The 113,245-nt window shown below is 64.7% G+C and carries 100 protein-coding genes, 1 pseudogene and 1 riboswitch (2 of these 102 running past the window's edge); of the genes and pseudogenes, 44 read left to right on the forward strand and 57 right to left on the reverse strand.

All coding sequences use genetic code 11. The annotated features are described in order from the left end of the window. The 4 genes from ABC383_RS20635 to ABC383_RS20650 all read left to right on the forward strand — a co-directional run. Positions 1–4,727, forward strand: partial view of a VCBS domain-containing protein gene (locus ABC383_RS20635; protein ID WP_413016753.1) — the 3' end only. Its footprint begins 5,572 nt before the window's first position; only the last 4,727 of its 10,299 coding nucleotides appear in the window; its start codon lies beyond the left edge, outside the window; it ends in the stop codon at positions 4,725–4,727. After that, complete coding sequence (locus tag ABC383_RS20640) at positions 4,727–6,133, forward strand: efflux RND transporter periplasmic adaptor subunit (protein WP_413016755.1); 1,407 nt, start codon at positions 4,727–4,729, stop codon at positions 6,131–6,133. Before ABC383_RS20635 ends, ABC383_RS20640 begins: the two co-directional genes overlap by 1 nt. 3 nt (positions 6,134–6,136) lie before the next feature. Further along, positions 6,137–8,263, forward strand: a complete 2,127-nt coding sequence (locus tag ABC383_RS20645; RefSeq protein ID WP_413016757.1) for a site-2 protease family protein — start codon at positions 6,137–6,139, stop codon at positions 8,261–8,263. 96 nt (positions 8,264–8,359) lie between these two features. Then, positions 8,360–9,160 (forward strand): crotonase/enoyl-CoA hydratase family protein, encoded by an 801-nt coding sequence (locus tag ABC383_RS20650; protein ID WP_413016759.1) that lies wholly within the window; start codon positions 8,360–8,362, stop codon positions 9,158–9,160. A gap of 409 nt (positions 9,161–9,569) precedes the next feature. Here the strand turns inward: ABC383_RS20650 and ABC383_RS20655 are convergent, their stop codons facing one another. From ABC383_RS20655 to ABC383_RS20710, 12 genes are all read right to left on the reverse strand, one after another. Further along, the gene (locus tag ABC383_RS20655) at positions 9,570–10,718 is read right to left on the reverse strand and encodes an IS481 family transposase (RefSeq protein WP_413012297.1); all 1,149 of its coding nucleotides are present in this window, start codon (positions 10,716–10,718) and stop codon (positions 9,570–9,572) included. Between the two features lie 783 nt (positions 10,719–11,501). Further along, positions 11,502–11,828 carry a hypothetical protein gene (locus ABC383_RS20660; protein WP_413016761.1) on the reverse strand — a complete coding sequence of 109 codons (327 nt, stop codon included), beginning with the start codon at positions 11,826–11,828 and terminating at the stop codon, positions 11,502–11,504. A 136-nt stretch (positions 11,829–11,964) separates the two neighbouring features. After that, positions 11,965–13,998, reverse strand: coding sequence for a C1 family peptidase (locus tag ABC383_RS20665; protein ID WP_413016763.1), 2,034 nt, complete (start codon positions 13,996–13,998; stop codon positions 11,965–11,967). A gap of 336 nt (positions 13,999–14,334) precedes the next feature. Then, the gene (locus ABC383_RS20670) at positions 14,335–14,628 is read right to left on the reverse strand and encodes a hypothetical protein (protein WP_413016765.1); all 294 of its coding nucleotides are present in this window, start codon (positions 14,626–14,628) and stop codon (positions 14,335–14,337) included. Positions 14,629–15,027: 399 nt separating this feature from the next. Then, a complete protein-coding gene (locus ABC383_RS20675) occupies positions 15,028–15,240 on the reverse strand; it encodes a hypothetical protein (RefSeq protein WP_413016766.1) in 213 nt (70 codons plus the stop codon). After that, positions 15,209–15,460, reverse strand: coding sequence for a hypothetical protein (locus ABC383_RS20680; protein ID WP_413016768.1), 252 nt, complete (start codon positions 15,458–15,460; stop codon positions 15,209–15,211). Before ABC383_RS20680 ends, ABC383_RS20675 begins: the two co-directional genes overlap by 32 nt. Then, positions 15,457–17,277, reverse strand: coding sequence for an allophanate hydrolase (gene atzF / locus ABC383_RS20685; RefSeq protein WP_413016770.1), 1,821 nt, complete (start codon positions 17,275–17,277; stop codon positions 15,457–15,459). Before atzF ends, ABC383_RS20680 begins: the two co-directional genes overlap by 4 nt. A gap of 48 nt (positions 17,278–17,325) precedes the next feature. Beyond that, on the reverse strand, positions 17,326–20,925 hold the full coding sequence (gene uca / locus ABC383_RS20690) for an urea carboxylase (protein WP_413016772.1): 3,600 nt from the start codon (positions 20,923–20,925) through the stop codon (positions 17,326–17,328). Positions 20,926–21,009: 84 nt separating this feature from the next. Continuing rightward, the gene (locus ABC383_RS20695) at positions 21,010–21,666 is read right to left on the reverse strand and encodes an urea amidolyase associated protein UAAP2 (RefSeq protein WP_413016774.1); all 657 of its coding nucleotides are present in this window, start codon (positions 21,664–21,666) and stop codon (positions 21,010–21,012) included. A 49-nt stretch (positions 21,667–21,715) separates the two neighbouring features. Further along, positions 21,716–22,498 (reverse strand): urea amidolyase associated protein UAAP1, encoded by a 783-nt coding sequence (locus ABC383_RS20700; protein ID WP_413016776.1) that lies wholly within the window; start codon positions 22,496–22,498, stop codon positions 21,716–21,718. Between the two features lie 20 nt (positions 22,499–22,518). After that, positions 22,519–23,391 (reverse strand): ABC transporter ATP-binding protein, encoded by an 873-nt coding sequence (locus ABC383_RS20705; protein WP_413016778.1) that lies wholly within the window; start codon positions 23,389–23,391, stop codon positions 22,519–22,521. Beyond that, positions 23,370–24,191 carry an ABC transporter permease gene (locus tag ABC383_RS20710; RefSeq protein WP_413016780.1) on the reverse strand — a complete coding sequence of 274 codons (822 nt, stop codon included), beginning with the start codon at positions 24,189–24,191 and terminating at the stop codon, positions 23,370–23,372. Before ABC383_RS20710 ends, ABC383_RS20705 begins: the two co-directional genes overlap by 22 nt. 51 nt (positions 24,192–24,242) lie before the next feature. Continuing rightward, positions 24,243–24,356, reverse strand: a riboswitch (guanidine-I (ykkC/yxkD leader). Between the two features lie 351 nt (positions 24,357–24,707). On the opposite strand from ABC383_RS20710, the gene ABC383_RS20715 reads away from it, so the two are divergent. Continuing rightward, positions 24,708–26,858, forward strand: coding sequence for a hypothetical protein (locus ABC383_RS20715; RefSeq protein ID WP_413016782.1), 2,151 nt, complete (start codon positions 24,708–24,710; stop codon positions 26,856–26,858). 36 nt (positions 26,859–26,894) lie between these two features. Here the strand turns inward: ABC383_RS20715 and ABC383_RS20720 are convergent, their stop codons facing one another. From ABC383_RS20720 to ABC383_RS20730, 3 genes are all read right to left on the reverse strand, one after another. After that, positions 26,895–27,416 (reverse strand): hypothetical protein, encoded by a 522-nt coding sequence (locus ABC383_RS20720; RefSeq protein ID WP_413016784.1) that lies wholly within the window; start codon positions 27,414–27,416, stop codon positions 26,895–26,897. A 76-nt stretch (positions 27,417–27,492) separates the two neighbouring features. Next, positions 27,493–28,392: a TorF family putative porin gene (locus ABC383_RS20725; protein WP_413016786.1), complete on the reverse strand. Its 900-nt coding sequence runs from the start codon at positions 28,390–28,392 to the stop codon at positions 27,493–27,495. Between the two features lie 140 nt (positions 28,393–28,532). Continuing rightward, on the reverse strand, positions 28,533–28,730 hold the full coding sequence (locus ABC383_RS20730) for a hypothetical protein (protein ID WP_413016788.1): 198 nt from the start codon (positions 28,728–28,730) through the stop codon (positions 28,533–28,535). 214 nt (positions 28,731–28,944) lie between these two features. On the opposite strand from ABC383_RS20730, the gene ABC383_RS20735 reads away from it, so the two are divergent. Together ABC383_RS20735 and ABC383_RS20740 are read left to right on the forward strand one after the other, a co-directional pair. Next, positions 28,945–29,574 (forward strand): class I SAM-dependent methyltransferase, encoded by a 630-nt coding sequence (locus ABC383_RS20735; RefSeq protein ID WP_413016790.1) that lies wholly within the window; start codon positions 28,945–28,947, stop codon positions 29,572–29,574. 500 nt (positions 29,575–30,074) lie between these two features. After that, positions 30,075–30,368, forward strand: coding sequence for a hypothetical protein (locus ABC383_RS20740; RefSeq protein WP_194715686.1), 294 nt, complete (start codon positions 30,075–30,077; stop codon positions 30,366–30,368). A gap of 47 nt (positions 30,369–30,415) precedes the next feature. On the opposite strand, the gene ABC383_RS20745 is transcribed toward ABC383_RS20740, so the two are convergent. Next, positions 30,416–30,859, reverse strand: a complete 444-nt coding sequence (locus tag ABC383_RS20745; RefSeq protein ID WP_413016792.1) for a hypothetical protein — start codon at positions 30,857–30,859, stop codon at positions 30,416–30,418. Positions 30,860–31,613: 754 nt separating this feature from the next. Here ABC383_RS20745 and ABC383_RS20750 point away from each other — a divergent pair. After that, positions 31,614–33,131: a hypothetical protein gene (locus tag ABC383_RS20750; RefSeq protein WP_413016793.1), complete on the forward strand. Its 1,518-nt coding sequence runs from the start codon at positions 31,614–31,616 to the stop codon at positions 33,129–33,131. A gap of 93 nt (positions 33,132–33,224) precedes the next feature. Here the strand turns inward: ABC383_RS20750 and ABC383_RS20755 are convergent, their stop codons facing one another. Continuing rightward, complete coding sequence (locus tag ABC383_RS20755; protein WP_413016795.1) at positions 33,225–33,665, reverse strand: Hsp20/alpha crystallin family protein; 441 nt, start codon at positions 33,663–33,665, stop codon at positions 33,225–33,227. Between the two features lie 21 nt (positions 33,666–33,686). After that, positions 33,687–34,163, reverse strand: a complete 477-nt coding sequence (locus tag ABC383_RS20760; protein ID WP_413016797.1) for an Hsp20/alpha crystallin family protein — start codon at positions 34,161–34,163, stop codon at positions 33,687–33,689. A gap of 723 nt (positions 34,164–34,886) precedes the next feature. Here ABC383_RS20760 and ABC383_RS20765 point away from each other — a divergent pair. The 3 genes from ABC383_RS20765 (at position 34,887) to ABC383_RS20775 (ending at position 37,578) form a co-directional block, all read left to right on the forward strand. Continuing rightward, positions 34,887–36,569, forward strand: a complete 1,683-nt coding sequence (locus tag ABC383_RS20765) for an L-lactate permease (protein WP_413017382.1) — start codon at positions 34,887–34,889, stop codon at positions 36,567–36,569. Positions 36,570–36,950: 381 nt separating this feature from the next. Next, positions 36,951–37,415, forward strand: coding sequence for a sigma-70 family RNA polymerase sigma factor (locus tag ABC383_RS20770; RefSeq protein ID WP_413016799.1), 465 nt, complete (start codon positions 36,951–36,953; stop codon positions 37,413–37,415). Beyond that, positions 37,375–37,578, forward strand: coding sequence for a sigma-70 family RNA polymerase sigma factor (locus ABC383_RS20775; protein WP_413016801.1), 204 nt, complete (start codon positions 37,375–37,377; stop codon positions 37,576–37,578). Before ABC383_RS20770 ends, ABC383_RS20775 begins: the two co-directional genes overlap by 41 nt. 69 nt (positions 37,579–37,647) lie before the next feature. Here the strand turns inward: ABC383_RS20775 and ABC383_RS20780 are convergent, their stop codons facing one another. The 3 genes from ABC383_RS20780 to ABC383_RS20790 all read right to left on the reverse strand — a co-directional run bounded on the left by ABC383_RS20780 (position 37,648) and on the right by ABC383_RS20790 (position 39,233). Further along, entirely contained in the window at positions 37,648–38,454 is an 807-nt protein-coding gene (locus tag ABC383_RS20780) for a hypothetical protein (protein WP_413016803.1), read from the reverse strand. Next, positions 38,435–38,617, reverse strand: coding sequence for a hypothetical protein (locus ABC383_RS20785; RefSeq protein ID WP_413016805.1), 183 nt, complete (start codon positions 38,615–38,617; stop codon positions 38,435–38,437). Before ABC383_RS20785 ends, ABC383_RS20780 begins: the two co-directional genes overlap by 20 nt. Positions 38,618–38,945: 328 nt before the next feature. After that, positions 38,946–39,233 carry a hypothetical protein gene (locus ABC383_RS20790; protein WP_413016807.1) on the reverse strand — a complete coding sequence of 96 codons (288 nt, stop codon included), beginning with the start codon at positions 39,231–39,233 and terminating at the stop codon, positions 38,946–38,948. Between the two features lie 377 nt (positions 39,234–39,610). On the opposite strand from ABC383_RS20790, the gene ABC383_RS20795 reads away from it, so the two are divergent. Beyond that, a complete protein-coding gene (locus tag ABC383_RS20795) occupies positions 39,611–41,602 on the forward strand; it encodes a bifunctional diguanylate cyclase/phosphodiesterase (protein ID WP_413016809.1) in 1,992 nt (663 codons plus the stop codon). Positions 41,603–41,654: 52 nt separating this feature from the next. Here the strand turns inward: ABC383_RS20795 and ABC383_RS20800 are convergent, their stop codons facing one another. Then, the gene (locus ABC383_RS20800; protein WP_413016811.1) at positions 41,655–42,077 is read right to left on the reverse strand and encodes a carboxymuconolactone decarboxylase family protein; all 423 of its coding nucleotides are present in this window, start codon (positions 42,075–42,077) and stop codon (positions 41,655–41,657) included. Positions 42,078–42,133: 56 nt separating this feature from the next. On the opposite strand from ABC383_RS20800, the gene ABC383_RS20805 reads away from it, so the two are divergent. Together ABC383_RS20805 and ABC383_RS20810 are read left to right on the forward strand one after the other, a co-directional pair. Beyond that, entirely contained in the window at positions 42,134–42,895 is a 762-nt protein-coding gene (locus ABC383_RS20805; protein ID WP_413016813.1) for a hypothetical protein, read from the forward strand. Positions 42,896–43,008: 113 nt separating this feature from the next. Continuing rightward, on the forward strand, positions 43,009–44,226 hold the full coding sequence (locus tag ABC383_RS20810) for a YsnF/AvaK domain-containing protein (RefSeq protein WP_413016815.1): 1,218 nt from the start codon (positions 43,009–43,011) through the stop codon (positions 44,224–44,226). Positions 44,227–44,615: 389 nt separating this feature from the next. Here the strand turns inward: ABC383_RS20810 and ABC383_RS20815 are convergent, their stop codons facing one another. Continuing rightward, complete coding sequence (locus ABC383_RS20815; protein ID WP_413016817.1) at positions 44,616–45,161, reverse strand: septal ring lytic transglycosylase RlpA family protein; 546 nt, start codon at positions 45,159–45,161, stop codon at positions 44,616–44,618. 199 nt (positions 45,162–45,360) lie between these two features. On the opposite strand from ABC383_RS20815, the gene ABC383_RS20820 reads away from it, so the two are divergent. From ABC383_RS20820 to ABC383_RS20830, 3 genes are all read left to right on the forward strand, one after another. Next, the gene (locus tag ABC383_RS20820) at positions 45,361–45,927 is read left to right on the forward strand and encodes a restriction endonuclease (RefSeq protein WP_413016819.1); all 567 of its coding nucleotides are present in this window, start codon (positions 45,361–45,363) and stop codon (positions 45,925–45,927) included. A gap of 150 nt (positions 45,928–46,077) precedes the next feature. After that, positions 46,078–47,598, forward strand: coding sequence for a PhoX family protein (locus tag ABC383_RS20825; protein WP_413016821.1), 1,521 nt, complete (start codon positions 46,078–46,080; stop codon positions 47,596–47,598). A 406-nt stretch (positions 47,599–48,004) separates the two neighbouring features. Continuing rightward, on the forward strand, positions 48,005–49,504 hold the full coding sequence (locus ABC383_RS20830) for a GGDEF domain-containing protein (RefSeq protein ID WP_413016823.1): 1,500 nt from the start codon (positions 48,005–48,007) through the stop codon (positions 49,502–49,504). Between the two features lie 129 nt (positions 49,505–49,633). Here the strand turns inward: ABC383_RS20830 and ABC383_RS20835 are convergent, their stop codons facing one another. The 6 genes from ABC383_RS20835 to ABC383_RS20860 all read right to left on the reverse strand — a co-directional run bounded on the left by ABC383_RS20835 (position 49,634) and on the right by ABC383_RS20860 (position 56,507). Continuing rightward, positions 49,634–51,616, reverse strand: a complete 1,983-nt coding sequence (locus ABC383_RS20835; RefSeq protein ID WP_413016825.1) for a PhoX family protein — start codon at positions 51,614–51,616, stop codon at positions 49,634–49,636. 154 nt (positions 51,617–51,770) lie between these two features. Continuing rightward, the gene (locus tag ABC383_RS20840) at positions 51,771–52,550 is read right to left on the reverse strand and encodes an N-formylglutamate amidohydrolase (protein ID WP_413016827.1); all 780 of its coding nucleotides are present in this window, start codon (positions 52,548–52,550) and stop codon (positions 51,771–51,773) included. Positions 52,551–52,556: 6 nt separating this feature from the next. Then, positions 52,557–53,771: a carboxylate-amine ligase gene (locus ABC383_RS20845; RefSeq protein WP_413016829.1), complete on the reverse strand. Its 1,215-nt coding sequence runs from the start codon at positions 53,769–53,771 to the stop codon at positions 52,557–52,559. Next, positions 53,768–55,237, reverse strand: a complete 1,470-nt coding sequence (locus ABC383_RS20850) for a RimK family ATP-grasp domain-containing protein (RefSeq protein WP_413016831.1) — start codon at positions 55,235–55,237, stop codon at positions 53,768–53,770. Before ABC383_RS20850 ends, ABC383_RS20845 begins: the two co-directional genes overlap by 4 nt. Further along, the gene (locus ABC383_RS20855) at positions 55,234–55,968 is read right to left on the reverse strand and encodes a C39 family peptidase (RefSeq protein ID WP_413016833.1); all 735 of its coding nucleotides are present in this window, start codon (positions 55,966–55,968) and stop codon (positions 55,234–55,236) included. The genes ABC383_RS20850 and ABC383_RS20855 overlap by 4 nt, the downstream gene beginning before the upstream one ends. Positions 55,969–56,153: 185 nt before the next feature. After that, complete coding sequence (locus ABC383_RS20860) at positions 56,154–56,507, reverse strand: hypothetical protein (protein WP_413016835.1); 354 nt, start codon at positions 56,505–56,507, stop codon at positions 56,154–56,156. 152 nt (positions 56,508–56,659) lie between these two features. On the opposite strand from ABC383_RS20860, the gene ABC383_RS20865 reads away from it, so the two are divergent. After that, on the forward strand, positions 56,660–57,151 hold the full coding sequence (locus ABC383_RS20865; RefSeq protein WP_413016837.1) for a GNAT family N-acetyltransferase: 492 nt from the start codon (positions 56,660–56,662) through the stop codon (positions 57,149–57,151). Positions 57,152–57,300: 149 nt separating this feature from the next. On the opposite strand, the gene ABC383_RS20870 is transcribed toward ABC383_RS20865, so the two are convergent. After that, the gene (locus tag ABC383_RS20870; protein ID WP_413016839.1) at positions 57,301–60,180 is read right to left on the reverse strand and encodes an insulinase family protein; all 2,880 of its coding nucleotides are present in this window, start codon (positions 60,178–60,180) and stop codon (positions 57,301–57,303) included. 304 nt (positions 60,181–60,484) lie between these two features. Between ABC383_RS20870 and ABC383_RS20875 the strand changes: the two genes are divergently transcribed. Further along, a complete protein-coding gene (locus ABC383_RS20875; protein WP_413016841.1) occupies positions 60,485–61,315 on the forward strand; it encodes a class I SAM-dependent methyltransferase in 831 nt (276 codons plus the stop codon). A gap of 319 nt (positions 61,316–61,634) precedes the next feature. Continuing rightward, complete coding sequence (locus ABC383_RS20880) at positions 61,635–61,946, forward strand: hypothetical protein (protein WP_413016843.1); 312 nt, start codon at positions 61,635–61,637, stop codon at positions 61,944–61,946. Positions 61,947–61,978: 32 nt separating this feature from the next. Here the strand turns inward: ABC383_RS20880 and ABC383_RS20885 are convergent, their stop codons facing one another. Further along, on the reverse strand, positions 61,979–62,611 hold the full coding sequence (locus ABC383_RS20885; RefSeq protein ID WP_413016845.1) for a PEP-CTERM sorting domain-containing protein: 633 nt from the start codon (positions 62,609–62,611) through the stop codon (positions 61,979–61,981). A 557-nt stretch (positions 62,612–63,168) separates the two neighbouring features. On the opposite strand from ABC383_RS20885, the gene ABC383_RS20890 reads away from it, so the two are divergent. Then, positions 63,169–63,696 carry a DUF421 domain-containing protein gene (locus ABC383_RS20890; RefSeq protein ID WP_413016847.1) on the forward strand — a complete coding sequence of 176 codons (528 nt, stop codon included), beginning with the start codon at positions 63,169–63,171 and terminating at the stop codon, positions 63,694–63,696. Positions 63,697–63,782: 86 nt separating this feature from the next. Here ABC383_RS20890 and ABC383_RS20895 read toward each other — a convergent pair whose 3' ends face one another. Both ABC383_RS20895 and ABC383_RS20900 read right to left on the reverse strand, forming a co-directional pair. Continuing rightward, complete coding sequence (locus tag ABC383_RS20895) at positions 63,783–64,841, reverse strand: SDR family oxidoreductase (RefSeq protein ID WP_413016849.1); 1,059 nt, start codon at positions 64,839–64,841, stop codon at positions 63,783–63,785. Beyond that, positions 64,838–64,966: a hypothetical protein gene (locus ABC383_RS20900; protein WP_413016851.1), complete on the reverse strand. Its 129-nt coding sequence runs from the start codon at positions 64,964–64,966 to the stop codon at positions 64,838–64,840. Before ABC383_RS20900 ends, ABC383_RS20895 begins: the two co-directional genes overlap by 4 nt. Before the next feature lie 177 nt (positions 64,967–65,143). Between ABC383_RS20900 and ABC383_RS20905 the strand changes: the two genes are divergently transcribed. Continuing rightward, on the forward strand, positions 65,144–65,593 hold the full coding sequence (locus ABC383_RS20905) for a DUF305 domain-containing protein (protein ID WP_413016853.1): 450 nt from the start codon (positions 65,144–65,146) through the stop codon (positions 65,591–65,593). A 223-nt stretch (positions 65,594–65,816) separates the two neighbouring features. Then, the gene (locus ABC383_RS20910; protein ID WP_413016855.1) at positions 65,817–67,169 is read left to right on the forward strand and encodes a DUF2254 domain-containing protein; all 1,353 of its coding nucleotides are present in this window, start codon (positions 65,817–65,819) and stop codon (positions 67,167–67,169) included. 73 nt (positions 67,170–67,242) lie between these two features. On the opposite strand, the gene ABC383_RS20915 is transcribed toward ABC383_RS20910, so the two are convergent. Beyond that, on the reverse strand, positions 67,243–68,175 hold the full coding sequence (locus ABC383_RS20915) for a LysR family transcriptional regulator (protein ID WP_413016857.1): 933 nt from the start codon (positions 68,173–68,175) through the stop codon (positions 67,243–67,245). Between the two features lie 145 nt (positions 68,176–68,320). Here ABC383_RS20915 and ABC383_RS20920 point away from each other — a divergent pair, with 145 nt between their 5' ends. The 3 genes from ABC383_RS20920 to ttdB are packed head-to-tail and all read left to right on the forward strand — an operon-like array spanning position 68,321 to position 70,814. Beyond that, the gene (locus ABC383_RS20920) at positions 68,321–69,265 is read left to right on the forward strand and encodes a tripartite tricarboxylate transporter substrate binding protein (protein ID WP_413017384.1); all 945 of its coding nucleotides are present in this window, start codon (positions 68,321–68,323) and stop codon (positions 69,263–69,265) included. Positions 69,266–69,276: 11 nt separating this feature from the next. Next, complete coding sequence (gene ttdA, locus ABC383_RS20925) at positions 69,277–70,200, forward strand: L(+)-tartrate dehydratase subunit alpha (RefSeq protein ID WP_413016859.1); 924 nt, start codon at positions 69,277–69,279, stop codon at positions 70,198–70,200. 5 nt (positions 70,201–70,205) lie between these two features. After that, complete coding sequence (gene ttdB, locus ABC383_RS20930; protein WP_413016860.1) at positions 70,206–70,814, forward strand: L(+)-tartrate dehydratase subunit beta; 609 nt, start codon at positions 70,206–70,208, stop codon at positions 70,812–70,814. Between the two features lie 135 nt (positions 70,815–70,949). Here ttdB and ABC383_RS20935 read toward each other — a convergent pair whose 3' ends face one another. Both ABC383_RS20935 and ABC383_RS20940 read right to left on the reverse strand, forming a co-directional pair. Further along, positions 70,950–71,261 carry a DUF3140 domain-containing protein gene (locus ABC383_RS20935; protein ID WP_413017386.1) on the reverse strand — a complete coding sequence of 104 codons (312 nt, stop codon included), beginning with the start codon at positions 71,259–71,261 and terminating at the stop codon, positions 70,950–70,952. A 339-nt stretch (positions 71,262–71,600) separates the two neighbouring features. Further along, on the reverse strand, positions 71,601–72,674 hold the full coding sequence (locus ABC383_RS20940) for a tartrate dehydrogenase (RefSeq protein WP_413016862.1): 1,074 nt from the start codon (positions 72,672–72,674) through the stop codon (positions 71,601–71,603). A 453-nt stretch (positions 72,675–73,127) separates the two neighbouring features. On the opposite strand from ABC383_RS20940, the gene ABC383_RS20945 reads away from it, so the two are divergent. Further along, on the forward strand, positions 73,128–75,833 hold the full coding sequence (locus ABC383_RS20945; protein ID WP_413016864.1) for a bifunctional diguanylate cyclase/phosphodiesterase: 2,706 nt from the start codon (positions 73,128–73,130) through the stop codon (positions 75,831–75,833). Positions 75,834–75,898: 65 nt separating this feature from the next. On the opposite strand, the pseudogene ABC383_RS20950 reads toward ABC383_RS20945, so the two are convergent. Both ABC383_RS20950 and ABC383_RS20955 read right to left on the reverse strand, forming a co-directional pair. After that, a pseudogene (locus tag ABC383_RS20950) lies at positions 75,899–76,674 on the reverse strand (IS481 family transposase); the annotation flags it as partial. A 260-nt stretch (positions 76,675–76,934) separates the two neighbouring features. Next, positions 76,935–77,078: a hypothetical protein gene (locus ABC383_RS20955; RefSeq protein ID WP_413016866.1), complete on the reverse strand. Its 144-nt coding sequence runs from the start codon at positions 77,076–77,078 to the stop codon at positions 76,935–76,937. Positions 77,079–77,155: 77 nt separating this feature from the next. On the opposite strand from ABC383_RS20955, the gene ABC383_RS20960 reads away from it, so the two are divergent. Both ABC383_RS20960 and ABC383_RS20965 read left to right on the forward strand, forming a co-directional pair. Further along, entirely contained in the window at positions 77,156–78,211 is a 1,056-nt protein-coding gene (locus tag ABC383_RS20960) for an isocitrate/isopropylmalate dehydrogenase family protein (protein WP_413016868.1), read from the forward strand. A 187-nt stretch (positions 78,212–78,398) separates the two neighbouring features. Next, positions 78,399–78,698, forward strand: a complete 300-nt coding sequence (locus ABC383_RS20965) for an antibiotic biosynthesis monooxygenase family protein (protein WP_413016870.1) — start codon at positions 78,399–78,401, stop codon at positions 78,696–78,698. 126 nt (positions 78,699–78,824) lie between these two features. On the opposite strand, the gene ABC383_RS20970 is transcribed toward ABC383_RS20965, so the two are convergent. Both ABC383_RS20970 and ABC383_RS20975 read right to left on the reverse strand, forming a co-directional pair. After that, positions 78,825–79,814 (reverse strand): Bug family tripartite tricarboxylate transporter substrate binding protein, encoded by a 990-nt coding sequence (locus tag ABC383_RS20970; RefSeq protein ID WP_413016872.1) that lies wholly within the window; start codon positions 79,812–79,814, stop codon positions 78,825–78,827. A 225-nt stretch (positions 79,815–80,039) separates the two neighbouring features. Next, positions 80,040–80,948 carry a LysR family transcriptional regulator gene (locus ABC383_RS20975; protein ID WP_413016874.1) on the reverse strand — a complete coding sequence of 303 codons (909 nt, stop codon included), beginning with the start codon at positions 80,946–80,948 and terminating at the stop codon, positions 80,040–80,042. Positions 80,949–81,032: 84 nt separating this feature from the next. Here ABC383_RS20975 and ABC383_RS20980 point away from each other — a divergent pair, with 84 nt between their 5' ends. The 3 genes from ABC383_RS20980 to ABC383_RS20990 all read left to right on the forward strand — a co-directional run bounded on the left by ABC383_RS20980 (position 81,033) and on the right by ABC383_RS20990 (position 83,764). Beyond that, positions 81,033–82,025 carry a 3-hydroxyacyl-CoA dehydrogenase family protein gene (locus ABC383_RS20980; RefSeq protein ID WP_413016876.1) on the forward strand — a complete coding sequence of 331 codons (993 nt, stop codon included), beginning with the start codon at positions 81,033–81,035 and terminating at the stop codon, positions 82,023–82,025. Between the two features lie 99 nt (positions 82,026–82,124). Further along, positions 82,125–82,766 carry an aspartate/glutamate racemase family protein gene (locus tag ABC383_RS20985; RefSeq protein WP_413017388.1) on the forward strand — a complete coding sequence of 214 codons (642 nt, stop codon included), beginning with the start codon at positions 82,125–82,127 and terminating at the stop codon, positions 82,764–82,766. Positions 82,767–82,801: 35 nt separating this feature from the next. Beyond that, positions 82,802–83,764 (forward strand): Bug family tripartite tricarboxylate transporter substrate binding protein, encoded by a 963-nt coding sequence (locus ABC383_RS20990; protein ID WP_413016878.1) that lies wholly within the window; start codon positions 82,802–82,804, stop codon positions 83,762–83,764. A 34-nt stretch (positions 83,765–83,798) separates the two neighbouring features. Here ABC383_RS20990 and ABC383_RS20995 read toward each other — a convergent pair whose 3' ends face one another. The 3 genes from ABC383_RS20995 to ABC383_RS21005 form a co-directional block, all read right to left on the reverse strand. Further along, positions 83,799–83,999, reverse strand: coding sequence for a hypothetical protein (locus ABC383_RS20995; RefSeq protein WP_413016880.1), 201 nt, complete (start codon positions 83,997–83,999; stop codon positions 83,799–83,801). A 72-nt stretch (positions 84,000–84,071) separates the two neighbouring features. Beyond that, complete coding sequence (locus ABC383_RS21000) at positions 84,072–85,241, reverse strand: GGDEF domain-containing protein (RefSeq protein WP_413016882.1); 1,170 nt, start codon at positions 85,239–85,241, stop codon at positions 84,072–84,074. A 108-nt stretch (positions 85,242–85,349) separates the two neighbouring features. Then, a complete protein-coding gene (locus ABC383_RS21005; RefSeq protein WP_413016884.1) occupies positions 85,350–86,306 on the reverse strand; it encodes a LysR family transcriptional regulator in 957 nt (318 codons plus the stop codon). Between the two features lie 138 nt (positions 86,307–86,444). On the opposite strand from ABC383_RS21005, the gene hmgA reads away from it, so the two are divergent. Both hmgA and fahA read left to right on the forward strand, forming a co-directional pair. Next, on the forward strand, positions 86,445–87,767 hold the full coding sequence (hmgA, locus tag ABC383_RS21010; protein WP_413016886.1) for a homogentisate 1,2-dioxygenase: 1,323 nt from the start codon (positions 86,445–86,447) through the stop codon (positions 87,765–87,767). A gap of 63 nt (positions 87,768–87,830) precedes the next feature. Continuing rightward, positions 87,831–89,147, forward strand: coding sequence for a fumarylacetoacetase (gene fahA, locus ABC383_RS21015; protein WP_413016888.1), 1,317 nt, complete (start codon positions 87,831–87,833; stop codon positions 89,145–89,147). A gap of 93 nt (positions 89,148–89,240) precedes the next feature. Here fahA and ABC383_RS21020 read toward each other — a convergent pair whose 3' ends face one another. Next, on the reverse strand, positions 89,241–90,083 hold the full coding sequence (locus ABC383_RS21020) for a phytanoyl-CoA dioxygenase family protein (protein ID WP_413016890.1): 843 nt from the start codon (positions 90,081–90,083) through the stop codon (positions 89,241–89,243). A gap of 278 nt (positions 90,084–90,361) precedes the next feature. Here ABC383_RS21020 and ABC383_RS21025 point away from each other — a divergent pair, with 278 nt between their 5' ends. The 3 genes from ABC383_RS21025 to cueR all read left to right on the forward strand — a co-directional run bounded on the left by ABC383_RS21025 (position 90,362) and on the right by cueR (position 94,336). Beyond that, a complete protein-coding gene (locus ABC383_RS21025) occupies positions 90,362–91,336 on the forward strand; it encodes an NAD(P)H-dependent flavin oxidoreductase (RefSeq protein WP_413016892.1) in 975 nt (324 codons plus the stop codon). Positions 91,337–91,490: 154 nt separating this feature from the next. Further along, positions 91,491–93,935: a heavy metal translocating P-type ATPase gene (locus tag ABC383_RS21030; protein ID WP_413016894.1), complete on the forward strand. Its 2,445-nt coding sequence runs from the start codon at positions 91,491–91,493 to the stop codon at positions 93,933–93,935. After that, positions 93,932–94,336 carry a Cu(I)-responsive transcriptional regulator gene (gene cueR / locus ABC383_RS21035; RefSeq protein WP_413016896.1) on the forward strand — a complete coding sequence of 135 codons (405 nt, stop codon included), beginning with the start codon at positions 93,932–93,934 and terminating at the stop codon, positions 94,334–94,336. The genes ABC383_RS21030 and cueR overlap by 4 nt, the downstream gene beginning before the upstream one ends. 89 nt (positions 94,337–94,425) lie before the next feature. Here cueR and ABC383_RS21040 read toward each other — a convergent pair whose 3' ends face one another. From ABC383_RS21040 to ABC383_RS21075, 8 genes are all read right to left on the reverse strand, one after another. Next, positions 94,426–94,632 (reverse strand): heavy-metal-associated domain-containing protein, encoded by a 207-nt coding sequence (locus ABC383_RS21040; protein ID WP_413016898.1) that lies wholly within the window; start codon positions 94,630–94,632, stop codon positions 94,426–94,428. Between the two features lie 165 nt (positions 94,633–94,797). Beyond that, entirely contained in the window at positions 94,798–95,121 is a 324-nt protein-coding gene (locus tag ABC383_RS21045) for a copper-binding protein (RefSeq protein WP_413016899.1), read from the reverse strand. Positions 95,122–95,168: 47 nt separating this feature from the next. Then, on the reverse strand, positions 95,169–96,077 hold the full coding sequence (locus tag ABC383_RS21050) for a CopD family protein (RefSeq protein ID WP_413016901.1): 909 nt from the start codon (positions 96,075–96,077) through the stop codon (positions 95,169–95,171). A 3-nt stretch (positions 96,078–96,080) separates the two neighbouring features. Further along, the gene (gene copC / locus ABC383_RS21055) at positions 96,081–96,452 is read right to left on the reverse strand and encodes a copper homeostasis periplasmic binding protein CopC (protein ID WP_413016903.1); all 372 of its coding nucleotides are present in this window, start codon (positions 96,450–96,452) and stop codon (positions 96,081–96,083) included. A 27-nt stretch (positions 96,453–96,479) separates the two neighbouring features. Next, the gene (locus ABC383_RS21060) at positions 96,480–97,847 is read right to left on the reverse strand and encodes a multicopper oxidase family protein (protein WP_413016905.1); all 1,368 of its coding nucleotides are present in this window, start codon (positions 97,845–97,847) and stop codon (positions 96,480–96,482) included. A gap of 14 nt (positions 97,848–97,861) precedes the next feature. Further along, positions 97,862–99,280 carry a TolC family protein gene (locus tag ABC383_RS21065; protein ID WP_413016907.1) on the reverse strand — a complete coding sequence of 473 codons (1,419 nt, stop codon included), beginning with the start codon at positions 99,278–99,280 and terminating at the stop codon, positions 97,862–97,864. Positions 99,281–99,291: 11 nt separating this feature from the next. Beyond that, positions 99,292–99,618, reverse strand: a complete 327-nt coding sequence (locus ABC383_RS21070) for a hypothetical protein (protein ID WP_413016908.1) — start codon at positions 99,616–99,618, stop codon at positions 99,292–99,294. Positions 99,619–99,722: 104 nt separating this feature from the next. Beyond that, positions 99,723–100,148: a hypothetical protein gene (locus ABC383_RS21075; protein WP_413016910.1), complete on the reverse strand. Its 426-nt coding sequence runs from the start codon at positions 100,146–100,148 to the stop codon at positions 99,723–99,725. Between the two features lie 306 nt (positions 100,149–100,454). On the opposite strand from ABC383_RS21075, the gene ABC383_RS21080 reads away from it, so the two are divergent. The 4 genes from ABC383_RS21080 (at position 100,455) to ABC383_RS21095 (ending at position 104,390) form a co-directional block, all read left to right on the forward strand. Further along, positions 100,455–100,871: a DUF411 domain-containing protein gene (locus ABC383_RS21080; RefSeq protein ID WP_413016911.1), complete on the forward strand. Its 417-nt coding sequence runs from the start codon at positions 100,455–100,457 to the stop codon at positions 100,869–100,871. Between the two features lie 182 nt (positions 100,872–101,053). Then, positions 101,054–102,316 carry a flavin-dependent oxidoreductase gene (locus ABC383_RS21085; protein WP_413016913.1) on the forward strand — a complete coding sequence of 421 codons (1,263 nt, stop codon included), beginning with the start codon at positions 101,054–101,056 and terminating at the stop codon, positions 102,314–102,316. Between the two features lie 22 nt (positions 102,317–102,338). Beyond that, complete coding sequence (locus ABC383_RS21090; RefSeq protein WP_413016915.1) at positions 102,339–103,274, forward strand: LysR family transcriptional regulator; 936 nt, start codon at positions 102,339–102,341, stop codon at positions 103,272–103,274. A gap of 108 nt (positions 103,275–103,382) precedes the next feature. Beyond that, a complete protein-coding gene (locus ABC383_RS21095; protein WP_413016917.1) occupies positions 103,383–104,390 on the forward strand; it encodes a Bug family tripartite tricarboxylate transporter substrate binding protein in 1,008 nt (335 codons plus the stop codon). Positions 104,391–104,495: 105 nt separating this feature from the next. Here ABC383_RS21095 and ABC383_RS21100 read toward each other — a convergent pair whose 3' ends face one another. The 5 genes from ABC383_RS21100 to ABC383_RS21120 all read right to left on the reverse strand — a co-directional run bounded on the left by ABC383_RS21100 (position 104,496) and on the right by ABC383_RS21120 (position 109,628). Continuing rightward, positions 104,496–104,762, reverse strand: a complete 267-nt coding sequence (locus tag ABC383_RS21100; protein WP_413016919.1) for a hypothetical protein — start codon at positions 104,760–104,762, stop codon at positions 104,496–104,498. Between the two features lie 238 nt (positions 104,763–105,000). Next, entirely contained in the window at positions 105,001–105,333 is a 333-nt protein-coding gene (locus ABC383_RS21105) for a four-helix bundle copper-binding protein (protein WP_413016921.1), read from the reverse strand. Positions 105,334–105,542: 209 nt separating this feature from the next. After that, the gene (locus ABC383_RS21110) at positions 105,543–107,060 is read right to left on the reverse strand and encodes a BCCT family transporter (protein WP_413016922.1); all 1,518 of its coding nucleotides are present in this window, start codon (positions 107,058–107,060) and stop codon (positions 105,543–105,545) included. 60 nt (positions 107,061–107,120) lie between these two features. Beyond that, on the reverse strand, positions 107,121–108,035 hold the full coding sequence (locus tag ABC383_RS21115; RefSeq protein WP_413016923.1) for a porin: 915 nt from the start codon (positions 108,033–108,035) through the stop codon (positions 107,121–107,123). 270 nt (positions 108,036–108,305) lie between these two features. Beyond that, positions 108,306–109,628, reverse strand: coding sequence for a chloride channel protein (locus ABC383_RS21120; RefSeq protein WP_413016925.1), 1,323 nt, complete (start codon positions 109,626–109,628; stop codon positions 108,306–108,308). A 147-nt stretch (positions 109,629–109,775) separates the two neighbouring features. Between ABC383_RS21120 and ABC383_RS21125 the strand changes: the two genes are divergently transcribed. The 3 genes from ABC383_RS21125 to ABC383_RS21135 form a co-directional block, all read left to right on the forward strand. Beyond that, positions 109,776–110,270 (forward strand): MarR family winged helix-turn-helix transcriptional regulator, encoded by a 495-nt coding sequence (locus ABC383_RS21125; protein ID WP_413016927.1) that lies wholly within the window; start codon positions 109,776–109,778, stop codon positions 110,268–110,270. Between the two features lie 124 nt (positions 110,271–110,394). Then, positions 110,395–111,486 (forward strand): mechanosensitive ion channel family protein, encoded by a 1,092-nt coding sequence (locus ABC383_RS21130; protein WP_413016928.1) that lies wholly within the window; start codon positions 110,395–110,397, stop codon positions 111,484–111,486. An 8-nt stretch (positions 111,487–111,494) separates the two neighbouring features. Beyond that, a protein-coding gene (locus tag ABC383_RS21135) for an alpha,alpha-trehalose-phosphate synthase (UDP-forming) (protein WP_413016930.1) crosses the window boundary here: on the forward strand, positions 111,495–113,245 show its 5' portion. It continues 508 nt past the right edge of the window; the window shows 1,751 of its 2,259 coding nt (coding positions 1–1,751); its start codon is at positions 111,495–111,497; its stop codon lies beyond the right edge, outside the window.

A 113,245-nucleotide genomic window follows, 5' to 3' on the forward strand; every position in this document is an offset into this window, starting at 1 on the left:
TGTTCACCGTCGGCGGCACGCCGGGCCAGGTGCTGAGCCTGGCGCTGCAGGCAACCGGCAGCGGCGCGGGCTTCGCCACGCCGGGCGCGGATACCGGCACCGCGCTGCAATACTTCGATGGTTCCACCTGGGCTGCCTACAGCGGCAGCGTCACCATGACCGGCGGCAGCCTGCTGGTGCGGGTGGCCGTCACGCAGGACAGCGTGTATGAAGGTCCTGAAACCTTCCGCCTCGTCGCCACCAACAGCAGCGGCAAGACCTCCACGGGCGGCACCGGCACCATCCGCGATGATGGCGGCAGCTCGACCGTGTTCAATGAAACCGACACCACGCCGCAAAGCGGGACATCCGACGACGACCGCGCGCTGTCCATCTCCGATGTCACCGTCAGCGAGGCATCACTGTATGCGGTATTCACCGTCAGCGGCACGCCGGGCCAGGTGCTGAGCCTGGCAGTCCAGGCGACCGGCAGTGGCGCAGGCTTCGCCACGCCGGGCACGGATACCGGCACGGCGCTGCAATACTTCGATGGCAGCCAGTGGACTGCCTATGGCGGCAGCATCACCATGACCGGCAGCAGCCTGCTGGTGCGGGTCGCTGTCATCCAGGACAGCGTGTACGAAGGCCCGGAAACCTTCCGCCTTCTGGCAACGAACAGCAGCGGCAAGACCTCCACCGGCGGCAGCGGCACGATACGTGACGATGGCGGTAGCACTACGGTGTTCAACGAGACCGACACCACGCCGCAAGCCGGCGCGTCCGACGACGACCGCGCACTGGCCGTCTCGGATGTGACCGTCAGCGAAGCCTCGCCTTACGCGGTGTTCACCGTCAGCGGCACGCCAGGGCAGGTGTTGAGCCTGTCGCTGCAGCAAACAGGCAGCGGCGCGGGCTTCGCCACGTCGGGCACCGACACTGGCACGGCGCTGCAATACTGGACCGGCAGCAACTGGGCTGCCTACAGCGGCAGCGTCACCATGACAGGCAGCAGCCTGCTGGTGCGGGTGGCCGTGATGCAGGACAGCGTGTATGAAGGCCCTGAAACCTTCCGCCTTCTGGCAACGAACAGCAGCGGCAAGACCTCCACGGGCGGCACCGGCACCATCCGCGATGATGGCGGCAGCTCGACCGTGTTCAATGAAACCGACACCACGCCGCAAAGCGGGACATCCGACGACGACCGCGCGCTGTCCATCTCCGATGTCACCGTCAGCGAGGCATCACTGTATGCGGTATTCACCGTCAGCGGCACGCCGGGCCAGGTGCTGAGCCTGGCAGTCCAGGCGACCGGCAGTGGCGCAGGCTTCGCCACGCCGGGCACGGATACCGGCACGGCGCTGCAATACTTCGATGGCAGCCAGTGGACTGCCTATGGCGGCAGCGTCACCATGACCGGCAGCAGCCTGCTGGTGCGGGTCGCTGTCACCCAGGACAGCGTGTACGAAGGCCCGGAAACCTTCCGCCTGGTCGCCACCAACAGCAGCGGCAAGACTTCCACGGGCGGCACCGGCACCATCCGCGACGATGGCGGCAGCACCACGGTATTCAACGAAATGGATACCACGCCGCAAACTGGCGCGTCCGACGACGACCGCGCATTGGCCATCTCGGATGTGACCGTCAGCGAGGCGTCGCCTTATGCGGTGTTCACCGTCAGCGGCACGCCGGGCCAGGTGCTGAATCTGTCGCTGCAGCAAACAGGCATTGGCGCGGGCTTCGCCACGCCGGGCACGGATACGGGCGCGACGCTGCAGTACTTCGATGGCAGCCAGTGGACTGCTTATGGCGGCAGCGTCACCATGACCGCCAGCAGCCTGCTGGTGCGCACCGCCATCATCCAGGACAGCCTCTACGAAGGCCCCGAAACCTTCCGCCTTCTGGCCACCAACAGCAGCGGCAAGACCTCGACCGGCGGCAGCGGCACCATCCGCGACGATGGCGGCAGCACCACGGTATTCAACGAAATCGATACCACGCCGCAAACTGGCGCGTCCGACGACGACCGCGCATTGGCCATCTCGGATGTGACCGTCAGCGAGGCATCGCCTTATGCGGTGTTCACCGTCAGCGGCACGCCGGGCCAGGTGCTGAATCTGTCGCTGCAGCAAACAGGCATTGGCGCGGGCTTCGCCACGCCGGGCACGGATACGGGCGCGGCGCTGCAGTACTTCGATGGCAGCAACTGGGCTGCCTACAATGGCAGCGTGACGATGACCGGCAGTAGCCTGCTGGTACGCACCGCCATCATCCAGGACAGCTTCTACGAAGGCCCCGAAACCTTCCGCCTGCTGGCCACCAACAGCAGCGGCAAGACCTCGACCGGCGGTATTGGCGCCATTCGCGACGATGGCGGCAGCACGACCGTGTTCAACGAAACCGACACCGCGCCGCAAACCGGGTCATCCGACGACGACCGTACGCTTGTAATCTCGGATGTGACCGTCAGCGAAGCCTCGCCGTATGCGGTGTTCACCGTCAGCGGCACGCCGGGGCAGGTGCTGAGCCTGTCGCTGCAGCAAACAGGCATTGGCGCAGGCTTCGCCACGCCGGGCACGGATACCGGAACGACACTGGAAATTTTCGACGGCAGCGCCTGGGTTAGCTACAGCGGCGACGTAACGATGACAGGCAGCAGCCTGCTGGTGCGCACCGCCATCAACCAGGACGGCGTCTATGAAGGTGCTGAAACATTCCGCCTGCTGGCCACCAGTACCAGCGGCGTCGTCTCGGTCGGCGGCACCGGTACCATCCGCGATGACGGCGGCAGCAGCACAGTATTCAACGAGACCGATACCACGCCGCAAACTGGGTCATCCGACGACGACCGCGCACTGGCCGTCTCGGACGTCACGGTCAGCGAAGCCTCGCCCTATGCGGTGTTCACCATCAGCGGCACGCCAGGCCAGGTTCTGAATCTGACACTGCAGGCAACCGGCAGCGGCGCAGGCTTCGCCACGCCCGGCACGGATACTGGTACGGCGCTGCAGTACTTCGATGGCAGCAACTGGGCTGCCTATGACGGCAGCGTCACCATGACCGGCAGCAGCCTGCTGGTGCGGGTCGCTGTCACCCAGGACAGCGTGTGCGAAGGCGCGGAAACCTTCCGCCTGCTGGCTACTAACAGCAGCGGCAAGACTTCCACCGGCGGCACTGGCACCCTCCGCGACGATGGCGGCAGCACCACGGTGTTCAACGAAACCGACACCACGCCGCAAGCCGGCGCGTCCGACGACGACCGTTCGCTTGCCATCTCGGATGTGATCGTCAGCGAGGCGTCGCCCTATGCCGTGTTCACCGTCAGCGGCACGCCAGGGCAGGTGTTGAGCCTGTCGCTGCAGCAAACAGGCATTGGCGCGGGCTTCGCCACGCCGGGCGCCGACAGCGGCACGGCGCTGCAATACTGGACCGGCAGCGCCTGGGCCAGCTACAGCGGCAGCGTCACCATGACCGGCAGCAGCCTGCTGGTGCGGGTGGCCGTCACGCAGGACGGCGTGTACGAAGGCCCGGAGACCTTCCGCCTGCTGGCCACCAACAGCAGCGGCAAGACCTCGACCGGCGGCATCGCCACCATCCGCGACGACGGCGCCAGCAATGTCGTCTTCGGCTACACCGACACCACGGCGCAGGAAGGCGCGTTCGACGACGACCGCCTGCTGACCGTCTCGGACCTTACCATCAGCGAAGCCTCGCCCTACGCGGTGTTCCGCGTGACCGGCGCGGCAGGACAGAAGCTCACGCTGGCGCTGGCGTCGGGCAGCGCCACGGTCGGCGCCGACACCGGCACGGCGCTGCAGTATTTCGACGGCGCCGCCTGGCGCGACTACACCCCGGGCAGCCTGGTTGCCATTGCGCAGGGGAGCGGCACACTGCTGGTGCGCGTGGCCATCGTCAATGACAGCCTGTTCGAGGGCAGCGAGTCGTTCCGGCTGATTGCGACAAACCGCAACGGCGAGGCCGGCGCCGGCACCGCCACCCTGAAGGATGACGGCAGCAGCCGCGAGGTCTATCTCGAATCCAATACCGATGGCCGGCCCACCACCGGCGAAGCCGACGACGACCAGGCCAGACCGCAGGCAGTGGCCCAGCCGGTGGCGCCGGCGCCCGCCGCGCCGGCGCCGGCGCCTGTTCCGGAAGCGCCCGCCGTGCAGCAGGCCGCGCCGTTCAACTCGACGCTGGTGCTGACCGATGTCATCCGCGCGCCCGACGCGCTGCGCAGCGAGCCGATCGGCGATCTCACCACCAGCGGCGCCGGCTTCCAGATCCCGGTGGTGGAAGGCGATGCGGCGCGGCTGTCCACCTACCGTTCCGTGGCCGACCAGTTCGTCGAAGGCAAGCGCAGCGTCACCTTCACGCTGCCCTATGACGCCTTCGTCCACACCCGGGCCGAAGCCACCGTGGTGCTGGCCGCCACGCTGACCAACGGCGAATCGCTGCCGGCCTGGATACGCTTCGACGCCCGCACCGGCAGCTTCAGCCTGAATCCGCCGCCGGACTTCACCGGCGAGATGGAAGTCAAGGTGATCGCCCGCGACAATGAAGGCCGCGAAGCCGCCACCGTGTTCCGTCTCTTCGTCGGCGAGGACAAGGCCAAGCTGCCGGCCCGCAGCAGCCTGTCGGAGCAGATCCGCCTGGCAGGCAAGCGCAGTTCGCCTTTTGCCGCGCTGGTGCGGGGCCAGGAGCCGCAGGGCCAGCGGCAGCAGCCGGTTAGACTGGGGAGCAAGGCCTGATGTCACATCGCGAGATCGGCATGCCGGCCATCGATGAAGCGCTGCTGGGCCTGTTGGACATGGCGCGCCGGCTGCGCGGCGCGCAGAGCCTGCGCGAACTGGAATTCATGCTGGTCAATGACAGCCGCAACCTGCTGCCTTACCGCCAGGCGGCGCTGTGGCTGGCGCCGCACGGCCTGCGGGCGCTGTCGGGCATCGTGCAGATCGAGGCCAATGCGCCCTATGCGCAATGGGTGGAGCAGGTATGCCGGCACCTGGCCGCCGGCGAGCGTGCCGATGCGCAGGCCTTCACCGCGGCCGACCTGCCGCCGGCGCTGGCCGCGCAGTGGTCGGACTGGTGGCCGGCGCATGCGCTGTGGCTGCCGCTGCCGGGCCGCGGCGAGCCCGCTGCCGCAGCCACAAACGACGCGCCGCCGGCCGCCGGCCTGCTGCTGGTGCGCGACGATGCCTGGACCACGGCCGAGCAGGCGCTGCTGCGTGAATGGGGCGATGTGGCAGCCCACGCCCTGCATGCGCTGCACCAGCCGCGCGCCGGCTCCCTGCATGCGCTGCGCACCCGCCTGCGCGCGCTGGTTGCGCGGCGCGCCGGCCGCGCCTGGTGGCTTCAGCCGGCGCTGCTCTGGTGCCTGCTGGCGGCGGGCGTGCTGCTGTTCCCGGTGCGCATGACGGTGCTGGCGCCCGGCGAGCTTACGCCGGCCAACCCGGTGACGATACGGGCGCCGCTGGACGGCGTGGTGGACGTGTTCCATGTGCAGCCCAACCAGCTGGTGAAAAAGGACCAGCCGCTGTTCGGCTTCGACGAGGCGCTGATCAAGAGCCGCGCCGACGTCGCGGCCCAGGCGCTGGCCACGGCCGACACCGAATATCGGCAGGCCTCGCAGCAGGCGCTGGTGGACAGCAAGTCGCGCCAGCAGCTGGCCACGCTGGCCGGCAAGATCGAGGAAAAGCGCGCCGAAGTGGCCTTCCTGCGCGAGCAGCTCGGCCGGGCCCGGGTGCTGGCGCCGCGCGACGGCGTGGTGATGTTCGACGATCCTTCCGAGTGGATAGGCCGCCCGGTCACGGTGGGCGAGCGCATCATGCGCCTTGCCGCGCCGGCCGACAGCGAGGTGGAAGCCTGGCTGCCGCTGGCTGATGCGATCGCGCTGCCGGACCGGGCCGAGGTCGACCTGTACCTGAGCGCCAGCCCGCTGGCGCCGGTGGCGGCCAGGGTGCGCTACTTCGCGCACGATGCCGTGCAGCGGCCGGACGGCAGCTATGCCTACCGCATCCGCGCCGCGCTGGACGCGCCGACGCCGCACCGGGTCGGCATGAAGGGCACGGCAAAGCTGCACGGCGAGCGGGTGCCGCTGGCGTTCTGGATACTGCGCCGGCCGCTGGCGGCGCTGCGCGCGGCGATCGGGTTCTAGTTCATGAACCTGCCCAACCTGCGCGAGGAACTCGCGCTCCTGCCCGGCCCGTCGCTGGCCGACGGCCAGCCGACCTGGACCCTGCACGACCCGGCGCGCAACCTGTTCTTCCGCATCGACTGGCCCAGCTTCGAGGTGCTGCAGCGCTGGGACATGCAGGATGCGGCGCTGATTGCCGGCGACATCAGCGCCTCGACCACGCTGCAGCTCGACGCCGCCGATGTGGAAGCGGTGGTGCGCTTCCTCGGCAACAACCAGCTGACCCAGCCGGCCGGCCCCGGCAGCGCCCGCCAGCTGGCCGAGCGGCTGGCGCAGACCACCGGCGGCCCGCTGAAATGGCTGCTGCATCACTACCTGTTCTTCCGCATTCCGCTGCTGCGGCCGGATGCCTGGCTCGGCCGCTGGCAGGGCGTGGCCGGCCTGTTCTATACGCCCGGCTTCCTGCTGCTGACGCTGGCCGCGCTGCTGCTGGGCCTGGCCCAGGTGGCCAGGCGCTGGGACATGTTCGCCGCCACCCTGGTCGACACCTTCAACTGGGACGGCCTGATGGCCTACGGCGCGGCGCTGTTCGCGGTCAAGCTGCTGCATGAGCTGGGCCATGCCTTCACCGCCAAGCGCTACGGCTGCCGGGTGCCGACCATGGGCCTGGCCTTCCTGGTGATGTGGCCGGTGGCCTATACCGACACCAATGAGACCTGGCGCCTGACCAACCGGCTGCAGCGGCTGCACGTGGCCTGCGCCGGCATCGCCACCGAACTGATCGTGGCGGCCTGGGCCACCCTGGCCTGGACCCTGCTGCCCGACGGCGCGGCGCGCTCCGCCGCCTTCGTGCTCGCCACCACCTCCTGGGTCGCCACCCTGGCCATCAACGCCAGTCCCTTCATGCGCTTCGACGGCTACTTCATTCTGTCCGACGGGCTGGACCTGCCCAACCTGCATGAGCGCAGCTTTGCGCTGGCGCGCTGGAAGCTGCGGGAATGGCTGTTCGGCCTGGGCGAGGAAGCTCCCGAGCAGTTCGGCGCATCGCGCCAGTGCTGGCTGATCGGCTTTGCCTGGCTGACCTGGGTCTATCGCCTGGTGCTGTGCCTGGGCATCGCGGTGCTGGTCTACCATTTTTCCGTAAAGGTCATCGGCATCATGCTGTTCATCGTTGAAATGCTGTGGTTCGTGCTCGGGCCGATCCAGCGCGAGCTGGCCGCCTGGCGCCAGCGCTGGCCGCGCATCCGCCGCAGCCGCCGCGCCCATGCCAGCGCCGCCGTGCTGCTCGTTTTGCTGGCAGCCACCGCCGTGCCCTGGCCCGGCCGCATGACCACGTCGGCGATGCTGCGGCCGGCCGAGTCGTGGCCGGTGTTTGCGCCTTCCGGCGCCCGCATCGACGGCCTGCCGCACGCACAGGGCGCGCTGGTGGACAAGGGCAGCGCGCTTTTGCAGCTGCATGTGCCCGACCTGCTGATGAAGCGCGAGGCGCTGCTGTCGCGGGTGGAGCGGCTGCGCTGGCAGGCGGCGGCATCGGGCCTGTCGGCCGACACCCGCAACCAGTTGCTGTCGAACGAGGATGCGCTGGCGATGGCCCAGGCGGAGCTGGCCGGCATCGACCTGGAGCTACTGCACTACGCGCCGCGGGCGCCGTATGCGGGCCGGCTGCATTACCTCGACCCCGACCTGCGGCCGGGCGACTGGGTCGGGCAGAAGGAAAGGCTGGCGCTGCTGGTGAAGGAGGGCAGCGCCTGGCAGGTAGAAACCTGGGTCAACGAAGACCTGATCCAGCGCGTGGCGCCGGGCGATGCCGCCACCTTCATCAACGATGCCGGGCAGGGGCCGGTGCTGCGGCTGAAGGTGGCCGCGGTGGACCGCGACGCATCGCGCACCCTGCCGCGCCCGGAGCTGGCCGCGCACCTGGGCGGGCACGTGCTGACCCGCGAGAAAGCCGGCCAGCTGGTGCCCGAGCGGGCGGTCTACCGGGTGCTGCTGGAAGTCGCCGCAGGCGACGCCGACGCCGGCGCCGCGCTGGCGGCGCTGTCGGCGCATTCCTGGCGCGGCCGGGTCACCATCCACACCCGTGGCGAGGCGCCGGCCGGCCATTACGCCAGGCAGGCGATCGCGGCGCTCCTGGGCGAGTCCGGTTTCTGACGGTCGCCTCGGCGGTTACACTGCGCATTGGGCCTGCCGCCCGCGAGGGTTGGCAGGCTGCACAACGATAACAATGCCCGACGGAGCCGACCCAACATGAACGACAGAATCGATCTACGCATAGCCGATGGCATCGCCACCGTGCTTCTGAATCGCCCCACCAAGCTCAATGCGCTCGACCCGGCGATGTTCGCCGCCCTGCTGGAGGCGGGCGAGACCCTGGCCGGCGACGCCACGCTGCGCGCGGTGGTCATCAGCGGCGAAGGCCGCGCCTTCTGCGCCGGCCTGGACATGCAGTCCTTCCAGCGCATGGGAGACAGCCAGCAGGGTGACGGCGTGCTGGACCAGCCGCTGACCACCCGCAGCCACGGCATCGCCAACGCGCCGCAGCGCATCGCCACGGTATGGCGCGACGTGCCGGTGCCGGTGATTGCGGCGGTGCATGGCGCGGCCTTCGGCGGCGGCCTGCAGCTGGCGCTGGGCGCCGACATCCGCATCGTCGCGCCCGACGCGAAGATGTCGGTAATGGAAATCAAGTGGGGCCTGGTGCCGGACATGGCGGGCATCGTGCTCATGCGCGAGCTGGCGCGGCCGGACGTGGTGCGGGAGCTGACCTTCACCGGCCGCCAGTTCTCCGGCGAGGAAGCCCTGCAGATCGGTTTCGCCACCCAGCTCAGCCCCGATCCGCGCGAGGAGGCGCTGGCCCTGGCCCGCATCATCGCCCGCCAGAGCCCGGACGCGATCCGCGCCGCCAAACGCCTTCTCAACTTGCCCACGCATGATCCGGCTGCGGTGCTGATGGCCGAATCGGTCGAGCAGCAGAAGCTGATCGGCAGCCCGAACCAGGTCGAGGCGGTCAGAGCCAATCTGGAAAACCGGATGCCGGAGTTTCGATAGGCGCCTGTGCGGCGGGCTGCTTGCGGAGAAACGTTAGGCAGCTTCCGGATTGCAGTTGCGGTTGCGGTTGCGGTTGCTTTTGAAGTCCGCGCAGCGACAGTTGCGGTTGCTTTTGAAGTGGCCTTCGCCGTTGCCGTTGCCGTTGCTTTTGCAGTGGCCGTTGCAGTTGCAGTGAAGTCCCGTTGAGCGCGCCGTGTCAGCGGTGCCCGGAGCGGGAAAAGGTGCGGCGTCTGTCTGAGCCAAGCGCAGCTTGGCGAGTTTAGCCGCGCCCCGCTCCGGGTACCGCTGGCACGGGCACCCCGCGCAGCGGGGCGCGATCACCGGGTCGCCTTTTTTTGGTTACTTTTTTTGCTTCGCTGTATAGACCGGGGACATAGGTTACACATGTGCCGGGACATGGGTAACAGATTTAATCGTGCTTTTCGGCATTGCGCAAGTCGATTTGGCCAAATCGCTGATGCGCAAAGTACAGGTCATAAATGCCGTCCTGGCCTGACAGGGCGCGGGCCGCAATACGATGCCTGTGCAAGGCGCTGGAGACGCGAAAGCTGCGCTTGTGGAACTTCACATGCCCGTTCCACCCGACGGTCTCCACCAGGTCTTCCTGCGGATAAACAATCTCTGGCAATCGCTCGGGATAGGCCAGACGGCTTTGCCGGAACCGGGTTACCGGCGTGGCCATGCCGATGGCTTCATGCGGCCGCTCGTTGTTGTAGATCATTCGCCAGCGGTCGAATGCGTTCTGGACCTCCTCAAGGTCAACGAAGTGACGCCCGTGCAGCACATCTGCCTTGAGCGTGCGATGGAAACGTTCGTCCTTGCCATTGGTCTGTGGATGAGCCGGACGACTGTGACTGATGCGAATGCCCAGCTGAATCAACCAGATGGTGAGCTTGGTGATGCCATGCTCGTGCTGCGACGGACTGCCCCATGGAGAACCGTTGTCAGCGTTGATCCGTACTGGCATGCCGTGATGGCGAAAGGCAGTTTCCAGAGCTGCCTGCACAGTGGCAGTGTCCGGGTTCAGGCAAGCCTGCAGGACGATGTTGTAGCGTGAATGATCATCCAGCACGGTCAGTGGATGACACGTGGCCTGGCCGGTCTGGAAATGGCCCTTGAAGTCGATCTGCCAGAGATCATTGGGCTGGGCATGCTCGAAGCGCTGCCAGGCGGTGCTGTTTGCGCTTGCCTTTTCTGAGATCAAGCCATGTCGATGCAGAATCCGGGTAATGGTGCTGGGGGTTGGCACCTGGATGTGACCCTGATTGAGCAGGCTGCGATGAATCTTGCGGCCGCCCCAGGTGGGGTGTTTCAGACGCACCTTCACTACCAGCTCTTCGTTTGCCTGGCTGGTACGCAGTGGCGTATTGCAGGGTCTGCGCGAGCAGTCCTGCAGGCCAGCAGGGCCCTGCGTCATGCTGCGTTCACGCCATTTGTATCCTGTCTTGCGACTGATTCCAAAACGCGTGCATAGGGCACTGAAGTTCACGCCATCCTGCTGCGCTAGCGCCGTAAATTCTTGTCGAAGGGTCATCATGTCAACGTCTTTCCAGGGCATGGTTAGAGAATCCTTTGGCTTGATATGGAATACGCCAAAGTGTTACCCATGTCCCGGCACAGTTGTTACCCATGTCCCCGGTCTATACAGCGAAGCAAAAAAAGTGACCCGGCTGCCGGGACGGATTCCCGGCTTGTCTCCACGGCAGTGCAGCCTCATTGCGTCACCCGGCAAGGCACGGGCAGCACTGTCGGTGTTGTCTTTGACGTGTTCGTTGAACATGGCTTAACGTCAAAAGCAAAGCTGCTTCGCAGTGACGCCTTACCCCTGGTGAAACAAGCCGACTGCACTATCGTCATGACCAAGCCGGGAGTTCGCCCCGGCGGGCGACCTACTTCTTTTGCTTCGCCAAAAGAAGTAGGCAAGAAAAGGCGACCCGGTGATCGCGCCCTCGCTGCGCGAGGGTTCCCGTGCCGTCGATGCATGGAGCGGGGCGCGGCTAAACTCGCCAAGCTGCGCTTGGCTCAGACAGACGCCGCACCTTTTCCCGCTCCACGCACCGACGTCACGGCGCGCTCAACGGGACTTCACTGCAACTGCAACGGCCACTGCAAAAGCAACGGCAACGGCAACTGCAACTTCAAAAGCAACGGCAACGGCAACGGCAACGGCAACGGCCACTTCAAAAGCAACTGCAACGGCAACGGCCACTTCAAAAACAACCGCACCTGTCGCTGCGCGGACCCCAACCCCACCCGCGCCTGCGTTACCCCACACCCCGCCCAACGGCATGCCCGAATGCGCCCCCACTTCAGCCCCGGTCCGCCCCGACCACCGCCCCGCTCAGCTTGCCGAGGCGTCAACCCGATCCAGAATATCCATTGCCTGCGCATGCCGCGCATCATTCTCGACCGCAACCGTCAGCTTGATGATGGCCCCCTGCCGCACGGTGCGAAAGCTCTCGCCATAGTCGCCGCTGTCGCCGATGCCGGAATGGTCGGAGCGGTCGCTCCTGTCGCCGACGGTGAAGTTGCCCTGCACCGGCCCGGCCTCGCTGTTCATGGCTTCGATCTGCACCTGCTCGGTGCCGTAGCCCGCCGCCAGCAGGGCGTCGCGTGCCAGTTCGGCGTGGGGAAGGGTGTCGTACATGCGCAATACAAAGTCGCTCATCTGTTGCTCCATGGCTTGTCTGTCGATGTCTTTGTGACTGGCCGGGCGCATGAAAGTGCCGGCGCGCTCCGGGAAAACCGCAGCCGGGTTGTTGGAACGCATCCCGCAGACGATTGTCCGCCACGACCGGACTGCCTCAGTTCATGCGCAGCGGCTTGGTCTGCCGGTCAATAGTGGCCCGCCTTTCGCTGAGGAATCGCCGCGAAGCATGGAATTTCATGCCTCCCCGGGTTGCCTGGCCCGCCGCCTGCGGCGCGATCCGCGTGAAGGTCGCCATCACGGTCCGCTTGTCGTCATCGAAGTCGCCATGGTGACGGGCGGCGGAAGCGCCCGGGTCGCCTTCGGCCTCGTCATTCGGTGCAATGATCAGCTCGGCCTTCTTGCCGCGAAACAGCGCGTCGAGCTCGCTGTCCTGCTGAACGGATTTTTGCAGGCCCAGCAGCGGCACGCCATCGCGGAAGCCGGGGATGCGCGGCTTGTCCTCGAAGGCATTGGATACCAGGTAGAGCAAGGACTTGTTGTAGATGCGGGCGCAGTTGTCGTCCTGCTCGGCCTCGTCCGACAGCACGAAGCTGGTGAAGCGTTCCAGCCTGCCGCTCTCGATAGCCGGCAGGTAGGTCGCCTTGAACAGGTCGATGGTGCAGGCAGGCGCCCACAGGGTGCAGGAGGCGACCGTGAGCCCAAAGCCGGTCTCGCCCTGCAACGGGCCGCTGGCGATCACGCCGTCGCTGGTGAGCAGCTGCATCAGCGGCGCATGGAAGATCGCGCCGGCGCTATGGCCGACCACGTGAATCTCCAGCGCCGGATAAGCCTGCTTCAACTCGGCCACATGCTGCGCGATCAGGCGCGCGCCGCCGTCGGGGCCGCTGGCCAGGCCGGCGTTTTCCTTCATCTCGTCCCATGCGGCCTTGCCGGTGAGCTTGCGGGCGATCGGTTCGAGCGCATCGTCCAGGCGGTCGAGCATGAAGTCCTTGGCCGAGTCCAGCAGGCCTTCCGGCCGGCGGCGCCGGATCGCATCCTGCAGGATGTTGGTGATGGTGGTCCAGTAATCGCTGTTCCAGATGAAGGCCAGCGGATACACGCCCGCCGCCAGCAGGCCGGGCCGGTACTCCGCCACCCTTTGCACCGCGGATTCCTCATCGGTCAGTCCGCCATGGGCATACAGCAGGAGGCGCAGCGGCTTCGGCGGCTTGCCGCTGTCGGGTATCTGCAGCAGGCGCGGCAAGTCGGACTGGAAGATCTGCGCGATCTCGGCCGGCGTCGAGCCGTAATTGCCGCCGGCCTTGAGCCTGCCGTCATTCTCGATGCTGACGATATGCGGCCGCAGTTCGACATAGGAATAGGCGTTGGACTTGGCCGCCGCCTCGGAATGGCTGGTGGCGACCGACTTTTCGCGCAGCAGCCTGACTGGCGCGCCAAGCCGCGCCACCCAGACATCGGTCGCGTTTTCCAGCCAGTCGTCGTAGCTGATGCGCGCCAGGCCGCCCTTGCCCCAGCGCTTGCCCCAGGAGTTCTGTATCCAGAAGCCGCTGTCGTCGTAGGCGACGATGGCAAAGGCATGGCCGCCGGTGATCTGGTCCGAATAGTCGATGATGCCGTCCTTCTTCACCGCGTCCCAGCCGGCATGCACGGTCGCCGTCGCATACAGCACGCCGACTTCGGCGATCGCCGCATGCATGGCGATCAGGTCCTTGTGGTTGACGCGGAAATAGGCGCCCAGCGGCCGGAGGTTGGCGTCGCTTGCGCGGGATGCGTTCAGGCCCTGCGGCTCGCCGGGTCCGAGCTGGTATTTCCATTCCGCTTCGGTGCAGATGCCATGCTTGTGCCAGCCTTTCATGGCGCCGCGCGCGCTGGAGCCGGAATAGCTTTCGCCGGGCCACTCGTCGTAACGCCTGGCCAGTTCGTAGAACATGCGGGGACTGACGCGCACTGCTTCCGGCACCACCTTGCGCCGCCGCAGCAGGTAATTGGCCACCGTGGCCAGCCCAAAGCCGGTGCAGGCGCCTTCGCTGCCCTGGTCCAGCACCGGCACCCTGTAGTGCAGATAGTCCTCGACGGTGATCCTGACCGGCACTTCGATGAGCGTCGGAACAAACATCTGGTCGCGGAAATCCAGCGTGTCGCGGCGGGCGTCGAGGATGCGTTTTACGGGTTCATTCTTCTTGGCCATGTTGATGCCCTGCGTGCAAGGGAAGAGGGAAGCCTGTCGGATGAACGCTGCGGGCCGCCAGGCGACAGGCGCGGCGATGCGGCGGACACAGGGATTAAATTAATGCCCGTCCGGCGTGCTTCCTTGAGCAATCACAAGATTGCAGGAATGAAGGAATGAAAAATCGGGCAGGGAAGGCGGCGTTACAAAGCCTGGCTGCTGTTGTGGGCAGCTGCAACCCGGCGCGTGAGCTCAGCAGGACAGCGGGCGCGCAGCACTGCTATCGCAACGCAAGCCTGATGAAGGCGGGTATGACAAGGCAGCGTTTGTACGGGACAGGCCGCTGCAGGTTTTTGGTCAGGACTTGTCGCGCTTGTCCTGCGGATCGGCTGCCGGCTTTTCCTGGCTGTGCGGTGCGCTAGCATCGCCATGGTCGCCGGAGCCCGGGGCCTGTCCGAGGCCTGCGCCCCCGACTTCATCTAGCGGCTTGCCCGACGAGATGCCAGTGCTGACACGGGCTGGCGCACCGTTTCCGGTATCGGACTGTTCTGCCTGATGCGCCGGCGCAGGGCGGTTGCTGCTTTGCCCGGACAGATCCTTGGGATCGGGCATGTCCGTCGGGTCGACAGTTCCTGGGTTGCTGTTGGTCATGGGAGCTTCCTGTGCTGTGGATGTCTGCACTGGGATCGCGATTTGCCCGAAAAGATTCACTGAGCGCAAAGGCTGTCGGAGTTATTGTTTGAAATTCGTCACGGCCAACTGGATTGTTGATGCCGACCGCGGAATTGATGTTGGATATCTCTGAGCCCTCACGCGCTACCGCGTTTCGCTACGGCAAATACCTGACCCGAAATGTTTGGTCGTGCATCATCAGTGGCGATTGCAACGTCCATCGATAGTCCGAGTTGCCAACACCGTCTTAACTGGTTAGTGCCGTTAGGCCGTGATGTGGTTTGATATGAGCCTCGCCCGTCATGCGTCGAGGCTCATACTCGGCAACGCCGGAATGGCGAATGCCGCGTCGGCTAGCTGGGGTTTGCGGAAGTACCTTTATTTTGGAGGGGCACCGTTATATATGAAATCAGCCATATCTTTAGCTCCGCTCCCTGGACTTACAAGTTCCGCAATTCCCGATACCACAGCAGCACCAATTCCGGTACCGTACGCTACTGCACCTATCACCCGAAATACGTCGTCGACTAAATCTCCGGCGGAAACTTTGTCGAGTTCATCATCGGCTAATTCGTTGTTTTGTAAATTCATGATCTAATCCCTTTCGCTCGTTCATGTGATGGATAAACGCCTGCTCGTGGTTATGGCTAGCAGTGAACACGGCGTTTTTATCGCGGTCAGCCGAGCCGTAAGGAAGTGTCTGCTCGGGGTCGCAATTGATCAGTAACCGTTTGAAAATAACGTCCGCAAAAAAGGCGTTTGCCAGCCAGTATCGGCAATAATTGCCCGGTGCCAGGCTGGTCGCATTCATCGTTCCGATTGCGTTGCCGCCAGATAGCTGCGCCAGCCGCCGAACCCGGTAATGTCCTGCGCACCCTCTGCCGCATACGCTTCGCAGACAAAGCCCTGCACGCTGCTTCCATCGGCCAGCCTCACGCTGCCGATGCCCAGCGGCGCGGGAATGCCGGCCACGAAGCTGCCAAAGGCGGTCGCGGGCATTTCCCACACTTCCATCGCAATCGCCGCGCCACCCGCGTCGGGACAGACCCGTACCATGCCCGGCCGCTGCGGGGGGCCGCCGGGCAGCGCATAGAGCTTGTAGTCGGGTGCGCTGCCGACTTCGCCCACCAGCCGCGCGCCGCGCTGCGTGAGCTGCCAGTTCAACGGCAGCCCGGACAGATGCGCGCCGCAGACCGCCACCCGCACCTGGCCGGAAGGAAAGGCTGGCATTGCTGCCGCCGGCGGCAGCGGCTGGCCGGTGGCGCCCATGGTCAGGCCCTCGCCGGCATGGAAACGGGCCGCGAGCCTGAGCAGTGGCGCGTCCTGGAAAGCCGGCGCGACCAGCGTGATGCCGAACGGCAGGCCGTTGCCATGAAAGCCTGCCGGCACTGCCACTGCGGACAAATCCAGCAGGTTCATGAAGTTGGTGTAGTAGCCGAGATTGGAATTGAGCCGGATCGGATCTGCCTCGACTTCGTCGATCCGGTAGTGGGTGCCGGCCGTGGGCGTGACGAAGCAGTCCATGTCGCGCCAGGCGGCAGTGGCCGTGCCCTGCAGGGCCTTCAGGCGATACAGCGCGGCGAAGGCGTCGGCGGCGCTGTAGCGGGCGGCATTGCCGGTGATCTCGCGGGTGACCGGGTGCAGCGCATCGGCATGGGCATCGAAGAAGCCGCGGATGGCCTGGTAGCGCTCGGCCACCCATGGGCCCTCATACAGCAGGCGCGCGGTTTCCAGGAAGGGCGCGAAGTCGAACTCGACCGCGGCGCCGCCCAGGGCTTCCAGCCTGGCCACCGCGGCGCGAAACAGCGGCAAACCTTCCTCGTTGCCGAAGAAGGCGAGCTGGTCGGCGCGCGGCACGCCGAAGCGGAAGGCGGCAGCGCTGCCGAAGTCGAAGCCATGCGGCTGCGGCGCCCGCGAATACGGGTCGGCGGCGTCATGGCCCTGCGCCACCGCCAGCACCTGGGCCGCATTGTCGGCGGTGAGCGCGAAAATCGAGATCGTGTCCAGCGTGCGGCAGGCCGGCACCAGGCCGCTGCCGGACAGCGTGCCCAGCGTGGGCTTGACGCCGACCAGATTGTTGAACGCGGCCGGCACCCGGCCCGAGCCGGCGGTATCGGTGCCCAGCGAAAAGCTGGCCAGGCCCAGCGCCACCGACACCGCCGAGCCGGAGGAGGAGCCGCCGGACACATAGGCCGCATCGAAGCTGTTGCGGCAGGCGCCATACGGCGAGCGCACGCCGACCAGGCCGGTGGCGAACTGGTCGAGGTTGGCCTTGCCGACGGGGATTGCACCGGCATCGATCAGCCGCGCCACCACCGTCGCATGCTGCTCGGGCGTGTAGGCAAATGCCGGGCAGGCGGCGGTGGTGGGCACGCCGGCCAGGTCGATGTTGTCCTTGATGACGAAGGGAATGCCGTACAGCGGCAGGCTGGCGGGGTCGCGGGCCTGCAGCGGCTGCGCATAGGCCTGCATCTCCGCCAGCGTCAGGCGACGTATCCAGATGTTGTGGCTGCCGCCTGCCTCTTCCGCGGCCAGCATTGCGTCAAGCTGCGCCACCATCTCCGGCGGGCTCAGGCTGCGTTCCAGGTAGCGCTGGCGCAGCGCATTCATTTCCAGGTTCAGGCTCATCGTCATTCCTCGTTGCTTGTTGTCGTATGTCTCAGGTGATAGCGGGTTTCAGCGCAGCACGGCCAGGGTCTGGCCCGCCGTTACGCCCTGGCCCTCGGCCACGGCGATACGCACGATCTCTCCGTCGCGCGGCGCGGCGATCTGCATTTCCATCTTCATCGATTCCACGATCACCAGCGTGTCGCCGGCGCGCACCCGGTCGCCGGCCTGCACCTGTACCTTCCAGATGCTGCCGGCCACCTGCGAGGTGACGGCGTCGCAGTCGGCCGGTATCTCTTCCGGTGGCGCGCCGGCAGGCCCGGCGCTGTCCTCGGCGACCGACAGCCCGGCCAGCGCCCAGCGCTCGCGCTCGGCGTCGAACGCGGCCTGCTGGGTTTCCTTGAAGGCGGCGATGGAGGCGGCGTTGTCGGCCAGGAAGCGCTGGTAGTCGGCCATCCGGAAGCGGCCTTCCTCGATCTTCAGCGACACCCGTCCCGCCAGGAAGTCCTTGCGGTATTGCAGCAGCGCGTCGGCTTGCATCGGGTAGAAGCGGATCTGGTCGAAGAAGCGCAGCAGCCAGGGCTTGCCATCGGTGAAGTCGGCGCTCTGCCGCCAGCGGTTCCACATCTGGATGGTGCGGCCGACGAACTGGTAGCCGCCGGGACCTTCCATGCCGTACACGCACATGTAGGCGCCGCCGATGCCGACCGCATTCTCCGGCGTCCAGGTGCGGGCCGGGTTGTACTTGGTGGTGACCAGGCGATGGCGCGGGTCGATTGGCGTGGCCACCGGCGCGCCCAGGTAGACGTCGCCCAGGCCCAGCACCAGGTAGCTGGCGTCGAACACGATGCGCTTGACCGCCTCGATGTCGGCCAGGCCGTTGATGCGGCGGATGAATTCGATATTGCTGGGGCACCAGGGCGCATCGGCGCGCACCGACTGCATGTACTTCTCGATCGCCAGCCGGGTTGCGGCGTCGTCCCAGGACAGCGGCAGCCACACGGTGCGGGTCGGCACCTCGATATCGTCCACGCCCGGCAGCGCCTGCTCGGCCTTCCGCAATGCATCCATCAGTCCCGACAGCGCCAGCCGGCTGCTGTCGTAATGCACCTGCAGCGAGCGGATGCCGGGCGTGAGGTCGATGATGCCCGGCAGCGCGCCGGCCTCGCGCAGCGCCTGCAGCCGCGTCATCAGCGCATGCACCCGGAAGCGCAGGTTCAGGTCCAGCACCAGCGGGCCATACTCCACCAGCACGTAATGGTCGCCGGAGCGGCGGTAGGTCACGTCCGGCTGCTCGCCCCGCGCCGGCAGCCGGCGCAGCACCGCGTCGTCGTCCACGCTGCAGTCGGCGCACAGCGGCGTGGCCAGGGGCTCTCCCGAGATGGCCGCGTTCTGCTCGCGCAGCATGCGGTCGGCCTCGGCATGGGCAATGCGATGGAAGCGCACCGTGTCGCCGGGCGCGAGCTGGCCCATCTTCCACAGCTCGGCCTGGACGATGGTGGCGGGGCAGACGAAGCCGCCCAGGCTGGGGCCGTCCGGCCCGAGGATCACCGGCATGTCGCCGGTGAAGTCCACGGTGCCGATCGCATACGCGTTGTCATGGATGTTGGATGGATGCAGCCCGGCCTCGCCGCCGTCGGCCCGCGCCCATTGCGGCTTGGGTCCGATCAGGCGCACGCCGGTGCGGCTGGAGTTGTAATGCACCTGCCAGTCGGTGCCGAAGAACATCGCGATGTCGTCTTCGGTGAAAAAGTCGGGAGCACCGTGCGGGCCGTACAGCACCGCGATGTCCCAGTGCGCCGCCGGGCGCGGCGCCAGCGCCTGCGCAGCCTGCGGCGTCATGCGCGGCAATGCCTGCGGCTGGCCCAGGTGCAGCACGTCGCCGCCGCGCAGCACCCGCCCGCCGTGGCCGCCGAGCTGGCCCAGCGTGAAGGTGGACTTGCTGCCGAGGTAGTCGGGCACATCCAGGCCGCCGGCCAGCGCCAGGTACACGCGGCAGCCGTAACCGCTGATGCGGCGCATGCGCAGCGTCTGGCCGCGGCGGATGGCCAGCGGCTGCCACATCGGCACGGGCTCGTTGTCCAGCAGCGCTTCCACCGGCGCACCGGCCAGCGCGATCTCGGTGTCGCAGTTGAAGACCAGGGTCGGGCCGGCGACGGTGACCTCCAGCCCGGCGCTGCCTTCGGCATTGCCCACCAGCCGGTTGGCAAGGCGGAACGACAGCGCATCCATCGGGCCGGACGGCGGCATGCCCACGTCCCAATAGCCCAGCCGTCCCGGCCAGTCCTGCACCGTGGTCTGCACGCCGCCTTCCAGCACGTCGATGGTGCGCACCGCCGGCATGAAGTCGCCCAGGCTGCGGGTGGTGTGGCTGGCTTCCACAAAGGGCTGGTAGCGGGTCAGCGCTTCCAGGTAGGCGAGGTTGCTTTCGATGCCGCACAGCCGGGTCGCCGCCAGCGCCCGGCCCAGCCCGGCCAGCGCGGCGTCGCGGTCGGGGGCAGCCACGATCACCTTGGCCAGCATCGGGTCGTAATGCGGCGTGACCTCGGCGCCGCGCTCGACCCAGGTGTCGACCCGCACGTCGTTGGGGAACGCGACCTCGGTCAGCAGGCCGGTGGCGGGGCGGAACTGCTTGGCCGGGTCTTCCGCATACAGCCGCGCCTGCACCGCGCAGCCCTGCGGCCTGACCACGATGTCCGACAGCAGCGGCAGCGTGCCGTCGGCCAGGCGCACCATCCATTCCACCAGGTCGATGCCGGTGACGGCTTCGGTGACGCCATGCTCGACCTGCAAGCGGGTATTGACTTCCAGGAAGTAGAACGCGTGGGTGCGGGCGTCCATCACGAATTCCACGGTCCCGGCGCTGCGGTAGCTCACGGCCGAAGCCAGCTTCACCGCCATCGCATGCAGTTCCTGCCTCACAGCCTCCGGCAGATTCGGCGCCGGGGTTTCCTCCAGCACCTTCTGGTTGCGCCGCTGCAGCGAGCAGTCGCGTTCACCTAAAGCGATCACATGGCCGCGGCCATCGCCGAAGACCTGCACCTCGATATGGCGCGCCGCCTCGATATAACGCTCCAGGAACACGCCGGCATCGGAGAAGTTGGCCTGGGCCATGCGCCGCACCGACTCGAAGGCCTGCTCCAGTTCCTGCTGCGAACGGCACATCTGCATGCCGATGCCGCCGCCGCCGGCGCTGCTCTTCAACATCACCGGATAGCCGATGCGGGCAGCGGCGGCAAGCGCTTCCCCGATGCCGGCCAGCAGGCCCGTGCCCGGCAGCAGCGGCAGGCCGTTGTCCTCGGCCAGCGCACGCGCGGTGTGCTTGAGGCCAAACACCCGCATCTGCTGCGGCGTCGGGCCGAGAAAGGCGATGCCGGCCGCCTCGCAGGCTTCGGCGAAGGCGGCATTCTCGGACAGGAAGCCATAGCCGGGATGGATGGCGGTGGCGCCGGTGGCCAGCGCGGCATCGATCAGACGCGCGGCCTGCAGGTAGCTCTGCGCGGCCGGCGCCGGGCCGATGGCCACGGCTTCATCGGCCTGGGTCACATGCAGGGCGTCGGCGTCGGCGTCGGAATAGACGGCGACCGCGCCGACCTCCATGCGCTTCAGGGTGCGGATGATGCGGCAGGCGATGGCGCCGCGGTTGGCGATCAGGACTTTGGCTGGCATGGTGAACTCTGTGATTCATTGCGGGTCGTCCCGCGGTGTGACGGGGCGTCGCGGGTCGTCCCGCGCGCCGGTGCCGGCGTTCGTTCAGGCTGGCAGCGGGTCCCAGATCAGGTAGCGCACCGCGGTCGGGTTGTAGCCGTTGCACGGATTGTTGAGCTGCGGGCAGTTCGACACCAGCACCAGCAGGTCCATCTCGGCGCGCATCTCGACATACTTGCCGGGCGCCGAGATGCCGTCCTCGAAGGTCAGCCGGCCTTCCGGCGTGACCGGCACGTTCATGAAGAAATTGATGTTGGAGACCACGTCGCGCTTGTCCAGGCCGCGCGCGTCCTGGCCCAGCGCCAGCAGGTAGTTGTCGCGGCAGCTGTGCATGAAGCGCTTCTCGATGGCATAGCGCACCGTGTTGCTTTCGGAGGCGCAGGCGCCGCCCAGCGTGTCGTGGCGGCCGCAGGTGTCGGCGGTGATGGTAAGCATGGGCCGGCCGGCCGATGACATCAGCGTCGAGCCAGCGCCGAGATACAGCCTGCCTCCTGCCGCGATGGTGCGGGTGAGGCTGTAACGCTCGGACGGATCGGCCGCGCTGTAGAAGATGGTGTCGACCGCCTGGTTGCCTTCGAGGTCGACGATGCGCAGCACCTGGCCGGCCTTGAGTTCCATCAGCCAGGGTTCGCCGGCCGGATGGATCATGTCGGCCGCGGCCAGTGCCGGGTCCAGCGTGCTTTCAGTCAGTGTGGCTTGCATGGTGTTTTCCTTGTTCTGGTATGGGCATTGGCATCATCGGGTCCGGACGTCACAGGAAGTACCGCTCGGTATTGATATACCCGCGCTGGTTCTCCGCACAGGCGTTGCGGCACACGTCATCCATCCCCGCCGTGCCGGAGCGCCAGCAGGACAGCCGCACCGGCTTGGGGTCATAGCGGGTCGCCGGGTCCAGCGGATGCTGGCAGGCCGACAGCACCACCAGCACATTCATCTCGCAGCGCAGGTCGATGTACTGGCCTTCGCGGCGATGGGCGGCGTCGAAGCGCAGCGCGCCGTCGGCATCCGCCACCACCTTGGAAAAGAAGTTGGCATTGGCCACCAGGTCGCGCTTGCCCATGCCCCATTTGCCCAGCTCGATCAGGCAGCCGTCCTCGCCATTGCGGAACATCGCATTGCGGTGCTCCTGGTAGCGCGCCACGCCGAAGCGCCGTTCCACCATGGCCGCGTCGGACATGCCGCACACCGTGTCATGCCAGCCGCAGCTGTCCTCGGCGATGGCGCACAGCACCCGGCCCATGTCGGAATACAGCACATGGCCGCGCGTGAGCATCGCGGTGTGCTGCGCCTTCAGGGTGTCGGGCATGTTGTAGCGTTCGCTGCGTTCCTCGAAGTTGTAGAACAGCGCCGACAGGTTGGCGCCGCCATGCAGGTCGGTGATGCGCAGCGTGTTGCCGCGCCGGACCAGGCCCGACCAGTGCGCGCCGCCCGGCATGGTTTCCTCCCACAGCAGCAGCTCGGGCGAATAGGGCGTGGAATGGGCCGGCACGGCGGCGCGGGCCAATGCCGGCAGGGTGGAAAAGGTGGTTTGCATAGGTTGAACTCCCTTGTTGTTCAGGCTGCGGCCTGCAGGTTCAGGCGTTCCAGCAGGTCGCCGTCGGTGGCCATGCCGGAGGTGTCGCGGATGCGCGCCAGGATCTGCTTTTTCATCGCCAGGAATTCCGGCGCATGCTTCATGTCCTGCTCGCGCCGCGCCGGCAGCGGCACGTCGTAGGTGGTGTCGATGCGGCCGGGCCGCGGCGCCATCAGCACCACCCGCTGGCCGAGATAGATCGCTTCCTCCACATCGTGGGTGACGAAGACGATGGTGGTCTTCTCGATCCGGTGCACATGCAGGATCAGGTCATGCATCACTTCGCGGGTCTGGGCATCGAGCGCGCCGAACGGCTCGTCCATCAGCAGGATAGCGGGGCGCGACATCAGCGCCCTGGCAATCGCCACCCGCTGCTGCATGCCGCCGGAAAGCTGGTTGGGATAGGCATGGGCGGCGCTGGACAGGCCGATCAGGCGCAGCAGCGCATCGGCGCGGCCGCTGGCGGCCTCGACGTCGGCCGAGCTCATGTCGCCGCGCTTGGCGCGCAGCTTGCGGCTGAACTTGATGTTCTCCATCACCGTCAGCCAGGGATAGAGGCTGTAATGCTGGAACACCATGGCGCGGTCTGCGCCGGGTCCGTTGACGGGCTGACCGTTGCTGTCGAGTTCGCCGCTGCTGCGGTATTCCAGGCCGCCGAGAATGCGCAGCAGCGTTGACTTGCCACAGCCGGAAGCGCCCACCAGCGTAACGAATTCATTGTCCCTGATGTCGAGATTGATGTTCTCCAGCGCCGTCACCGGCTTGCCGCCATCGAACACCTTGCCGAGATGGCGTATTTGTACCTTGTTCATCATGTGCACCTTGTTCATGTTCAGGCCCTGGCTTGCGCCCATGGAAAGAGCCGGCGATGCAGCCAGCGGAAGCCCTGGTCCATCACCAGGCCGATCAGGCCGATCAGGATGATGCCGGCGAAGATGGTGTCGGTCTTCAGGAAGCGCTGCGCCTTGAGGATGGAATAGCCCAGGCCGGAATTGGCGGCCACCAGTTCGGCCACCACCAGATAGGTCCAGGCCCAGCCCATGGTCACCCGCAGGGTGTCGAGCAGCGCCGGCTTGGCCGAAGGCAGCAGCACCAGCTTGATGATTTCGTAGCGGGTCGCGCCCATGGTGTGGGCGGCCTCGATCTGGGCCCTGGGCGTGCGCCGCACGTCCTCGGCCACCATCAGCAGCATCTGGAAGAAGGTGCCGATGAAGATCACCGAGATCTTGGCGCTTTCGTCTATGCCCACCCACAGCATGATCAGCGGAATGAAGGCGACTGCCGGCATGTAGCGAATGAAATCGGTCAGCGGCTCCAGCATCGCCGCCACCGGCCGGAACGAACCGATCAGCAAGCCCAGCGGCAGGGCCAGCACCGCCGAGAGCAGGAAGCCGGCGCTGACGCGGTAAATGGAGATGCCGGTATCGGCCAGCAGGTCGTCCTCGGTCAGCCAGGTCAGCACCCGCCTGGCGACCATGGCCGGGCTGGGCAGGAACACCGGGTCGATCAGGCCGGAGGCGGCCAGCACGCCCCACAGCAGCAGCGGCGAGAACAGGCCCAGCGCGGCAAACATCCAGTACTGGCGGCGGCCCAGGCTGCCGGCGATCGTCCAGATGCCGGGTGGGCGTGGCGCGCGGTTGGGAGGTGCGGACATGATGGCTCCAGGTCGGGTTTGCAAAGGCGAGAGAGCGCGTAGGCAACGCAGTTCTCCCGGGCTTTTGTCCCTCCGTGGAACCCCGCGCAGTGACAGCGTGCGGCGGGGCCGATGGCTCTCGGACCAGACACCGCGGATGCGGCCGGAACCCTAGCGATCTTGAGGCGTGCTTGCCTGAGGTCAGGCTGACGCGACTCTCTGCAACAGGCTTTGCAATAACGGTGCCAGCCTGCCAGCGCGGCGGACGCGCATGGTGTGCCTCGTCTTGGTGCGGTGAAAGTCCGAAAAATTGTTTGACGCACTTTTGTGAAGCCAGTGCCGGCAATGGCGCATCGGCATGGTGCGCTATTTACACATGCGTTCGCGTTTTATTGAATAATTTTGCACGGATAGAACCCAATATCACAGGTGGGTTAATCAATGTGTTAACTAAAAGAGATTAAATAAGTAACGCATTATGTGATGTTCAATTGGAAACTGCTTTACTGCCTAAGCTGATAATCGATCGGAGGAAACATGTCTGTTTATCCGGAAGCGGCACGAAAGGAAGCCACTTCCTTTTCCCTGAACGATATCAGTACGCTCCTGGATAAAATGTCCGATAAAGAAAAAGCTTATTCCTTGAGAGCCCGGTCATCGATACGAACGGTCGATGGAAAACAGGAAACGGTTTATGTCTTCTTTCTGAGAAATGGCAATGAGTCGTTTTTCGAACGATTGGACAATTGGTGGAACGCGAAAGCCCAGCGTGCACTGGTGAGGCAACTCATCTGCACGGCATTGGCCGCCGCAGGCGCGCCTGCAGCATCTGGCCAGACAAGGGTGCGAACACTTGCTCAGGAAAAGGCTTTGTCGCACGTTCGGAAAATGGACAGAATGGCCCCTGAAAAAATTCAGGCGATTTTTTCCGAATGTGTTGCCGCACAAAAGGAAATGCAGGTTTTCCAAAATAAACTTTTGTCTATTTCTTCCGAAGATCGCCTGAAATTCAAGGAATGTCACCAGGGCTTTGATAGCGTGTCAGCCAGGAAGGAAATACTCCCGCCTTTCTCTTTATTGTCTCGGGAAAAATGTTTGGAGAATGACTCTGTTAAAGAGTTATTGGACGAGTCTGCATCGCATTTTGCGGATGCACTACTGAATGCATTCATGGAATTTATTTACGCTGTCGCCGAAAACCGCCCAATGAATGAAACCGGTTTGCCTCTGGTGCTAACATTTATCGATCGGTGGAAAGCAGCACGGCAGGCGTCCGGCCAGGCAGGCTCTGCCGACCCCGCTGTGACGGAAGGAGAGCGCAGGGCAGCATGCCGGGCGGCAATCGATCTATTGATCGATCTCTGCGACAGGCTGCCCCCGGCACCGCCGCCGATGGCGTCGCAGACGCTACCCGAACGCCGCATGGCCCTTGTGCCGGCGTCATCCCAGCCGACCGCGACGGGGCCTGTTCCTCCGCCGCGCTCCGCACCCTTGCCGGTGCTGCCAGCCGGCCTGTTCCAGTCTCTCTGGGCCTGCAGCGCCGGACGCTCGGCCGGCGCTGTTCATGCCGCGTCGCAAGCCCTGATGCCCGCCGCAAGGAGGATGGTCCGCCGCGCGCCCCTTGTCGCCCCATCCGCCCCAGCCAGGCCGCCAGTCCGCACGGCGGCGACCACGCCGATCCGGCCAGCACAGTCGCCGCAGCACATTCCCTGCGACTATCAGAGCGAACTGGACATGGCCGATATCGACAGGGAAGCGGTCATCCTCATTGCCCATGAGGGCAGGCTGTTTTCACTGTCGCCGGCATGCCGTCGATGGCTGGCGGAACTGGACGGGAAACAGCATGCCGGGGAAGGGCGCTTCAGCAAGGTGCCGTATCAGGGCCAGACCGTGCTCCTGGCGCGAGCAGAGCAGGCGTCCATGCATGGGCATCTGGATGCGGCGGCAATCCGCAGGCTGGGCGAGGTGTATGACGCGGCTGTCCAGTTAGCCATTGCGCAGAACAGGCCAATCTGCCTGACCGACCTGTTCGATTATGATCCGCGCACGGCGGATCAATGCGTGGAAGCCATGCTGGCGCCGATCCGGCGCTGCTACCGGGAAGGCCGGCAGCCAGCCATCCACATCCGGGTGACTTCGTCCCGGCTGCGGGAAACCATCATCACTGCGCTCAAAGTGCTGTTGTCGACGCAGCCGGCAGAGCGGCCAGCGGTGGAAGTCATCGACTGCCTGACCGAGGCCGACCGGCAACTGCCTGGCCTGATGATGATCAGCCGCGATTCCGCCGATCCGCTGAATAGGGCTGTGGCGCGGCGCCATGCGCAGCAGGCCGGAGCGGCAAGGGCTGGCGCCGCTGCGGCGTCCCGGGTCGTGCCGCGCAAGCTGCTGGGCAGCCAGGCCCGAACGCATCTCTACTACCTTGCCCAGCCTTGCCCGCTGAAGAACGGCTTGCCGGACGGAGCGCGCATCGCAGACGAATACACGACCCTGTTTCACGAGGCCAGGCAACACCAGTGCATGCTCGTCACGCTCGAGGTCCTGTCGGAAACACCGGGACACGAAGGCTCTTCGGTTGCCGCCCTGTCGGCGGCCATCATGGCCGCCCGTGCCATCATCCCCGCGCTGAAGGTGCGCATCGTGACCAGGAATAAAAAGATCAGGAACAACATGCAGAAGGCCATTCTCTAGCCGAGAGGCTGCTGTCAGCCGGGGCAGCGCTTCCGGTCAGAAGCCAAAATCCTTCTTCGCCTCGCCTTGCTCTTCGCCCGCGCTGTCCCGCGTACGCCGGCTTTCCAGCACCAGCAGATACTTGTGCACCCCGAGCACTTCCCGGATCAGGGTGACGCCGACCGCTGCATCCCGTGGGGTGAACTGGCGCACATTGCGGCTTACGCCCGGTTCAGGCGGCAATGGCGCACCGAACACCGTGGTCACCGCCTCCTCGAAAGCCTTGAGGTTGTCCTCGCCCGTTGCCGAGCGCAGTTCCACCCGCACCAGCCTGTCGCTTTCGAAGCAATACAGCACGCCGAACAGCTGGGCCTCGCCCAGGCGCAACTCTTCCCTGCGGTTGCCATAACAGCCGGGCGGATTGCTGACAGCGATCGCGTTGGGCAGGCGCGTCACCGGATCGCCCCATTTCATGCCGCGAAAACCATCGGGCACATTGGCATGGGCCAGGCACGCGAAAGCCTGCAGCAGGCTGCAGGCGACGATGTTACGCACAAGGTGACGATGACGGCGACGCATCGGGCGTGGACTCCCCAGTCAAGCGGTCGGGGGCTGATTCTAGCACCCGCCGCCCGCCGCCTAGCCCGCCCGGGGGTCAGAAGCCGTAGCTGATGCTGGCCACCACCTTGTTGTCCTGCTTGATGCCGAAGCGCGTCTTGCCGGCGATGATGGCCTGCAGGCCCCAGGTCAGCGGCGTGTCCAGGATGGGCTGGGTGAAGCCCAGTATCAGGTGCCGGAAGCCGCTGGAGATCGGCGTGTTGCCGGCGTAGCAGCCATTGACGTTGAAGGCGCTGCCGCCGCCGCAACTCGTGTTGGTGAGGGTGTCGGTGGTGCCAAGGAATTTGCCTTCCTTCTTGTAGACGTAGCCGCCCAGGCTGCCCAGGAAGGTGATCCTGTACGGCAGCGCATGGGTGTAGTTCAGGGTGACGTAGGTGTCGCCCTTGTTGCCCCACACGACATCGTTGAGCAGGGTCTGCGCCGACAGCGCAAAGTCGCCGTAGGCCAGGCCCAGCTTGGTTTCGAAGGCGTTGGCGTGCTTGCCGTTGATGTAGTAATAGCCGGTCAGCCCGGCGGTATAGCCCAGGTCGCCGGCCTTGCCGTTGTAGCCGGCGTAGAAATCGTTCTCGACCGACTTGTCGTTCTGGAAGCCGCTGACGATGTTGCGGTCGTCGTAAGAGCGGCCCAGCTGCTTGTACGAGTAGTTGATGCTGGAGGCAAAGTAACCGGCGTAAAACCCGCTTTCATGCACGAAGTCCAGGCCGCCCTGCAGCGCCGGGCGGTCGGACTCGGGCGCGTCGGCCACCTTGTTGCCCAGGGTGGGCAATGCGTTGCCGTACGTCGTGGTGGCGCCGCGCAGGTAGTAGCGTGACACCAGGTCGATATGGCCCGTGACCGTATAAGGCGCGGCGGGTGGGTCGGCAGGCGCATCGGCGGCGAAGGCGCTGCAGGCTGCGGTCATCGAAAATAAGGCGGCGAGGGAAATCCTGGCAGTCATTGCGGTTGGCTCCTGTTGATGGATGTCTTATTGCTTCACGTCCACCTTAGCGAGATGCATGCCATGCAATCCGCTGACGCAACAGGAATGAAAGGACGGAAAGGCAAGTTGCAGGTGCGCTGCACGCCACGCTGGTGCATTCACGCACCTTCGTATGGCGCGGCTGCCTGACGGCCGGACCTGGGCTGCCGGGCCGCCAGAAATGCCAGGCAGGCCGGCGTCTGCGCGCTGCATTGGCCGGATAGGCCGGGCCGGAAGACCAGCAGCAGGAGAGCGCCGCGCAGCAATGCGCCGCCGGCGCGAAGGGGTTTCAGTGGGCTGAATCGGTTGGCTTGCATGCAGACTCCTGGCGCGAAAAAAGCAGGCCCGTGACGGGACGGGCACGACGTAGCGGGATCGCACGAAACATGCCAGCCGGACGGCGATTCCAGCCGCCGGCTGCGCTGCGCCGGCCTTCAGCGCAACCGGGCTGCATTTCGCCACAACCATCGAACTAAGCAGCACCGCCGACGGTCCATCGGCAAGGCAAACAACCGGAGCTTCAGCACCTCTATGAGTACGACCCCGACCGCGGGCCAGTCCGGCCCGCAGAGTGAGTCGACCGGCAATGGCAGCCACCTGCATGGCTGCCCGGCAGCGCAGCAGTCATGGCGTGCGCACTACCGAGCCGGCCTATGGGATGATCTGGACAGCGCGGAACAGCCCGCGCCTTATCTGACGATCTGCGAACTTTATCAACGGCATGTGGGCGATGGCGCCCTGCTCGACATCGGCTGCGGCGGCGGCATGCTGTACCGCTATCTGACCGAGCACGCCGGCCTGGAGAGCGGCTCCTACACCGGCGTCGATGTTGCCGACGACGCCGTGCGCCGCGCCACCGCCAGCTTTCCCGGCGTCAGGGTCAGCCGGCGCAATTACGACTGCGAGACGGTGGGCAGCCGCTTCGACTGCGTGATCTTCAACGAATCCCTGCAGTGCTTCGATGATCCGCAGGCCATCCTGGAAAAATGCGCCCGCGACAACCTGCATCCCTGCTCGGTGCTGATCGTGGCGATGTCCGGCTGGGAACATGCAGCGCTGTGGCAACTGCTGGAGCGCCGTTACCAGCTGCTGGACGATCAGGACGCGCGCGGCGACGACGGCCGCGCATGGACGGTCCGCGCCTACAAGATGCCGTGCTGAATTGACCCGGCAGAGGGCATCTAGGAGCCTGTCGCACCGTCAGGAAGCGCGGCAAGCAGCCGCTTGCCAACCGTAAACCGTGCCGCCAGCCACTGCGCCGGCTCTGACCGCACCCATAAGGGATTTCCACGCTGGTCGAACCCAAGCGCCGCCAGACTGTCCATGCAATGCGTACGGACGGCGCTGTCACGCGCAAGGCAAGCCAGACGGGCAAAAAAAACCCGCTCACAGGGAGCGGGTAAATCCATCCTTTGGGAGGGTGGAGGAGACAGGTGCAACTATATCCTCTCCACCCGGGCAAATAAAATTCCGTGTTTCAATACCCGTTATATGAAATGTTGATGACTGGGCAGGAAGGAGCAAGGGAATCTCAAGGAGCCGGACAAATGTCCAAGCAGGCAGAAATTGCAAATTAATCACTCTAAAGTTTGCTCTGCACCAAGTTGTTTATTTCTTATTGGTATATTATTAACCTATTGCAACTTATTTTGGACAACGCCATGGACGAACAGCATCCGCTCACTTCTCAGCTGGAATACAACCCGGACAAGCTTCTGGACGCTTTACTGGATCGGCTGGTCCTGAAAAACGATGCGGCGCTGGCCCGTGCGCTGGAGGTTGCCCCGCCCGTCATCAGCAAGATCAGGCACCGCCGTCTGCCGGTTGGCGCTTCCATCCTGATCCGCATGCACGAGGTGTCGAACCTGCCGATCCGCGAACTGCGCGATCTGATGGGCGACCGTCGCCAGAAGTACCGCCTGAGCGACGTGCAGGGCAAGCCGAAAGAGGCTTGAGCCGCTTCCAGGCAATGGATGGCGCCGGTCTGGCCGGCTTGCAGCGCTCAGTGCAGCTGCTGGGTCAGCCGCGCCTGCGGAGCGTCCAGGGCGGCGACGGCCTTGCGGAAGAAGCTGCTCTCCTGGACGCTGGAGGTGTCGATGCGCTCGGTGCCGGTAAGGCTGATTTCCTCGCACAGCTGCTCGATGACGCCTGTCAGAAACCATTCTCCGAACAACTGGATGTCGCGCGAGGCCAGGTCGCCCAGGTCGATCAGGTTCAGTGCCTGCGACCAACCCAGCGTTTCTATCCTCTCGCCGTTATCGTCGGTAGTGACTTTCGGCCAACGCGGGTCGCGGACTGATTCCGTATCGCGGTGCTCGTGGGCGCGCGCGATGCGCCGGATGTCCTCGACAGCGAAACGTACTTCCCGGTCGACAACGACGCGCAGCGCCTGATCCTCGTACCAGAGGGTTAATACCTGTTGCGCTGCAGTCTGCGTAGCATCCATGGAGGTTCTTTCTGAAAAGGGGGAGGGCCGGCTCCAGCCGCGTCCTGTAAATTTCGGCGTTGTCCGCCTGTCCTGTTATCGGTTTCCTTATGGAAACATTTAGGGTGGGAAGCAAATATTTGCTTTGAAATTTGATGTAGAGCAGTAACATTGCTCTCTTGACAAACAGCCCAATTTCGTGCAACCGGCGAACTATAACAGCACTTTTGTTTGATGTCAGAATCCGCCTGAGACGCTCGTTGCCGGTTAAGCATGCTATGTGGAGCGCAGTGGAAGCCTTAAAAAGCGGGCGGCCCGATCCTGTTCGTGGCATGTTTGTCCCGCATCGCTCATTAAACTTAATGCAAACGCCTGGCTCAGGCTTGATGGAACCAGCCTTCCAATAAATCGGTGCAGCAGAGTACCGCCGCTTCCGGTACACTCCCGCATCCGCTGCGACTTTGCTTTAATGGCATGCTTCCTGAGCCGGGTCCATCCATTCCCTGCCATGCACCGGGCGAGCGCCCGGACTGGCGCTGCCAGGCAAGCCATTGTGGAGCGGATCGTCAGCGGTGGCTGACGAAGGCCAGGAGCAGGCCGGCGTGCCAGTCTGGCTGCATCAGTGAAGTCGATCGACATGCCCGGCATCTCCAGGCCCGACTGCGCAACGTCGTCTCGCCAGCTATTCATTGAATGCGGCAATACGCGCTCAATCCACCACGAGAGTGGGCTGCTGCAGAGTCACCCGTGTTTAAACAAACCGTTAAATTAAGCCATGCCTGATAAAACTGAAAAATCCGCCGCTCCCAAGGTCATTAAATGGACGGAAGAGGAATGGGCCAGCGTTGCCAATCATCTCTTTGAACAAAAGGGCGCCGTGCTGCTGTCGTCGCCGCGCCTGGAAGAGATCCGCGCCAAGGATGTATTCATGGCGCAGGAGACGCTGCCGGAAGACCGTCATCGCAAGCTGATTTCCATCGCGCAGGGTTTTCAGGGCATCCGGGACAGGCTCAGCACGATTTTTCAGAACATGAACAAGGTCCGCCAGGATGACCTGTTCAAGCGCGAGCAGGCAGGCGCCACGGCGGATGCCGACACCGCAGACACCGCCATGACAGCGCCGGCGCCGGCGCCGGAACCAGCGCCTTCGCAGCCATCCCGCAGGTCTGGCCGGGACAAGGCGCCGCAGCCGGCGCCGCTCGCCGGCGCGCAGCAGGAAATCCAGGCCCAGCCGCAGGAACCGGCCGCGGCCACACCGGCAGCGCAGCCGAGCGCTCCGGCGAAACCGGACGAGTCGGCGCCGGCGCAGCCGCAGCCGGTCATTCCAGACAGCCCTGCTCCGGCAGCCGTGCAAACCGAGTCGCTGCCCGAGCCACAGGCGCCCGCGCAGCCGCAGCAACGCGACGCGGGCCGGGCGTTCCCGCAGCAGGAGCAGGCGCCGCGCCGGCCCGAGCAGAATGCCGCGGCCGGCAACCGCGATCGCCAAAGGGAGCGTGTCCAGGAGCCGCGTACGCAGGGTGCCTGGGCGTCCACGCAGGCATCGGCTGGCTTCATCGAGGCCGCCCGGCCTTTCGTTGCGATGGTATGCGAGGAAATGGCGCTGGCATTGGTAAAGGTCATGGGCGGCAAGGCAGGCGAGCAGCAGCTTGCCGGCATCATGCAGAAAGCCCTGTCGCAACTGGCATCCGGCCAGGGCAATGGCAATGCCGGCTACGGCGGCCGTCCGGAACGGCAGCCGCGCCCGGAACGCCAGCCCCAGCCAGAGCGTCAGCCTCAAGCGTTCAGTGCGCCAATCGATACACCCGAACGCGCCGCGCCCGACCTGCTGGATGACGAAAGCAGCCATCCGGCCGAGGTGCAGCCGCTATTCGACCCCAAGCTGCCTCCTTCGGCCAACAGCGACTTCAAGCCGACCATCGGCCTGGTGGGCGCCAATACCCGTGAACTGGATGACCTGCAACTGCTGTACCCGCAATTGCGCCTGACCGTGGTGGCGCCCGACGCGGTGCGCAGCGCCGACGTATTCCGCCAATGCCAGCGCATCATCGGCCTGCGCGAGGATGTATCGCAGCCGGTGGACGAACTGCTGCGCCGGCTACTGAGAAACCGCTACATCCGGATTGCCGGCGGCATTCCCCGGGTGCGCGAGCAGCTCAATGCCTGGCTGCACAATCCCGGCTCCATCAATGCCGAGCCGCGGCCGCATGTGCCGCGCGGTCCGAAGGGCCAGGGGCAGGGCCAGGGCGAAGGCGGCAAGAAGCGTCACAATCGCCACCTGCGCGCCCCGCGCTGATTGCCTTTCCCAAGAGCCTGCGCCGCCTTTTGCCGCGCAGGCTCCTGGAGTGCAGGCTGCTGCGCGGCGCTTGTCAGGCCGCGCAGCAGTCGGTCATGCCACCTTGACTTCGATGCGACGCGGCTGCGCGTGCTGCGCCTTGGGTATGCGCAGGGTCAGCACGCCATTCTTCAGTTCGGCCGACGCCTGCTCGGCATCGAGTTCCTTGGACAGCGTGAAAACCCGCCGGTAGCGCGGCATCGTCACATCGGCGTGGCTCGACTGCATGTCCTGCGGCACGTCGAGCGCCACGGTGCCTTCGATGGTCAGGCTGTCGGTCTCGAGGTGCAGGCTCAGGTTTTCCCTGGGTACGCCGGGCAGATCGGCATACAGGGTGATGCCGTTGGCATCTTCCACCACGTCAACCGGCGGCAGCGCCGCCCGTTCCTGTGCTTCCTTCGGCCTTCCGCCCGTCTGCACGGCCTGCTGGCCGCCCTGATTCTGCTGTGCCGGTTGCTGGGTGGCGCCGGCGTTGCGGGTGTTGTCTTCAGCCATGATGTCCTCCTTTCCTTGTCCTCATTGCACACTGATGCGGCGCGGCTGCACCTGCTGCCTGCGCTTGACGCTGATATGCAGCACGCCATCGCGGTATTGCGCCGACACGCCATCCGGGTCGGCATCTTCAGGCAGGCTGACCACCTTGCGAAAACGGCCGGCAAAGCGCTCGTTGATATGGACGGTCGATCTGCCGCCGTTGCCTGCGCCACCGCTGGCGTTGCCGCCTGCACCTCCCGTGGCAGTCATATCCGGCCGTTCGCCGGCCACGGTCAGCACACCGCGCTCCAGGTTGACTTCGATCGCGTTCGGATCCAGGCCGGGAAGAAAGGCATACAGCTCCACCGATTGCGGCGTGCTGCCCACATTCAGGGCCGGAAAGCCGCCACGGCCGACGCCACGGATACTTGGCTCCATGCCGAATGTTTGCTGCATTTCACGCTGGATACGGTCCATTTCGGCAAACAGGTCGCCGGGAAACACTGATCTGTAAAGCATGGCGAAATCCTCCTTTATCGTTGGGAGAATGCTTAGATAGATCCGGCGTGCCAAAACGTCAAGATGAATGCATGCGGTTTGAGGTGCGTCTAGGAGACTGTGCGGCAGACGGCGGCCGGCTGCGACATGCGTGGCGACGGTCCAAGCCAGCATTGCCTTTTGGAAAAGGCATTTCTCCGGACCAGCTGGCGCCATCGGGCTTACCGGCTTTCCGCACGCCATGCTTCGCCGTCTTGCGTCGCAGGGGCTTCCAGGCCAGGCAGTTGTCAGATGGAAAGAGGGTTAAAGAAGGCACCGCGCCTTGACCTGATGCGATTGGGATGCTGCAGGAGCTGGCATGCTTCGCCATGCCTTCCGCTACAGAATCCGGAAGCGCGGCAGGCTTGGAATTGCCTCGTTCAGTCCTGCAGTGCAAAAAGGAAACTCCATTTCCTGTCTGCCAAGATTCGGCGGCCCCTTGCCATGTTGCGTATTTATAAGGACCTTTCAGAAGCATGCCCTCGGCGCGGCAGATTATCCCTTAAACTGCGCGGCGATTAGTGAAACTATGTTTCGCCATGCAGTAATTATTTTCATCTAAATATTGCTCGTCGATAATTTTTTTTGAAAAACAAAGTATTACAATCCGGTGCCGGAAGTTTTGAGTGCCAGGACGAGACGTGCCGTCGGGACTGCCACCTTACCGGGGCAAGAGACAGAATGATTCAATAAGAGGAGAAAATGATGTGGCAGCAAGTGTATGACCCCCTGGGCAGTTTTGCCCTGTCCACCGTTGCAGCCGGGATTCCGGTTGCGGTACTGCTGGCGGCGCTGGCATTTTTCCATATGAAAGCCCACCTTGCCGCCGGCCTGGCGCTGCTCGTTGGCATCGGCATTGCCGGATTCGTGTTCGGCATGCCGGTTGCGATGGCGGGCAAGGCTGCTGGCTATGGCGTTGCCGCCGGCCTGTTTCCGATTGGCTGGATCGTACTGAACATCATCTTTCTCCATCGTCTGACGACCCTGAACGGTTACTTCAAGGCACTGCAGAACAGCATCAGCGGGGTGACCGAAGACCGCCGCCTGCAGCTGCTGCTGGTTGCCTTCTGCTTCGGCGCCTTCTTCGAGGGCGCTGCCGGCTTCGGCACGCCGGTGGCAGTGACCGGCGCCATCCTGATCGGCCTGGGCTTCTCGCCGCTGGCTGCGTCCGGCCTGGCACTGATCGCCAACACCGCGCCCGTGGCCTACGGCGCGCTCGGCGCGCCGGTCCTGGCGCTGTCGGCCGTGACCGGCCTGGACCTGCTGCAATTGTCTGCAATGATCGGCCGCCAGTTGCCGTTCTTCTCAGTGCTGGTACCGTTCTGGCTGATCTGGGCCTTCGCCGGCTTCCGCGGCATGCGCGAGATCTGGCCAGCCATCCTGGTTGCCGGCGTTTCCTTCGCGGTCCCGCAGTTCATCGTGTCGAACTTCCACGGCCCGTGGCTGGTGGACGTGATCGCATCCATCGTGTCGATGGGCAGCCTGACGCTGTTCCTGAAGGTCTGGAAACCCAAGAAAATCTGGACCTCCACCGCCATCGTCAATCGCCATGACACCTCGATGGACGACATCGCCGCCAATGGCGCCTCTGCCGCCGCCGTGGAAGCCAACGCCGGCGCGGCAAGCATCAGCATGGTTCGCGCCTGGGCGCCCTGGGTCATCCTGTCGGTGTTCGTGTTTATCTGGGGCACGCCGGCATTCAAGAAGATCATGGACGGCCTGTGGGCATGGAAATTCGCCATTCCCGGCCTGGACCAGATGGTCGTCAAGATGCCGCCGGTGGTCAGCAAGCCTTCGCCGGAAGCTGCGGTGTTCAACTTCAATGTGCTGTCGATGGCCGGTACCGGCATCCTGGTGTCGGCGCTGACGGCGGGCCTGATGATGGGCTACTCCTTTACCCGTCTGCTGAAGGAATATTGGGAAACCATCAAACTGGTCCGTTATTCTCTGCTGACCATCTGTGCAATGTTCGGCGTCGGCTACCTGACCAAGTATTCCGGCCTGGATGCCACCCTGGGCCTGGCGTTTGCCCATACCGGCATGTTCTATCCGATGTTCGGCACGCTGCTAGGCTGGCTGGGTGTGGCGCTGACCGGTTCCGATACCGCCGCCAACGTGCTGTTCGGCAGCCTGCAGCGCACCACCGCCGAGCAGCTGGGCCTGCCGCCGGTACTGATGGCAGCGGCCAACAGCTCGGGCGGCGTGATGGGCAAGATGATCGACGCACAATCCATCGTGGTGGCCTCCACCGCCACCAAGTGGTATGGCCATGAAGGCGACATCCTGCGCTATGTGTTCTTCCACTCGATCGCGCTAGCCATCCTGGTCGGCTTCCTGGTAACGCTGCAGGCGTATGTCGCGCCGTTCACACACATGGTGGTGCGTTAAACGCGCTTGTTGATGTAACAAAGTAGCGAAGTAACCATGCCAGGGGATGCGAATTCCCCTGGCATTTTTTTTGTCTCTGCTCCTATCTCGCTCGTGTGATTTCCATTCCTCGACTGGAGCAGGGACTCGCCCGCGTCAATAGCTGACGCTTGCCTTCCGCCTGCCACTGTCGGCGTGCGGCTCGCTGCTTAATGCAGAATTCTGGCTCGCAACATCCCCTCCTGAACACCGCCCACAATTTTTTTCCCCTCGTGCAATTCGCGTCGTGCTGCGTGGACATATTTCCCCGCATTCACGGTTGCCGCATTGACAGCGGCAGCGCAGCGCCAGACTGGCCATCAGCTTGTTCGAATCCATCCACCTGCACCGGAGGAACAGACCATGGCGACAGTCTCCGCAGGCGTGCCGGAGCTAGCCGACATCCTGCTTTGGCAATGCTATATCCATTCCCGCTCGGCCGAATTGCGGCTTGCACTGATACTGCGCTACCTGCCGTACGCAAGAAAGGTCGCTGCCCACCTGCACGGCAGGCATCTGCGCTGCGAGGCCAGCGTTGAAGACTATATCCAGTGGGCTTGCGTGGGCTTGATGGAAGCCTTCGATCACTTTCAACTCAATCGTGGTGCGCAATTCACAACCTATGCGCTGCCTCGCATGCTGGGGTCCATCAGGGACGGGCTGGAGACCATCACCGGGCGATGGCAGGAATTCGCAGTGGCCCCGGAAGACATGGAAACCCTGGTATCGGCAGAAGCGGAAGGGCCGGACCAGGTCGGAGTGGAACTCGAACGCAGGCAAATGCGCCATGCGTCTTCATGGCCTGCTCAAGCACCTGACCGCTCGTGAGGAATCGGTGCTCAGGCTGCACTACCTGCAGGGATGGAGCTTCAAGGAAATTGGACAAGACCTCGGCATCACCAAGGGACGCGTATCGCAATTGCATGGGCAGGCGCTGGAACGACTCAGGCAGTTGCTTGCCCAGGTTCCGCGCCACGATGCCTTCCTGTAATGCGACCGCACTGATGTTTTCGTCAGCCTGCAAAACGGTGTGATTGCCAGGGCAAAGGCGCCCTCACATTCATCTCGCGGCCACGGGGCCGGCCGACGGCAATTTGCGCTGCAGGATCCACTCTGCAATCGCATGCACGGCGGCTGGCTCATGACCCAGGTAGCCATGGGCGCTGAACGGACCGCAAGCGTCGCCGCCGGAATCCTGCTCGCCGCCAACCCAGACCACGGGATAGCTGCCGGACAGGCTGCGGGCCGTGTGCGGCGGCGTTGTCTTGCATCCATCCGCCACGTGATGCACGAACAGCAGGGGCTGGCGTATCGTGGAAAAGTCAAAGCCTGACAATCCAGGGCCTGCCCGGGATGCCTGGAACAGGGTGGAGGTCAGCACCACGCCATCTACCTGGGCCGGCAGCGCCAGCGCGAGATGTGCCGCGGAAATCGTGCCCCGGCTGGTGCCAACCAGATAAACATGGTTGACGCCGGTCTCCCGCTTCAGGTGCGCCAGTACTTGCGCCACTTCGTCCGCATGCGGCCCGGACATGCGTGCCTGATCGGACAGTGAGCCGATATCGGGGCTCGGGTCATACACCGCCACAGCCAGCTTTTCCTGCGCAAACAAGTGCCTGGTGCGCACCAGGAAGTTGGCGCCCGGCTGCGGAATGCCTTCTGCCAGCCTCACATTGCCTTGCCCGCCCGCGAACAGAATGACGCCGGTGTCCGGCCGCGGCGCCAGTGCGGCGTCGACCGTCAGCAGATAGCGCAGGCGGGTTCCATTCGGCTTGGCGAGGTCAATCAGTTGATCCGTGACCACCGCGTGCGCCTGGCTTGCGATCAGTCCCGTGACCAGCATCCATCTAGTGAAGATTCGTTTCATGCGCCTGCGCCTCGTCCGTAGTCAGCGGTTTGGAAAGATAGGCCGGAATCATGCAGCGGTAAAGCAGCGGATGCAGAAAAGGATTGGAATTCATTTCAAGCACGCGGATCGACCGATCGTCGGCGAGCATGGCGTCCACCGTATAGGTGGTGCCGGCCCGCACTTCTTCCGGTATGCCGCACCAGCTTGCACGACCGATAGCTTGCCCATGCCTTGAAAAGCAGCTTGTCGCTGGCCATTTCCCAGCGCTTGTTGTAATAGGGTAGCTAGCCGATGAAGCGCCTGGCCCGGGCGCTGAAGTCGAGGGTGTACTGGCTAACGCCATCGACCTTTACCAGAAGCTGCGGATACAGCACCAGGTTGCGCCTAGGCGCGCGAATGAAGACGAAGAAGTTCCGCAGACTTAAAATGGCTATGTCTCCCAAAGCCTCCACGGTTTCCTGCAGCAGGATGAAATGGTCGAGCAGTTCGCCTTCCTTGATCGGCCTCGCCTAGCCGCCCATCGCGAAAAAGCCGCGCGAACGCTGGCTACCCAACGCGTCATAAATCGCTGAAACGCTGCGTAGATCGATATGTTCCAGCGCCGGCGCATCCACCACGGGATGCAGCAAGCGTAGCCTGGATGAGCGAAGCGAAATCCGGGATTTAGTAAACCAAGAATTGATCGACAGGGTAACTTCGTCGCGCGTTGCTTCTTGAAATAATAGGTAGCCCAAGCTCACAGCCGTAGCAACTGCCGAATAAAACTGGTTATTCAAGCCTCGGAAATCTCTGGGCATTCATTGCTTTTCCAGGATAGATCTTTCCCTTCTTGGCTCAACAAATACCGCTTTGAATCAAGGAAAGGTGGTCCGGGTTTCGCTCGCGCTCAACCCAGGCTACGCTTGCTTATTGGCTTCAGAAACACAGCTTTGGGTTAACGGAGAGTTGGCCCCGCGTCCCTTTTCTCTCATCCTGCCTACATTCAATCCAGCCGCTTGACGACCCACTGTTCCGATATCCTCGCAAGAACCATCGATGTAAATTCGCAACAATTCCCCAAGCAAACTTTTAAATTGCCTCATGGCATTGTCAAATATTGCATCCTGGAATCATCAGTGATGCTTGCATGACATAATCTTGGTACCACCGTACGGAATGAAAAATTATCAGAAGCATGACGACGCACAAAGAGCCGCCAAGCCCATCAGAAGAACAGCAGCGGCTCCATGCGCTGAGCGCCCTGCAGCTGCTCGACACCAGCGCCGATCCGCGTTTTGACCGCATTACCCGTATCGCCGCCAGGCTGTTCCAGGTGCCGATCGCCCTGGTTTCCATGCTCGATGACGAACGCCAGTGGTTCCGGTCGCGCCATGAGATGGACACCGCCACGTCTTTGCATGCGGTAGCTCTTGGCTACCAAGCGCTGTGCAATGGCGAGGCGCTGGTGGTGCCCGATACGCTGGAAGATCCACGCTTTGCCGATCACCCCATGGTTACCGGCTCGCCCCATGTGCGCTTCTATGCCGGCTACCCGGTGCGCAGCCAGGAAGGCCACGCGCTGGGCGCCCTGTGCCTTGTCGACATCAGGCCGCGCAATGATGACGACATCGATCTCGACAGCCTGCGCCACCTGGCCGAGATGGTGGAGGAGGAGATTGGCAGGTCGGTCATTGCCGCGCGCGCGATGGCGCGCGACGAGGAACTGAACGCGGCGCTGCGCCATCTGTCCTCGCACATCCATAATTCGCCGCTGGCGGTGGTGCAGTGGGACCATGCGATGCGCACAGTGTCATGGTCGGACCGGGCAGAGGAACTGTTCGGCTGGAGTGCCGAGCGCATGCTGGGCGTGCCGCTGGGCGAGGCCGGGCTGGTGCATCCGGACGATGCGCCGGCCATGCTGGAAGGCATGCGCCAACTGCTGCAGCGGCGCGGCCTGCGTAATGTCAGCTACGGCCGCAGCATGCACCGCGATGGCCGCATGGTGCATTGCGCCTGGCATAACTCGATCCTGTTCGCCGAGGATGGCGCGCCGATTTCCATCCTGTCGCTGATCCAGGACGTGACTGCCCAGCGCGAGGCCGAATTTGCGCTGCGCGCCAGCGAGGCGACGCTGCGCACCACCTTCGAGATGGCGCCGGTCGGCATCGCCCATATATCGCTGGAAGGCGCCTGGCTGCGCGTCAATCCACGCCTATGCAGCATCCTCGGCTACGACGCCGACGAGCTGCAGCGCATGACCTTCCAGCAGGTGACGCATCCGGACGACCTGGCGGCCAACCTGTCGCTGCTGCGCGAGGCGATCGAAGGGCGGCGGCATGCCTACAGCATGGAAAAGCGCTATCTGCGCAAGAACGGCGACATGGTGTGGGGCGCGATCACGGTATCGGTGAACCGGCCGCCCGACGGCAGTCCGGCTTACCTGATCACGGTGATCGAGGACATCCATGCGCGCAAGCAGGCCGAGCTGGCCTTGCAGCGGCACCAGGAAGAGCTGGAAAGCAGGGTGCAGCAGCGTACCCGCGAACTGCAGCACAGCAATGAGGAACTGGCGCTGGAAGTGCAGCAGCGGCTGCATGCGGAAAGCGTGCTGCGGGCCAGCGAGCAAAAGCTGCAGGCCCTGGCCCGCATGGACGCGCTGACCGGCTTGCCCAACCGCCGTCACTTCGATGAGAAGCTGGACGAAGCGATCCGGCGTGCCGGCCGCACCGGGCAGAGGGTGGGCCTGATGTTCCTCGATGTCGACCACTTCAAGCGCATCAACGACACCTTGGGCCATGGCGGCGGCGACATGGTGCTGCAGGAGTTCGCACGCCGGCTCTCGGGCGCGGTGCGCGCCACCGACAGCGTGTGCCGCCTGGCCGGCGACGAATTCACCATCGTCCTGGAAAACCTCGCTGCCGCAGCCGAGGCGCGGCTGGTGGCCGGCAAGATACTGGAAGCGATGCGCCGGCCGTTCGATGTCGATGGCGTGCTGCTGCCGGTCTCGACCAGCATCGGCATCGCCTGCATGGGCGCGAATGGCCGGCAGGCGCAGCAGCTGACCAGGCGGGCGGACGAGGCGCTGTACAAGGCCAAGCAGCTCGGCCGCAACCAGGCCTGGCTGGCCGATGACGGGCAGGAGGAAGAAACCTGCCTGGCGGCCGCAATGCGGCGCGCCAGCGCTTAGGTAGTAATAAGACGACGCAGACGCCTCGCCGCGAGTCCGCTACCGCATCGACTCACTCCACCTGAACGCCGGCATCCTTGAGCACCGCGCCCGCGGTGCGAAAGGCTTCCAGCGCCGCCGGCGCGCCGGCATAGACGGCTGACTGCAGCAGGATTTCCTGCAGTTCGCGTGCCGACACGCCGTTGTTGAGCGCGCCGCGCACATGCACTGCCAGCTCATGCTGCTTGCCCAGGGCGGTCAGCATTGCCACCGTGATCATGCTGCGCGACTTCGCATCCAGGCCATCGCGGCCCCAGATGGCGCCCCAGGCGGCCTCGGTCACATATTGCTGCAGCGGACGGCTGAAGGCGTCGGCATTGTCGAGCGAACGCTGGACATGGGCCTCGCCCAATACCTCTACCCGCTTGGCCAGGCCGCGCGCAAATTCGGGCGTGTTGAACTCTTCCGGAATATTCATCGCTTGCCACTGCTCCATCGTTATCGGTTCGGGATCGCGCGCATGTTACCGCATGTCCATCAATGCATCACCGCATGAAGGCGGCGGTTCCGGTTAATCGGATGATCTTTGCGTTCGCGCTAAGGGACTGCACGCTGGCAGGAACCATCCCGACCATGGGCTTTCTGATTAATTCGTTAATTCATTGTCAGGAGAACATCATGGCATTCGGTTCCGATTTCGGACGCATTCTGGACCAGTACAGCGATGCCTCCGCTCAGCAATCCCCGCCGCAACAGGTCGAACAAGACTTCGATGAAGTGACACGGCAGGCTGACCCGGAGATGCTGGAACACGGCTTCAACCAGGCCTTTCGCTCCGAACAGACGCCACCCTTCGGCAACATGATGGGGCAACTGTTCGGGCAGGCCGATTCGGGGCAGCGTGCCGGCATGCTGAATCAGCTGATCGGCGCGCTCGGTCCGGCAGTGCTGGGGTCGATGCTCGGCGGCCGCGGCGGCATGGGCAACATGGGCAACATGGGCAACATGGGTAATGCAGGCGGCATGGGTGCCGGCGGCTTGGGCGGCCTCGGTGGCCTTGGCGGTCTGCTCGGCGGCCTCCTGGGTGGTGGCGGCATGAGCCAGGGCGGCACGCCACCGCAGCTCACGCCGCAGGATGCCGAGAAGCTGAGCCCAGAGGAAGTGCAGGAACTAGCCAACCGCGCCGAGCAGGAGCATCCCGGCATCATCGATCAGATGAGCCGCTACTATGCGCAGAATCCCCAGCTGTTCAAGGCCCTGGGCGGCGCTGCGCTGGCGATCGCGCTGGGCCAGATCGCCCAGCGTAGACGCTGACGGCAGCGGCCGGCGCAGCCGGCCGTCTGACCTCATCCATCCCCTATTCCTCATCCCTAATGCCGGGACCATGCCGCATGCGGCGGTCACGGCCAACGACAAAGGAGCATGACATGGTTACCAAGACCACCAGCAACAAGCAGACCCCGCTCGTCACCGGCCTCTTCCCGGATCGCGACAGCGCCGAGCGCGCCTATCAGGACCTGTCCACCCGCGGCTATGGCCACGACGACGTCAACCTGGTGATGAGCGATGAAACCCGCAAGCGTTATTTCTCCGGCGACGAGTCGGTCAAGACCGACCTGCATACCAAGGCGGCTGAAGGCGCCGGCATCGGCGCCGGCATCGGCGGCACGCTGGGCGCCATTGCCGCTGCCATTGCCGCGGTCGGCACCTCGATCGCATTGCCCGGCCTGGGCCTGGTGATTGCCGGCCCGCTGGCGGCTGCGCTGGTCGGCGCCGGCGCCGGCGGCGCGGCGGGCGGACTGCTGGGAGCCCTGATCGGCTGGGGCATTCCGGAGGAAACCGTCAAGCATTACGAACAGGGCATCAAGAACGGCGGCATCCTGATGGGCGTCAAGCCCAAGACCGATGCAGACCGTGAACACTTCACCACGCACTGGAACGACGCGCAGCCGACCGGCGTGAGCACTGCTGCCGCCACCGGCACCGCCCGTACCGCCACCGCCACCGGTGCCGAATCTGGCACGATCCCTGTGGTGGAAGAGCATCTCGAAGTGGGCAAGCGCGCGGTGGAGACCGGCCATGTGCAGGTCAAATCGCATGTGGTGGAAACCCCGGTCAACGAGAGCGTCACGCTGCGCGAGGAACATGCGGCCATCGAGCGCCGGCCGGTCGATCGTCCGGCGTCAGAAGCCGACCTCGCCAACTTCAAGGAAGAAACGATCGAGGTGCGCGAGACCGCCGAGCAGGCAGTGGTGAACAAGACGGCGCGTGTGGTCGAAGAAGTCGTGGTCGGCAAGACCGCCACCAGCACCACGCAGGAAATCAGCGACACGGTGAGGAAAACCGTGGTCGACGTCGAACGCGACGGCAAGGCCGGCGCCACCGGTACCGCCGGCATGACGGACTTCCGCGACGACTTCAAGACCCGCTACGCCAGCACCGCCGGCGCGAAATACGAGGACTATGCGCCGGCCTACCAGTACGGCTCGACGCTGGCTGGCGACCAGCGCTACGCCAACCGCTCCTGGGACGACATTGAGACCAGCGCCCGCAGCGACTGGCAGACCCGTTACCCGGGCAGCGACTGGGAGCGCTTCAAGGCCGCGGTGCGCCATGGATGGGAGAAGGTGAGCGGCCGCCGCTAGGCGCCGCAAGGCAGCAAACCAGAGCCCGTGCGGATCGCCGCACGGGCTTTTTTATGGTCATCGCGCAGCGCGGTGAACCGTCCGCAGATGCAATGAGCGGTTCGGCGCAATAACCCGAAGCGAATGGCGCCGATGGCTAATCAGGGTAGGCACCGAACGCGATGGCCCCGGTTGGCCAGCGAGACCACACTGCCGTTCCGGGAAAGGATCCTTGAAAGCAGCGCCTGCGTTGGCATTTCCAGTGGACGGCGCCTTGGCTTCGGTACATGGCGCGGCATCGGTAATGCCTTGCGCTGATCGGTGAGTTGGTGGAATGCCCTTCGGGATAATTTCACCCGACTTTGCGCCAGCGAGGCCAGCTGATCCGCTTGGCTATTGTCGTTACGGGCTCAACGGCCGGCCGCGCCTTCGCCCGCCTTGACGCTGCCGTCCGGCTGCGGCACTTCGATCGGCTTGACTACCACCGGCGCCACGCCGTCTTCCTTCATGTCCAGCTTGTCCGCCACGCTGGGCGTGACGTCGACGATCCGGTCCTTCACATACGGGCCGCGGTCGCGGATTTCCACTACCGCCTTCTTGCCGCTTTCCAGGTTCACGATTTCCGCCTTGGTGCCCAGCGGCAGTGTCTTGCTCGCGGCCACATTGGCATTCGGATTCATCCGTGTGCCGTCCGCCATCTTCCGGCCGTGAAACTTGCGGGCGTAATACGACGCCTTGCCCCGGCGCGCCTTGCCTGACAGGTCCAGCCCCGCCTTGCCGGACTTTGCCGTCTTGGCCTTCTTGCCGGCCTTGGCCGTCTTTGCTGCCTTTGAACGCGCGGCATGGCCGCTGTCGGCCCTGTCGTTGCCGGGTGGCGTGGCGGCCGAGGCGGCCATGCCGATGCAGCAGGCGACGAGGCATGCCGCCAGCTGGCGGCACTTGCGTGAAATGATCATGTCCGGTCCGTTGCAGAGAGTAGGGGATAGCCCGGGCGCGCCACATGCTGCACGACATCGGGCTTTGTTGTTTCGATGGCAGCATGCCGGCAAAGTTCGCCCGTCGCACCTGTCGGGTTTGCGCGCATCGCAGCCCGACCGTATGGCACAGGCGGCTGCGTTATGATGGCGCCCCCTGCATCCCCGAAAAAGCCATGCCATGTCCATCAAAATGAAGGAAAACTCCCTGTTCGCCATCCTGCTGCGTTCGCGCTGGTGGATCAGCTTTCTGGTGGCGGCCGCCGTTGGCCTGCTGGCGGTGGCGCTGATGCCGTCGCCCTACAAGCCGCTGGCGGCCTTTTCCGGCGCGCCGTTCTTCGTCATCGGCTGCATGGCCGCCTGGCGGCAGTTCAAGGCGCCGGCCCCGGCCGCGGTGGCGCGCACCCTGGAGCGCGCCACGGCAATGTCGTCGCGCGACTTCCTGCAGGCGGTCGAGGAGGGACTGCGCCGCCGTGGCTACACCGTGACGCCCTACGCCGGTCCCGGCGCCGACCTGCGCGCCGAAAAGAACGAGCAGGTGCTGCTCCTGGCCTGCCGGCGCTGGAAGGCGGCCCGGCATGGCGCCGACGCATTGCGCGACCTGGAGGCGGCCATGCGCGCCGCCAAGGCCGGCAGCGGCGCCTATCTTGCGCTTGGCGAACTGACCGAGCAGGCGCGCCGCCAGGCCGCCGACGGCGGCATCGATGTGATACGGGATGCGCGCCTGGCCGAGCTGCTGGGGTTCTGAGCGGTCCGGCATTGCCGGTCATGCAATCGTCATCCTGTGGTCATGCCCTTGAAGCATGCGGTGATTAATCTTCCGCCAGTTCTTCGCGGCCGGCGCCGTCCGGACCGCGTGCGAAGGATCTGACCCATGCTCATCGACAGGAGGAACACCATGACCGACCACAATATCTCCGGCAAGCGCCGCAATCTGCTCAAGGGCCTGGCCGGCGCCCATGCGCTGCCCTTCATCGGCGCTCTCGGCGCGCTGCAGGCCAGGCAGGCGCACGCCGCCGACGGCGTCACTGCGCTGGTGGAAAGCCCCTACGGCCCGATCGCGCCCACCAACGACATGACGACCGGCCTGCCGCTGCTGCAACTGCCGCCGGGCTTCACCTACAAGAGCTACGGCTGGCGCGGCGACCTGATGGGCAACGGCCAGCCCTGCCCGGGCGGCCACGACGGCATGGGCGTGATTGCCGCGGGCAGCCGCGGCAACCGGGTGGAGGTGGTGCTGGTGCGCAACCATGAAATCGGCTTCGTCGCGCCGGAAAGCGTGATCGATGCGCCCGCCGTCTATGACCGCGGCACCAACAGCGGCCTGGTCAACAAGCCCGGCGGCGGCACCACCAACCTCGCTTTCCGCGACGGCAAATGGGTCGGCATGACGCCCAGCCTGGGCGGCACCCAGGGCAACTGCGCCGGCGGCGTCACGCCCTGGGGCACCTGGCTGACCTGCGAGGAAGTCAGCTCGGACGCGGCCAGCAGCGCCGGCAACATGCACGGCTACGTATTCGAAGTGCGGGCCGACCCGTCTTCCACCTCGGCCCGGCCCATCGTCGGCATGGGCCGCTTCGGCCACGAGGCGGCCGCGGTCGATCCGGCCACCAGCATCGTCTACATGACCGAGGACAGTTCCGGCAAATCCGGCTTCTACCGCTACGTGCCCCGGGTGACGCCGGGCGCGCCGGGCACGCTGGCGCAGGGCGGCACGCTGCAGATGGCAAGGGTGAAAGGCATGTCCAATGCCAATCTGGCCACGGTATCGGTGGACCAGCAATATGAACTGGAATGGGTGACCATCGCCAATCCCGACCAGGCGCGCGGCACTGCCACCGGCCTGAACGGCCAGGTGATCACCAATGCGGCCGGCCCCTTCGTGCAGGGCTGGGCACAGGGCGCGGCGCGCATGAATCGCGGCGAAGGCATGTGGTACTACCAGGGCCGGATCTATGTGATGGACACCAGCGGCGGTTCGGCGTCGCGCGGCACGGTCTGGGAACTCGACCTGGCGCGCCAGCGCATCACCTGCATCTACAGCAGCCCCGGCGCGCTGGTGGGGAACATGGGCGACAACCTGACCGTCAGCCCCGGCGGCGGCCTGCTGCTGTGCGAGGACGGCGGCGCGGAAACCGGCGACCGCTTCGGCATCGGCCAGCGCCTGATGGGCCTGACCGATGCCGGCGATGCGTACATTTTCGCCAAGAACAATGTCAACCTGACGGCGGAACAGGTGGCGGCGGCCGGCAAGGTAGCCAGCGCCGCAGGCGACAACCGCACCCGGGAATTCTGCGGCGCCTGCTTCGATCCGACCGGGCGCTTCCTGTTCGTCAATATCCAGACGCCGGGCATCACCTTCGCCATTACCGGACCCTGGGCCAAGGGGCCGCTGCATTCCCGCGGCAACGGCGCGTAGGGCAGGAGAGGGCGCGTCGGCACGATCGGGCCGCACGACGAAGGCAGATTCATTGCCTTCCTCGTGGCGGGCAGTCTGAAAGACGCTCTGTAAGCCTGGACCGGGCTTCATCCGACGCCAGTATCAGACGAAACGGCACCCCGGCGGGCGCGGCGCGAACAGCGCGTTGCGCCCGCTGTTGTTTATTGGAAGCGATTATCGCCCAAATTTAATTTCCTGCTGGTAATATACTGAGAATTACTGATTATTCCCGAGCGGCGGTTAACAATGCCCTGTTGACTCGGGACAGCAGTGCTGTCGCTGCCTTATCTGCTCCGTCATTTTCAGTCGCCATGCTCTACCCGTCCGATATCGCTTTCCATTACCTGCCGCCGTTCCAGCAGCGCTTCCCAAGGGGAACCGCCCCATGCTGAAACGCGTCCTGAACATCCAGCCGGCGGCCGCGCCCGCTGCCGCGCCCGCTGCCGCGCCTCCCGCCGAGGCAGCGGTGACGTTGACGCCCGAGGCCGTGCTGCGTCTGCTGCTGGAGCAACTGCGCCCTTTGCGTGGGGAAATGTCGGTATTCGCGCCGCGCCTGGGCCGGGCTCTGGACCAGGCCGACTGGGCGCTGGCCAGCAGGACGCTGCTGGATCTGGTGCAGATGGCAACCGAGCTGTCCGGCCGTGCGCCGGCACGGCGCGAGTCGATCGAGCTTGAAGCGCCGGCCGGCGCCGACGCGTGGCAGTCGGCCACCGCCATGCTGCTCGAATGCGGCATGCCGGCGCTGCTGGCGGCAGGCGATGCGCTGGCGACGCGCGCCAGAAGCGCCGCCGGGCGCGTCAGAAGCGTGAATGGACCGCAGCAGACCGAAGGCGTGCTGCAGGAAATGGCCAGCCTGGTCGACGACTGCGCCGGCCATGGCGAGCTGTCCCGGCAGAAGCAGAGCCTGTTGCTGGACCTGCTGCGCCACCTGAGCGCCAACATGGCCGGGCTGGCCGAGCAGCAGTCCTGGGCGCACGGCCAGGCAGCCACGGTGCAGGCGTTGCTGGACAGCCCACTGAGCGTGGACGTGCTGCAGGCGGCGATCGCCAATCTGCAGGATGTCGCCGCCCGCCAGTCCAGGATCAAGGAAAGCCGCGACCAGGCCCGCGACTCGGTCGAGCGCATGCTGCAAACCTTCATTGCGAGCCTCGATACCGTCGCCGACAGCACCGGGCAATACCATACCCGCATCAGTGCCTATTCCAGCGAACTGGCGGACGTGCGCGACGCCGAGCAACTGCGGCCCATCCTGGCGGCGGTGCAGCGTGAAACCGCCACGCTGGAAAACCATGCCCGCACCGTCAGCGCGCAGGCCGGCGCGGCGCGCTCGGAGCTGCTCGCCGCGCAGAAGCGCATCCAGGCGCTGGAAGCCAAGCTGGAGGAAATGAGCGAACTGGCGCGCGAGGATGCGCTGACAGAGAGCCTGAACCGGCGCGGCATGCTGGAAGCGCTGGGCCGCGAAATGCAGCGCTCGCGCCGCTACCACACGCCGCTGTGCGTGTCCCTGCTCGACATCGACAACTTCAAGCAGTTGAACGACAAGCTGGGCCACCAGGCCGGCGACAACGCGCTGGTGCATCTGGTCAGGGTGATCCGGGCCACGCTGCGGCAGATGGATGTGATCGCGCGCTTCGGCGGCGAGGAGTTCATGCTGCTCCTGCCCAACACCACGCTGCCGGATGCGATGCAGGCAGTCACCCGCATCCAGCGCGAACTGACCAAGTCCATCTTCATGTTCGAGCACCAGAAGGTGCTGGTGACCTTCAGCGCCGGCGCGGCGCTGGTGGGCATAGCCGAAGGCCAGGACCAGCTGATACAGCGGGTCGACGCCGCGCTGTACCAGGCCAAGCGCGAAGGCAAGAACCGGGTAGTGGCGGCCGCCTAGTTCAGGGCAGCGCAGCCCGGCAAGGCCCGGGAAGTGCCGCGTCCGGCGTCATCTGCAAGGCAGCGGCATGACCGCGGGCGGGGATTGCCCCGTTCCCGCCATGCCGCGCCAGGCGCTGCGGTTACCGGCTTATGCCTTCTTCGTGCGGATCGCCGTGGCGTCGGCGGTGAGATAGCCGACCGCCGCGCCGAATGCATTCCGGTAATTGGCCTTGATCAGCGGATCGAGCGTGGACTTGACCGCGCTGTGGATAGGCAGCCAGTCGCCGGCATGCTGGAAGTTGCTCATGATGTAGGTCCAGCCATTGATCTCGTCTACCGCATGCAGGCCGGTGGACTCGCCGCCGGACGGAATCGACATGATCCGCGCGAGCTGCCTTGTGTCCACGTTGTACGCCCACAGGAAGTTGTTGACGTGCTGGCTGCTGTCCTCGCCGATGAACAGGGTGCGCATCTTCTCCGAGAACTTCAGGTTGTCGGGATTGGCCACCTTGTCGGGATTGGCGGTGTTGCCGAGCGCGTCGGCGGGTATGTCCTGCCCCACCAGCAGCGCCTTCAGGTCGACCGGCATCCATTCGCTGCTGATGGCCACGCCGTTGGTGTCCTGCACGCCGCCCTTCAGGTTCAGCGCCATTACCGCGCCGGCAGCCAGCTGGCTCGGGATGGAGACGCCGTTGCCCGGCACGTTGAGCGCATTGCCGGCCACCATCGCGCTCTGGCAGTTCTGCAGCGCCGAGTAGGCCACCTTGTCGCGGGCGTTGACGGTGGTGCCTTCCATCTTGGTGAAGCCCATCGAGGCGCCCACCAGCGCGGCGTAGCGATGGGTTTCCAGGAAGGCCGCCGCCTTCTCCATGCCGGGCATCAGTTTGATCCACTCGATGCGGCCGTTGGCGGCCACCCTGGCATAGGCGGGGTCGGCGGGATCGGTGGTTTTCACATCCATGATGTCGGTCGGCCGCAGCGTGTTGGCCAGGCGCTGGACTTCGGCGCTGCTGGCCGAGCCCAGCCTGATCCAGGTCAGCGGCGCACCACTGGCGCTGGGATCGAGCGAGAAGCCGGCGCCCACTTTCGCGACATAGAGCGTGCCGGAAGACAGGTCTCTCTCGCGGTCGGCCACGAAGATGAAATAGCCGCTGTTGGTGGCATCGTCGCCCATCATCACGGTGCGGTTGTCCGGCATCACCTGCACCAGTTCATGCGAGATGCGGCCAAGGCAATAATGCTTTTTGATCGACGCCGTGCCGTCGGGATTGACCGTGACTTCGGGCAGGTGGCCGTAGTGGTAGGGGTTGGCCACCGTCTCGCTGCCGTACAGGTTCTTGCTGAAGGCGCGGAACTGGGCGTCGGTCGCGGCGCTGAAGGCATTCGGCTCGTATTCCTCGCTGGAGAGGTGGGTGCCCCATGGCGACAGGCTGGCGCCGCAGGTGATCCAGAGCCCGTTGACGGAGGAGGTGTCGACGTTGTGATACTTCACCAGCGACAGCTTGCCGGTGGCCGGGTCCTGGTCCAGCGTCAGCACCGCGATCGGCGACGGCAGCCTGCCGTACATGTTGGTCACGCCGTCCTGCGCCAGGCTGGTGTACTCGAACTGCACCACGGCGAACACCGCATTGCCCTTGACGCCATTGACCCTGGCATTGGGCACTGTCAGCAGGGAGGTGCCGTCCGGCGAATCGGAGTAGAACTGGCGCGGGCTGGCCGGCACGCTGCTGTCGATGATGGGCTGGTTGTAGATGTCGACATAGCCGCCGGCGAGGATGGTGCCGCCGTTGCCGTCGGGGACGCGGTCGCCGGTGATGAAGAAGGGCTGATAGGCCAGCTTGTAGTCGACCTTGCTGGCATCGCTGTAATTGACCGTCATGGTCGAGCCCACGCTGGTGGTGGCCATTGCCGCCGGCGTCGTCAGGTTGGGCGCCGCCATCGCGCTGAAGCTGACCGAGGCGAACGAGGCCGTGGTCTTCGGCGCTTCCACCGGCGCGGCGGCAACGTTGTCGGAGCCGCCGCCGCAACCGGTCAGCAGCGTGGAAGCAAGCGCGGGGCCGAGCGGCAGCAGCGGCGCGCTGGCGAGGAATTTGAGTGCCTGGCGGCGGGAAAGCGGGGACTTGGTCGTCATCTTGTTCAATAGGCAGTGGAATGGGGTTGACCTGCTCCGGCTGGCATCGCGGCCTTGGGCATCATGCATGGCCGCGCAGCGTTCAGGGTGAGCGGAGTATAGGAAGCACGTATGACGCGCTTATGACAACCACGACAGAACTGCCGCGCAACGCTCAGTAAGGAAGGACCCCAGCGTTGGCGCGGCCTGATTGCAGCGCATCCCGCAGCGCGGCGGTCACGGCCTCGCGCAGGGCGTGCCATGCCGCACCCGCTGTCGCATGGCGCTGGTTGATCTCCAGCTCGATGCCGAGATAGTCCGTACCGGGAAAGCGGCGACGCAGATAGGTCGTGAAGCCGTCGGCGGTGCCGGCATACGGATAGTTCATGCGCACCTTCAGCCCGGGCGCATGGCGGCCCAGCGCAAGCCGCCATTCGCGGCACAGCGCGCGCTCGCCGCCGCGGCGCGGATCGTAGAGCAGGCCGATGTCGGCGTCGCGCACGGCGCCGTCCAGCTCCGGCGTGAAGCTATGGGACGACAGGTGCACCACGCGCAGGCCATCACTGATCATCGTGCCGATGCGGGTCTCGACCGCGTCGCGGTAGGGAAGGTAATACCGTTCGATCAGCTCGCGGCGCAGCTCGGCGCCGGCGTCCCTGGTGAATTCGGAGTACAGGCGGGCATGCCGCGGCGAGCGGTTCAGCTCGATCAGCAGGCGGCTGACCGTGCAGGCATGCAGCGGCGCAGCCAGGGCTGCCGCCAGTTCGCGCGCCATGCGCAGCGCGCCGGGATCATAGCCGCGGTGGCTGCGCAGCACCGCGCCATGACCGTCAAACAAATGACGGTAGGCGGCGGGAATGCGGTTGCCGCCGTGTTCGCAACTGATCAGGAAGCCATCGTCCTTTTTCACGTCGATGGTCCCGGCGCGGCGCCCGGCCATATGCATGGCGGGCATTGCGCCTCACGGCAGGAAGGCATGTCCCTGCTCCAGGCAATCGCACAGCCGGCGGCAGGCATGCGTCATGCCTTCGCGCGCGATGGCGTCGCGCAGCCGCCGCGCCAGCGTGCCATGCCGGAGGATGGTCTCCAGCGGCGACCGCCACCAGGCCTGGTCCTGGCTGGCCAGCAGCGGCCGCAGCAGCCCGCGCCAGACGTCGGCCGCAGAAAGGCGCGCTTCGGTGAAGCCGAGCAGCCGCAGATAGCGGGCGTTGTCGATCACGGCGGCATCGCCGTCGCGGATGCAGGCAGCCAGCACGGCGGCCAGCGCTTCGGTGGCGATCTCCTGCTGCGCGCCGAGGTCGCCATCGGCATACAGCCGGCGCGTCACGTCCACCGCCGCGGCCGCCACCGCAAGGTCGGCGTCCGGATGTTCCTGGGTGTCGATCACGCGGATCTCGATGGCGTCGCGGTCGAACCGGGCAATGGCGCCGCGCGAATTGAGCCATTCATACCGCAGCACGTGGTCCGGGTCCAGCGCGGCGATATCGTCATACATCGGCTGCAGGATGCGGGCCTCGTAATCGGCCTGGCTGCGCACGGTCTCCGGCACCACCAGCCCGGCGATGGACGGCATGCGGTCGGCATTGTGGGTATAGACATGCATCCGGTAATCCGCATAGCCGGTATCGCGTCCGTCGGCGTAGGGCGAACTCGCGGCCAGCGCAGGCAGCAGCGGCAGCACCAGCCTGATCGCCGCATGCAGACGGGCGAACTCGTCGTCGCCGGCGAAGGGCAGGTTCACATGCATGCTCTGCAGGTTGGACCAGCCATGGCCCCGGCTGTCGAAGATGCGGTCGTAGGCCTGGTAGATGTCCTGGTTCTGATACGGCCATAGCCGGGTCTCGCGGTCCGGGTCCATCCACGGATGCATCGCGCCCGGCATCAGCCGCGCACCCATGCCGGCGAGCAGGCCATTGATCTGGTCGACCTCGCGCCGGAAGGCCGCCGGCAGGCCGTCGAGCGACGCGGCGGGCATCAGGTTCTTGACCTCCACCAGGTGCATCACCAGCTCGTTGGACCAGCCCATCTCGCCATGCGTGACTTCATAGTCCTCGCTGCCGGGCGCGGCCGCCAGCAGCCTGTCGGCCACGGGCAGTACGTCCAGGGTCTCGCGCTCGACGATCATGTATTCCAGCTCGATGCCGACGCCGCCGAAGGCATGCAGCGGCGCGCTCATGGCTTCATCCCCCGCAGCGCCTCGATGCGCTTGTTGAACACGCCCATCACCTCGCGGTACAGCGCATCGCCAAGCACGCCGTCCTCGTTGCCGGCATCCACGTTCGGATTGTCATTGATCTCGATGATGTAGCACTGGCCATCCACTTCCTTCAGGTCGACGCCGTAGAAGCCGTCGCCGATCAGGCCGGCCGCACGCACCGCGATGTCGATCACTTCGTTGGGCGCCTCGCCGATCGACAGCGCCTCGGTCCTGCCCTCGCTGGTCTGGACGCTGTCGTGCCGGATGATCTGCCAGTGCCCTGGCGCCATGTAGTACTTGCACACGAACAGCGGCCGGTTGTCCAGCACAGCGATGCGCCAGTCGAATTCCGTCGGCAGGTACTGCTGGGCCAGCACCAGTTCCGAATGGCGCAGCAGCTCGCTCACCTTGCTCATCAGTTCCTCCTCGGTGTGGACCTTGGCCACGCCTAGCGAGAAGGCGCCGTCAGGCTGCTTGAGGATGCAGGGCAGGCCCAGCGTCGGAATGATGCGGTCGATATTGTCGGGATGGACGACCAGCGTCTTCGGTATCGGTATGTGATGGCGGGTCAGCAGTTCGGCCAGGTAGATCTTGTTGGTGCAGCGCAGGATGGCGTCGGGATCGTCGATCACCACCATCCCGGCCGCCGCCGCCAGCCGCGACAGGTGATAGGTGTAGTGGTTGACGTTGGTGGTGTCGCGGATGAACAGCGCATCGAATTCGGTCAGGCGGCCGGCGTCGCGCCGCGTGATCAGGCTGGGCTTCATGCCCAGCATGGTGGCTGCCTCGCAGAACTTGTGCAGCGCCTGCGGGTTGGAGGGCGCTTCCTCGCGCTGCGGGTCATGCAGGATGGCGATCAGCGGCGCTTCGCCGGCCGGCCGCGTGCTGCGTATCTTCTGCCGCCGCATATAGGCCTGCACCGACTGGCAGAACGCATCGCGGTCGGCTTCGGGAATCTCGCCCGGTTCGCCGGCGCGGATCGTCATCAGCCGCCAGTTGCCGGCGGTGCGCTTGAAGCGGGCATGCAGAATGGGCGCGGACAGGCTGCGGAACAGCTCCATGCACAGATGCTCGTTGCGGCGGTCGCCGCCGGCATCGTGGCCGAAGTAGACCCGCAGCTCGGCCTGGTCCTGTTCCAGCGGCGCGAAGGTGCAGTTGACGAGGTCGCCCAGCCTGTCCCTGACATTTTGCAGCAGCTCGCTCGATTGCAGGTCCTTCAGCGCTTCCACGCCGGGCAGCGGCTGGTGGCCGCGCGCCTCCGCCAGCAGGGACACATAATAGCCATGGCTCTGGTAGCGGTAATTGCTGCACAGGTTGAATACCCGGGCCGAAGCCAATTCGCCGAAGGCCGGGTCGATCAGGTAGTTGCGGGCGGCAATGGCGGTGATGCCGGGAATGTTGAATGGCCAGTCTTCCGGCCGGCTGACAACGAACAGAATCTTCATCGGGTATCCCGCCGCCTCCCATCCCTTGGCCTGATCACCAGCAGGTTGGCGTCATGGGTCACGATGCCCAGCAGCACCGCGCCCAGCACCCGATCCATGCCGAGCCAGTACTGGTGCGCGCCGGCAAACGGGTTGGGTTGATAAGGGTCTTCCACCAGGACCTTGCGGCGCTCGCGCTCATAGCCGGCCAGCACCACGAAATGACCCGAGGGCAAGCCACGCACATCGTCGGGCGTATCGTCGGTGCCGTATTCCCGCATGGCGCGGTAGAGATAGGTGGAACTGAGGCCAGTCAGCAGCGGAAAGCCGCGCCGCAGCAGGCCCTGCACCAGCCCGCGTGTCAGATCCTTCATGCGCAAGCGGCCGCCGAGCCGCAGAAATTCCAGATAGCCTTCGGTGGCATGCCGCAGGCGGTAGTCCGCCTTGACCTCGCGCTGCATGCGCAGGCGCTCGGCAATATCGACGTCGGAACCGTTGAACCAGCTGGGGTCGAACACGTTGAGGTTGTAGGTATAGATCGTGGCGTCATAGCCGCGGCGCAGGGCGTCGCAGGCCAGCAGCACGGCAAAGGTCCCGCCCTGGGCCAGCTTGCCGGTTCGCTCGATCAGATCAGCCAGCGGCTCGTCATCTCCCCAGTAACGGTATATCGCATGCAGGCAGGTAGGGCCACAGGTCGTCTCGTCCGGCTGGGGGTGGATATTGACGGGAAGCTCGATTCGATTGGTAAGCACAATGGCGGGCAGGCATTATGGCACTGACAGTCAGACTTGCCATGCCGACAAAAGTTTCGGCCCGGTGGTGTCTGGCAAGCCGGCAACACGAATTCGATCAATCGGCGCGCCGATAGCGGCCGGAGTGATGCCGGCGGGGAATGCAAAAAAGCCGGGCGAACCCGGCTTGGCGTCATGGGTGACGATTACTTCGTGGTCGTGGCATCGACCTTGGTTTCCTTGCTGTCCTTCTTCGCTTCGGCCACTTTCTTGTCCGCCTTGGCATGCGCCTTTGCCTTGGACTTCTCTGCCTTGGCGTCGGCCTTGTTCACGGCTTCCTTCTCGTCGGCTTTTGCCTTGGCGATTTTTTCGCTGGCCTTGGCATCGGCTTTCTCGGACTTGGCTTCGGCATTGACGGCTGCTTTGGTGGCGGGTGCCGTGGTGGTCGTGCTCGTTGTGGTGGCAGGTGCGGCTGGCGTTGTGGTGGTTGCCGCGGGAGCCTGTGCAAAGGCGGCGCTGACGAACAGGGCGGCAACGGACATAACGATCAGATTTTTCATAAAGCCCTCATCAAGTGGTTGAGCAGTTTGCCTGCCCCCCACTAACGCCTGCTGCAGACAGCCAGTTGACCAGCAAGTTGTAAGCGCAGGTTACGGTTGTAAGTGCGCATGACAACGTGCATAGTGCGCCATATGAATCACGGGAGATGCCGATGAACACGATGGATGCGGGCACCTTGCCCGATATTGAATTGCGTGTCGCCACGCAGGATGACGCCGCGCTGCTTGCAGCGCTGCAAGCGGAGATGGACGACGGCGACCCGGCCGCCGTGACCGATGCCGACCATGCGGCAATGCGCGCCGTGCTCGCGGACATGGCTGCCTACCCGCACTTTCGCGCCTACCTCGTTTACCTGGACGGGCAGCCGGTCGCCAGCTTTTCACTGATGATCTTTGCCTCGCCTTCGCAGGGCGGACAGCCTCAGGCCCTGCTGGATGCAGTGGTGGTGAGCCGCGCGCAGCGCGGGCGCGGCGTCGGCGAGGCTATGGTGCGGGAAGCACTGTTCATGGCGCGGCAGGCGGGATGCTACAAGCTGATTCTGTCATCCAATCTGAAGCGGCGCGATGCGCATCGTTTCTATGAGCAGCTTGGCTTCCTGCAGCATGGGATCAGCTATGGCATGGCGTTGAAGGAGAAAGACTAGCCGGCTTGCGGGCGATGCCGAAGCAGGGAAGGGCGAAACGCGTTGCGCCGAAACCGACGCCCCGCTTTTTGCGCGCCGCGCACCGCTGACGCGGCGCGCCCGAGGGGACCGGAAAGTCAACGGCAACGCGCTCGCCCCGCTCCGGTGCCTCAGGCCGCCTGGCCGGCCAGCGCCATCAGGTCCACCACTTCCAGGCCCGCCAGATCCTGCGCCGCATTCCCCGCAAACGCAGCACGGCTCGGCTGCGCATTCTGCAGATGCCGCATGGCCACCGCCTTGAGCTGAAGATCGGTGCATTCCAGCACGCCGCGCCGGAACTGCTCGCGCATGGCTTGCGTGACGCCTGCTTCCCGCAGCTGCCATGCCTGCAGCGCTTCATGATGCGGGCTGCGCGGCTTGTCGAGTTCGCCGATCACGCCGATGATGGCCTCCTCGATATGCTCGCGCTGCAGCGGCGCTTCCACCACCCAGGCCACGGCGCGGGCGAAGTCGTCGTAGGTGCCGGCCAGCCGCGGGTCGCGGTAGGACAGCATGGTGAACACGCCGCTGTGCGCCGCATAGCGCGCGGTGCCGCCATAGGCGCCGCCTTCCTCGCGCAGGGCCTGGTGCAGCACCTGGTTGGTCATCAGGTTGGCCAGCACCGACAGCACCGGCGCATCCTCATGGCCCAGGCGCGGCACCGCCCAGCTTGCGAAGCAGTGGTTGACCTGCGCCGGCGCCGTCAGCGCAACGCTGGCCGGCGCGCCGCGCTCGCGTTGCAGCGGGGCGGGCGCGTTGTCGGGGTCGGCGCCAGGAACGTCGATCAGCCGCGCCAGGTGCTCGCCATCCTCTCCCACGCCAGCGCCTATGATGCGCACCGGCGCCGCCAGCACGCGCTGGTGCAGCGCCGAGAGCCGTTCGCAGATGGCTTGCAGGCCATCGTCGGACTCGATCTGATGCGCCAGGGTGCTGTAGAAGCGCAGCGCGCCGGCGCCATCCACCGCATCCTGGAAGCGGCGCCTCAGGGAGAAGGGCAGCTCGGCTGCAATGGCGGCGTACTGGTCGCCCTGGTCGGCCAGGTCCTGCAGCTGGTTTTCCGCGATCTGGTCGATCAGGAAGGCAATGCGTTCGCTCTCATCGAAGCGCGCCTCGCGGATGGACTTCGACAGCAGCTGCGCAATCGCGTCCTGCTCCTCGCGCACATTGCGCGACGAAAAGGCCAGGTTGATGCGCAAGGCAGGCCCGTTCGCCTTCAGCGACTCCTGCGCATCGAGATCGACCGAGAACGATGGGGCCAGCTGCTTGCGCCAGGATGCCGCTTCGGCGAAATTCATCGCGCCCACGCCGAGGTCGGGCAGCAGTTCCGCATAGAGGTCAAGCCATGGCCAGTCCGCTTCGTCGAAGGCGGATACGTCATACACCACGCGGCCGTAGCTGATGCCGTTGCTGGCAATGCTAAGGCCCAGCAGGCGGCCGCTGTCTTCGGGCAGCTCGTGCAGGGGCCGCGGCAGCGGGCTCACATCCTGCGGCCGGATGCGCGGCAGCAGGTCGTTGTTGACGGGCTGGCGCTGGCGCGCCAGCAGCGCTTCGGCTTCGGCGGCGATGCGCTGCGCCTCGCGCTCGTCCATCGCGCCCGCGTGTTGCGCCAGGCGCTCTTCCTCGACCGCATTGCGCGCCTCGAAATAGCGGGCGTCCGGCTCCACCGTGACGGTGAGGCGCGTTGGCGCGGCCAGCAGTTCGCGCACCATGGACTTGAAGAACTCCGGATGACGGATGTCCTGCTCCAGCTTCGCCAGCGTGGCTTCGCTGTCGAAGGCGGTCATGATGTCGCCGCCGGCCATTTCGAACGGCAGCGCCTGCAGCAGCTTGCGCATGCCGTAGGGCAGCTGGCCGCCCTGGATCTCGCGCTGCGAGAAGCGCAGGTCGCGCAGCGCCGCCTGCAGTACCGCGTGCGGCACGCCGGTCTGCGTGGTCTTTTCCAGCGTGCGCCAGATCAGCGCGCGCGCCTCTTCGGTCTGTTCGCGGGTCAGGCCTTCCATGCCCAGGTGGAACACCAGCTGGCGGTGGCTCGGGTCCATGCCGTTGAAGGCGGACGGCCTGCCATAGCCGGCCGTTTCCATCGCATGCAGCAGCGGCGCCGAGGCATCGCCCACCAGGCCGGCCTCCAGCAGTTGCGCACGGTAATACGCCATCGGGTCGGCCGATTCGCCAGCCAGCCAGGCCAGCTGCATGCCGTACTCATCGTCGCGCGCGGTCGGCGACGGAATGCGGATGGTGGTGCTGCGCGGCGTGTCCCATTGCGGCGCCAGTTCCGGCATCATGCGCGGCGCCTGGCCCGTCAGCTTGTCCAGCACATGCTCGGCAATGACCCGCTGCACCGCGGCCGGATCGACTGCGCCGGCCGTCATGAACACCGCCTGCGACGGATGGTAATGGCTGGCGTGGAACTGCTTCAGGTCGTCATGCGTCAGAGATGGAATTGCCAGCGGGTCGCCGCCCGACTCCACCGCATAGGTGGTGCCGGCAAACAGCACCGCGTCCATGCCCTGCGCCAGTGCCCGCATCGGGTCGGCGAAAGCGCCCTTCATCTCGTTGAACACCACGCCGCCATAGCCGAGCTTGCCGTTCTCCAGCGTGTGGCGCCAGCCTTCCTGCAGGAAGTCCAGGTAGTCGAGCTTCGGGAAGAAGGCCGCGTCCAGGTAGACGCCGAGCAGGTTGAAGAAGTCGGCCTCGCTGGTGCTGGCGAACGGATACACGGTGCGGTCCGGATAGGTCATCGCATTCATGTAGGTCGCGGTCGAGCGGCGTAGCATCGAGAAGAACGGGTCGCGCACCGGGTAGCGGCGCGAGCCGCACAGCGCCAGGTGCTCCAGGATATGGGCACGGCCATCGTCCTTGTCGGGCACGGTGGGGAAAGCCACCAGGAAAACCATTTCGGGATCGTCGGTCGCCAGATGAATGTGGCGGGCGCCACTGGCGGGATGTTCGTATTCTTTCAACACTGCCTGCATGACCTTGACGGGCCGAACACGCTTTTCAATGAAGGTCATTGACTAATCCTATTGATGATTTAATTTGTATAGCAGTTTAACGTAGATTGCCAGCCGTTGCGCCGTTGCCGGAAGCCAGCAATTACATGCAGCAGACTGCGCCTCCTGAACTACTCATCTGGTGGCGCCATTAGCGAAGATCAATGGCGAGGCGGCGCGATGGAGTATGACAAAGTTCAGCCGCGAGCGTTAGCGCAGGCGCATGACCCAGGTTTTCCGCATGGCGACCGGGCAGGATGGTGTCGCTTGCCATTCATCAGCCTGCGTTCCTTCAACCGTTCGAGGTTCACTCAAGGAGCCTTTCATGTCCTCACCCAGTCCTGTCCCCGTGGCCGATCTGGCCGCCGTCAAGGCCCGCCAGCAGGCGGCCTGGTCTACCGGCAACTATGCCCTGATCGGCAGCACGCTGCAGATCGTTGGCGAAAACCTGTGCGAAGCGCTTGATCTGCGTTCCGACATGCGCGTACTCGACGTGGCCGCCGGCAATGGCAATGCAACGCTGGCCGCGGCCCGCCGCTGGTGCGATGTCACATCGACCGACTATGTGCCGGCGCTGCTCGACAGCGCCCGTCGCCGCGCCGAGGCCAATGGCTATGCCATCGATTTCCAGCAGGCCGATGCGGAAAACCTGCCCTTCGCCGAGGCGGCATTCGACGTGGTGCTGTCAACCTTCGGCGTGATGTTCACGCCGGACCAGGACCGGGCGGCCAGCGAGATGGTGCGGGTGTGCAGGCCGGGCGGCCGGATCGGCCTGGCGAACTGGACGCCGGACAGTTTCATCGGGCGGGTGTTCAAAACGATAGGCCGATACATCCCGCCGGCAGCAGGCGTGAAGTCGCCCGCGCTGTGGGGCACCCGGGCCAGGCTGGAGGAAATGTTCGGCCAGGCCGCAGCCGGCATCCGTATCGACGAGCGCGTATTCGTCTTCCGCTATCGCTCGCCGCAGCATTGGCTGGAGGTGTTCCGCACCTATTACGGCCCGATGAACAAGGCATTTGCCGCGCTCGATGAGAGCCGGCAGCAGGCTTTCGCGCAGGAGCTGCTGGACCTGATGGAAGGGCTAAACCGTTCAGGCGATGGCACGCTGGTGCTGCCCAGCCCCTACCTGGAAGTGGTGGTGGAGCGCAAGGCCTGAGCCGGCGCCGGCCGGCGCGGCGCTGCCAGGAGATGGGCCAGGTGCCGATTGCCAGGCCCGCCGCGTTGGCGGCCACGACAGCTGCCATCGCGGCGATGCGCGCTGCGTTATAGCGGGCCTGCGTCGTCCGGCACGCAAGCTTGCTGAGATCGCACTGCAGTTGCCGCAGCGCCTAGTCTTCGGCGGTCAGGCAGGAAAACCGAGGACGAAAATCATGCCAGACTTGATGGCTACATTCCTTGACAGGGGAGATGGCCGGTATGTCATGGCGCAGAACCTGTTGTGACCAGCATGCAATTCCCTTTTTGACAGGTGGCCCATGGCGGCAACGTATTCCACGCTCGACGACCTTCACCAATGCCTGACCCGCGACTTCGGCCTGGTCGCCGAGGCGCCGCATGGCGGCAGCTGGCGCACCTATTTTCTTGGAAAGGTTGAATGGCATCCGTCGCGGTCGACCCGCACCGTCAAGATATTGCTGGATGGCGCCGGCAGGCCATGGAAGATACAGCTCTGCGTTTCTTCCGACAACAACAACAGCGTCTTTCTGGACGCGCCATTCGGCCATGAGGCGCTGAAGCTTGCAATCGACGGAGAGGTCCGCCTGCTCGTACGCAATTCACAGCGCTGACACCCGTTGCGGCCGGGCCAACGCCGCCGGCATTACAGCGCCACGCCGCGCCTGCGCAGGCGCGCCACGACAAGCAGGCCCAGGCCGAGGCCAAGCAGGGGCAGGGCGGCCGGCTCCGGCACCTGCGCCGACTCGCCTTCCAGCGTGAAACGGAAGTTGTCGGCTGCGAACGCGACCGATGTGCCGGGCTGCACCCAGACTTCCAGCCTGTCGATCGGTGTGCCTATGCCGGTTGTGCGGGTCGCAAAGTCTTGCGGCGCGGTATCGAGGAAGGAAAACTGCAGCGCATTGCCCAACAGGCCGCGGAACAGCCAGGCATCGCCCTGCGCGGCCGCGCCCAATGCCGCGATGTCATAGCCGTCGAAGGTGAAGTCGCGGCCCGTGAAGGTGGAAAAGACCGTAGGCGCATTGGGCGCGCCCGGCACCGGGCCTTGCGCCGCAGGATAGCCCACCAGCGCGCTGGGCGGATTGCCGGCGCTGGCAGAGAGAACGAAGTTCCTGGCGATCGCATAATTCATCTGGCTCTCGGACCGGTCGACCCCGGGAAGGAAGCCCTCGTCCAGATTTTGAAAGGTCACCGTCGCAGCCAGCGATGGCGATGCGGTCAGGGTGTACAGCAGGGCAAAGGCGCTGCCGAGCACGACGGCCTTGATCGACTTTCTCATGGCGACCTCCTGTGTATGCAAAGTGGTCCATCGGAATCAGCGCGTTGCTTGCCGCGGGATGCTGGCAAGGAAACCTGGCCCTTCCCATTATCGATAGCGCGGCTGCATGCTTTTTGAGCGAGGCCAATATCGCGGCTGCCAAGCCTGCCGAGCGGCAGGCGCCGATGCGTCCCTGCCCATCCGGCAGATGGCGGGGCTGAAAAATGCCTGCCCGGACCGCCATCCGGGCCAGGAACATGGATCGGGCTCCCTGTCAAAAACGTTGCGGCAAACGGATCATGGCTTGCCGCCAAAGTGGATTTGAACATTTGGATTTGCCCGAAGCTAGTTGCTTGCGGTTGATCGCGATCATGGGCGCGCGGCCTGCGCAGGGCGCGCGTCGCGCTGGCCATGGAAGAATAGCCGCCAACGGAATGCGGCAAAGCGCGATTGTAAGGCGCCGCAAGTGCCATGCTCGGCGTTCCATGCAGGAATGATGCCGATGACTTCGGGCTGCCCTCCTTCACCGTCCTGGGGCCGGTGGAAACAGGACGGCCCTGACCTGAATAAGGAAAACGATGTTCTTCGACAGCATGCATGATCTGTGGCGGGTCTTCCTGGTCGGCACGCTGGCTTACATCGGCTGCATCGTGATGATGCGGCTGAGCGGGAACCGTACGCTGTCGAAGCTCAATTCATTCGACCTGGTAGTGACGGTTGCGTTTGGCTCGACGCTGTCGTCGATACTCATCACCAGCGACATTGCCCTTGCCGAGGGCCTTTTCGCCATTGCCCTCCTGGTGCTGCTGCAGTTCGTCATTACCTGGCTTTCAGTCAGGTTCGGTGCAATCAATACCATCATCAAGACCGCGCCCACCCTGCTTCTGCGCAATGGCCGCATGCTCGACGATGCCATGCGGAAGGTGCGCATCACCAGCGATGAAATCCGAACCGCGGTGCGGCAGAAGGGGATGGGCAGCCTGGATCAGGTCGCTGCCGTCATCCTGGAAACGGATGGCAGCCTGTCGATCATTTCTGCCGAGAAGCTTGGCTCGGGTTCTGCGCTGGAGGGTGTCCAGGGAGCCGGGGACAGGCTGCAGCACTGAGTTCTCGCGCTGCTCACAGCTGTTGAAGGTTGAGGTCGATCGTGCCTGCGCTAGCCTTGCGGCAGCACCCGCCAGGCTGCGCGCCCTCAGTCTTTCCTGCCTGCCAGCAAGCGGCGAACGCCGCATGCCGGGCCTGCGGCCGGACGCTTGCCTGCAAGCAGGCGCGCGCCATACAGCAGGCCGAGTGCCGCGCCGCCGGCAAGGAACCAGGCGCGGTGCATGCTGGCCCAGAGCTGCAGGCTTCCGGTATGCGCGCCGGCGCTGTACCTGCCCCGCGCCGCGTAGGGCCCGGGGACCGGCTGCCACAGGTTGGATGGCCGGTCGCGGGAGATCGGTTCATCGGTATGCTGGCCCTTGAAGCCGGTGCGCGCGAGATAGCGGTCCAGAAGCCGCGGCGCGCATTTTTCCGCCAGTATGGTCATGGCCGACGGCGCGCCGACATACAGCTCGGGACGCCGGGCATGGGCAGCCCAGTAAATGGCCCGGGCCGCCACTTCCGGCTGGTAATACGGCCCCATCGGCTTGGGATGACGCAGCAGCGTGGTCTTGCACCAGTCGAACTGCGGCGTGTTCACACCCGGCATTTCCAGGATCGTCAGGTGGATGTCGCTTCCCTCATGCAAGAGCTCTGTGCGCAGCGACTCGGTGAAGCCCTTGACCGCATGCTTGGCGCCGCAATAGGCCGATTGCAGCGGGATCGAGCGGTAGGCAAGCGCCGAGCCAACCTGGACAATGGTCCCCTGCCTGCGCGGCCGCATGCGCTTCAGGGCCGCCATCGTGCCCCATACATAGCCGTGGTACGTCACATCGGTCACGCGGCGGTAATCCTCGGGCGTGATCTTTGTCAATGGGGCGAAGATGGTCGCCATCGCATTGTTGACCCAGATATCGATCGGGCCCAGCGCCGTCTCGGCCTGTGCGGCCGCAGCTTCCACCTGCCCGGGGTCAGCCACGTCGGTAGGGATGGCGATGGCGCGGGCGCCCAGCGCGCGGGCTTCCTCGCAGGCAGCCTCCAGCCGGTCGGCATCGCGCGCCAGCAGCGCAATGGAAGCACCATGCCTGGCGAATTCACGCGCCGTGGCACGGCCGATGCCCGCGCTGGCGCCCGTGATGACAACCACTTCGGGACGATGAGTATTAGTCATGCGATGCCTTCGATGAAAGGAGCGGCGGCGGGAACGCGCGCGCCAGTCTCGATACTTTTGACCGGCGCTCGCCATGCCGGGTTCAATATAGTTTGTGCAAATACACCTGCGATGCGTTTTGCCAAGAACCATCGCCTTGTCGATTCATCTCAACGGTAACACCGGCGGCGAACCCGGGCAGCCGGGACGCATTCCCAGCGGTCGTCACGCGCGGCCTGTGCGGCGCATCAGGCTTGCCCGCCATGCCCATTGCAAGCCGGCCTTTGGAAAGCTTCCATCCACCTTAGCCAGAAGGAATATCGATGAACAGCTATGCGCGGTTCGCAATCATGATTCTGACCTCGACCGTCGTCATGTTCGGAATGATGTATCTCAATACCTTTGAAGCCGACCATGTCTTCTTCAGCGAGACGCGGGCCTGGATGGCCCTGATGATGGGCGCCGCCATGGCCTTCATCATGCTTGCCTTCATGCTGGGCATGTACACCAACCGCAGCGCCAACATCGCCATCTTCATCGGCAGCGTCGCGGTTTTCTGCATTTCGCTCTGGCTGGTGCGCAGCCAGGCGACGGTCGACGAGGTGTCCTACATGAAAGCGATGATCCCGCATCACTCGATCGCGATATTGACCAGTTCGCGGGCCCACATCAACGATCCGCGGGTTCGCAAGCTGGCCGACGGGATCATTGAAACCCAGCGCAAGGAAATCGCCGAGATGAAAGGCCTGGTCAGCGAACTGGGGAAAAAATAGGCCGGCAGCGTGGGGAGCCACTTTCCAGCGGCATGGAAACGCTGCCATACGATTTCCCACAACCATTGTCTGCCCCGGGACTGCTAGCATCCGTGTGATCAGAGGCCGGCTCGTCCGCGGGCTGCGGCCCGCTGCCGGCGCCTATTTCTTCACCGCCGGGAGGCCGCATGCCAAGTACACCACCAGTCGTCAGCAAACCGGGTGCATCACGGCCGGAATCGCCATGAGGGCCAAGCTGCTCAAGTACTGGGAGCACGTCCGGGCCAGCTTCTGGTTCCTGCCTTCGCTGATGGCGGCTGCCGCGGTGGCGCTTGCGCTGCTTGCCGTGATGCTGGACCACAGGCTTGACGACAAATGGCTCAACAGCGCCTCATGGGTCTATGGCGGCGGCGCCGAGGGCGCGAGCGCCGTGCTGCAAACCATTGCCGGATCCATGATCACCATCGCCGGGGTGGTATTTTCGCTGACGCTGGTGGCGCTGTCCCTGGCTTCCTCGCAGTTCGGTCCGCGCCTGTTGCGCAACTTCATGCGCGACACTAGCAACCAGCTGGTGCTCGGCACCTTCATCTCGACTTTTCTGTATTGCATGCTGGTCCTGCGCACCATACGCCGGCCGGAAGAGGGCGCCTTCGTGCCGCACCTGGCAGTGACGCTGGGCGTGGCATTCGCCATTGCAAGCCTGTCGGTACTGATCTATTTCATTCATCATGTTTCGGTGTCGATCCAGGCCGAGGAAGTGATTGCCCGGGTGGGGGCTGAACTCGACCAGACCATGGAAAAGCTGTTTCCCGAGCAGATCGGCGAAGGATGCGATGGACCCCGGCAGCACGAAGAAACCGATCCGGCGCAGGCGATGCGGGCCATGGAGCAGCCAGGATGCGAAATCCTGGCTGCCGGCGACGGCTATCTGCAGATCGTCGACCACCAGCTGCTGATGGCCTTTGCTACGGAGAGCGATACGGTGCTCAGGATGGAGCGGCAGCCTGGCCACTATATCGTGGGCGGCACGCCACTGCTGTCGGTCTGGCCGCCGGAGCGTGTCGACCAGAAGGCGCGCGAGCGCCTGCTGGCGGCATTCGTACTGGGCAACCAGCGCACCGCGGCGCAGGATGTCGAATTCGCCATACTGCAGCTGGTCGAGATAGGCACGCGCGCCCTGTCGCCGGGCGTCAACGATCCCTTCACCGCGATTTCCTGCGTGGACCGCATCGGCTCGGCCCTGTGCCGCCTGGCGCGGCGCGCCATGCCCGATGCCCTGCGCCACGACGACCGCGGGGCGCTGCGCGTCGTTGCCACCGCGCCCACTTTTCCGGCGCTGGCCGACGCCGCATTTCACCAGTTGCGCCAGTATGCAAGGACCAACACGGATGTCACCCTGCGCCTGCTGGAGACCATCACCGTAATTGCCGCGTTCACGCGCCGTCCGGCCGACCGGGTGGCGCTTTCCAGGCATGCCGACATGATCGCCAGGGGCGCCAGGGAAGCGATGCAGCTTGACGAGGACAGGCAGGCACTGGAAGGCCGCTATCACGCTGCACGGCGCGCGCTCGGCAGCCAGGATGCGGCTGTCGGCTGAGGCCCGTTCAGTATTCGGGTTGGCGGCTGGCGTATGCAGGGACTGACAAGCCGGGCAAGCCCGGGGGTCGCGCCTACCCGCCCGGCGCCTTGTCGAACGAGGCGGCGAGGTAGTCGACGAAGGCTTTCACGCGGGTGGTCGAGCGGTGCTGCTGCGGATAGACCGCGTAGATGTCGGCATCGGGCGTATCGTAGCCGGGCAGCAGCCGCACCAGCCTGCCTTTCTCGATGTAGTCCTTCACATCCCATTCCGCGCGCAGCAGGATGCCGTTGCCGGCCAATGCCCAGCTGACCGCCACGCCGCCGTCGTTGGTAGTGAGATTGCCGCGGATGCGCACGTTCTCCTCGCCGGCCTCGGCGGCGGCCTTGCCCTTCTGCTTCGCATGGGTAAAGCGCCAGACGCCGTATTCATCGCCCTGACGGATGCCGATGCAGTTGTGCTTGCAGAGTTCCTGCGGCGTTTTCGGCTCGCCATGGCGCTTCAGGTAGCCGGGCGAGGCGCACAGGATGCGGCGGTTCCGGGCGAGCAGGCGGGCCACGGCGCGGGTGTCGGGCGGCGGCCCGAAACGCACGCAGACATCGTAACTATCGTCGGACAAAGGCGGCGGCGCGACCGTCAGGTGCAGCTGCACGTCGACGTCGCTGTACTGCTGCACGAAGCTGCGCGCCAGCGGCGCGACATAGCTGCGGCCAAAGCCCAGCGTGGCATTGACCCGCAGCAGCCCCTTGGGCGTCTGCTTGGCGCCCCACAGGAAGTCTTCCAGGTCATCGATCTCGCCCAGGATGCGGCGCGCGCCTTCCAGATAGGCCTCGCCTTCGGGCGTCAAGCTCATGCGCCGGGTGGTGCGGTTGACCAGGTTCAGGCTCAGCCGCGATTCCATCAGCGCCAGCCGCTTGCTCACGGCCGCCGTGGTGATGCCCAGTTCGCGGGCGGCGGACGCCAGGCTGCCGCATGACACCAGCGTGGAAAAGAAGCTGAAATCGGCGGGATTGATCGCCTTGGGCATAATTAACTTCAGGTAAATGACGGTTTTACTTTATAGGTGAGATTTAATTTACAGTCAACTTAGAATCGCCTCCCTGACAGCCTCATCACATGCACAGGAGACGACCTTGAAGCATTCACTACCGTTGAACCGTTTGATCAGGGCAATGCTGCCCGTCTGCCTGCTTGGCGCGGCAAGCCTGTGCGCCGCGCAGGGATGGCCTGCCAAGCCGGTCACCATCGTGGTGCCGTTCCCCGCGGGCGGCACGACCGACGTGCTGGCGCGCGCGATTGCCACCAAGCTTGGCCCCGTGATCAACCAGAGCGTGATCGTTGACAACCGTCCCGGCGCCGGCGCCACGCTGGGCGCGGCGATGGTGGCCAAGGCTGCGCCGGACGGCCATACCCTGCTGATGGGCGCGGTGCATCACACCATCGCCACCAGCGTGTACAAGAAGCTTTCCTACAACTTTCAGAAGGACTTCGCGCCGATCACCACGGTGGCGCTGGTGCCCAACGTGCTGGTAGTGAGCAGCACCAGGCCCTACAAGACCGTGGCCGACCTGGTCGCCGACGCCAAGTCCGCGCCCGGCAAGCTGAGCTACGGCTCCAACGGCAATGGCACGGCCCAGCACCTGATCGGCACCCAGTTCCAGATGATCAGCGGCACCAATATCCTGCACGTGCCCTACAAGGGCAGCGCGCCGCTGACTACCGACATGCTGGGCGGCCAGGTAGACATGTCCTTCGACACTGTCACCCCGGTGCTGCCATTCATCAGGCAGGGCAAGCTGAAGCCGCTGGCCGTTACCACCGCGAAGCGTTCATCGGCCCTGCCGGACGTGCCGACCATGCAGGAGGCGGGCATCGCCGGCCTGGATATCGGCACCTGGTTCGGCCTGCTGGCGCCAGCGGCCACGCCCAGGGACGTGACCGAGAAGCTCAACCGGGAAATCGTCAAGATCATTCATACCCCCGAATTCCAGAAACAGATGGCTGACATCGGCGCCGAGCCGGTCGGCAACACACAGCAGGAGATGGCCAGGCAGATCGCGGAGGAAACCGAGAAGTTTGCAGGGCTGGTCAGGAACGGCAACGTCAAAATCGATTGAACAAGGACACCATGATAGTCATTGAAGACAAGGATGCGGCAAGGGAAGCAGCGATCAGATCGCTGACCGACGTGATGGCGAAGTTTACTTCCTATATCGGCAAGCGGCTGCCTACCGATGTGCAGCACAAGCTGGCCGACCTGCGCGGCAAGGAAACGAACCCGCTGGCCAAGGCGGTGTACCAGTCGATGAAGGAAAACCAGGAAGCGGCCGACCGGCTGGACCGGCCGAGCTGCCAGGATACCGGCGTGATCCAGTATTTCATCAATGCCGGCGCGAAGTTTCCGCTGCTGGGCGAACTGGAAGACATCCTGCGCGAAGCCACGCTGGAAGCCACCCGCAAGGGTCCGCTGCGCCACAACGCGGTGGAGACCTTCACCGAGAAGAACACCGGCACCAACACCGGTTCCAAGATTCCCTGGCTGGACTGGGAGATCACGCCCAATGAAGACAGCGTGACCATCGACGTCTACATGGCCGGCGGCGGCTGCACCCTGCCGGGCGCGGCCAAGGTGCTGATGCCGGGCGAAGGCTATGAAGGCGTGGCCGAGTTCGTGTTCGATGTGATCACCTCGCGCGGCGTCAATGCCTGTCCGCCGCTGCTGGTGGGCGTGGGCGTGTCGACCTCGGCCGAGACCGCGGCCCGGCTGTCGAAGAAAGCCATCCTGCGGCCGGTCGATTCGCGCCACCCGAACGAGAACGCGGCGAAGATGGAAGAACTGCTGGAGGAGGGCCTGAATGAAGTCGGCCTTGGGCCGCAGGGCCTGACCGGCAATGCCAGCGTGATGGGCGTAAACATCGAATCGTCCGCCCGCCATCCGTCGACGATAGGCGTGGCGGTTTCCACCGGCTGCTGGGCGCATCGCCGCGGCCGCATCAGGATCAATGCCGATCTGAGCTATGACATCATTTCGCACCAGGGAGTGTCGCTGTGAACGCCGTGAAAAAAATACTGACTACCCCGATCAGGGATGAAGACCTGGAAGACCTCAACGTGGGCGACGTGGTCTACCTGACCGGGCAACTGGTGACCTGCCGCGACGTGGCGCACCGCCGCCTGATCGAGCTGGGACGCGAGCTGCCGGTCGATCTGGAGGGCGGCGCGATCTTCCATGCCGGCCCCATCGTGCGGCAGAAGGAAGACGGCGATTATGAAATGGTGTCGATCGGCCCGACCACCAGCATGCGCATGGAAAAGTTCGAGAAGGAATTCATCAGGCAGACCGGCGTGAAGCTGGTGGTGGGCAAGGGCGGCATGGGCGCGGAAACCGCCGCCGGCTGCGTCGAGAACAAGGCCGTGCATGCGATCTTCCCCGGCGGCTGCGCGGTGCTGGCCGCCACCAAGGTGGAAAAGATCGAAGGCGCCGAATGGAAAGACCTCGGCATGCCGGAAACCCTGTGGATCAACAAGGTCAATGAATTCGGACCGCTGATCATTTCCATCGACACCAGGGGCAACAACCTGATCGAGCAGAACAAGGCGCGCTTCAACGAAAAGAAAAAGCCCACCTTGGAGCGGATCAATGCGCAGGTGAAGTTCATTTCGTAAGGATGGGGCGCGAGCGCGTGGGCATGGCCGGAAAGCCCACGGCGATGCCTTGGCGCATCGCCGCCGATTCTGCTCTGCCTGTCTCATCCGCCGGCCGGCAGGCACGGCGCAGCCGTGCCGCCCTCAATTCCGCTTTCAGTCTTTCTGCGGATCGTGGCCCCAGTTCATCAGGGAATAGCGCCAGTCGCTGGTGGCAGGGTCGCTCTTGCTCGGACCCTGCGCCAGATGGCGGTGGACGTAGCCGACGACCTTGCGCATGTGTGCAAGGTCGTCCTCGCTCAGCTCCGCCGCCGGCCGGTGCAGCAGCTCGATGATGCGCCGGCCCGACTGGTGGCCGACCGATTCGCCGGCGCCATGCTTTTGTCCCACGCGCCTGGAATCCTCGCTGGCCAGCCATTTCTCAAGCTGCGCAGGCGTCATGTTCACTGCCTGCTTGAAATCGGCAATGGTCTTCTTCCTTTCTTCCTTCCGGTCCTTGTCATCGGTATTGGCGTTTCCGGTCATCTGCTTCTCCATTGAAAAAGTCTTATGCCTGCATGGGCAGGCCAAGGGCCGGAGCACGTTGGCCGGCACCCGATTTGGACAAGGAGACGCAGCAAGGTTTCCTGCCGGCTTCCGGCCTGATGCCGGCTGGCGCAACAGGAGCGCAATTTTTCCGGCGCGCGGGCGCGCCGCCGGCGTGTGGGAGGAGGGGGAAGGCCGCTCGCCGGGCGGCGGGCGGGCATGACGGCAGGCGCCCGGCGCAGGCGGTCGAACCCGCCGCGCAAGGCCGACAGCGCGCTTGGCTCAGGCTTGCGGCGCGGCGTTGCCGATGTAGTCGCACACGGCGCGGGTCACGTCCGCCGTGTTGGCCTTGCCGCCCAGATCGGGCGTATGCACCTTGCTTGCCGTAACCGCTTCGACCGCCCGCATCAGGGTTTGCGCGGCGGCGGTTTCGCCGAGGTGCTCCAGCATCATGGACGCGGTCCAGAAAGTGGCGATCGGATTGGCCACGCCCTTGCCGGTGATGTCGAAGGCGGAGCCGTGGATCGGCTCGAACATCGATGGGAACTGGCGTTCCGGGTTGAGGTTGGCGGTGGGCGCAATGCCCAGGCTGCCCGACAGCGCGGCCGCCAGATCGGACAGGATGTCGGCATGCAGGTTGGTGGCCACCAGCACGTCCAGCGACTTGGGCTTTAAGACCATGCGCGTGGTGACCGCGTCCACCAGTTCGCGGTCGGTCCTGACATCGGGATAATCCCTGGCGACTTCGTAAAAGATTTCATCCCACATCACCATGCCGAAGCGTTGCGCGTTGGACTTGGTCACCAGGGTCAGGTGCTTTGCCGGACGCTTGCGCGCCAGCTCGAATGCGAAGCGATGGATGCGTTCCACGCCGGCACGGGTGAACACCGCCACTTCGGTGCCGACCTCGATCGGCAGGCCGCGGTGGGCGCGGCCGCCATTGCCCGAGTACTCGCCTTCGGAGTTCTCGCGGATGATTACCCAGTCGATGTCCTCGCCATTGGTCAGCGGGCTTTTCACGCCGGGCAGCACGCGCGCCGGCCGTACATTGGCGTACTGGTCGAAGCCCTGCGCAATCGGCAGGCGCAGGCCCCACAGCGATACATGGTCCGGCACCTGCTGGCTGCCGACCGCGCCGAAGAAGATGGCGTCGAACTGTTTCAGCCTTTCCAGGCCGCCTTCCGGGATGTAGTGTCCGTGTTCCAGGTAGTAGGCCGAGCTCCAGGGGAAGTGTTCCACCTCGAGCCGAAAGCCGCCGTCCTTGTTGGCCAGCGCCGTCAGGACTTCCAGCCCGGCAGCGATGACTTCCGGACCGATGCCGTCGGCGCCGATCGCCGCAATTTTGTGTGTACGCATGTTGTCTCCAGTTAATTTTCCATGGGCAGGGCCGAGCCGCGTTCCGTAATGACAACAGGACAAGGCAGCTGCGGCCTTCTTCGCAGCGCAGATTGTAGGGCTTGCCGCGCCATGTTGGGCGGACATGGATTCACACTGCAATGTCGTTGAAGTTAATAATGGCGGCGAATCCGGCTGGCCGGCCTTTCGCAAGATCCAATCGTCCCATGACCAATATCGGAAAAGGTATGGCAATGCTGGATAAAAAATTGGGCTTTGCGTGCGCTGGAAAAGCCAATCGTTCCGGAGATTGTCGAAGCCGCCCAGTAACCTGCCTTGCAAGATCCCGATTATAAAGCGCTGTCTAACGAACGCAGGAATTTCCTTACATAAAATGCTGCGTCGAATTTATGTCCGTTAATCGATTTACCTAAGTTAAACTCTGAGCGCCTGTCTGCTTAACCCTGCGTTTTCATGATAGCTACACCCCAGATTCCGTCGTTCCAGCAAAAGATCAGTCTTCTCCGCGGTCATGCTTCCTCCCTGGCTCCCTGGCCAGCCGCCTGCGCGCTGCTGATCGCCGGGCTGTGGTTCTGGGCAGCCTCGACCATCCATTACGAGCAGCGCGACCTGCGCGACCGCGCCTTCGCCAATGCGTCGGCACAGGCGCGCACCTATGCCGATCAGATCGACCGCAGCATTGGTCAGCTCGACTACCTGATGCAAAGCCTGCTGTTTTCATGGCGGAAGAACGGCGGTGCGCTGCATCTCGAAGAACAGGTCAACGCCGGCCTGGTGCCAGCCGCCGCGCGCATTTCCATCAGCGTGTTTGACCAGAACGGCATGCTGCTGACTTCGACGCTGGCGGAGCCGAAAAGCCGGCGGGGAGTGGCCAGCCGCGCCTATTTCGCGACGCATGCCGCCAGCCCCAGCAAGGCATTGGTTATTTCGAATCCGATGAAGAGCATCGTCTCCGAGCGCAATGTGATGATTCTTTCGCGCCGCATCGAGGATGCCGACGGCGGCTTCGCCGGCGTGCTGGCGATTGCGGTCGATCCGGAATTCCTGGTGTCCTTCGTGGACGATACCAGGCTCGGCCAGGATGATTTCGTCTCGATTCGCAATACCGACGGCAGCTTTGTCGCGGCCAAGTCGCGCAACGGATTCCGGGTGAATGACCCGATCTTCCGCAACGCCTCGCCCGTTACCGAGCGGGTGGGCGTCACCGTGCGCGAAGCTGCCCGCTACACCGACGGCAAGCCGCGCATCGTTGCCTGGGATACGGTGCAGGGTTATCCGCTGGTGTCGATCGTCGGCCTGTCCGAAGGCGCACTCCAGGAGGCGTATCTGCCACGCCACCGCGAAATCCAGCTCATTGCCGGCATTGGCACCCTGGTGCTTGCGCTGATCGCCGCCGCCTGCGTGCGCCATGCGGCCTTGCGGGTGTGGCGCGCACACCATGTGCGGGAGGTGCATGAGGCTTACCGCATCGCGACCGAGAATGCGCGGGAGGGCTTCTACATGCTGCGTCCGCTGTATGGGCCGGACCGCGAGATCGCCGATTTCCTGATCGAGGACTGCAACGAGCGCGGCGCGATGTACCGCGGCATGGCGCGCGAGGTCCTGATCGGCAAGACGCTGTCGGCCATGCTGCCCAGTCTGTTTGAAACCCACATGCTGGCAGCCTGCCGGCAGGCGATGGCAGCTGGCTTGTACGAGGATGAAATACAGGTGCCGCCACGTGGAAGCAGGTCCTCCCAATGGCTGCAGCGGCGCCTGGTGCGTTCCAGCGCCGGCCTGGCGGTTACGCTGCGCGATATCACTGAAAGCCGGCTGCACCAGGAAGCGCTGGAGCAGATGGCCAATGCCGACGCGCTGACTTCCCTGCCCAATCGCCACTGGCTGACCAGCTATCTGCCCGCCGCTGTGGAACAGGCCCGCGAGGCGGGCCGCATGCTGGCCGTGATGTTCGTCGACCTGGACGACTTCAAGAACATCAACGACACCCTGGGCCATGCGGCCGGCGACGAATTGCTGAAGGCCGCCGCGCTGCGGCTCAGCGCAGTGATACGCCCGGAAGACAGGGTGGCGCGGCTCGGCGGCGACGAGTTCACCATCATCGTGCAGACAGCCCAAACGCGGGAAGAGGTGGCGGCGGTGGCCGAGCGGGTGATCGATACGCTGTGGCAGCCATTCGTGCTGAGCAGCGGGAAGCGGCAGCATGTGGTGCATGCCTCGGTCGGCGTGAGCATCTTTCCGCAACACGGGTCCAACGGCGAGGCCTTGCTCAAGCAGGCGGACATCGCGATGTATGCCGCCAAGGGCGCGAAGAAAGGCAGCTATCGCTTCTTCGAGCCCGAGCTGGAACGGCGCCTGGTCACCCGCCTGAACCGGGAAGCCGAGCTCAAGCTGGCGATCCAGAATGGCGAACTGCTGCTGCATTATCAGCCCAGGGTGCGCAGCGATAGCGGCGAGATCGTCAGCATGGAAGCGCTGGTGCGCTGGAACCACCCGGTGCAGGGCCTGATGCCCCCGAATGAATTCATCCCGCTGGCGGAAAAGACGGGCCTGATCGTTCCGCTTGGCATGGAAGTGGTGCGCATGGCCTGCACCCAGCTCGCGCGCTGGAAGCGCCAGGGGGTGCCGCTGGTGCCGGTCTCCATCAATGTCTCGGCGCAGCAGCTCGATGCCGGCGACCTGGGCGCCATCCTTGCCGGCGCGCTCAAGGAAAACGGCCTGGACGCCCGCCTGCTGCAGGTGGAAATCACCGAGTCGGCCACGGTGGCGGAAGATGGTCCGGCGATGCTGCAGCTGGCAGCGATCCAGCAGGCGGGCATCCGGCTCTATGTGGATGATTTCGGCACCGGCTATTCCTGCCTGGCGCAACTGAAGCGGCTGGACATGGATGGCCTGAAGATCGACCGCGCCTTTACTGCCCAACTAGGCAAGAGCGCTGGCGATGCCGCGCTGTTCAGGGCGATTGTGTCGATGGCCCATGCCCTGCAGATGCGGGTGGTTGCGGAAGGTGTGGAAACGGCGGGGCAGCTGGCGGCGGTGCAGGAGCTGGCATGCGAGGAGGTGCAGGGTTATTTCGTTTCGCGGCCGTTGCCGGCGGATGGAGTGGTGGGGTTGATGCAGCGGCGCTTTCTGTTTGCGGTTGAAAGCCAGGTGGCTGGGTGATCTGTGCGGGGGCTTTACGGAGAGAGTTTTTTTGTGGCTGGCTGTATTCGTGCTCTTTGATGAGACAGTTCTGCCTTGAGCGTGCGATGGAAGCGTTCGTCCTTGCCATTGGTCTGTGGATGAGCCGGACGACTGTGACTGATGCGAATGCCCAGCTGAATCAACCAGATGGTGAGCTTGGTGATGCCGTGTTCGTGCTGCGACGGACTGCCCCATGGAGAACCGTTGTCAGCGTTGATCCGTACTGGCATGCCGTGATGGCGAAAGGCAGTTTCCAGAGCTGCCTGCACAGTGGCAGTGTCCGGGTTCAGGCAGGCCTGCAGGACGATGTTGTAGCGTGAATGATCATCCAGCACGGTCAGTGGATGACACGTGGCTTGGCCGGTCTGGAAATGGCCCTTGAAGTCGATCTGCCAGAGGTCATTGGGTTGGGCATGCTCGAAACGCTGCCAGGCGGTGCTGTTTGCGCTTGCCTTTTCTGAGATCAAGCCATGTCGATGCAGAATCCGGGTAATGGTGCTGGGGGTTGGCACCTGGATGTGACCCTGATTGAGCAGCTGCGACGAACCTTGCGGCCGCCCCAGGTGGGATGTTTCAGACGCATCTTCACTACCAGCTCTTCGTTTTCCTGGCTGGTACGCAGTGGCGTATTGCAGGGTCTGCGCGAACAGTCCTGCAGGCCAGCAGGGCCCTGCGTCATGCTGCGTTCACGCCATTTGTATCCTGTCTTGCGACTGATTCCAAAACGCGTGCATAGAGCACTGAAGTTCACGCCATCCTGCTGCGCTAGCGCCGTAAATTCTTGTCGAAGGGTCATCATGTCAACGTCTTTCCAGGGCATGGTTAGAGAATCCTTTGGCTTGATATGCAATACGCCAAAGTGTTACCTATGTCCCGGCACAGTTGTTACCCATGTCCCCGGTCTATACACTTCGCCAAAAAAAGTAACCAAAAAAAGGCGACCCGGTGATCGCGCCCCGCTGCGCGGGGTGCCCGTGCCAGCGGTACCCCGAGCGGGGCTTGGCTAAACTCGCTCCGCTTCGCTTCACTCAGACAGACTCCGCACCCTTTCCCGCTCCGGGCACCGCTGACACGGCGCGCTCAACGGGACTTCACTGCCACTTCAAAAGCAACTGCTACGTCAAAAGCAACTGCTACTGTCGCTGCGCGTACTTCGAAGGCAACGGCAATAACAAACACAGACGCAATGTTCTCTTTGCCGCGAAGCGTCTTGTCATTCGCCAATCACGCGATATCATTCCTCTCCACTCATTCCATCGATAAGGCACAAGGGACGTCGGTTCGTCCGCCTCTATACCTCTATGAAAATCGTTATTCTTCCCGGCGACGGCATTGGCCCCGAAATCAGCGCCGTTACCAGTGACGTGCTGCAGGCCGTCTCCCGTACCCATGGGCTCGGCCTCGAACTGCTTCATGACAGCGCGGGCCTGGATAGCCTGCGCGTTCATGGCGCCACTGTTACGCCTGCCGTGCTGGAGAAAGTGCGCGGCGCCGATGGGCTGGTGCTGGGGCCGATGTCGACTTACGAGATGAAGGATGAAGCCAGGGGCGAGGTCAATCCGTCCAAGTTCTTTCGCAAGGAACTGGACCTGTATGCCAATATCCGGCCGGCACGCACCTATCCTGGCCTGCCCAACAAGGTGGGCGACTTCGACCTGGTCGTGGTGCGGGAAAACACCGAAGGCTTCTATGCCGACCGCAATATGGAACAGGGCAATGGCGAGATGCTGGTGACGAAGGACGTGGCCATCTCGCTGCGCCGGATTACCCGCCAGTGCTGCGAACGCATCGCCGAGTCGGCCTTCGCGATGGCGCGTACCCGCAAACAGCATGTGAGCATCGTGCACAAGGCCAATGTGCTGAAGATAGGCGATGGCATGTTCATCGATGCCTGCCGTGACGTCGCGAAGCGCTACCCGGATGTCACGGTCGATGACTTCATCGTCGATGCCATGATGGCCCATGTGGTGCGCGCGCCAGCGCGCTTCGATGTGATCGTGACCACCAATATGTTCGGCGACATCCTGTCCGACCTGACCGCGGAACTGTCCGGCAGCCTGGGCCTGGGCGCGTCGCTCAACGCCGGGTCCGGCTTTGCGGTGGCGCAGGCTTCGCATGGCTCCGCGCCGGACATCGCGGGGCGCGATTGCGCCAATCCGTCCTCGCTGGTGCTGTCCGCCGCCATGCTGCTGGCCTGGCACGGGCAGCGCAGCGGCAACCAGGCGTTTGTCACGGCGGCGCGGGCGATCGAGCGGGCGACGGCGGAGGCGATTGCCTGCGGCGAGATGACCGCAGATGTCGGCGGGCGGATGGGGACGAAGGCAACCGGCAAGGCGCTGGTGGCACGGCTGGCGTGAGCTTTCAATCGGCAAGGCAGTGCCCCGCTTGCGCAAGCGGGGGCGGGCACGGCTGGCGCGCCGCTCCGCATGCCATGCTCCTCTCTGCAAGCCATCCGCGACAGGCCGGAACCGTTTAAGATGCGAACGCGCAGTCGGGCCTGTTCGCGGGCCGGTATCGGCGTCAACATCAACATGGAGAACGATAATGATTTTCGAGAGGGCAGTGATCAGGGTCAAGCCGGGCGAGGACGCCAATTTCAAAGCGGCGGTTCAGGCAGCGGCGCCCTTGTTTCAACGGGCCAAAGGCTGCGTTTCGATGCAGCTTGAACAGTCGGTGGAGTATCCGGACAGATACACCCTGGTGGTCGGCTGGCAGACCGTCGAGGACCATACGGTTGACTTCCGCAATAGCGCCGACTTCCAGGAGTGGCGGCGCCTTGCCGGCCCCTATTTTGCCGAACCGCCCGAGGTGCAGCACCTGGGCACGGTGTTGCAGGCATTCTGAGTCGACTGCGAGGCACGCTGCCGCCGGCAACTGATGCGTGTCCTTCTGCCGCGCCGGCGATGGGTCTTGACCGGCCGGCCGGTCAAGACAGGCATGCATCAAGCAAAAGAGCCGCGGCGCCGCGCCTTACTCCTGCGTTGCGCCAGACTCCTGCACGACCACCTTCCACTTCTCGTATTCCTTGCGCGTGAAAGCGGCAAACTGCTCCGGCGTGCCGCCGACCGGGTCGGCGCCTTCGCGGACCATTTGTTCCTGCAGGCCGGGCAACGCCTTGTTGACGCCCTGATTCAGCTTGTCGATGACGGCGCGCGGCGTGCCCTTGGGTACGAACAGGCCGAACCAGGAACCGGCCGAAAAGCCGGGGAAGCCGCTCTCGGCCACGGTCGGGACATCCTGCAGGGAGCGCGAGCGCGTCAGGCTCGACACCGCCATCGCCTTGAGCTTGCCCGCCTTGATATGCGAGATCACCGACGGGATCGTGGCGAACATGGCCTGGTTACGTCCCGCCAGCAGGTCATTGAGCGCGTCGGCCCCCTTGTATGGAACATGCAGCGCGTCGATGCCGGCATTCTTGAAAAGCATGAAGCCCGACAGGTGCGATGACGTGCCGACGCCGGTCGAGCTGTAGCTGACCTTGCCCGGATTGGCGCGCGCATAGCGCATGAATTCCGTGAAGCTGTTGACTGGCAACGAGGCAGGCACCACCAGCACATTCGGCACGTCGGCAATCTGCACCACCGGATGCAGGTCCTGCAGCGGATCGTATTTCAGGCCCTTGTACAGCGTCTGGTTGATGGAGATCGGGCCGACGGAATTGACCAGCACGGTGTAGCCGTCGGCGGGTGAACGCACCACGTACTCGGTACCGATATTGCCGCCCGCACCCGGCTTGTTCTCGACGATGAATGATTGCTTGAACTGGTCGCTTAACGCCTGGCCAATCGCGCGGGCCAGGATATCGGTCGTGCCGCCAGCGGTGAAAGCCACCACCAGCTTGACCGGCTTGGACGGGTATTCCTGGGCGGTTGCGCCGGGCGATGCCAGCAGCAGGGCCGGTGCGCACAGCGCCGCGGCCAGCGCCGTGACCGACTTTCTCCTCAATGCATTGCAAGCCATGTCTTCTCCTGGTTTTTCGTTATTGGTCCGCCATGTCGGCTGGCGGTATCGGTGGATGCGCGTTGCCCGCGACTCCGTCGCGGGCAACCGTCGCTGCCATCCGGTGAAATGTAGGGACGCGCGGCCAACAGCGCCAGTGGCGCATTGCTATGAGGTCTTCACGGTTCGTGAAGAAAGGCAATGCAAAGGCAGGCGCCGCGGCTAACTGCCACCGCTGCACTGCTGCTATGCAGCAGGCTTGCGCAACTGCTGCCTGAGCATTGCCAGCATGGCTTCTGCCGCCGGCGACAGCGAGCCTTCGCGGCGCAGCACCAGGCCGATGGAGCGGCGTATCACCGGCTCTGTCAAAGGACGCCGCACGATGCCGGGGTTGCCGATCACGTCGGCCGCCAGCGCCGGCAGCGCCGCCACGCCGAGTTCCTGGATCACCATGGCGCCGATGGTGGCAAGGTGGTCCACCTCGTATGCGGGGTGAAAGCCGAAGCCGTGCTGCAGCGCAGCGGCCTCGACGTACTGGCGCACGCTGGTATGGCGCGACATCGAGATATGCGGGAAAGATAGGGTGTCGGCGAAGCGCACCTTGCCGCGGCCCCTGGCCAGCGGATGGCCGGGCGCGGCCAGCAGCACGAAACTGTCGGTGGTCAGCGGCAGATAGTCGAGGTCGGTGTAGGCGGGATTGGCGGCCGTCAGCGCGAAGTCCACCCGGCCCTCGCGCACCAGTTCGAAGGCCGGCTCGGACAGGGTGTCGACTACCGACAGCCTGATGTCCGGATGCCTGGCGCTGAAGTTGCGAAACAGCCTGGGGATGATGCGCGCCGCCAGCGACGGCATCGCCGCAATCGCCACCCGGCCGCGCCGCACCGCTGCCACGTCCTGCACCGCGACCACTGCGCGCTCGATATCCGACAGCAGCTGCTCGGCCTGCGCGGCCAACACCTCGCCGGCCGCCGTCAGGGCGACGGCGCGGGTGGTGCGGTCGAACAGCCGCGTGCCGATAGCCTCTTCCAGCCGGCTGATCAGCGTGGACAGGGCCGACTGCGACAGATGCATTTCCTGCGCCGCCTGGCTGAAGCTGAGGGTCTGGGCCACGGCGAGAAAGGCGCGGATGTCGCGGGCTGAAAGATTTATCTCCATAATCGATAAGTTTATAGAAAATATGCGATTCACAGAAATAAGATCCGGCTGCAGACTGCAGTTTTTCTCGCTCCATCCAGGCCCATGAACACCGATCACGCTGCTACCTCCATTTCCTCCCCGCAGGCCGGCAGCCTGCCCAAACCGTCGCGCGCCTGCGCGCTCGTCGCCGGCGGCGGCACCATGGGCGCCGATGTGGCGCTGGTGCTGGCCCGCGCCGGCTGCCGCACCATCGTGCTCGAACCGGGCGAAGCCCGGCGCCAGGCGCTGGACGACTATTTCACCGCCGGCCTGCGCGGCCTGGACGCCGGGGACATGCGCGGCTGCCTGAGCGCCTGCGCCTCGCTGGACGACGTCGACTGGCAGACGGTCGATTTGGTCATCGAATGCATTCCGGAGAAGCTGGCGCCGAAGCAGGCGCTGTTTGCCGAACTGGAAAAGCGCGCCAGGCCCGACACCCTGTTCTGCAGCAACAGTTCCAGCTTCCCGATTTCGGCCATCGCCGAAGGACTGGCATCGGCGCAGCGCATGCTGGGCCTGCATTTCTTCATGCCGGCGCACCTAGTGCCGCTGGTCGAAGTGGTGCTGGGCGAGCATTCGTCCGCCGCGCTGGGCGAGGCGCTGTCGGCCTTCATGCGCGCCTGCGGCATGGTGCCGGTGCTGGTGCGCAAGGATTTGCCGGGTTTCCTCGCCAACCGCCTGCAGCATGCGCTGGCGCGCGAGGCATTCGCGATGATCGATGCCGGCATCGCCACGCCGGAGGATGTCGACGCCGCGGTGCGCTTCGGCTTCGGCTTCCGTTTCCTGGCCGCCGGGCCGGTGCTGCAGCGCGACCACGCCGGCATCGACGTGCATTGCCCGGCCGCGGCCACGATGTATCCGTCGCTGGCGGCCAACACCGTGCCGGCCAAGGCTTTGAGCGAGCGGCTGGCCAGCGGCAAGTTCGGCATGAAGACCGGCGAAGGCTTTTTCAAATGGACACCGGAAAGCATCGCCGCCGAGCGCAAGCGCTATGACGACCTGCTGAAGGCGGGGCTGCGCCTGCTGGCGCCGGAACTGCCGAAGATCGAGAAATAGGCCGCAGGCAGCCATCGATGGCTTTCCGCACCGGCTGGCCGCCCCATTAATCGGCGCTTTACCGCCTCTCTACATGAACACATGAACACGACTTCTTCCATGCCGCGCATCGCGCTGATCCACGCGCTGAGCCATTCGGTGGACCCGATCAACCAGGCCCTGGCGCACGACTGGCCGCAGGCCATGCGCATGAATCTGCTCGACGATTCGCTGTCGGCCGATCTCGCCGCTTCCGGGCGTGGACTCGATGCGGCAATGCATCAGCGCTTTCATGACCTGGCGGAATACGCGGTGGGCACCGGCGCCCAGGGCATCCTGTTTACCTGTTCCGCCTTTGGTCCCTGCATCGAAGCCGTTGCGCGGCGCTATGCCAACCTGCCGGTATTGAAGCCCAATGAAGCGATGGTGGCCGATGCCGCCAACGCGGCCGGACCGGTCGGGCTGATCGCCACCTTCGGGCCGACGCTGGCGTCGATGCCGCCGGAGTTTCCGGACTCGGTCGAACTGCTGACCGGGCTGGCCGAAGGCGCGCTCGATGCGTTGAACCGCGGCGATACCGGGCGCCACGATGAACTGATCGTTGAACAGGCGCGCCTGCTGCAGGCGGCCGGCTGCAAGACAATCGCGCTGGCCCAGTTCAGCATGGCCCGCGCGCGGGAAGCCTGCGAACAGGCCACCGGCCTGCCCGTGCTGACCACGGTACACAGCGCAGTAAAAGCATTGAAGCGGCGGCTTGCCTGAGCGCCTGTTTGCGACATAAACCAAGGAGACAAGACATGATCAAGAAAGCGCTATTCGCATCCATGCTGCTGGTCCAGGCCTTTGCCGCCGGCGCCAGCGACTACCCGTCCAAGCCGATCAAGTTCATCATTCCCTATCCGCCGGGCGGTCCGACCGACGCGATGGCGCGCATGATCCAGGTGCCGCTGCAGGCCAAACTGCAGCAGCCTGTGATCATCGACAACCGGCCTGGCGCCGGCGGCAACATCGGCACCGACGCTGTCGCCAAGGCGCCGGCCGACGGCTACACCATCCTGCTTGCCGCCAGCGGCCCGATGGCGGTCAACAAGACGCTTTACCGCTCGATTCCCTTCGATTCCCAGAAAGACTTCGCGCCCATCATCCAGATCTCGGCATTCCCGCTGGTGCTGGAAGTGCATCCATCGGTGCCCGCAAACAACATCAAGGAATTCCTGGCGCTCGCCAAGAGCAAGCCGAACGACCTGGGCTTCGCTTCGGCCGGCAACGGCACGCCGCAGCATCTGGCGGGTGAACTGTTCAATACCGCCACCGGCCTGAAGCTGCAGCACATTCCGTACAAAGGCGCCGGTCCTGCGCTCACCGACGTGATGGGCGGCCATGTCAAGGTGATGTTCGACATTCTCGGCAGCTCGGTGCAGTACATCAAGAGCGGCAAGCTGCGCCCGCTGGCGGTCACCACCGCCACCCGCAGCCCGGCGCTGCCGGACGTGCCGACGCTGGCTGAATCCGGCCTGACCGGTTACAACTTTTCAGGCTGGCATGGCATCGTCGCCCCGGCGGCCACGCCCAAGCCCGTGATCGCCAAGCTGAACCAGGCCATCAATGAAATCTTCGCCGACCCTGAATTCAAGAAGCGCTGGGAAGAACTGGGCACGCCCATCGTGGGCGGCAAGCCGGAAGCCTTTGGCGAGCTGATCCGTTCCGAGTCGGCAAAGCTGGGCAAGCTGGTCAAGGATGCCGGCGTCACCGTCGACTGATGCATAGCCGGGCGCCGCGCCCGCGGCGCCCGGTTCAGGCGGAACCGTCGTTCCGCCCGTTCTCCTTGCCGTCCTGTTCCTGCTGAAGATTGCCGCGGTCCGTCCGGTGTGGCCGTTCCGGCATGGCCGCATTTTCGTCGGCGATCATGTCGTGCTGGTCGCCGGACTGCTTGCGCCGGTATTCCTCGCTGCCGGTCTCCTGGCCGCGGCTGCGGTTGGGATGCGTGGTGCCCATTTGTTACTCCTTGTCAGAGCAGTGTGGACAGCTTGGATGCCCGCCGCGCAGTGAAGTTCTCGGCAATGCCGCTCAGGCCACCAGCCTGGCGATACGTCCGCCGGCTTCGGTCATCACCCGGTTGCGGCCTGCTCCCTTGGCGCCATACAGCGCTTCATCGGCACGCGTCACCAGCGTATGCAGCGTGTCGTCGGCACGCAGCACCGCCACGCCGACGCTGAGCGTGATCTGCAGCGTCTCGCCGGACTGCCCGTCGGCGATCACGGCCTGCAGGCGCCGCGCGACGGACACCGCGGCGATCAGATCGGTGTCGGGCAGCAGCAGGGCGAATTCATCGCCGCCGATGCGCGCCAGGAAATCGACCGGCCTCAGGGCCGTGCGGGATAGCCGCACGAAGTCCGTCAGCGCCGCATCGCCGGCGGCATGGCCGTAGGTGTCGTTGGTGGGCTTGAGATTGTCGAGATCGATCAGCAGCAGGGCCAGCGGCTGCCTGTCGAAACGGCTTCGTTCCAGCAGCCGCGGGGCGGATTCGTGGAAAGCCCGCCGTGACCAGGCGCCCGTCAGGAAGTCGCAGTTGGCCGCGTTTTCGATACTGGTGACGATCCTGCAATGGGCAATCAGCAGGCCGCCCAGCATCAGGCAGGGAAGGGCAAAGGCATTGGCCCACAGGAACAGCAGGTTGACGCCGCTGGGTTCGAGCAGCGATTGCGGCACGTCCGACATCAGGGCATGGCGGACGACGCGGGCGAGATGGCCTCCGCCTATCAGCGCGCACATGCACAGCACATAAATGGCCGGATAGCGGGAGCGGCCCTGGTAGTCGCGCGAATTGAGCACCGTCAGGGCAATGACGCCCGCGATGCCGACCTGGAAACCCGATACCGCTATCGTCCTCGCGTCGAAGGAATTGACCACGTAATGGAAGTAGGCGGTGAAGGCCGTGAGCAGCGCAATGCTGCCGCACGTCAGCAGCGCCGGGCAACGCCTGCCGAACAGCTGCCGGTAGCTGACCAGAATCGCCATGGAGGCCGCCGCATAGACCGTGTTCGCCACTTCATAGGCAAAGACGACGGGCATCTCGCGGCCGAACGCGTAAAGGATGTTGCCGGCCATGCCCAGCACGCTGGCCAGCAACAGCTGGCGCACGCCGTGGACGCGGTCCTGCTTGACGGAGAAGAGGAGAAGAAAGATGACGAAGCAGAAGAGCGAGGCGATGAGAAACGCTTCTTTCGTGTTGAGCATGAGACCTCGCCTGCCGATATTTTCCTGAGGGAAAGATTTTAGCAGGTGGTTTGTTTGGAATCAATAAGCCATTACGCCGATGTGGGTATGTCGCCGCGCGTTGGTGCATCAGGGCAATGGTGACGCCGCCGCAGCCCTTGATTTTCCGTTCGCCGCCTGCTCCTCCACGAAACACTCCGCAATCAGCGAACGCAGCCACTGGTTGCCGCTGTCCTGGTGAAACCGGCGGTGCCAGAACACGTGGGTATGCAGCGCCGGCAGCCGCAGCGGCGGCGCGGTGAAGTCCAGGCTGAACGGCCCGCACGCCTGCTGCGCAAGCTTGCTCGGCACGGTCACCACCATGTCCGTGCTGCTGACGATGTAGGGCACCGCGGTGAAATGCGGCACCTGGAACTGCACCGAGCGGGTTACGCCGGCCTTTTCCAGCCGGGCATTGATCTGGTCATACGGGCTTTCGCGGGAATCGACGAACAGGTGCCGCGCCGACAGGAATTCCTTCAGGCCGACCTTGCGCTGCGAGAACGGATGGCCGCGGCGGAACATGGTGACGTAGTTCTGGCTGAACAGGCGGCGGTGGAAGAAGCGCTCGGCGACGTCGGTGAACGCGCCCAGCGCAAGGTCGATGCGGCCGGCTTCCATCTGCTGCTGCCAGTCCACCGCGCTGGCGCGGACCGAACTGATGCCGACATGCGGCGCCAGGCGCGCGCAGTATTCCACCAGCCGCGGCATGAAGTGGATCTCGCCGACATCGGTCATCGCAATCACGAAGCGGCGCGCGCTGCTGGCCGCGTCGAACGGCTCTTCCAGGTTCAGCGCCGCGCTGACGCTGGCCAGCGCCTGCCCGACCGGCTCGGCAATGCGGTCCGCGCCCGGCGTGGGCTGCATGCCATGGGCAGTGCGCACGAACAGCTCGTCGCCGAAGGTCTTGCGCAGCCGCGCCAGCGCATTGCTGACCGTGGGCTGCGACAGGCCCAAGCGCCTGGCCACCAGCGATACATGGCGCAACTGGTAAAGCTGGTGGAATACCACCAGCAGGTTCAGATCGATGTCGGCAACGTCTCTCATGTTTCAGCCATTATTGATTTGCTCAATAGTCGTCATTTTTGCATTTGTATTTTAAACGGCGCCGTCCGTGCTTATAGTGTGGCTCTTCGATTGATTGCGGCGGTTGGCCGCATCCCATGACCACAAGGAGTGTCAGCCATGACCGACGCCAGAACCGCTTCGCCTTCCGAATCCTACCTGTCGGGCTTTGCCAACGAGTTCGCCACCGAAGCCCTGCCGGGCGCCTTGCCGGTGGGCCAGAACTCGCCGCAGCGCGCACCCTATGGCCTGTATGCCGAGCAGATTTCCGGCACCGCCTTCACCGCGCCGCGCAGCCACAACCGCCGCTCCTGGCTCTACCGCATCCGCCCAGCCGCGGTGCATAAGCCGTTCCGTCAGCTGCCTTCGCAGGCTTTGGTATCGGACTTTTCCGGCGTTCCGCCGACGCCGCCCAACCAGTTGCGCTGGGACCCGCTGCCCATGCCCGATGCCGCCACCGACTTTGCCGAAGGCTGGGTGACGATGGCCGGCAATGGCGCGCCGGATGCCGGCACGGGCTGCGCGATCCACCTGTATGCCGCCAACCGCGACATGGACGGCCGCTATTTCTACAATGCCGATGGCGAACTGCTGATCGTGCCGCAGCAGGGACGCCTGTCGCTTGCCACCGAGATGGGCAGGATCGAGGTCGAGCCGCAGGAAATCGTGGTGGTGCCGCGCGGCGTGCGCTTCCAGGTGAGCCTGCCGGACGGCCAGGCCCGCGGCTACATCTGCGAAAACTTCGGCGCGCTGTTCCGCCTGCCCGACCTGGGCGTGATCGGCTCCAACGGCCTGGCCAATCCGCGCGATTTCCTGACGCCGTCGGCCTGGTATGAAGACAAGGAAGGCGACTTCGAGCTGCTGGCCAAATTCGGCGGCCGCCTGTGGAGCGCGCCGATCGGCCATTCGCCGCTGGACGTGGTGGCCTGGCATGGCAACTACGCGCCCTACAAATATGACCTGCGCCGCTTCAACACCATCGGCTCGATCAGCTACGACCATCCCGATCCGTCCATCTTCCTGGTGCTGCAGTCGCCGAGCGCGGTGCCGGGCGTGGACAGCATCGACTTCGTGATCTTCCCGCCGCGCTGGCTGGCCGCGGAAAATACCTTCCGGCCGCCCTGGTTCCACCGCAACGTGGCCAGCGAATTCATGGGCCTGATCCATGGCGAATATGATGCCAAGGCCGAAGGCTTCGTGCCCGGCGGCGCCAGCCTGCACAACTGCATGACCGGCCATGGCCCGGATGCCGGCACCTTCGAGAAGGCCAGCCGCTCCGATACGTCCACACCGGGCAAGGTCGGCGATACCATGGCCTTCATGTTCGAAACGCCGGTGGTGATCAAGCCCACGCAGTTTGCGCTGGAGACCTCACAATTGCAGAGCGAGTACTTCCAGTGCTGGCAGAACCTGAAGAAGCACTTTTCTCCGACAAGCAAATGAACGGCGTTCAACGCCTTCCCCATGCAGTGAAGCCGGGGAAACAACCACGGATCCGATACGCTTATGAACAACCTGAATGAAACCCATGACCCGGCGCTGCGCAGCTGGGTTGCCTCTGCCAACCTGCCGGCGTCGGACTTTCCGATCCAGAACCTGCCTTTCGCGGTCTTTCGTCGCAAGGGCAGCGCCGACGCCTTCCGCGGCGGCGTGGCGATCGGCGACCAGATCCTCGATCTGTCCGCGGCTGCCGGCGCCGGCGTCTTCAGCGGCGATGCCGCGATCGCGCTGCAGGCGGGCGCCCAGGACAAGCTCAATGCCCTGATGGCGCTCGGCGCCGGCAAATGGCATGCACTGCGCCTGGCGCTGTCGCGCGGCCTGCGCGAGGGCGCTGAGCAGCAGGCCAGCCTGCAAGCCTGCCTGGTGCCGCAGGCAGAGGCGGAATACGACGTGCCGGCGCAGATCGGCGACTACACCGACTTCTACACCTCGGTCCATCACGCCACCAACATCGGCAAGCAGTTCCGTCCGGACAATCCGCTGCTGCCCAACTACAAGTGGGTGCCGATCGGCTACCACGGCCGCGCCTCCAGCATTGGCGTCTCGGGGCGGGCTTTCCACCGTCCGGTGGGCCAGACCATGCCGCCCGGCGCGACCGAGCCCACGTTTGGCCCCTGCCAGCGGCTCGATATCGAGCTGGAGCTCGGCATCTTCGTCGGCACCGGCAACAGCCAGGGCGACCGCATCGTGATGGAAGAAGCGGAGGACCATGTGTTCGGCATCTGCCTGCTCAACGACTGGTCCGCGCGCGACATCCAGGCCTGGGAATACCAGCCGCTCGGCCCCTTCCTGTCGAAGAATTTCGCTACCACCATCTCGCCGTGGATCGTGACGCTGGAGGCGCTCGCGCCGTACCGCGTGCCGTTCGACCGGCCCGCCGGCGAGCCGCAGCCTTTGCCTTACCTAGACTCCGAAGACAACCGCCGTGGCGGCGCCTTCGACATCCAGCTCCAGGTCGGCATCCAGACACCGGCGATGCGCAAGGCCGGGCAGGGGGATGCGAGCATCTGCCGCACCAGCTACCGCCACGCCTACTGGACCGTGGCCCAAATGGTGGCGCACCATACCGTCAACGGCTGCAACCTGCAGCCGGGCGACCTGTTCGGCAGCGGCACCCTGTCCGGGCCGACGCTGGACCAGGCCGGCGCGCTGGTGGAACTGACGGTCGGCGGCAAGCAGCCGCTGCAGTTGCCCAACGGCGAGGCACGCACCTATCTGCAGGACGAGGATGCGGTGGTGCTGCGCGGCTGGTGCGAAAAGGCCGGCGCGGCGCGCATCGGCTTCGGCGAATGCTGGGGCACGGTGCTGCCGGCCAGGGTGTAGGCAGGCGAAGAAGCATGGTGGAATCCCCTTGCGGTATTCCATCTTCCCGTAGCCGCCCGTTGCCAATACCCATGCTGGACCGGGGCGTCATCCTCACACGCCCATCTTCAGCCCTTCTATCGTGTGCATCTGCACGATAGCTTCAAGCTGGTCCACCACCCGGCAGGTCATGTGCTCCCTGACCTGCGGCGGCAGGCTTTCCCAGTAGGCGCGCGTTGCCTGCAGGTCATGCCGCGCCGCGTTGCCGGCGTCGGGCGCATCCACGCCCAGCACCAGGATGGGACGCGACACATTCGAGCGGTTGGCGGTGCCGCGATGGATGGTCAGCGCCGAGCGGGCCGAGATGTCGCCCATGGCCGGCATCTTGCGCTGCATCCGGGCTTCATAACGGGGATACAGCGCCTTGTCCGGAAACATGCCGCTGGCGTCGCTGCGGCCGCTCAGGTCATCCCACTGGGTGCCTGGCGCAATCTCCAGCGGCCCCATCTCTTCGCTTACATCCACCAGCGTCATGTTGAAGGCCAGCGAGTTGAGACGGCGGCCGCGTGCGGTGGCTTCCGGCGTGGGAAAGTCGCGATGCCATGGCTGGTTGGCCGCGCCCGGTCCCGGCACGTCGAAGCCGATTTCCACGATGCGGTAGTCCGGACCGAGCACTGCCTCGCACACCGCGACGATCCATGGATGGCTTGCGATATCGACAAAGCCGCGCAGCCGTTCCGGATGCACCTCGACGTAGTAGCGGTTCGGGCCGCGGTTGAGCGCGCCGCCCGGTCGCTGCAGCGCCTCGGCAAACAGCGTGTCGACATCCTCGCGCAGGCGCTGGACCCAGGCCCGCTCGAACCCGCCCTTGCAGGCGATGATGCCGGCGCCATACAGGCCGCCAAGGATTTCCGCGGTATCGAACTGGCTGGAAGGGGCTTGCGGCTGGGCGCTCATGGGGTCTCCGATGGACTTGTTGAACCTGCGTACCGGCAGGTATTAGGCCTCGGACCGGAGCGATGTTAGAAAGTGCCGGCCGGAACAGAAAAATTTCCATTCGCAGGTGTTCTTCTTGTCATTGATGCATTGCGGGCAAACTCTCCCCGGGTTTAAACGGCCGGTGTTGCGGCGCCTGAAAAACACCGCAGCGCGCAAAGCCTCTATCATCGCCATTCGCGGTCGGCTGCGGCGACCGGCGAGCTACATTGACCAACAAGGACAAGGGAAGAGAGACCATGAAAACGAGAATCACCGAATTGTTCGGCATCGAGCGGCCCATCATCCAGGGCGGCATGCACTATGTCGGCTTTGCCGAACTCGCCGCGGCGGTGTCCAATGCCGGCGGCCTGGGCATCATCACCGGCCTGACCCAGCCCAGCGGCAAGCACCTGGCCGACGAGATCCGGCGCGCGCAGGCAATGACGGACAAGCCTATCGGCGTCAATCTCACCTTCCTGCCGGCGGTCACGCCGCCGGACTATCCCGGCTATATCGATGCCATCATCGGGGCCGGCGTGAAGGTAGTCGAGACGGCGGGCAACAATCCGGCCAAATGGCTGCCGCGCCTGCAGGACGCCGGCATCAAGGTGATCCACAAATGCACTTCGGTCCGGCATGCGCTGAAGGCCGAATCGATCGGCTGCGACGCGGTCAGCGTCGACGGCTTCGAATGCGGCGGCCATCCTGGCGAGGACGACGTGCCCAACATGATCCTGCTGCCGCGCGCCGCCGACGAGCTGAAGATTCCTTTCGTCGCCTCGGGCGGCATGGCCGACGGCCGTTCGCTGGTGGCGGCGCTGGCCATGGGCGCCGACGGCATGAACATGGGCACCCGCTTCATCGCCACCCAGGAAGCGCCGGTGCATCCCAACGTGAAACAGGCCATCCTGAATGCCAGCGAACTCGACACCCGCCTGGTGATGCGCCCGCTGCGCAACACCGAACGGGTGCTGGTGAATGCGGGCGTGGAGCGCCTGCTCGAAAAGGAACGCGCACTGGGCGAGAAGATCGAATTCAAGGACATCCTGCCCGAGGTGGCCGGCGTCTATCCGAAAATCATGCGCGAAGGCCAGATGGATGCGGGCGCATGGAGCTGCGGCATGGTGGCCGGCCTGATCGACGATATTCCAACAGTGCAGGAACTGCTCGACAGGATCATGGCGCAGGCCGAAGCCATCATCCGCCAGCGCCTGGCCGGCATGCTGGACTGAGCGCGGCAGCCGGCGCCCTGCCGCAGGAGCCGCGGGGGACCTTGCGTGAAGGCGGGCCGCGGTGAGAGGCATTGCCGGGCAGGCGCAGCCATGTCGTCGATAAGGTCAAGCCAGCGCTTGACCTTACCATCGCGGTAAGGTTTATCCTGCAGGCATGAAACTGGAGAATGCCATGGATGCTGCCGTCAAATCCGCCGTCGCGCCGCTCGATCTGAGCTTCAAGGTCGAAGGCATGACATGCGCTTCCTGCGTTGCCCGCGTCGAAAAGGCCCTGAAGGCCGTTCCGGGCGTGGAGAGCGCCTCCGTCAACCTGGCCACCGAAAAGGCCACCGTCCGCGCCAACCCGGCACTTCCGGTCGATGCGCTTTCGGCCGCCGTGGAAAAGGCGGGCTACGACATCGCCAGCGACACGGTGTCGCTTGCGATTTCCGGCATGACCTGCGCGTCCTGTGTCGGGCGTGTCGAAAAGGCATTGAAGAAGGTGCCTGGCGTAACTGCAGCCTCGGTCAACCTGGCTACCGAAAAGGCCCAGGTCACTTCGGTGGGCGTACCGCTCGAGAAACTGCTCGCCGCCGTCGAGAAGGCTGGCTACGAGGCGGCGCCCGTGTCCGAGGGCGGCGTTGCGGAAACGAAGGCAGAAGCCGGCCTGCCTGGCTGGTGGCCGGTTGCTGTGGCTGCGCTGCTCAGCGCGCCGCTGGTGGCGCCTATGCTGGCGATGCCATTCGGCCTGCATTGGGCCTTGCCTGGATGGCTGCAGCTTGCGCTGGCCACGCCGGTGCAGTTCTGGCTCGGCGCGCGCTTCTACAAGGCGGGCTGGAAAGCCGTGCTTGCCCGGTCCGGCAACATGGACCTGCTGGTCGCACTTGGCACCAGCGCCGCTTATGCGCTTTCGCTGTACCTGCTCCTCCGGCATGGCGACCATGCAGGCATGGGCCATCTCTATTTCGAGTCGTCGGCGGTGGTCATCACGCTGGTCCTGCTCGGCAAATGGCTGGAGGCGCGGGCGAAGCATCAGACGGTGGCCGCGCTGCATGCGCTGGAATCGCTGCGGGCCACCACGGCCATCGTCCGGCGCAATGGCCGGGAAGACGAAGTCCCGGTATCCCAGGTGCGCGTGGGCGACATGATCGTCGTGCGCCCCGGCGACCGGGTGCCGGTGGATGGCGAAGTGACCGAGGGCAGCAGCCACCTGGATGAATCGCTGCTGACCGGCGAAAGCCTGCCAGTGACCAAGGGCGAGGGCGACACCGTCACCGGCGGCGCGGTCAATGCGGATGGCATGCTGGTTGTGAAGGCCACCGCGGTCGGCGGCGACACCATGCTGTCCCACATCATCAAGCTGGTGGAGGATGCGCAGGCAGTGAAGGCGCCGATCCAGCGCCTGGTCGACAAGGTCAGCGCCGTCTTCGTGCCGGTGGTGCTGCTGATCTCCCTGGTCACCCTGCTCGGTTGGGGGTGGATGACCGGCGACTGGCAGCAGGCGCTGCTCAATGCGGTGGCGGTCCAGGTGATCGCCTGCCCGTGCGCGCTCGGCCTTGCCACGCCCACTTCCATCATGGCGGGTACTGGCGTGGCGGCACGCTACGGCATCCTGATCAAGGATGCCGAGGCGCTGGAGACCGCGCATGCGGTCAATGTGGTCGCCTTCGACAAGACCGGCACGCTGACCGAAGGCAAGCCGGCGGTGGTGGCGGTCGAAGCGGCTGCCCGTCCCGAACGCGAGCTGCTGGAGATGGCCAGGGCCGTGCAGCAGTACAGCGACCATCCGCTGGCCAAGGCCGTCCAGGCGGAGGCCGCCAGGCAGGGCATAGGCCTGCGGGCCGCCACCGCTGCTCAGGCGCTTGCCGGCCGTGGCGTACGCGCCGACGTCGATGGTTCGACCGTCTATCTGGGCAACAAGCGCCTGATGCAGGAAATCGGCCTTGCGACCGCCGGCATGGAACAGGCGGCCGCAAGGCACGAGAGCGCGGGGCGCACGGTGTCGTGGCTGGCCATACAGGCCAATGGCGGCACCGAGCTGGCTGGCCTCTTGGCATTCGGCGATACCCTGAAGCCATCGGCCAGGGCCGCGGTGCAGCGGCTGCAGGCCATCGGCGTGGCATCCGTGATGCTGACCGGCGACAACCCGGGCAGCGCCCGCGCCGTGGCTTCGGCTGTGGGCATCAGTGACTTCCGGGCCGAGGTGCTGCCGGGCGACAAGGCCGACGTGGTCGCCGCCCTGAAGAAGGATGGCAAGACAGTAGCCATGGTTGGCGACGGCATCAACGACGCGCCCGCACTGGCCGCGGCCGACGTCGGAATCGCCATGTCGACCGGGACCGATGTGGCCATGCATACGGCCGGCATCACGCTGATGCGCGGCGAGCCGACGCTGGTGGCGGAAGCGATCGACATCTCCAAGAAGACTTACCGCAAGATCCAGCAGAACCTGGGATGGGCTTTCATCTACAACATCGTGGGCATTCCGCTGGCGGCCCTTGGTTACCTGAACCCGGTGATCGCTGGCGCCGCAATGGCCTTTTCCAGCGTGTCCGTGGTGTCGAACGCGCTTCTGCTCAGGCGCTGGAAGCCGGCATTCACCGAAGGAGGAAAACAATGAATATCGGGCAGGCGGCGGAAGCTTCTGGCGTGACCGCAAAGATGATCCGCTATTACGAGAGCATCGGCCTGATATCGGCCGCAAGCAGGACCGATTCCGGCTACCGGCAATACACCGACAGGGATGTGCAGACGCTGCGCTTCATCAGGCGCTCGCGCGACCTGGGTTTTTCCATCGAGCGCATCAGGACCCTGCTCGGCCTGTGGGAAGACCGCGGCCGCAAGAGCGCCGACGTGAAGAAGCTGGCGCGCCAGTACATTGCCGAGCTGGACCGGGATATCGAGAAGCTGCAGACCATACGCAACGAACTGCAGAATCTGGCGGACAGCTGCCACGGCGACCAGCGCCCGGACTGCCCGATTCTTGACGAGTTGGCCACCGCGCAGCACGCCTGCCACTGATGCTGCGGCATGCTGCGGCTGACCCGCATGAAAATTTTCCGGAATCCGGACGACGGGCGGCATGCATTGGCCACGCCGCCCTTGCGCTCTTAAACTGTTGCGCTTGCCGTCACCGGATAACCGGCGTCACTGATGGCTGACTTCACCGCATCCAGGCTGGCCTGGCTATCGATGCGCACCTTCTTCGCGGCCAGGTCGACATCGACTCGTGCATTGCCATCGACCGATTGCACCGACCGGGTCACGCTCCTGGCGCAGCCGCCGCAGGTCATGCCTTCCACTTGCAGTTCATACATGGTGTGTTCTCCTTTACCAAAATAGGAGTTCAATGTAGACCTTCCCGCAATGGGAAGGTCAAGCACTGCATGAAAAAACGCCGGGTGCGAGGCTGGTCCATGCAACGTACCTGACGAAACGGCCCGGCATCATCATGCCCGCCTGCCCAGCTGAGTCTCCCCGGCCTACTGCTGCTTCTCCAGCCGGGTTACGGTAAGCTGGCCATTCGGCTCTTCGGCCACGAAGTTGATCTTGTCGCCGACTTTGACCTGGTCCAGCATCGCCTTGTCCTTGACGCGGAACACCATCGTCATCGCATCCATGCCCAGATTGGCAAGGGGACCATGCTTGATCGTCATTTTTCCCGTGCCCTTGTCTATCTTCCTGACTTCGCCGGTCGACATCGCATCGGCCGCGCCTGCGGTTGCCTGCGTTGCCTGGGCAAGGGCCGCCGGCATGGGCGACAAAGCCAGCGCGGCGAGGAGTGCTGCTGTGGAAAATGCGTTCATGATGAATTCCTTATTCAGTTTCACGAGGTTGTTGAAGCGTTTCGGGATCACTGCCCAGGCGGAGCGCTGCCGGTCAGGGCAGCGGCAGCAATCAGGACAAGCAGGAGAGCTAGGGATTCGATTCGCAGCACCGTAATTACTTTGCGCAGGCCGGCCTGGGAGGCCGCCGCGGCGGGCAGGCCGACCAGCTTGTTGAATCCACCCAGCGCGATAGCGACCAGGACGAGCGCAAGCTTGAACAACAGGACGTTTCCATATTCCGCGTCAACCAGGTCACGCGGGCTGCCCAGGACGCGGTAGGCGTTATAGGCGCCGCTTGCCAGGATGGCGGCCAGCGCCGCAGCCGCCCAGTTCGACATCGACGCCAGGTAGGCGGCACGCTCTCCGGACGGTGGCGCATCGTTGGCCAGCACATGGGGAAGCACCAGCCAGCCGGCGACGAAGACGATGCCCGTCCATAGCGCCATCAGCAGCAAATGCAGCCATTCCACCGCGACGGCGACACTGAACGGCCCTTGTTCAAAGGCGTGGCCGATGGCGACGCGCGTAGCGGCCACCAGCAGCAGCAAAGCGGCAAGGCTGCCCACATAGGCCTTGCCGGCGTCGGGCCGGTCCAGCAAGCAGTGCGCAGCCATGGTGACGCCAAGAACGACAAGGGCTGCGACGCCAGCGTGGCCATAGTGGGTGGTTGCCATCATCCGAGCAAAGACGGGCCAGGCATCCAGCCATGCGACGTCGCCCATCAGGGACGACTCCGTCCAGAGGGACAGGAAGACCGCGGCGGCGCAGACAATCAGCCCCGCCGACATGGCTGACGACAGCCGCTTGCCGGTAGTCCGCTGCCAGCCCGCGGCCTGCTTCAGTAGCCAGAATCTCGACGCCAGCACGCCGGCTATCCAGGCGAAGCTGGCATTGACCAGCGCCGTTGCCGCAACCTGCGGAAGCGTCGATTCCATGGCTCACTTCACAGTGAAGGCGTAATTGCCCTTGCGCCGGTGGCCGTCGTGCCCGACGCTGACATACTCGACCTTGTACTTGCCCGGCGCGAGAGCCGGCACGGACAGCTTCATGACGGATGGGTCGGCAGCATCCATGCTCGCCTTGTCGGCGGTGACTTCCCTGCCGGTGCTGTCGAACAGCCTGGCATTGCTGAAGCCCGCTTCCAGCTTTTCGTTGAACTGCAGGGATATTTCCTTTGGTGCAGTGGTGACTACCGCATCCTTTGCTGGTGAAGCGCTTTTGAGCGTCGCATGCGCCCACGCGGATGAAAAGCCTGCCATTGCGGCGGAGGCGAGGAGTGCGGAAAGAACGGATTGTTGAAATGCCTTCATCTGAAATCCCTGGCTATTGGTCGACAATTAGTGATGATGGCCTTGCGGCTTCCTGACGTTGAGTTCCACGCCGGAAGCCGGCGTCCTTGCCTGTGGCGCTTGCGCCGCCGCTGGCGTGTCGCCGGTCCATTCATAGGCAACGGTGCCCGGAGGATGCTTGTACCAGCCCGGGTCGCTGTAATCACCGGGCTTCTGGTTTTTGCGGATTTTCACGGTAGTGAACATGCCGCCCATTTCGATGTTCCCGAACGGCCCTTCGCCGGTCATCATCGGCAGGGTATTGTCCGGCAGCGGCATCTCCATGCTACCCATCGACCCGCCGCGTTCGCCCATGGCCATGTAGTCAGGCACCAGCTTGTTGATCTTCTCGGCGACGCCCCTCTGGTCGACGCCGATCATCGTCGGCACGTTATGCCCCATCGCGTTCATGGTGTGATGCGACTTGTGGCAGTGAAAAGGCCAGTCGCCCGGCTCGTCGGCGATGAATTCGATGGCCTTCATCTGGCCGACGCCAAGATCCGTCGTGACCTCGGGCCAGCGGCCCTCCGGTCGTATCCAGCCGCCATCGGTGCCGGTCGTGACGAACTCGTGGCCGTGCAGGTGGAACGGATGATTGGTCATGGTCAGGTTGCCGATGCGAATGCGCACCCGGTCGCCCTGGCGCACATTCATCGAGTCGATGCCCGGGAATACCCGGGTATTGATGGTCCAGAGGTTGAAGTCGAGCATGGTGGATGTCTTGGGCGTGTAGCTGCCGGGTTCGATGTCGTAATTGCCGAGCAGGAAAACGAAATCCCGGTCGGCGCGCATGAAGTCCGGGTTCTTCGGATGCGTGACCCAGAAGCCCATCAGGCCCATCGCCATCTGCACCATCTCGTCGGCGTGCGGATGATACATGAAGGTCCCGGGCCGCCTGGCGATGAATTCATAGACGAAGGTCTTGCCCGGCGGGATGGCGGGCTGGGTCAGGCCGGCGACGCCATCCATGCCATTCGGCAGGCGCTGCCCATGCCAGTGGATGCTGTGCGCCTCGGGCAGCTTGTTGGTCACGAAGATGCGCACCCGGTCGCCTTCGACGACTTCAATGGTCGGGCCGGGCGACTGCCCGTTGTATCCCCACAGGTTGGCCTTCATGCCGGGAGCGAATTCCCGGACCACCGGTTCGGCGACCAGGTGGAATTCCTTGACGCCGCCGTTCATCCTCCAGGGCAGGGACCAGCCGTTCAGGGTGACGACCGGGTTATACGGCCGGCCGTTGGGCGGCGCCAGCGGCGCCTGGGTGGCTGCGCTGGTCATGATTGCCGCTTCCGGCAGGGAGGCCGCGCCGACACGGCTGACGACCCCGGCGCCGACCATGGTGGCGGCGCTGGCCAGGAAATTTCTACGTGACACCATCGCTGTTCCTTTAATTAATGTTGAGGCTGGGCTTCCGTGAAAGCCTGGCCGCGTATTTCGGTGGAGCCGCCGCTGCCATTGCCATTGATGGCGGCCTGCAGGTTGGTCTCGGCAATCCAGAAGTCCCGCTGCGCTTCGATGGCGGCATTGACGCTGCTCACCTGCGCGCGCGAGTCGGTCAGCAGTTCGAAGACGCTGGCAAGCATGCCGTTGTAGCGCAGCAGCACCTCGTCCGAAATGCGCTTGCGCAGAGGCACCACTTCATCGCGGTAATGCTTCGCGATGTCATATCGGGTGCGGTATGCGGAGTAGGCTTCCCGTACTTCCGAGCGTGCCCGGATCGCCGTATCTGCAGTCTGCTGAACCGCCTGCATGTAGATCGCCTCTGCCCGGGCGCGGCGCGCCGTGCCCCAGTCGAACAGCGGAAGCGCCAGTTCTATTTCATAGCCATTCTGTCGCGGCGCGCCGGTCTGGCTCTTGTTCGCATAGCCGAGTTCAAGCACATTGATAAAGCCCGTTGCGCGGGTCAGCCCCAGCGCGGCCGCCGTCGCCGATGCGCCCTGCCTGGCGATCTGCACGTCGAGGCGCTGCTGCATGGCGCGCGCCTCGGCATCGGTCCCATCATTGGGCGCCTTGGGCAGGTCCGGCAGCCGGTCCGGAATCCTGTAGTCGATCGCGGCGCCCCACAAGCCGAGCAGGCGGGTCAGCTGCTCCCGCGCCGCCGTGGCGTTATGCCGGGTTCTGGCCAGCTGCGTCGTCGCATCCGCATAGAAGGCCTGCTCGCGGGCCTGGTCGAGCTTGCTCCAGTTGCCGACCCTGCTCATGCGCCGCGCGAGCTCGGCGCCGGCTTCCGCGGCATTGACGACCTGTTCGGCGTATTGCACGGACTGCTGCGCGCCGACCGCGTTGAAGTAGGCCCGCCTGGTATCCGCCGCCAGCCGAACCGCCTGGGCGGCGGTCTGCAGCTTGGCCTGTTCGAAACGGCGGCTTTCTATGCCGGTGCGCAATGGCAGCGTCAGCAGGCCAACGAAGTCGAACAGGATGCTGCGGTCGATGTCGACTTCGTCGCCGCCGCGCATTCGTCCAAATGAAAAGCCGGGATTGCGAAGGCGGCCCGCCTGGACCAGGTTGGCTTCGGCAATGCCCAGTCCGGCAAAAGCAGCCTGCAGGCCCTTGTTGTTGGCCAGGGCGATCCGGACGGCGGTGTCGGGCGTCAGCGGCTGTGCCAGAAGCTGGCTGACCGCGGCTTCGCTTGCCGCGCTCTCGGCGGCGGATTTGTCACGCTGCACACTCAGGCCGGTACGTTCCCTGGTCAGGGCAGAAACGGAATCCAGTCCGCCGTCCCTGGAGAAGGTTGCGCAGCCTGTCAGGACCAGGGCCGACAACGCGATGGCAAGCGGTTTTACGCCTCCTGCATTTCGGTGTATGGGCATTCTTGTTTTCCTTAATGATGATGACTGCCGTGCCCGGCGTTCGGGCCAGCCGGCGCAGGCGCAGCGAGGGGCGCTGCGGCAGGCGCATCGGTTTGGGACGCCCCATGCCCGGCATGCGTGTCCTGGCCTGCAACTGCCTGATTGGCGGTGCGCCAGGTTTCGTCCGGGGAGCCTTGCTCGTCGGACGCGGCGCGGTAGTCGCTGAACGCCGAGACATACCGCGAGGCTGGAACGGGTGCGTCCGGGTCGGCAGGGCCGGTTTGCGGTGCTTGCTGCGCCAGGGCGGCGAGCGGCAGGAGCGCCAGCGCGGCTACTACGGGCCAATGGGTGAACGACATGATTACCTCGAAATCGATAGGGTAGGCGCGCCAGGGCGCGCAAACCGCACCGGGACGCAGGTCGCCGGGCGAGCGTCGCCCGGCGTACCTGGCTCAGTACGCGATCAAGCGGTAATGCGTTTGGGAGGACGTTCCAGGCCGCCCGGCACCACGCTGGCAAGCGGGAGCGGCTGGGAAGCGACTGCGGGCAGGGAGCCGCGGCAGGATGAAATCGCATCCGTTGCACACGGCGGGGCGACGGCTCCCACGCAGCAGTTTGCGCAGGCACTGCAGGCCGAGTGCGGATGTTTTGCGTCAGATGGCTTGTCAGGCGACGGCTTCACTGCTGTGCCGTCGTCTGCCGCAGCAGCATGCGCCGTATGCATGGGCTCATCTTCATGATGATGATGGGATTGCATGGCGATTGCGACGCCGCTTGAACCGTTCAGTCCCGTCGGGCCGCAGGCGGTCTTCATGACGGCAGCTATCCCCTGGAAGGGCAGTGCGGCCAGCAGCAGCCAGAGCAGAAGGGTCTTCAGGAAACGGTTCATTTATTCACTTTACTATTCCGTGCGGCATTCCTTCCACCGCACCGGCTCGCATTCTAAGCTTTCCTACGAAGGGAAGGTCAAGCGATTTTTCGACTGATCAGGCTGGCGGAGGTTTTTGGATGCATCACCCGCAAACATTGACGGTGCGGTGCGGTGCGCTGCTCGTGCAAGGCAAGGCACGCGCCGCTACCTAAAATGTAGACTTGCAGGGTACAGGCGTGTCACCCCGATGCGCTTGACCTTCCCACCGCGGGAAGGCGTAAGGTATTGGCACCTTTCACCAGCCAAGTCCACAACGGAGCGAAAATGAAGAAGTTACTGATAGCAAGCCTGCTTGTCGCCGCATCGACGCTCGCCCATGCCGCGGGCGAATCCATTACCGTCTACAAGGACCCGAACTGCGGCTGCTGCAGCGCGTGGATCGAGCATCTGCGTGAAGCCGGCTACAAGGTGAAGTCAGTCGACTCCGGCGATATGGCCGCCGTGAAGAAGCGCCTTGGCGTGCCCGAGAGCCTGGAGTCCTGCCACACCGGCGTGGTGGACGCGTCGGGCCAGGTCGTGGAAGGGCATGTGCCCGCCACCGCGCTGGCGAAACTGATTGCCGCGCCCGCGGTGAAGGGCGTGGCGGTGCCGGGAATGCCTTCCAACTCGCCCGGCATGGGCAAGATGAACGGCAAGCTCGTCACCGTCGACTTTGCAGGCAAGCAGTTCTCGAAGGATTAGGCAGCCGCGGCGGGCATGACCGGCCCGCTGGCTCGGGTGCTGGTCCACCAGGCCGCTGCCCATTCATAAGCAATTCTTTTGAATTGATATGAAATATGAATTTTCCCAATGCGACGGGTTGATGTCTAATGGCCCTTTTCCGGCATTGCTTTCGAACGCCGGCGTGGACAAAAGGAATCGGCATGCACCCTCATCACTACGACGTTGCCATCATCGGCGCCGGCATTGGCGGCCTGACCCTGGCGCTTAGCCTGCACCAGCAGGGCATTTCCTGCCGCGTGTTCGAGGCGGCGCAGCAAATCCGTCCGCTGGGCGCCGGCGTCAACCTCTTGCCGCATGCCGTGCGGGTGATGGATGAGCTGGGCCTGGCCGGACGCCTGGCCGAGGTGGCGGTCACGACCAAGGAGTCCATCTTCTTCAACAAGTTCGGCCAGTTCGTCTACAGCGAGCCGGCCGGACGTGACGCCGGTTATGCCTGGCCGCAGTTCTCTATCCATCGCGGCGACCTGCAGATGGTGCTGCTCGATGCCGTGCATGAGCGGCTGGGCAAGGAGGCGGTGCAGCTCGGCTGGCGCTGCCTGGGCGTCGAGCAGGATGATGCCGGCGTCATCGTGCGTTTCGACGACGGCGAAGGACATGAACGCGAGCCCGCCCGCGCCGCGCTGGCGGTGGCCTGCGACGGCATCCATTCGGCGGTGCGCAAGCAGTTCTATCCCGACGAGGGCGCGCCGCGTTATTCCGGCGTGAACATGTGGCGCGGCACCACGGTGCTGCCGCCTTTCCTGTCGGGGGCCAGCATGGTGCGCGCCGGCTGGCTGTCGGTGGGCAAGATGGTGATCTACCCGATCCGCAACAATGTCGACGGCCAGGGCAGGCAGCTGGTCAACTGGGTGGCCGAGATCGAGGCGCCGCAGCCCGCGCGCCGCGACTGGAATCGTGGCGGCCGTCTGGAAGACTTCTTCCCCGCCTTCGCCGACTGGCATTTCGACTGGCTGGACGTGGCCGCCATGCTGCAGGCCACCGAGACCATCCTGGAATATCCGATGGTGGACCAGGACCCGCTGCCGAAATGGAGCTTTGGCCGCGTGACGCTGTTGGGGGATGCTGCCCATCCCATGGTGCCGCGCGGCTCCAACGGCGCCGGCCAGGCCATCCTCGACGGCCCCAGCCTGGCGCAGCAGATCCGCACCTTCGGCGCGACCGCGAAGGCGCTGGAGGAATATGAACGCATCCGCCTGAAGGCGACGGGCGAAGTGGTGCTGATGAACCGGGTGGCGCCGCCGGACGCCATCCTGCAGACCGTGCATGAACTGACCGGCGGCAAGCCGTTCAACCGCATCGAGGACGTGATCAGCCGCGAAGAGCTGCAGGCGGTGTCGAACCGCTACAAGCAGGTGGCCGGCTTCAGCGTGAACGCACTGTCCCAGTCCGCGCCGGCTCGCTGACGCAGGTGTTCGCGGTGCCCGCATGAATATATCGACGCGCCAGCTCAAGGCCTTCCTGCTGATTGCGCAGCTGAAGAACTTCACCCGCGCGGCCGAGCGCCTGCACATCACCCAGGCCGGCCTCTCCGTGATGATGCGCGAGCTCGAAGTCCAGCTTGCCAGCAGGCTGTTCGACCGCACCACGCGCTCGGTGACGCTGACGGCGGCTGGCGAGAAGCTGCTGCCGATCGCGCAGGCCGCGGTGGAAGGGCTGGAGCAGGTGGCGGCGCAGCTGGACGCCATGTCCGACAAGGCGCGTTACCTGCTGCGGGTGGCCGCCACGCCGCTGGTGTCCTCGACCCTGATGCCCTCGGTGATCAGCCGCTTCCGGCAGCAGGTTCCCGACGTCACGATACGTGTCGTCGATACCGACCTCAAGCAGGTGCAGGCGCTGGTGGAGAGCGGCGCCGCCGACTTTGGCCTGGGATTCTTCTTCGAAGGCAGCAAGAGCATCGAGCGCAGGCTGCTGTATGACTTCCCGCTGGTGCTGGTCGGCCCGTTGCAGTCGCAGGCCGACGATGCCGCCATGCCCACGCCGGCCAAGCCGGTGCCATGGGACAGCCTGCGCGAGCAGACGCTGATCGGGCTGCCGCCCGACAACCCGATCCAGCAGCTGGTCGACCGGCAGCTTGCCAGAACGGGCCACGCCGATGCGGATCGTGCATCGTTCAACCATTTCGACACCCTGATCGCCATGGTGGCCATCGGCCTCGGATCGGCGGTGATTCCGTCCTTTGCGATGCCGGCATGCCGCCGCCATCGGGTCAGCGCCGCGCCGCTTGTCCAGCCCCAAGTCACCGCCGGCTTCCACCAGATCGCGCGCAAGGGCCGCGGCAAGCCGTTCTATATGGCCGAGTTCACCGACCTGCTGATCGCGATGCTGCCGCAGATGGCGGCGGGAGAGAGGCTGCCGCCCTGACACGTCGATGCGGGAACGCCGGAAAGCGGCTGATCGTTCACAATGGCGCGCTGCGCTTGCAGCGCAAGGCCATGCATAAAAATGGATAACAATCTCAAGGAGACCGTGATGTCACAAAACACCCCTTTCATCTCGCAGCGCCGCGGGCGACGCCAGTTCATGCTGCTGGCAGGCGCGATCGCCGCGCTGTCCCTGCCCGGCGCCGGCATGGCGCAGGAAGCCTGGCCATCCAAGCCGATCACAATCATCGTGCCATTCACGCCCGGCACCGGGATCGATGTGCTGGCGCGTACTCTGGGCCAGAAGCTGTCGCAGCGGGTCGGACAGGCCGTCATCGTGGAAAACAAGGCCGGCGCTTCCGGCAACATCGGCACCGAGGCGGCCGCACGTGCCGCACCGGACGGCTACACGCTGCTGATGACGGTCAACACCTTCGTGATGAACGCCAGCCTGTACAAAAGCGTCCCCTACGACCCCGTGAAAAGCTTTGTGCCGGTCGCGCCCACAGCCCAGGGCGCGCTGACCTTCGCGGTCAATCCCGCCGTCCCGGCAAAGACGCTGACGGAAGCGATCAAGCTCTTCAAGGACAATCCGGGCAAGTACACCTATGCCTCGCCCGGCAATGGCACGCCGCAGCATCTGGCGATGGAACTGTTGAAGCTCAATACCGGCGTCGATCTGCTGCATGTGCCTTACAAGGGCTCCGCCGGCGCCATTACCGACCTGCTGGGCGGACAGGTGCAGGCAATGATCCTGCCGGTGCATTCGGCGCTGGCACATGCCAAGGCCGGCAAGCTGCGCATGCTCGCGGTGGCGCAGGACAAGCGGGTGCCGAGCGCGCCTGAGGTGCCGACCTTTGCCGAGCAGGGGGTGGCCAATTCCAATGTCGACCTCTGGTATGGCCTGCTGGCGCCGGCCGGTACTCCAGCGCCGGTGGTGGCTCGCCTGAACAGCGAGATCAATCAGATCCTGGCGATGCCGGACGTCAGCGAAGCCCTGGACAAGCAGGGCATGGTGCCAACGCCCGGCAAGGCCGAGACGCTGGGCATGATGGTGAAGAACGACCTGGCACGCTGGGCCGATGTGATCAAGCGCGCCAAGATCAGCGCTGACTGAGGCGCCAGTCCCGCATCAGCCTGCGTTAAAAGCAATAAAGGCCTGCCTGCCCGCCGTGTACATGGCGGGCAGGCAGGCCTTGGGCCGCGTAGTGCAGCGGCTGGATTACTTCGACATGGTGCCGGTGGTGCTGCCTGCACCTTCCTTCTTCGGCATGGTGCTGCTGGTCTCGTTCTGGCCGGTCGGGCTCATCTTGCCTTCGCGGTTTGCCTGGGTCTTGCCGGTGGCGTCCTTGCTGGCATTTTCCTTTGCAGCCTCGGCCTTCTTTTCACTCTTGGTGGTCGGTGCCGCAGGAGCGGCGGTGTGGGCAGCGGCGAAGGCGCCGCCGGCGATCAGGGTGGCGCAGGCGCCGACGATCAGGGTTTTCAACATGGTTGTCTCCGTTCAGGTTGGAATTCGCAGTTGCAACAGGTCCGTAAGGGCAACGGACACCGGCGCAGGAACGAATATACCCATGAATCGCCGCAAGGTATTGATTGCATCCGTGTAAATCCACGATTTCCGGATGCGGCGCTATTGTTGCTCAGAAGCGACATGCGCCGGCAAGCATGTTGTTCGTGCCATGGAGCGGAGGCTGGGCCGCCCGAAAGCGACCTCGTCCTCCTTGGGATCAGGCGGTTGCCATGCGGCGGCATTCCTCCGCGCAGCGGCGGCAGGCCTGGGCGCATTCCTGGCAGTGCTGGGCCTGATGCTTGCCGCATTCCTCGCCGCAGGCCTGGCACACGTCCGCGCATGCCTTGCAGACTGCTGCCGCGAATTCGCTGCCGCGGCTCATGTAAGCGGCAGCGGTACGGCAGATCTGGGCGCAGTCCATATCGAGGGCAATGCAGCGCGCCATCATTTTGACGTCCTGTTCCTGCAGGCATGAAGCGGCGCAATGGTCGCAGGCGACCGCACAGGCGTAGCAGGCATCGATGCAGGCTTGAAACTGTTGATGTGACATGTTGCTCTCCTTGAGAATGAATCAGCCATCAGGAAACAATCATGCAACGGATGAGACCGGCACGAAGCCGAGCGACAGGACCCGCCGGGCCCGACGCATGGATGGTCTACTCCCGGTGCCGGCAATTCGAGAGCACGCGGTATAGATTTGTTCAAATATATTTTTGTGCCCTTGATTTCCATCATCTGGCCGTCTCGCAGTCAGGCGGTCTATTTGGTGACGATGTTGCGCATGCGTCGCCGCAGTTCGCGCTCGCGCTGCTCCTCTTCCTTCTGGTCTTCCCGCAGCGCACGCCAAAGCGATAGCACCATCAGCAGGATGACCAGGGCAAAGGGAAGGGCGAACCCGATCGTGGCTGTCTGCACGGCCTTGATCCCACCCGCCAGAAGCAGGCTGATCGCGATGCCAGATACCAGGACGCCCCAGATGATCTTGACGCGGGCGGACGGGTTGGGGCTGCCGCCTGTGCTCATCATGCTCAGCACCAGCACAGCCGAGTCGCCTGAAGTGACGAAGAAGATCAGCACCAGCAGTGTCGCAACGCCCGACATCAGCCCGCCCAGCGGCATGCCGGCAAACATGGTGAACAGCGCGGTGGACACGTCGGCCTTGACTGCGGCCGCGATCGGCACATGTTGCCAGATCTCCATGGTCAGCGCGGTGCCGCCAAATACCGAGAACCACAGGAAGGCAGCCAGTGACGGCGCCAGCACGGTGCCGAGAATGAATTCGCGCACCGTGCGGCCGCGCGAGACGCGGGCGATGAACAGGCCCACGAAAGGCGACCAGGAAATCCACCAGGCCCAGTAGAAAATGGTCCAGTCGCCAACCCACTTGCTGTCGCGAAATGGCGTTGCCCGCAAGCTCATGCGCACGATCTCGCTGAGATAGCTACCCAGCGTATTGGTCAGGGTGTCGATGATGGCGATGGTAGGGCCAAGCAGGAACACCGCCAGCATCAGCAGCGCTGCCACCACCATGTTGAAGTTCGACAGGTACTTGATGCCCTTGTCGACGCCGGTGGTAGCCGAAGTAATGAAAATCAAGGCGGTAACGATGATGATCGCCACCTGCGAGATGTCGCTGACCGGCAGCCCGAACACTGCCTTCAGGCCGCTGTTGATCTGCAATGCGCCCATGCCCAGCGAAGCGGCGACACCAAAGGCGGTGGCGATGACGGCCAGCGCATTGAACAGGCCCGACAGCCGGCGCACCGCCGCCCAGGGCAAGGCGCTGGTTGCCGAACTGATCAGCGCCTGCGACTGGCGGCGGTACTGGAAGAATGCAATCGCCAGCGCGACGATGCTGTACACCGCCCATGGATGCAGGCCCCAATGGAAAAACGCATAGCGCATTGCGGCATTGGCCGCTTCAGGCGTGCCGGGCGCGATGCCTGGCGGCGGCGTGTTGTAATGCGACAGAGGTTCGGCCACGCCCCAGAACACCAGGCCGATGCCCATGCCTGCTGCAAACAGCATCGCGAACCAGCTTCCGACGGAGAACTCGGGCTCCTCGTCCTCGTTGCCCAGCTTCAGGTTGCCGTAACGGCTCAGCGCGAGAAACAGCGCGAACAGCACTAGTCCCAGCACGATCCACAAATACAGCCAGCCGAAATTGCGGATGCTCGCCGCCAGCGCCGTATCGAATACGGCAGCCATGGAAGATGGCGAAAGAATGCCCCATAGCACCACGAGAAAGATGAGGCCTGCGGGAAAAATGAGCTGCATGTCGTCTCCTGACGAAAGATCGGCGCCGCACATGCCGGTGCCCCGGCACGCCATGCGGCGTCAGAAAGAGTGGCTGATCCCTACGGCAGTGCCTACCGCGCCGCCAGGGTTCGGGCCGCGGTCGCGGTGAAGATCCGTGTAGATATTGGTGCGCAAGGACAGGGCGTGGATGTAGCCAATGCTGAACTTGCTGCTGTTCTGGTCAGGATTGCGACCGTACCCTGCGCGCACCGTATCCTTGCCCAGCTTGTAGGTGCCGGCCAGCATGACTGCCTTCTCCGTCTCGCCCTGGTTCAGGTGCACGCGGGCATGGGAGGCCATCAGCGTGAGCTTGTCGATGCGCCAGGAGGCCGCGATCATCATGATGCGGTCGCGAACCCGGTTGCTTTCGTAGGACGCCATCGCTGCCACCGGCCCCTGCGCATAGTTGAGCGAAAAGCCCGCCGTGCGCGCCGCAGCGTCGGCGACACGTTCGGTCTCGCCGGCCGCATCCAGGCTCCAGCCCGCAAACTCGGGGCTTTCATAGAAGATGCCGTTGCTGATGCGTGAAAAATTTGCATAGCCCGCCGCCGCATCCCGCAGGCCGTCGCTGCTGTAGCTGCCGGTCTGAAACGCAGCCAGCGAGCCATTGAAGCCGCTGTTGATCCATGGCTCGAAGCGCCACACATTGTTCCAGAGCGGCGTCAGCGCCCGGCCCAGGCGCACCGTGCCATGCGACTGACTTGCCAGACCCACGGTCGACTCGCCCTGCCAGAAGGTGCCGGTGCGCTCCAGGCTGCCTGTATCCGGATTGAAGCGCGTCTGGAGATTGAAGGTGGCGGACAGGCCGCCGCCGAGCGCCTCGCTGCCCTTGACCCCCAGCCAGTTGTTGTAGCCTCGCTCGAGCGCAAGCGGATCGCCGCTGCGCTTGCTGATGCCAAGGTCGAGGTTGCCGTACAGGACAACGCTGGACTGCGCTGCAGCCCATGGCGCCACGCACGCAAGACAGCACAGAAGGCAGTATCGGGCTGGAGTATGCATTTGGCTGAATGTAAAAAGCTCGGCAGTATAGCGCCCGGTTGCTGCCTCTACAATCGTTAATTCCATGCCAGAAAAACGCGCGCGCCCTTATCAGGCAGGGGTTTGCGCAAGATTAAACCTTGCTTGACGGCCGGCAATGCGGATGGTTGGCGCAACGGCGGGCGTGACAGGAGGTCGAGCCGGGCCTCTTGTCGCCCGACCAGCTGGCATTGCCGTCGGTGATGGTTAATGCCGCCGCACGGCGTCCGTGTCGGCGGGCAGCATGCCTTGCGCGAGCGTATGGTAAAGAGGCGTGCGGCACACCGCCTTGGAGGCCGCGCTGGCAATCAGCGCAGTGGCCATCAGCGGCATCAGCATGTGATGGCTGTCGGTCATTTCCATCATGATGATGAAGGAGGTCAGCGGCGCGCGGGTAACGCCCGCCAGATAGGCGGCCATCACGAGAAGCACCATTGCGCTGTGCGGCGCCAGTGCCGGCAGCAGCGCCGCGACGTTGTCGCCAATGCCTGCCCCGACCGCCAGCGAGGGCGCAAAGATGCCGCCGGGAATGCCCGCAGCCGATGACATCAGCGTGGCCAGGAACTTGGCGGCGCCGAAGTACCAGGGCAGGGCGCCGCTTTGTTCCAGCGTCATGCGGGTCGGTTCATAGCCGGTGCCGAACACCAGGCCATCGGTGGCGACGCCCAGCAGGGCCACGCCCAGCCCGCAAGAGGCGGCCCAGGCATATGGCCGCGAGCGGACAAAGCGGCCGGCGCGGCCCGGCAGGCCGGCGCTGCTGCGTATCATCAGGCGGCTGAAGAGCCCGCCGCCCAGGCCGCCGGCAATGCCGCACACCACGATGGCGAGCGCACCGCTCTGCCAATCCAGCGTGGTGGCCGTGGTGCCGAAATAGGTGTAGTTGCCCAGGAGGGAGAGCGACACCAGGCCCGACAGCACCACCGTGATCAGCGTCGAGCTGTTTGCCTTGAAGACATGCTGGCTGCTGAGTTCCTCGATGGCAAACATGATGCCGGCCAATGGCGTGTTGAACGCCGCGGCGATGCCGGCGGCGCCGCCGGCGAGTATCAGGGTGCGGCGCTGCTGCTCGCCGTTCAGCGGGCCACGGCCGCGAAACGCGTGCATGATCGATGCGCCGATCTGTACGGTTGGCCCCTCGCGGCCGATCGATGCGCCGGCGGCTAAGCCGCCTATCGTCAGCAGCACCTTGCCGAAGGCAATGCGCAGCGAGAGCAGCGAGCTTGGCTGGATGCAGTCATGCACTTCCATCGCAGCGATGGCCTGCGGTATGCCGCTGCCCTGGGCGCCAGGAAACCAGTTGCGGCAGATCCATGCAAGGGCGGCGAAAGCCGCCGGCATCAGCAGCAGCGGCAGATAGGGATAAGCGCTCCAGAGCGCCCGGTTCAGCCGCGTGGCCTCTTCGCTGCCATAGGCGAGCCCGACCGCCACAAGGCCCACCAGCAAGGGGGCGATCAGCCAGGCCCAGCCCTTGTGCCAGTATGTCACCGCGCCATTTCGCAGTCTTGTTTGCCGCGAGCCTGGATTTTCCATTGCCTTCCTGATCAATCGCCTTGTTTTTTACATTCTAGCAAATATGATCTGCGCCGTTGGCCGGGCACGGCTGTCAAAATTGAGGTTGCGAAACACATTGATACGAATGTATATTTGCAGAAAGATACTGATCTAAATGGTAAAAATATGGCTGCTTCCCGCTCCGGCGCCGCAAAAACGAACGACCCGCTGGTGATCCTGGGCAAGTTTCGCATCCTGATTCGTGCCGCGCAGCGGCACTCCGCCGCAATACAGAAGAAGTGCGGCGTCAGCGGCGCGCAGCTCTGGATATTGCAGGAACTGCGCGACGCGCCTGGCCTGCGGGTAGGCGAACTGGCTGCCCGCATGGCCATTCACCAGACAACCACCAGCAACCTGCTCGACTCGCTGGAAAAAAGCGGTTACGTGCTCAAGTCGCGCGACGAAAGCGACCAGCGCGTGGTCAACCTGTCGCTCACGCCCAGCGGCGTGAAAGTACTGCGCAAGGCGCCGCAACCGGCGCGCGGCCTGCTTCCGGAAGCGCTGGCCAAGGTCAGCGCCGCCGACCGGGCCAAGCTCAATGCCGGACTGCAGGCATTGCTCGACGTGGTCGAGGATGCCGACAAGGACGCGGGCGGTAAGCCGCTGTCATTCAACCTGTAGTCCTGGCGAAGGGCGCCGCCGCGCCCGTTCCCAGCCGCACCGTTCCGGGTTCGCCGTGCGCGATTCCCGGGGCCGTCCCGTGTCCGCTTCGGGCCGGTGATGTGCGTAAATCAATGGAGAAGATATGGACCTGATGCCGATGCCATCATACGACGTCATGCTTGCCGCCGTCGTTTTCATCGCCGTACTTGCCGGCCTGCTCGCCGGCAAGGCCCTGTTGACGCGCCAGTTGCGCCGGCTGGCCGAGGCTTCCCGCTTCAATGTGCTGGGCTACGTGGCCCAGGTGCTTGGCGCCACGCGCCTGCCCTTTCTGTGCTGGGTCGCGCTGCTGGCCGGCGTCAGCCAGCTGACCCTTAATCCGCGCCAGGAAAAATGGCTCAACTATGCCTGGATCATCATCCTGGTATCGCAGATAGCGCTGTGGGCCAACCGCATCGTCACCGTTGCGGTGGAGCGTGCCTTCGAGCGCCAGCGCACGAGCAACCCGGCGTCGGCCACGCACCTGATGCTGGCCGGGCTGGTGGCGCGCATCGTCCTGTGGTCGGTCGCCGTGCTGGTGACCCTGGATAACCTGGGCTTCAACATCACGACGCTCATGGCCAGCCTGGGCATAGGCGGCATCGCGGTCGCGCTGGCGGTGCAGAACATCCTCGGCGATATCTTTTCATCGGTGTCGATCGCGCTCGACAAGCCGTTCGTGATCGGCGATTTCATCGTGGTCGACTCCTACATGGGCACCGTCGAGTACGTCGGCATGAAGACGACGCGCATCCGCAGCCTGGGCGGCGAGCAGATCATCTTCTCCAACAACGAGCTGCTGAAGAACCGCATCCGCAATTACAAGCGCATGCAGGAGCGGCGCGTGCTGTTCGAGTTTGGTGTCGCTTACGAAACGCCGATCGAGCAGGTGCGCGCGCTGCCCGGCATCGTGCGCGAGATTGTTTCCTCCCAGCTGCAGACCCGTTTCGACCGCGCCCACTTCAAGGGTTATGGCGACAGCGCGCTGCAGTTCGAAGTGGTGTATTTCGTGCTGGACCCGGACTTCAACAAGTACATGGACATACAGCAGGCGATCAACCTGGCGCTGCTCGAAGCGCTCGCCGCGCGCGAAGTGGCCTTTGCCCATCCGGTGCGCATGTTACGCCTGGCGCCCGAACAGATGCGGGCTGCCGCCAGCCACCTGGCAGCCATCACGCCAGCCGACAGGGCTGCCTAGGAGACGCCATGCCGTTCCAGTCGCTTCGTCTCTCGCTGCGTTTCCTGCTGCCTCTGGCGCTCGTGCTCGTGCTGTTCGCCTATGCGGCCGTTCCGCTCACCGAAAAGCTGACGGTGCGCTGGTTCGTGCGCGACCTCGACATCCGTTCGCAACTGCTGGCCAGCGCGCTGGAAGAGCCCCTGCTGACCTATCTGCCGCAAAAGGCGCGCAGGCAGATCAACCAGCTGTTCGACCGCGCCATCCGCGATGAACGGCTTTATGCGCTGGGGCTGTGCGACGCCGCCGGCAGCCTGCTGTACAAGACGGCCACCTTCCCCGCATCGATTCCCTGCAACCGGCCGGCTCAGGGCAAGGTCGGCAGCGAAAACAGGGCGATGCTGCGTCTGCCGCAGGGCGCCGTCCATGTGTCCGAGAGCGACCTGATGCAGGATGGCGTGCTCGTGGGCAGGCTGCTGCTGGTGCATGACATGAGCTTCATCGAGCGGCGCAGCGCCGATACCCGCAAATACGTCTTCACCATGTTCGCGCTGCTTGCGCTGGTGATTGCGGTGCTGACGGTGATCATCGCGCAGCTGAGCTGGCGCGGCTGGGTCAATGGCGTGCGCAGCCTGCTGCGCGGCGACCTGCTGTTGCGCGCACCGGCGGCGGGCGCCCCGGCGGAGATGCAGCCGCTGATTGGCGACCTGCGCAACCTGCTGCAGGAGTACCAGCGCGACCGCCAGCAGGATGGCGGCGCCCAGGTGTCGGCGCCGGACAAGCTGCGGGCCCTGCTGCACAATGAACTGGCCGGCGACGAGGTGCTGGTGGTGTCGAACCGCGAGCCGTACATCCATGTCGAGACGCCGGAAGGCGTCGAGGTGCGGCGGCCGGCGAGCGGCCTGGTGACAGCGGTGGAAGCGGTGATGCGGGCCTGTTCGGGTACCTGGATCGCGCACGGCGCCGGCAGCGCCGACCGCCAGACCGTGGACAAGCATGACCGGGTGCAAGTGCCGCCGGGTGATCCGACCTATACCCTGCGGCGGGTCTGGCTGACCAAGGAAGAGGAGCAGGGCTATTACTACGGCTTTGCCAACGAAGGGCTGTGGCCGCTGTGCCATATCGCCCATGTGCGGCCTGTGTTCCGCTTCACCGACTGGGAACAGTATGTGGCCGTGAACCGGCGCTTTGCCGACGCGGTGGTGAAGGAGGCGCGCACCAGCAATCCGGTGGTGCTGGTGCAGGACTATCATTTCGCGCTGTTGCCGCGGCTGGTGCGGGAACGGCTGCCGGAGGCAACCATCATCACCTTCTGGCATATACCCTGGCCCAACGCCGAGTCCTTCGGCATCTGCCCGTGGCGCACCCAGATCCTTGAGGGCATGCTGGGCAGCACCATCCTCGGTTTTCACACGCCGCTGCATCGCAAGAACTTCCTGGACACGGTGGACCGCTACCTGGAAGCCCGGATCGAGAACGAGGCGTCCACGGTGTCTTATGGCGGCAAGCTGACCCAGGTGGAGAATTACCCGATTTCGATTGCCTGGCCGGACCAGCCCGGGCCGGATGGGCAAGACGTGGCGCAATGCCGTGCCTCGATACGCCATGCGCTGGGCCTGTCGCCGGGCCACCTTCTGGGCATCGGCGTGGACCGGCTGGATTACACCAAGGGCATACCGGAACGTTTCCAGGCGGTGGAACGCATGCTCGAGCTGCATCCGGAAATGGTGGGCAAGTTCACGCTGGTGCAGATCGCGGCCCCCAGCCGTTCCAGCCTGGACGA

It is taken from the genome of Noviherbaspirillum phoenicis (assembly GCF_047237965.1).
GTDB lineage: Bacteria > Pseudomonadota > Gammaproteobacteria > Burkholderiales > Burkholderiaceae_D > Noviherbaspirillum_A.

Excerpts from the sequence above, each read along its gene's own strand:
- ABC383_RS20665 (WP_413016763.1), bottom strand. The coding sequence starts at position 13,998 with ATGGCCAAGAAGAATGAACCCGTAAAACGCATCCTCGACGCCCGCCGC.
- fahA (WP_413016888.1), top strand. The coding sequence starts at position 87,831 with ATGAACAACCTGAATGAAACCCATGACCCGGCGCTGCGCAGCTGGGTT.
- ABC383_RS21085 (WP_413016913.1), top strand. The coding sequence starts at position 101,054 with ATGCACCCTCATCACTACGACGTTGCCATCATCGGCGCCGGCATTGGC.
- ABC383_RS20680 (WP_413016768.1), bottom strand. The coding sequence starts at position 15,460 with ATGAATGCGACCAGCCTGGCACCGGGCAATTATTGCCGATACTGGCTG.
- ABC383_RS21025 (WP_413016892.1), top strand. The coding sequence starts at position 90,362 with ATGAAAACGAGAATCACCGAATTGTTCGGCATCGAGCGGCCCATCATC.
- ABC383_RS20825 (WP_413016821.1), top strand. The coding sequence starts at position 46,078 with ATGACCGACCACAATATCTCCGGCAAGCGCCGCAATCTGCTCAAGGGC.
- ABC383_RS20990 (WP_413016878.1), top strand. The coding sequence starts at position 82,802 with ATGATCAAGAAAGCGCTATTCGCATCCATGCTGCTGGTCCAGGCCTTT.
- ABC383_RS20705 (WP_413016778.1), bottom strand. The coding sequence starts at position 23,391 with ATGGGCGCAAGCCAGGGCCTGAACATGAACAAGGTGCACATGATGAAC.
- ABC383_RS20820 (WP_413016819.1), top strand. The coding sequence starts at position 45,361 with ATGTCCATCAAAATGAAGGAAAACTCCCTGTTCGCCATCCTGCTGCGT.
- ABC383_RS20880 (WP_413016843.1), top strand. The coding sequence starts at position 61,635 with ATGGCGGCAACGTATTCCACGCTCGACGACCTTCACCAATGCCTGACC.
- ABC383_RS21005 (WP_413016884.1), bottom strand. The coding sequence starts at position 86,306 with ATGAGAGACGTTGCCGACATCGATCTGAACCTGCTGGTGGTATTCCAC.
- ABC383_RS21070 (WP_413016908.1), bottom strand. The coding sequence starts at position 99,618 with ATGTCGTTCACCCATTGGCCCGTAGTAGCCGCGCTGGCGCTCCTGCCG.
- ABC383_RS20735 (WP_413016790.1), top strand. The coding sequence starts at position 28,945 with ATGAGTACGACCCCGACCGCGGGCCAGTCCGGCCCGCAGAGTGAGTCG.
- ABC383_RS20795 (WP_413016809.1), top strand. The coding sequence starts at position 39,611 with ATGACGACGCACAAAGAGCCGCCAAGCCCATCAGAAGAACAGCAGCGG.
- ABC383_RS20890 (WP_413016847.1), top strand. The coding sequence starts at position 63,169 with ATGTTCTTCGACAGCATGCATGATCTGTGGCGGGTCTTCCTGGTCGGC.
- cueR (WP_413016896.1), top strand. The coding sequence starts at position 93,932 with ATGAATATCGGGCAGGCGGCGGAAGCTTCTGGCGTGACCGCAAAGATG.
- ABC383_RS20770 (WP_413016799.1), top strand. The coding sequence starts at position 36,951 with ATGGCGACAGTCTCCGCAGGCGTGCCGGAGCTAGCCGACATCCTGCTT.
- ABC383_RS20645 (WP_413016757.1), top strand. The coding sequence starts at position 6,137 with ATGAACCTGCCCAACCTGCGCGAGGAACTCGCGCTCCTGCCCGGCCCG.
- ABC383_RS21080 (WP_413016911.1), top strand. The coding sequence starts at position 100,455 with ATGAAGAAGTTACTGATAGCAAGCCTGCTTGTCGCCGCATCGACGCTC.
- ABC383_RS20885 (WP_413016845.1), bottom strand. The coding sequence starts at position 62,611 with ATGAGAAAGTCGATCAAGGCCGTCGTGCTCGGCAGCGCCTTTGCCCTG.
- ABC383_RS21075 (WP_413016910.1), bottom strand. The coding sequence starts at position 100,148 with ATGAACCGTTTCCTGAAGACCCTTCTGCTCTGGCTGCTGCTGGCCGCA.
- ABC383_RS20790 (WP_413016807.1), bottom strand. The coding sequence starts at position 39,233 with ATGCCCAGAGATTTCCGAGGCTTGAATAACCAGTTTTATTCGGCAGTT.
- ABC383_RS20810 (WP_413016815.1), top strand. The coding sequence starts at position 43,009 with ATGGTTACCAAGACCACCAGCAACAAGCAGACCCCGCTCGTCACCGGC.
- ABC383_RS20860 (WP_413016835.1), bottom strand. The coding sequence starts at position 56,507 with ATGAAAAATCTGATCGTTATGTCCGTTGCCGCCCTGTTCGTCAGCGCC.
- ABC383_RS20780 (WP_413016803.1), bottom strand. The coding sequence starts at position 38,454 with ATGAAACGAATCTTCACTAGATGGATGCTGGTCACGGGACTGATCGCA.
- ABC383_RS20905 (WP_413016853.1), top strand. The coding sequence starts at position 65,144 with ATGAACAGCTATGCGCGGTTCGCAATCATGATTCTGACCTCGACCGTC.
- ABC383_RS20835 (WP_413016825.1), bottom strand. The coding sequence starts at position 51,616 with ATGACGACCAAGTCCCCGCTTTCCCGCCGCCAGGCACTCAAATTCCTC.
- ABC383_RS21045 (WP_413016899.1), bottom strand. The coding sequence starts at position 95,121 with ATGAACGCATTTTCCACAGCAGCACTCCTCGCCGCGCTGGCTTTGTCG.
- atzF (WP_413016770.1), bottom strand. The coding sequence starts at position 17,277 with ATGAGCCTGAACCTGGAAATGAATGCGCTGCGCCAGCGCTACCTGGAA.
- ABC383_RS21090 (WP_413016915.1), top strand. The coding sequence starts at position 102,339 with ATGAATATATCGACGCGCCAGCTCAAGGCCTTCCTGCTGATTGCGCAG.
- ABC383_RS20775 (WP_413016801.1), top strand. The coding sequence starts at position 37,375 with ATGCGTCTTCATGGCCTGCTCAAGCACCTGACCGCTCGTGAGGAATCG.
- ABC383_RS20945 (WP_413016864.1), top strand. The coding sequence starts at position 73,128 with ATGATAGCTACACCCCAGATTCCGTCGTTCCAGCAAAAGATCAGTCTT.
- ABC383_RS20965 (WP_413016870.1), top strand. The coding sequence starts at position 78,399 with ATGATTTTCGAGAGGGCAGTGATCAGGGTCAAGCCGGGCGAGGACGCC.
- ABC383_RS20765 (WP_413017382.1), top strand. The coding sequence starts at position 34,887 with ATGTGGCAGCAAGTGTATGACCCCCTGGGCAGTTTTGCCCTGTCCACC.
- ABC383_RS21030 (WP_413016894.1), top strand. The coding sequence starts at position 91,491 with ATGAAACTGGAGAATGCCATGGATGCTGCCGTCAAATCCGCCGTCGCG.
- ABC383_RS20865 (WP_413016837.1), top strand. The coding sequence starts at position 56,660 with ATGAACACGATGGATGCGGGCACCTTGCCCGATATTGAATTGCGTGTC.
- ABC383_RS20715 (WP_413016782.1), top strand. The coding sequence starts at position 24,708 with ATGTCTGTTTATCCGGAAGCGGCACGAAAGGAAGCCACTTCCTTTTCC.
- ABC383_RS20675 (WP_413016766.1), bottom strand. The coding sequence starts at position 15,240 with ATGAATTTACAAAACAACGAATTAGCCGATGATGAACTCGACAAAGTT.
- ABC383_RS20910 (WP_413016855.1), top strand. The coding sequence starts at position 65,817 with ATGAGGGCCAAGCTGCTCAAGTACTGGGAGCACGTCCGGGCCAGCTTC.
- ABC383_RS20750 (WP_413016793.1), top strand. The coding sequence starts at position 31,614 with ATGCCTGATAAAACTGAAAAATCCGCCGCTCCCAAGGTCATTAAATGG.
- ABC383_RS20640 (WP_413016755.1), top strand. The coding sequence starts at position 4,727 with ATGTCACATCGCGAGATCGGCATGCCGGCCATCGATGAAGCGCTGCTG.
- uca (WP_413016772.1), bottom strand. The coding sequence starts at position 20,925 with ATGCCAGCCAAAGTCCTGATCGCCAACCGCGGCGCCATCGCCTGCCGC.
- ABC383_RS20800 (WP_413016811.1), bottom strand. The coding sequence starts at position 42,077 with ATGGAGCAGTGGCAAGCGATGAATATTCCGGAAGAGTTCAACACGCCC.
- ABC383_RS20720 (WP_413016784.1), bottom strand. The coding sequence starts at position 27,416 with ATGCGTCGCCGTCATCGTCACCTTGTGCGTAACATCGTCGCCTGCAGC.
- ABC383_RS20985 (WP_413017388.1), top strand. The coding sequence starts at position 82,125 with ATGCCGCGCATCGCGCTGATCCACGCGCTGAGCCATTCGGTGGACCCG.
- ABC383_RS20870 (WP_413016839.1), bottom strand. The coding sequence starts at position 60,180 with ATGACCTTCATTGAAAAGCGTGTTCGGCCCGTCAAGGTCATGCAGGCA.
- ABC383_RS20980 (WP_413016876.1), top strand. The coding sequence starts at position 81,033 with ATGAACACCGATCACGCTGCTACCTCCATTTCCTCCCCGCAGGCCGGC.
- ABC383_RS21000 (WP_413016882.1), bottom strand. The coding sequence starts at position 85,241 with ATGCTCAACACGAAAGAAGCGTTTCTCATCGCCTCGCTCTTCTGCTTC.
- ABC383_RS20740 (WP_194715686.1), top strand. The coding sequence starts at position 30,075 with ATGGACGAACAGCATCCGCTCACTTCTCAGCTGGAATACAACCCGGAC.
- ABC383_RS21065 (WP_413016907.1), bottom strand. The coding sequence starts at position 99,280 with ATGCCCATACACCGAAATGCAGGAGGCGTAAAACCGCTTGCCATCGCG.
- ABC383_RS21125 (WP_413016927.1), top strand. The coding sequence starts at position 109,776 with ATGGCTGCTTCCCGCTCCGGCGCCGCAAAAACGAACGACCCGCTGGTG.
- ABC383_RS20755 (WP_413016795.1), bottom strand. The coding sequence starts at position 33,665 with ATGGCTGAAGACAACACCCGCAACGCCGGCGCCACCCAGCAACCGGCA.
- ABC383_RS20660 (WP_413016761.1), bottom strand. The coding sequence starts at position 11,828 with ATGAGCGACTTTGTATTGCGCATGTACGACACCCTTCCCCACGCCGAA.
- ABC383_RS21105 (WP_413016921.1), bottom strand. The coding sequence starts at position 105,333 with ATGTCACATCAACAGTTTCAAGCCTGCATCGATGCCTGCTACGCCTGT.
- ABC383_RS20940 (WP_413016862.1), bottom strand. The coding sequence starts at position 72,674 with ATGCGTACACACAAAATTGCGGCGATCGGCGCCGACGGCATCGGTCCG.
- ABC383_RS20975 (WP_413016874.1), bottom strand. The coding sequence starts at position 80,948 with ATGGAGATAAATCTTTCAGCCCGCGACATCCGCGCCTTTCTCGCCGTG.
- ABC383_RS20730 (WP_413016788.1), bottom strand. The coding sequence starts at position 28,730 with ATGCAAGCCAACCGATTCAGCCCACTGAAACCCCTTCGCGCCGGCGGC.
- ABC383_RS20815 (WP_413016817.1), bottom strand. The coding sequence starts at position 45,161 with ATGATCATTTCACGCAAGTGCCGCCAGCTGGCGGCATGCCTCGTCGCC.
- ttdA (WP_413016859.1), top strand. The coding sequence starts at position 69,277 with ATGATAGTCATTGAAGACAAGGATGCGGCAAGGGAAGCAGCGATCAGA.
- ABC383_RS20700 (WP_413016776.1), bottom strand. The coding sequence starts at position 22,498 with ATGCAAACCACCTTTTCCACCCTGCCGGCATTGGCCCGCGCCGCCGTG.
- ABC383_RS20920 (WP_413017384.1), top strand. The coding sequence starts at position 68,321 with ATGCTGCCCGTCTGCCTGCTTGGCGCGGCAAGCCTGTGCGCCGCGCAG.
- ABC383_RS20745 (WP_413016792.1), bottom strand. The coding sequence starts at position 30,859 with ATGGATGCTACGCAGACTGCAGCGCAACAGGTATTAACCCTCTGGTAC.
- ABC383_RS20915 (WP_413016857.1), bottom strand. The coding sequence starts at position 68,175 with ATGCCCAAGGCGATCAATCCCGCCGATTTCAGCTTCTTTTCCACGCTG.
- ABC383_RS21120 (WP_413016925.1), bottom strand. The coding sequence starts at position 109,628 with ATGGAAAATCCAGGCTCGCGGCAAACAAGACTGCGAAATGGCGCGGTG.
- ABC383_RS20760 (WP_413016797.1), bottom strand. The coding sequence starts at position 34,163 with ATGCTTTACAGATCAGTGTTTCCCGGCGACCTGTTTGCCGAAATGGAC.
- hmgA (WP_413016886.1), top strand. The coding sequence starts at position 86,445 with ATGACCGACGCCAGAACCGCTTCGCCTTCCGAATCCTACCTGTCGGGC.
- ABC383_RS21040 (WP_413016898.1), bottom strand. The coding sequence starts at position 94,632 with ATGTATGAACTGCAAGTGGAAGGCATGACCTGCGGCGGCTGCGCCAGG.
- ABC383_RS20995 (WP_413016880.1), bottom strand. The coding sequence starts at position 83,999 with ATGGGCACCACGCATCCCAACCGCAGCCGCGGCCAGGAGACCGGCAGC.
- ABC383_RS20895 (WP_413016849.1), bottom strand. The coding sequence starts at position 64,841 with ATGACTAATACTCATCGTCCCGAAGTGGTTGTCATCACGGGCGCCAGC.
- ABC383_RS21050 (WP_413016901.1), bottom strand. The coding sequence starts at position 96,077 with ATGGAATCGACGCTTCCGCAGGTTGCGGCAACGGCGCTGGTCAATGCC.
- ABC383_RS21060 (WP_413016905.1), bottom strand. The coding sequence starts at position 97,847 with ATGGTGTCACGTAGAAATTTCCTGGCCAGCGCCGCCACCATGGTCGGC.
- ABC383_RS21110 (WP_413016922.1), bottom strand. The coding sequence starts at position 107,060 with ATGCAGCTCATTTTTCCCGCAGGCCTCATCTTTCTCGTGGTGCTATGG.
- ABC383_RS21095 (WP_413016917.1), top strand. The coding sequence starts at position 103,383 with ATGTCACAAAACACCCCTTTCATCTCGCAGCGCCGCGGGCGACGCCAG.
- ABC383_RS20830 (WP_413016823.1), top strand. The coding sequence starts at position 48,005 with ATGCTGAAACGCGTCCTGAACATCCAGCCGGCGGCCGCGCCCGCTGCC.
- ABC383_RS20970 (WP_413016872.1), bottom strand. The coding sequence starts at position 79,814 with ATGGCTTGCAATGCATTGAGGAGAAAGTCGGTCACGGCGCTGGCCGCG.
- ABC383_RS20840 (WP_413016827.1), bottom strand. The coding sequence starts at position 52,550 with ATGCCCGCCATGCATATGGCCGGGCGCCGCGCCGGGACCATCGACGTG.
- ABC383_RS20670 (WP_413016765.1), bottom strand. The coding sequence starts at position 14,628 with ATGACCAACAGCAACCCAGGAACTGTCGACCCGACGGACATGCCCGAT.
- ABC383_RS20650 (WP_413016759.1), top strand. The coding sequence starts at position 8,360 with ATGAACGACAGAATCGATCTACGCATAGCCGATGGCATCGCCACCGTG.
- ABC383_RS20960 (WP_413016868.1), top strand. The coding sequence starts at position 77,156 with ATGAAAATCGTTATTCTTCCCGGCGACGGCATTGGCCCCGAAATCAGC.
- ABC383_RS20850 (WP_413016831.1), bottom strand. The coding sequence starts at position 55,237 with ATGAAGATTCTGTTCGTTGTCAGCCGGCCGGAAGACTGGCCATTCAAC.
- copC (WP_413016903.1), bottom strand. The coding sequence starts at position 96,452 with ATGAAGGCATTTCAACAATCCGTTCTTTCCGCACTCCTCGCCTCCGCC.
- ABC383_RS21020 (WP_413016890.1), bottom strand. The coding sequence starts at position 90,083 with ATGAGCGCCCAGCCGCAAGCCCCTTCCAGCCAGTTCGATACCGCGGAA.
- ABC383_RS21100 (WP_413016919.1), bottom strand. The coding sequence starts at position 104,762 with ATGTTGAAAACCCTGATCGTCGGCGCCTGCGCCACCCTGATCGCCGGC.
- ABC383_RS20710 (WP_413016780.1), bottom strand. The coding sequence starts at position 24,191 with ATGTCCGCACCTCCCAACCGCGCGCCACGCCCACCCGGCATCTGGACG.
- ABC383_RS20805 (WP_413016813.1), top strand. The coding sequence starts at position 42,134 with ATGAAGGCGGCGGTTCCGGTTAATCGGATGATCTTTGCGTTCGCGCTA.
- ABC383_RS20655 (WP_413012297.1), bottom strand. The coding sequence starts at position 10,718 with ATGCCCTGGAAAGACGTTGACATGATGACCCTTCGACAAGAATTTACG.
- ABC383_RS20845 (WP_413016829.1), bottom strand. The coding sequence starts at position 53,771 with ATGAGCGCGCCGCTGCATGCCTTCGGCGGCGTCGGCATCGAGCTGGAA.
- ABC383_RS20695 (WP_413016774.1), bottom strand. The coding sequence starts at position 21,666 with ATGCAAGCCACACTGACTGAAAGCACGCTGGACCCGGCACTGGCCGCG.
- ABC383_RS21130 (WP_413016928.1), top strand. The coding sequence starts at position 110,395 with ATGGACCTGATGCCGATGCCATCATACGACGTCATGCTTGCCGCCGTC.
- ABC383_RS20875 (WP_413016841.1), top strand. The coding sequence starts at position 60,485 with ATGTCCTCACCCAGTCCTGTCCCCGTGGCCGATCTGGCCGCCGTCAAG.
- ABC383_RS20725 (WP_413016786.1), bottom strand. The coding sequence starts at position 28,392 with ATGACTGCCAGGATTTCCCTCGCCGCCTTATTTTCGATGACCGCAGCC.